Source organism: Photobacterium sp. GB-1 (assembly GCF_003026165.1).
Lineage (GTDB): Bacteria > Pseudomonadota > Gammaproteobacteria > Enterobacterales > Vibrionaceae > Photobacterium.
In genome coordinates this window covers 1-115,343 of record NZ_PYOB01000012.1, presented here as the reverse complement: position 1 = coordinate 115,343, position 115,343 = coordinate 1, and the positions used below count along the sequence as shown (strand labels likewise).

The following is a 115,343-nucleotide window of genomic DNA, read 5'->3' as shown; positions in this document are numbered from 1 at the left end:
ATCCATGCCGTGTATCCAAGGAAAATAATATACAAAACAATAACGCTGTGATTGCAGTATCAAATGGCCAATCTGTGTATTAAGCAAATGAATAACACTGAAACAGATTCAAATACCAATACAAGTTGTGATGATCGTTATGGTTAAGACGAGAAGCTAAGTAATATTTATACGCCCTTAACGATTAATGAATTAATGATACGGCGCATAACAATCAAACAGAATGTTGTTTAGATAAGTTTTTTAAGTGTAATTGTTCGGTTTCATCATTATCTGGCATACGTAAATACTCTAAACGTCCATAACAAAATTGGATACGATTTAAGGTAAATATATGATTTTCATGTTGATTCATCCAATCTTTAATACCATCCAATAAAACAACATCTTTAGGTAACGGTGTTTTAAATTCGCCGTCACCCGTAAATACAACTAATGACTTAATGTGTTCTTCTGGTACAAAGTCGAAAAGGGCTTGAATTGCTTTAATATGCTTGTAATTTTGATGGATAGGGTTTTGAAAATACGAACGCTTTTTGAATAGCACTTGCATCCATTTCTTTTGTTTCGGATCTCCATATATCCAGCCACTATAGTGCTTAGTTTCAACAACAAACACGCCTCTGGTACAAATTAAGATATGATCAATTTGGGTTGTGCTGCCATCAATAGGCAAAGTCACATTGTTTATAACAATGCCAGCAATTTGCTCATCCATTAGATAAGCGTTCAATCTCTTAGAAACTAATCGTTCACCAATATTAAGTCTAGACTTCTCAACATCAAATATTTTTCTTTTGGCAAAAGCAACGCCGCAAATAAAGCTGAACAATAATCCAAAAATGTAAATGAAATCAAACATAAGAAACCCGAAATTAAAAGCGAGAATTTACCACTGTGTAACTATATTCACTACAATTTAATTGAATCTTTTGAAAAAGCTTTGTCAGTACTTAAACGAATTTCATCTGTAGTTTCCGCTATGTTTTTCTTTATAAGAGGGATGTATTTATAGTTCAGTCTGTAAGATGTAGCTAACGTAGTATTTCCAGTAAGTGAAATTATGTTATCAGAGTTAGCTCCCCATATTTTCTCTGTACCAACCGTATCTTGAAGTATAAATTTTGAAAGGATATTAGCTGTAGATGGATAATCTTTAGCTTCTATGTATTGACTGTACTTCTTTGTGAGCTGATTAACTAAGCTGGTATAAAAGTATTCCTTTTCTTCAGCTGGCATTGATATAACAAAAATATTAACTTGGATACGATACAAAGATTGAGATTTTTTAGTAAAGAAAAGCGAAACTTTAGCTGATTCACCAGCGACTTTAGTTGAATAGCTAAAAATTCGAGCATCTGGCTTTTTATTAAGGTATTTTTCATTATATTGATTATAAAGTATTGAAGTACCAGTATTAATCGGGATGTTTTTCAACTTAGAACGCTTTTTAAAGGCTAGAATATTCATTCCATACTTCCAACCATCAAATGTATCTAACGCTGTAAGTCCATATTCATAATCTTCAGCACAGGGAAAGTCCTGAAATACAACTTTATCATCAATAGTGCACTTATATATTTCTGCAGCACTCGTTGCCGAACTAAGTGAGACAAGTAAAACGGATAAAGCTAGTTTGTAATTATTCATATCTTTCCTTGATTGAATATAATACGTATAAATATCAACAACTAATTACCATAATCTACAGAAGCGAATAAACTTCAATCATTAATAAATGCGAGTGATGATCGTAAATTGAGATAAAATAAACACTTATACCTAAATTGATGTTGATGACACTTTACTTTGGGATCTATACCTTCGGTGCGCATTATGTACCTTATGTTAAATAGGATATCTAGCTTATTATCGGTCATAGACAGCAAGCTAAAGTGTCACATGTATTGCTCTACTCTGCTGATTTATTGATAGTTTTTGTTTGTTACAGGGTTATTTAACAGTATTGCGTATTTACCATAAAATAGGTAATTACCATTAATAATTCTTGTTCTGCGAACGCTATGCATTCTTAAACAAGGATTATTTGGAATTACCAAAAAAGAACAGCCTCAAACGCTATTAGAGTTTGAGGCTGCTTTAATGTTACTTAATACTTAACTTACTTTTCGCCAACCAATTTCAATGGATTGGAGTTGCTCGGTAAGTAACGTAACGAAAACATAGCGTCTGGATGGCATGTTTTTTCGTTCAAAATGCTGTCGAATTTTTCTTTACTCACACGATCGGCATTGAAACTTTTAGCCGCTTTATCTTGCACGAAGATTTCGCGGATAATGCCGACATTACAGCCTAAGTCATCTAAGTAAGCATGGCGTTCATCTGTCGATAATGCTTGTGTTCCCGCACCATCTTGTACATAAACAATTAAACCTAAGTTGGTAAGTTGATCTGTCCATTGTTTTATCTGGCTTTGAGTTAATTGGCCTGATAAGTAAAGACTGATCATTAATGGCTCATCATACCGTTTTACTTGCTGCTTTAGGATTTGTGCCAGTTGCTCTCTTTGTGCCGGTGTTTTGAAATCGTAATCTGATAACTCTAACGGTAAATATAAACCTTGTACTTTGTTTGAGTGTATTCTTAACCAAGTTTTCCACTGCATGTATGATTTATGCAGCTTGTTAAAGTACTCTGTTAAATACACTTTTTGCTCAGTAGCATTGGTATGTATCTCACGGAAATAATTAGGATCGGAATATAATCCGACCCATAATTTTATATTATCATCTTGCAATGCTTCCATACGCTGCGCTAACCAGCTGTGAGACTCTCCAAAGGTTTGATTGCCGTATTGTGTCCATTGAATGACGATGTTTTTTATACCTATACCCCTGATTTCTCTACCAAACTCTTTCCATTGCTGTTGTGAGATATCACGATCTTGATTAAGCGGTTGATAGAAAATACTAAGATTTTGACTATCTGCCTTTTGCTGACAGCTAGTTAAAAAGATAATGAAAAACGCAGTAAGACAGCATCGTCTGATTTGTTTCCCTGTGAACTTTGTAGTGTATGTTGCCATTCAAGACCTACTTCTGAATCTACGTCTAAGCCATTGTATTTGGTGTAATGTGAATTCCAGTTCCAACTTGCTCCTAAACCTGCCACAGTAGATGTGTTGTCACTGTCGTCGGCCCATTGTATAAATGTGTATGGCGTAAGTCTTTGTTGGTAATCATTTTTCATCTTGAATGTTTGACCAATTTCGTAACGACCAAACAAAATATAGTCATTTGTATTATCTAGATATAATAGTCCGTCAGCATAAACGCTCTGATATAACCAATGATTGAGATCAGGCTTCCATGCTTTTGACCATTTATCGTTTGAAAGTACGTTGGAACTAACACGTACATAAGGTCGTAATTTATGGTCATCGCCTATTACTTGTTGGCGAACACCGGCTTTTAAATAAGTATCATGGCTTGCTATGGGTTGGACTTGATACGATAAATCCAAGTCAGTGGTATTGTCTGATGATGTATTAGCAAATCCCCCATTACTTAATGCTGCAATAGAAAATGCACTGCGTGGGAGCCACGGATGTTCAAAATAGTATTTAGCATCACTGTATAAGAAATAGTTTCCTGCTCGACTAGATACCCCTGGCATTGCTTGTTGTTGATCAGTCCCAATCCAACCCGCGATATTATATTTCCAGCCTAAATTGATGTTTTTATGTGAGCTTTGTAAGTAATTAATCAGTTTCTTGTTTGGTGCTGGGCTAGTTAGCTCCTGATCAATAGCGGCTTTATATAGCTGTGATGAAAGTGCTGTATCACCGTTTTTATTTGCGATATCAGCATATTCTGCAGTCATATTGACATCTTTTTTATACTTCAGATGTTGATATGCATTAGCAAACGCCTGCTGCGCTAACTCAGGGTCTTTTTGATAAGTTTGGTAACCTAATAGCGCACTCGCGTTACCGGTTTTGTCGCTTTCAAACAATTTTTTTGCTAATTCGGTATCGTTATTTTCTGCTATGTATTTAGCAAGATCTTTGATTAATTCCGATGACTGGGTGTGATCAATCCCTTGCTCTATACGTGATATTACAGTGGCTTTATCATCCATTTTTTTAGCAATATCAATGCCTAGCTGCCACCACTGTTCATTCTGTTTATCAAAGTTTGATTCCAACCAGTCCTGATTTGCACGCTTTGTTTGCCCTACTTCATTCATCGTTTCTATATCTAAATAACGTGAGTATGGTGGTAGGTTTTTAAAATCTGACGTATTACGCACAGCTTTATGCCAGTATGATTCACTGACCTTATACGCTTTTGCTTTAGCGAACCATTGCGCTAACACTAATGATTGTTGAGTTGTCGGAGCGTTTTTTATTGTTGCCTGATACTGCTCTGCTGCTTTCAATGGATCATGATTAACCACACAATATGCGATCGCTTGGTTTAAATAGTCATTATTTGTTACTAAGCCATCAACCATCTTACATTGCTGCTGTAACTGCCAAACCTGAGGTGACAATGTCACTTTATTTCTGTTTGCGTCCGCAATGATTTGCGGGGTAAACAATGTAATATTACGTTGAGCAATATCTAAGATGTTATTAACAATTTTACGATCGGCCAATAGCTTTTGTTTATGTGTTTGTAAGCCGTATTTAATCATTGATGCTGCGAGTTTATCCCCATTGGAAGATTGTAACGCATTAAACACCGCATGAACTAAATCGGAGTTATGGTGATCATTTTTGTAAATCTGAAAAGATACTCTGGCTGCTTTACCGTATTGTTTTACTTTTGAATAGGCATACGCAAGTTCTCTGCCAAATGACTCCTGATGATCGTTATCTTTTAATAAATTGATTATCTTCGACCATGCGCGTTGATTCTTGTAGTGCGTTAATAGCACGCTTGTTTTCAATTTCTTTGCACTACTCTGCTTAAAGTCAATTTGTTCTAGTTGGCCATACAACCCTAATTTATCATCAAGTTCGATCCACATTGTTGAGTCTTTCTGCGGATCACATTGCTTCAATTTCATTTTGGCCTGTGTGATATTATCTTCCGATATACTATTCATTGTTTGTTTCAAACAAGGCGTCATTTCGGCAAATTCATTAATGACTTGTTCGTCTAATGAATTTAAGTAATCTCGTTGTTTAATAAACACATCAGAAAGCGCATTATTGTCATATAAGCGATTTAGTTCTTTTCGTGCTTTTTTATATTGGTATGTCGCCAATAAATGTTCAATATATTGGTTGTAAAACTCTTGCTGATCAGGAAGTGAAACAAGTTTAGACGCATAAGTCAGCGCCTTTATCTCATTACCATTCATTAATGTAGTAAGAGCAAGATATTTTAAATCCGTCTGATTACTCGAGTGTGATTGATAAATTGAATCAAGTATTGGTTGTGCTTCAATATACTTCTTGTCTGAATATAAATGATAAGCTTCATAGCGAAGCGTTATTAACGACTTATATTTATCTGGCTTATTATATGACCATTGTAATGCTTTGGTTGAGCCATACTGTTTATCTATATTGTACAGATTATTAGCAAAGAAACTCTGCATTTGTGTTGCTGTTAGTGTGTCAGCAATTTTTTTCAATTGTTCCTGCGTGTAAAACTTGCCATTTTTTGCGTTATTCAACCAGACATTGAGAACCTCATTACCCCTCTCATTCTTTGGTATTTTGGTTAAATATTTTAATTGCGTTTCAATCGGCTTACCGGCACTTACAGCTAACTGATAAGCGAATTTTAAAAAAGGAACATGGTTCGGAACAATAATGAGTGCGTGATCCACTTCTTTCAATGCTGCATTGTATTGTTTGTTTTTTTGTTCCTGATACGCCTTATCAATATACGGATAAGTGCGAAAATGCTCTGAATCTGTAAGATGCGCATAAATATTAGCTGACGCATGTACATTAACACTCAGAAATGCACAAGCCATAGCGATTGATGTTCTTTTGAAGTTATTCATAAGTACTGTTTGCATTCATTAATAAGTTGATTAACATTCATTTGCTGTGAAGCTTGAAGCTCCAATGCTTTGTCTATGGCTTCTTTTGTCACGTAATGGTGCTGAATTAAAAATGCACCAAAACTTTGCTCATATTCTTTTTCATAAGCAAGGATAGCCTGATTCAGCACCGCTGACTCTATTTGTTTACTCATTAATAAACACTGACCTAGTTGACTCTGTGTTGCAAAGTACTGATCAATCAGAGTGTTGTAAGCCTCTTGAGAAAGATTTTTCTTACCAACGGTTTCTTCAATCACTTTATGAGGATTAATCTCTTTTTGCTCTAAATACCAGTAGCGTAAACCTAATGTCACAGCACCATTAGTCGTAATTACTGATTTTACAGGGCACTTTAATCGTCTTTTTATCGTTGCTAACGCTACAGGGCTTAATGGCATTTCTTTACCTAGCACGAGCATTTCACCATCTTTTCGTAGTGGCAGTACCGAGTACTTCAATGCCAGTTTTTTAGGTAACAATTCAATAAGTGCAGGATCTAAATCAAAGGGATCACAGTGTTCAAATTCAGATTCAAATTGCTCAGCAATTGCTTTACTTAAATCGTCATTGCTCACAATACCTTGCTCAACTAAGTAAGAGCCGAGTAAACGGTCTTTCGGCATATTAATTAATACACTATTCAGCATTTCTTCCGTTATTTTATTGTTTTCTTTTAAGATCTCTCCAATTGGCTTTTTCCGTATTTCATCTTGAATGCTTGGAAAATCATGGGTAGTTTTATCCCAAGCAACACGCCTTGCATCACCTTGTTGAATAACTTGTGTAATAGCACGAACGTTAGCAGCAAAGTTAATAACAGTGCCCCAACATAAACGTAGTAGTGATAGCACGCCTTCTAAATAACCATAGTATTGGCTTACAAAGAAAAAACGTTGGAATAAGCGGTTAATAAACAATAAGGTATTAATCACTAAAAGAATATGAGTGGTCTTATCCTTAGCAATTATAGATAGGAAATGGAAGCCATCTTTCACAAAGTAGGAATAGATTGTTAGTCCCACTAATTGTAAAAAGATAAGCATAGATAGAAAGCCTATCGTATTGTTAATAAAACCTCTTCTGTCACGCCATAAAAAGTAATTTAACTTCCAATCGCTCGTCCATTTGGTATTTTTAAAACCTTGGAAAACGATACCAATAATCCAGCGGCTTTTTTGACGGACTGCTGTATTAAATGTTGTAGGGAAATATTCACGCACACAGACAACGTTACCGTCATGTAGGGATACCCCAATTGAGTCTTCTTTGAGTGTTGATTGGTCTTTATCAATAATAGGGAATCGGACAAAGATTTCGTTCATTCCCCATTGCTTCAGCCGTAAACCAATATCGTAGTCTTCCGTTAATGATTGAACATCAAATGGTAAACCATCACCTGCCACTAATAGTTTTAAAATCGCTTTACGGCTAAAACATGTCCCCACACCAGCACTAGGTACTTGTCCTGCTATCGCTTCTCGAACAACAACATCTTTACCATGTAATTCTGCAAATTCATCAGCGTAGTGGCCCGGTGTCATTTGATACCATTTACGGGTATAAGGATAAACAGGCAACTGAATCAGATCTTTTTCAGGCAATAAGTAGTTGTAAAGGCGCAGTTCCATTGGTGAAACAATGTCTTCTGAATCATGGAGAATAAAACCTGAAAATTCTATTTTTGCTTTTTTCTCAAACTCTATAATTGATGAAATAATATTGTTTAAGCAATCTGCTTTACTGGTTGGCCCTGGGCGAGCACACACCACTTTATGTACGTTAGGGAAACGCGCACAAACACGATCAACATCAGCTTGTGTTTCAGGGTCGTTAGGATAAGTACCAACAAAAATTTGATAGTTTTCATAATCTAAGCGAGATGCTGCCAGCTCAGCCATTTTATCGATTACGCCAAACTCTTGCCATGCTGGTACCATGATCGCTAATGGCTGCTCTTCTTTTTGATAAAGATCATTTACATTTTTACGTGAAAATCTTTTATAAACGGTGCCCTTTCGCCAAAAATGGCGTATCCAGTAGTAGAGATCGATGAACAAGTCATCGATACCACAAATACATAAAATCACCATGGTCACGAACAGTACAACGCGTAAGCCATATAAGTAGTAGAGAAAATAATCGAACATATCCATGATTAGAACTCGTGCACTCGCTTACAAATAAGGGCTGATGCATCGCCTTTACCGTATGGGTTTAGACAATCTTCAGATTTCCCTTGCAGCAACAGTGTCAACGCTGCATCGACAATACGATCACTATCATCGGCTCCCGCTAATATAGATAATCCTAAATTTAGCGCTTCTGGGCGCTCTGTCGTTTCTCGTAAAATTACAACTGGTGTTCCATAAGTCGGTGCTTCTTCTTGGATACCACCAGAGTCTGTCATAGTCAGCACAGATGAAGCGAGAGTCTGCTGCAAGGCCAAATAGTCCAGCGGCTCGACAATTGATAGGTTTTCCACCCCATTTAAATTATCCATCACAGCTTGCTTAACTGTTGGATTTGGATGCACCGCCAAAACAAAGCGCAACTCAGGCTTTAAGTTAATAAGTTTCTTAATTGCTTCGCTAATGGTAGGAATAGACAGCCAATTTTCACGACGATGAGCAGTAACAAGTACTGTATTAGTCGCTTCAAGGTTAATGATACCTTTGTCTAATAATAATTTTTGCGCATCAATTGCTGTATTACCTGTCACTATCACAGATTCAGGTTTTATACCTTCTGCAAGTAGTGCTTCCTTTGCCATTTCTGTTGGAGAAAAATGCAAATTTGCAATACGAGCGACTAAGGTTCGATTCGATTCTTCTGGAAAAGGATGTTGCAAGTTACCTGAACGCAAACCAGCTTCAACATGGCCAATGCAGGGTATTTGAGCATAAAACGCAGCCATAGCACCGGCTAATGTAGAGCTTGTATCACCATGAACGAGGACACAGTCGTATTCGTTCTTTTGTAATACCGATTGAATATTTACCATTAAACCAGAGACTAATTCCGTTAATGTATTTCCTTCTGGACGTTGAAAGAAATAATCTGGTTTGATCTCAAAAACTCGAAAAGTTTGCTCTGCAAGCGTGTCATGTTGCCCTGTATGGCACCATTCAACCCACTTTTTTTGTTTTTTAAATTCAGCATATACTGGTGCCATTTTTATTATTTCTGGTCTAGTCCCTGTAATAATAAGTGTTTTCATAGATATTTACTCAAACTATTTATAACTCAAAACCCATCTGAAATTTTAATATTAAATATTAATATAAAACTCCCCTATAATATCCAAAAAGCTATTAACCAATGATTGTTAATATTTATTAATGAATATGTAGTAAAAATAAATAAAATTAATGACTTTTACGTAACTTTCAATCAACCTATAATTCGGACTGAATTTACGATAATAAAACAATATATTCAATTATAAAAAGAAAAAAATAATACACCGTTTAAAATGATTGTAAGGAAAAGGTACTTATATTCTCTCCAACATCAGGAATTACATATACTTAAAACTAAAAAAGAGCGACATAGCGCTCTCTTATTTAATTGAAATATAATTTACTGCAAATTTATATTTCAATTTTAAATATAAAAAATATACCCACAATGAAATTACTTTTCGCCAACCAATTTCAATGGATTGGAATTGATGGGTAAGTAACGTAAAGAAAACATAGCGTCTGGATGGCAGGTTTTTTCGTTCAAAATGCCGTCGAGTTTTCCTTTACTTATACGATCAGCTTTGAAACTTTTATATGCTTTGTCTTGCACGAAGATTTCGCGGATAATGCCGACATTACAGTCTAAATCATTTAAGTATGCATGCCGTTCATCTGCCGATAATGCTTGAGTTCCCGCACCATTTTGTACGTAGACAATTAAACCCAAGTTCGTAAGTTGCTCTGTCCATAGCTTTATCTGTTTTTGAGGTAATTCACCCGATAGATAAAGGCTTATCATTAATGGCTGGTCATATAACTTCACTTGTTGCGCTAAGATCTCTGCCAACTGTTCTCTTTGAGCTGGTGTTTTGAAGTCATAATCGCTTAATTCCAATGGTAAATATAACCCTTGGACTTTATTAGCATATACCTTTAACCATACTCGCCATTGTAAATAGGATTCATGTAACTTATCGAAATATTGCTTTAAATATACTTTTTGTGCGGTTTGATCTGTATGTATTTGTCGAAAATAATTGGGATCTGAATATAAGCCAACCCATAGCTTTATATTGTTGTCTTGAAGTACTTCCATCCGCTTAGCAAGCCAACCATGTGATTCACCAAAAGTTTCATTGCCATATTGCGTCCATTGGATAACAACATTTTGCACGCCTAGCTTTTTTATTTCAGTTCCAAAATGCTGCCATTGCTTTATTGAAATATCGTAGTCTTGATTGAGTGGTTGGTAAAAGATGCTGAGATCGTTTTTCTGGGCTGTGTTCTGGCAACCGATTAAAAGGAAAAGGAATACCGTACTAATGCAGCATCGTCTGATTTGTTGCGTTGTGAACTTTCTACTGTATGTTGCCATTCAAGACCTACTTCTGAATCTAGGTTCAAGCCATTGTATTTTGTGTTAAACAATTTAAAGTTCCAACTTACTCCCAAGCCAACAACAGTCGATATGTCTTCACTGTCGTCGGCCCATTGTACAAATGTATATGGAGTAAGCCTTTGCTGGTATTTCTCTTTAATTTTAAATGTGTTACCTATTTCGTAGCGAGCAAACAAAATATAATCATGTAAATTATCAACGTAAATTAGACCATCAGCATAAAGACTTTGATATAGCCACTGGTCAGACTCTGGCTTCCAATCTTTTGACCATTTATCATTTGATAATACGTTGGAACTAATACGAAGGTAAGGTCGTGTTTTACGATCTTTTCCAATAACTCGCTGACGTATGCCTGCTTTTAAGTAGCTGTTATGTTTAGCAAAGGGCTGAATTTGATATGATAAGTCTATATCGGTGATATTGTCCGATAACTTATCTTCAAATCCCCCATTACTTAACGCCGCAATAGAAAATGCAGAACGTGGTAACCAAGGTTTTTCAAAATAGTATTTGGCTTCTTCGTATAAAAAGTAATTGCCTGTGCTGTTAGTTAGTCCAGGTATCGCATTTTGTTGATCTGTTCCTACCCAACCAGAAACATTGTATTTCCAGCCTAGATCAATATTCTTATGTGAGCTTTGTAAGTACGCTAATAATTTCGGATTAGCTTCTTTTTGTTCAAGTACTTGATCAATCGCAGACTTATAAAGCTGTTGTGCATTGCTAAGATTGCCATTTTTATATTCGAGATCAGCATATTGAGAGATCATATCTACATTTTTTTTGTGCTTCGGATAACGATATGCACTTTCAAATGCACGTAGTGCTAACTGTGGATCTTTTTTATAGGTTTGATAGCCCAGTAATGCACTCGCATTGCCCGTTTTATCATTTTCAAATAGTTTGTTAACTAATCTACTATCGCTAGTTGTCACTATGTGTTCGGCTAGATACTGTGTTAATACTGCTGATTGTGTGTGATCAACTCCCTGCTCTATACGTGCAATCAATATTTCTTGGTCTTCTAACTTTTTAGCAATATCAATGCCTAACTCCCACCATTGTACATTTTTTTTATCAAAGTCCGATTCTACCCAAGACTGATTAGCCAGTGTTGGTTGTCCTACCTTATTAAGTGTATGAATAAAGAGATAACGTGAATATGGCGTAAGCCCTTTTAGGTCGGTACTGTTACGCACAGCTTTAAGCCAATATGTCGAACTGGCTTTATAGTCGTTTGCTTTTGCAAACCATTCTGCTAAGAGTAATGCTTGTTCTTGGGTTGGTTGTTGCTGAAGCGAAGATTGGTAATGTTTAGCTGCTTTTAGCGGATCCTTATCAGCAACACAATATGCGATTGCTTGTTTTAAAAAGTCATCATTTGTAGATAAGCCTTCAATCAAATGACATTGATGCTGCATTCCCCAAACTTTAGGTGACAATGTCACTATTTTTCGGTTGGCGGCTGCAATACTCTGTGGTGAAAATAATCTTACGTTACGTTGCATCATATTTAGAATGTTATTAACAAACTTTGGGTCAGCTAGTAATTTTCTTTTCTGTATTTTAAATCCATAGTTAACCATCGAAGCTGCAATTTCATCCCCATTTGGCGACTGTAACGCATTAAAAATAGCATGGCTTAAATCGCTATTCTGATGGTTGTTTTTATAGTTGATAAAAAAGATCTGAGCAGATTTATTATATTGATTTACTTGTGAATAGGCATAAGCCAAATCACGTGATAATGATGGTGATTTATAGCCATCATCTTTTAATTCGTTTATGATTTTCAACCATTTTTCTTGTTGTTTATAATGTGTTAGTAACACCTCTTTTTTCAACTTTTTAGCACTTGCTGTATTAAATTGGGTGTTTTCAATTTGTGTATATAAATTCAATTCACTTGCCAGTTTAATCCACATTACTGAGTCAGTTTCTGGCTTACAGTGTTTAAACTGAAATCGCGCTAGTTCTGCTTTATTTGTACTGATCTTGGTAACTGTCTTTTTTAGACAATCAGACATTACCGAAAATTCTTTAAGTGTTTGTTGATTTAATAAATTAAGATAATCATGCTGTTTGGCAAAAGATTCTGGTAGCGCATTATTATCGTGTAATTTATTGAGCTCAATTTTGGCTTTACGGTATTGATAAGTTGATAATAGGTACTCTATATACTGGTTGTAAAAGTCTTTATAACTACTGTCTAATATTATCTTTTCCGCATATTTTAATGCTTGAGTTTCATTGCCATTTGCGAGTGTATTCAAGGCTAAATACTTTAAATATGTTTGGTTGCTATGTGATGACTCATAAAGTTTTTCTAGCAACGGCTGGGCTTTTTCATGTTTTTTTATTGCAAAAAGGTTATACGCTTCAAAATGCAAAGTCGCTAATGATTTATATTTATTAGGCTTACTATACGACCATTCGACTGCAGTTTCTGCATTATATTTTTTTAACAGTTTATAAACATTGTATATAAAGAACTTTTTCATCTGTTTAGATGTTAATGTACTAGCAATACGTTGTAATTGGGTATCCGTATAGATCTTGCCGTTGTTGGCATCGTCAAGCCAAACATTAAGAATGTCATCCCCCCTTTTACCCTGCGGAATTTTAGTTAGATACTTGAGTTTAATGTTGATAGGTTGATCGGCTTTGACTGCTAGCTGATAACCAAATTTTAAAAAAGGAATATGGGCTGGAACAATTGCTAATGCATTATTTAGCTCTTCTAATGCCGCATTGTATTGTTGATTATTTTGCATTTTAAACGCTTTATCAACATACGGGTATGTACGAAAATGTTCAAGATCGGACAAATTAGTGTAAATATTGTCATCCGCATCAACTCTGATACTTAATAATGTACAAACGCTTGCGATTAAAGCTTTTTCGATATAATTCATTAGTACTGTTTACACTCATTAATAAGGTTATCAACATTCATTTGTTGGTCGACTTGTAATTCAAGTGCTTTATCAATTACTTCTTTGGTGACATAGCGATGATTAATCAAAAATTTTCCGAAGCTTTTTTCATGCTCGTTTTCATAAGCAAGAATTGCTTGATGTAATACAGCAGGTTCAATTGCCCTACTCATTAACAAACACTGCCCCAACTGACTTTGTGTTGCATAGTATTTATCAATCAAAGGCTTATATTTGGCTTTTGAGTATTTATGGTGACCGACCATGGTCTTAATTATGTGATAAGGATTGATCCCTTTTTGTTCTAAATACCAGTATCTTAGCCCTAGTGTCACTGCACCATTGGTGGTGATCACTGATTTAACTGGGCACTTTAAACGTCTCGAAATTGTTGCTTTTGCGACAGGGCTTAATGGCATTTCTTTTCCTAAAATCAAAGTATTACCATCTTTCCGCAAAGGTAGTACTGAGTATTTTAAGGCCAGTTTTTTAGGTAATAGATGTATGAGTGAAGGATCTAATTCAAAGGGATCACAGTGTTCAAATTCTTCTTCAAATTGTTCTGCAATCGCCTGACTTAAATCATCATTGCTGACTATCCCTTGCTCAACTAAATACGAGCCTATCAAGCGATTTTTAGGCATATCAAGAAGGACACTTGTTAGCATCTCTTCTGAAATTTTCATGTTACGTTTTAATATCTCACCAAGTGGTTGCTTTCGTGAATCATTAGCAAGAGTTGGAAAATCATGGGTCGTTTTATCCCAAGCAACACGATGAACATCACCTTGTTGAATTACTTGACGAATCGCACGTACATTAGCTGCAAAGTTAATCACCGTTCCCCAACATAAACGTAGCAATGATAGGAAACCTTCAAAGTAACCATAATATCGGCTAACAAAATAAAATCGTTGTAATAAGCGGTTGATTAGTAGGAAAGTGTTAATCACTAATAGTACTTGAGTCACTTTATTATCAGCAATAATTGACAAAAAATGATAACCATCTTTCACAAAGTAAGAATAAATACTGAGCGCCACTAATTGAAGGAAAATAACCATAGACAAAAAGCCTATCGTATTATTAATAAAGCCTCTTCTATCGCGCCACAAAAAATAATTTAACTTCCAGTCATTGGTCCATTTTTGTTTATTAAAGCCCTGAAACACGATACCCACTATCCAACGGCTTTTTTGACGTACTGCAGCGCTAAAGGTTGTCGGAAAATGTTCACGCACACAAACCACACTACCATCGTGCAGGGATACGCCTAATGACGATTCTTTTAGTGTTGGTTGTTCTTTATCAATAATAGGAAAACGTACAAATATCTCGCTCATGCCCCACTGTTTTAAGCGTAAGCCTATCTCATAATCCTCAGTTAATGATTGAACATCGAACGCTAAACCATCACCGGTAACCAATAGTTTTAAAATTGCTCTGCGACTAAAACAGGTACCCACACCAGCACTAGGTACTTGCCCTGCAATAGATTCACGGACAACAACATCTTTGCCATGTAATTCTGCAAATTCGTCCGCATAATGCCCTGGCGTCATTTGATACCATTTGCGGGTATACGGATATACAGGTAACTGAATGAGGTCTTTTTCAGGCAATAAGTAGTTGTAAAGACGTAATTCCATTGGCGATACAATGTCTTCAGCGTCATGCAAAATAAACCCCGAAAATTTAATCTTTGCCTTTTTCTCAAATTCAATAATTGATGAGATAATATTATTTAAGCAATCAGCCTTGCTAGTCGGTCCTGGCCTTGCACACACAACTTTATGCACGTTAGGAAAACGCATGCAAACTCGATCAACATCAGCTTGGGTTTCAGGATCGTTCGGATAAGTGCCTACAAATATTTGGTAATTTTCATAATCCAAACTTGACGCGGTAAGCTCAGCCATTTTGTCAATAACACCAAATTCCTGCCAGGCTGGTACCATGATAGCCAGTGGTTGTTCGTCTTTTTGATAAAGATCATCCACGTTTTTGCGTGTGTATTTTTTATAAACGGTTCCTTTACGCCATAAGTGACGCACCCAGTAATAAATATCAACAAATAGATCATCGATACCGCAAATACATAAGATCACCATAGTCACAAATAAAACGAGACGTAATCCATATAGGTAATAAATGAAAATATCGAACATATCCATAATTAGAACTCTTGCACTCGTTGGAGAATGATTTTGGATGCATTTCCTTTACCATATGGATTAAAGCAAGCGTCTGATTTACCAATAGATAATAATGTTAAGGCCGCATCTACAATAGATTTATAATCTTTTGCTCCTGCAAGTTTTGATAAACCTAAATGTATTGCTTCTGGTCGCTCTGTCGTTTCTCGTAAAATCACAACAGGCGTGCCATAAGTCGGTGCCTCTTCTTGAATACCACCAGAATCGGTCATAATTAAAACAGCAGAAGCTAATAGTTGCTGAAGCGCTAGGTAATCTAACGGCTCAACAATGGTAATATTTTCAATGCCACTTAAGTTATCTAATACAGCTTGCTTTACTGTTGGGTTGGGATGCACGACAAAGACAAAATCTAATTCGGGCTTAATTGAGGAGAGATGTTTAATTGCTTGGCTGATTGTGGGAATGGATTGCCAATTTTCACGACGATGAGTCGTAACTAATACTGTATTGCTCACCGTAGGGATCACTAACCCTTTATTTATTAATAACTTTTGTGCATCAATTATAGTGTTGCCCGTTACAACGGTTGTATCTATATTAATCCCCTCTGCTAATAATGCTTTTTGTGCAATTTCAGTAGGGGAAAAATGTAAATTCGCAATACGAGCGACTAATGTTCTATTAGATTCTTCCGGAAATGGATGTTGTAAGCTGCCAGATCGAAGCCCTGCTTCAACGTGTCCAATACAAGGTACTTTTGTGTAATACGCTGCCAAAGCCCCAGCAAGAGTTGAGCTGGTATCACCATGAACCAAAACGCAATCGTAGCTATTTTTTTGCAGCAACGGTTGAATATTTGTCATTAAGCCAGATAAAAGATCAACTAATGTAGTACCAGTTGGACGTTGAAATATATAATCAGGTTTAATATCAAAGACTTCAAATGTTTGCTCTGCAAGAGAATCATGTTGACCAGTGTGACACCATTCAATATCTTTATCTTGGTTTTTAAATTCAGTATACACCGGAGCCATTTTTATTATTTCAGGTCTTGTCCCTGTAATAAGTAATGTTTTTTTATCCATAATACTCACCCATTAATAAAATAAAGCGTAATATTCTATCCATGTAAAAACAGTGTTTACTAATTGAAATAATTACATTTACTTTCTTTAACTTGTATAAACCGTAAACCTTTAATTAAATGTAATAAAATCTTAATATAAAATTCATATAACTTTACTATAGGTATCAGTTAAAAAATGAGTTGATTTAATCGGACTTCTAAAATAACACGAGATAAACTTTATAAATTATTAGTATATTTATAGTTTCTAAATGAATAATTTCAAATCTTTATTTCAATTTTTTATTCATATACATATAAAAAAAGTGCCACTATATCAGCAGCACTTAGTTTACTTTATTTCATTAATCGTCTAATCAACTAATCGACGTATTTGCCATAGACGTTTACGCCAATAGGGATGATTAATATTGGATATAGCCACACCGCGTGAACTTGTTGCATTCACAAAACGTCCGTGATCTAAGTAGATTCCAACATGGTGATGCCAGCCACTGGTTTTAAAGAAGACTAAATCACCATAGTGAAGGTTTTCTTTTCTAACTTTATAACCTAATTTTACTTGCTGTAATGTAGTTCTTGGTAAATGTACATGATAGACCTCATTAAACACTCGACGAACAAATGCTGAGCAATCAATACCATGATGTGAGTTACCACCATAAAGGTATGGCGTATGCGCCCAATGTGAATAAGCATGCCAGATCTTAGAACGCCATTTTTGAGACAGCCTCAAATTCCTGACATCAGACCAAAATGATCTGTGATGTACGTAATGCCCTTTCAAGGTGTAGTAATCGACAGGAATTCTATGCCTCCTAGCACTAACATGATGCCTTGAGTGACTATCATGGTACCTTGAGTGACTATCATGGTGTGAGTAATGCGATTTATGCACTACATGATGATTTGTGCTGTGGTGTGTTGAATGTGCATGATGCGTTTCATGCTTCTCACTATGTTTTGGTGTTTTGCTATGTTTATGTTCAATATTATGACTGTAATGGTGAGTAACTACATGATGATGAATATTTGAATGATGTTTTTTATCAAGTTCAACATGATGTTCAGAATGCGTATGTGCGAATGCTGTTATCGGTAAAGCTATTAAGGACAATAATAACGTCTTTCTTAATTTAGCTTTTAATACGTTTTTAAGGCGATATGAAGACATGAGTGATGCTGCTATGTTTTTATCGTCTACTAATATAATCGCTTATTATTGCAACTTAATAAGCAAGATATTGCTTTTTTCGATAGTTAGTATTATGACTTTGATTCTATAGAGAATAGACAGTTATAAAAACAGATATTAGATATTACTAACTTTTTATTTTTGAAAAATAAGCTATTAGTCATCACTATGAATAGTCTACATTGATTATTTAGCAATAATTCGATTTTATTTACAGAAATATGCAGCTATTTATCACACAATCATTCACCTTATGAATGGCTCTGTTTATATTTAAATATATTGATTATCGTTTTGTTGTCATTTATTGATAGCGATTAAAATGACAAGAAAAGCACCTCATTTATTATACTCAGTAATTTAATAAAGTTTATTATTGCTTAATGGAACTTCTAACGTATTATCTTGTTTGCCATTTGGCATACCTATCATTTCATCGTAAGCACTTTGTTGTCTAAGTACCCAGGTTTTTACTTTTAATTTCCTGCATATTTTTTGTATTTCTAATATAGAAATCGCTTTGATGTAATCACCTTTTTCATTAGTAATGTAATGCTCTTGTTCATCTATAACCACTGATACTTGATACAATGATAAATCTAACGAATGAACAACCAATTTATCAATGTAAAAGAATTTTTCTAGTTTACTTAGTGGCATCGTCATCATGTGTCTCTTCTCTTTGTTTCAAACATTAAGTGTAATGACTGTTACGTACCAAGTAAGAAAAAAGATTATTTACTTCGTAATGTTATATACCCAAGCAACCTCAAGATGCAGTGTTCAGCGAGACGACCTTAGCTCTGAATCAGGCATATTAAAGTCGCTTGGGTATACATTGTTTTAATCATACAAGTACTCTAGATTGATGAAAAAAGTAAATGTGTGTGGCTTATTGCGATTTATCGGCCAATCATTGGAAGATATGAACCATCAGTTTGCTGTGTAAATAGCCAAGTCTTTATCTTTCACGGTAATCTGGGATCCCTCTTATAGGTGCTTGCAGGCGATGTTTGTATCACACCGGCTATATCAATTTCAGAATGCGTTCAATGCTTGTTAACTTTCTTACCCACCACTTAAATATTGAATGGCATGACGATGTCACTCACCTTGCCCAATTGTTTTTATATTTCTACCCCGCTATTCATTACAGCCAATTCCAAGTGCAAGCTGGAGTTACAAGTATTAACACTATTCGTCTTTATAATCCGACTAAGCAAGCTAAAGAACATGATCCTGATGGTGAGTTTATCCATAAATGGATACCTGAATTAGCAAATATCCCTGTTCCTTTATTATTTGAGCCTTGGACTCTTACTGAGCTAGAAGTTGTGATGTACCAATTAGATAACAACAGCTGTTATCTCTATCCTATTATTGATCTCGAACGCAGTGCCAAAAATGCGAGAGAACGTTTGTGGGGATGGAAAGCTCGTAAAGATGTTAAATCAGAGGTAAATGCCATTCTTAATCGGCATGTGAGAACTAAAAACACTAAATGACTGTTTTTAGCTTTTTATTGTCAAACATTATCAATTCAGCAATAAAATTATTCGTTATAGTTTGTAACAAGTTAGAAAGATAATAAATCTGTAGAAACGCTGAAGCATGTGGCATTGAATCACAAGTAGCCCCAGGGGGAATTATGATGACATTTTCAAAACAACTAGAAAAAATGCGTACTCAAGATGGTTTCATTGCAGCACTTGACCAAAGTGGCGGCAGTACACCTAAAGCATTGAAAGCTTATGGCATTAATGAATCAGACTACAATAATGACGAACAAATGTATGATCTTGTTCATGCCATGCGCTCTCGTATTATTACAAGCCCAGTCTTCACTAGTGATCGCATCATCGGTGCTATTTTATTTGAAAATACGCTAGACCGTGAAATTGAAGGTAAACCAACTTCACAATATTTATGGGAAGAAAAAGGTGTTGTTCCTTTTTTAAAAGTCGATAAAGGCTTAGAAGATAAAGCTAATGGCGTGCAATTAATGAAACCAATGCCTGAGCTAGATCAACTCTTAGCTAAAGCAAAAGCGAAAGATGTATTTGGCACTAAAATGCGCTCTGTGATTTGGGAAGCCAATGAACAAGGTATTAGAGATGTTGTTGCACAGCAAATTCTATTTGCTCAACAAATTATCAATGCTGGTTTAGTGCCTATTATTGAGCCTGAAGTGAGTATTGATAGCCCAGAAAAAGCGCAGGCTGAAATTATCTTAAATCGTGAGTTAATGTCTCAATTAGATAATTTACACCCTAGCCATTACGTTATGCTAAAACTCACACTTCCAGAGCAACCTAATTTATACGCTGATACGATCTCACACCCTAATGTAATTAGAGTGGTTGCTTTATCAGGTGGTTTTCCACTTATGAAAGCGTGTGAAAAGTTATCTGAAAACAACGGTATTATTGCAAGTTTCTCTCGTGTACTTACCGATGATTTATATGCAGATCAGCCTCAATCTGAGTTTGATGCTGCTTTGGCAGAAACAATCGAACCTATTTATCAAGCTTCCCGCACCTAAGTTTGTAAGTAAATAACTTAGCTGCTCATGGTTAAGTTATGTTGGAATTAATTACTGCCACGGCGATCAACATGTTTGATCGCCTTTTTTTTGATCCTTCTTAATCACTTTCTATTTCTACTTTGTAAAAAATAGATTCTGATTTCCTTACCCGTTGTTTTTTAATTTTAACTCCCCAACATCACAGTAAAATTATTCACGCCCCATGTCTGTATTTAGTTTTTTTGTGTCTTTAACTCTAAATACAGAAAAAAACATCCACGATATAATACTTCTAACTTAAGAACAATTCGTATTTAAATGTATGTCGGTTTAATACTTTATTATTTTTAGTAAATCTTAATATCACTTTCATCTATTTTGAATTTTATAAAAATATATGTTTGATACTATTCCTGAGAATTAAAAAATAAATCACATACATTATTAAAAATCATTGTATATTATCAATAATAATCAGGGTCTGTTATGCCTAATAAAGAACTTTTTTCTAATCTTTTAAATCAAGCTGACATTAAAATTAATGGTGACCGTCCGTGGGATATTATCGTTAACGACGATAAGCTTTTCGATAATATTTTATCTCAAGGAACTATTGCCTTTGGTGAAGGGTATATGGATCACCTATGGGATTGCCAAAGAATTGATATTCTAATAAGCAAATTATTACGTTCAAATATTGAAGAAAAACTTTCAAGCACAGATAAGTTTAAAATAGCAGCTAAAATTGGCGTATCTAAACTAAAAAATCTCATCAATCATCAATCTGTATCTCGTGTAAAAGAAGATGTTCCTTTCCATTATGATATTGGTAACGATTTATATACTAATATGTTAGATGATCGTATGGCTTATACTTGCGCATATTGGAAAGGAGCAAAGAATCTAAACGAAGCTCAAGAAAATAAAATGGAATTAATTTGTCGAAAACTGGATTTGAAACCAGGTATGCGCTTGTTAGACATTGGTTGTGGTTGGTCTAGTTTTATGAACTATGCTGCTGAAAAATATGGTGTTATTTGTGATGGCTTAACGTTATCCCAAGAGCAAATGAAACTAGGTCAAAATATTGCAGATAATAAAGGGCTACCTGTAAGAATTATTTTAGAAGATTATCGTGAGTATCAGCCAGTTCAACAATATGATCGCATTGTTTCTATAGGCATGATTGAACACGTAGGTCCTGAAAATTATACCGAGTTTTTTAATTGCGCTAATCGTTTTTTAAAAGATAATGGTATTTTCCTTTTACATACTATTGGTAGCCCAGTATCAGTGAATCAAACTGACCCGTGGATTAATAAATATATTTTTCCTAATGGTGTTGTTCCATCTATTACACAATTAAGCAGTGCGCTTGAAGGAAAAATGAATATTGAAGATATTCATAACTTTGGTCCTGATTATGATCAGACATTAATGGCATGGTGTGAAAACTTTGAACGTAACTGGCATAAAATATCTGATCAATATAACGACCGTTTCTATCGTATGTGGCGTTATTACTTATTAAGTTGTGCTGGTGCATTTAGAAGTCGTGATTTAAACCTATTACAATTTTCACTAACAAAAAATGGTTGTGAATTACCATTACATGTTCGTGCTGCGTAAACAATTACCGATAATTTTTAGGTTAAAATTATCGGTATTATTTAACTAAAATGGATTTAACCATGACTGGAAAACATATCTCATATTGTCGTAATAATTTTGAAGCTCTTTGTGCTACCAAAAAAAATATTTCAGATATCGCACTTGTTACTGAAGGCGGAGGCCAACGAGGTATTTTTACTGCAGGTGTTTTAGATGCGTTTCTTGAGCATGAGTTTAATCCATTTTCGTTATTAATTGGTACTTCTGCTGGTTCATTAAATCTTGCCTCATATATCTGTGAACAAAAAAAACATGCTTATCGTGTGATCACAGAAATCACCACCAAGAAGAAGTTTTTTAGCTATTCCAAACTGTTTTCAAATCGAGGTGGTATGGATTTGGATTGGTTATTAGAACAAACCCAAACCACATTAAAGTTAGACTGGGAAACGGGTCGCCGTAATATGCAAAATAAAACGGTACTTGCTAGTGCTTCAGGTATTGATCACCATCAAGCAGGATTTTTTGATTTAAATTCTGACTCATGGGATCAACGCTTAAAAGCCTCTTGTGCTATTCCTGTATTAAACCGTCAACCTATTTATTCTGATAATCATTATTGGGTTGATGGTGGCCTTAATGCTCCAATTCCAGCTAAAGAAGCCTATAACCGTGGTTTTAAAAACATTGTTGTTATTCGCACTAACCCTATTGGCCTTAGCGCGAATCATGAATGGTTACATAAAGTAAAAGCAGGCTTATCAAAAACTAAAGCAGCAACATTAATTGATATGCTGTTATTACACGAGAAAAGCTATAGCGAGAGTGAACACTTTATTGCCAACCCTCCTGATGATGTTAATATTTATGAAATCTTCCCGCATAAGTCTTTGAAATCTAAACTTATTGGTAGTGATATAACTTCATTAAATCACGATTATGAACATGGTAAACATTTGGGAATATATTTCCTTAAGACGATGATGTCTTATTGCCAGTGTACATGTTGTAAAATCGCGTAACGGGTTATTTACCTTGTATAACACGAGTGAGTTTAGGTGCCATCATCAATGTGATTATGGCAATAATACCCGTGATAACGCCGATTTCTTTAAACACTACACCATAAATTTCTAGCGTTGTATGTGGATCGGTTACCCCTTTAGGTGCGGCTGTTAATGTTGCCACCCACCCTGCAATAACCGCTGCAGTTGCTGATGTTAAAAACCACATCCCCATGGCAAATCCCATCATCCGTTGTGGCACTAATTGGGCTATCATCGCAAGCCCTAATCCTGAAACTAATAGCTCACCAAGAGATTGCAATAAGTAGCTAAGTATTAACCAATTTGAGCTCATTATACCGTTAGCATCTGCATAATGGCTGCCTAAGGTTAATATAAGAAATGCACAGCTACATAACACCATACCTAAAGCAAACTTATAGGGCATGGAAAAGTTTTCGCGCGTTTTGTTATATACCATGGCGAGTATAGGGCTACAGATCATGATCCAAAATGGACTGAGTGCTTGAAATTGCTCTGGCTGTACTTCGATACCAAATATCTTATGGTGAATGTTGTGTATAGCGAAAAAATTTAACGACGTTGGCATTTGAAAATACAGAACAAAGAAGACGATTCCTTGTAGCATGAGTACAAACGCAACCATCATCTTTGCGCGCTCTAATCCTGTCGTTTGTAATGCTTCTTTGAAATATAAGGTAACAATGGTGACACCCACAACGGCAAGGATCAGGTGAGCATAAAAGATATGTTGCAACAAAAATGCACTCACAAACGCTAATAAAATAGTTCCTATAACAACGATAAAATACTTACCGTAATTAACTGGCTCTTTGTCTGGTTGAGAACCAATGTTCTTTACTAATCGACGGCTAACAAGAAAATTAGCGATGGTGATCAATAGACCAATTGAGCTTACACCAAATGCGATTCCATAACCTAGATGCTCAGATATCCATGGGGTAAGTAATGTAGAGATAAATGAGCCGAGGTTAATCGCCATATAATACATGGTGAAAGCACCATCTAATCGTGGATCATTTTTTTCATAAACTTTAGCTAATAAGCTGGATGGATTCGCTTTAAATAGGCCATTACCAATAGTAATAAACCCCATCGCAATATAAATCAGTTCCTTGCTATTAAATTCGCCTGACGCTGAAATACCCAGTAGTGCATACCCTAACATAAGCACAATTGCACCCAATACGATGGTGCGTTTTGTACCTATAATTTTATCACCAACCCAGCCACCAATAGCAATAGAGCCAAACACCAATGCTGAAAATGCGCCAAATAAGGTAAATGACTCGGCTTCTGACATGGCAAGCACATCGACCAAGTAAACGGTAAGGATGGCTTGCATGCCATAAAAACCAAAACGTTCCCAAAACTCGATGGAAAAAATGAGATAAAACGGCTTGGGTTGTTTAAAAACATTAAGTTCTGACATGTCTATTCTCTTTATTTTTATGCATTTTCAGTAACCGTTCCAACATAGTATTTTACTTAGTAAGCGCTTTTTATGTTGCGGCATTATTTTAAATTTTATTTATATATGACACCTTCACTATAGAACATTCTTGCTTCTATACCTCAATTCTTAATTATGCGATTTGTGATTATTTATTGCTCACTATCCTTTCTGTAATTGATTCTAAGCACAATAAGTACAGGAATGATTGATGAAGTACACGATACTTTTTGTGTTATTAGCTTCTTTAGCCTACACAGGATGTGGAGGAGGAAGCTCTGATGACACAACAAATACAACTGAAGTTGATACACCAACGGCTGAGCTCCCTCCCCTTGATGAACAACTTCCCAGCACACCAGAGAACGAAACTGAACCTACTGATGATCCTGAGCCTAAATTTTTGATCAGTGATATCTCAAGCGGTTATTACGATAAGTTGTATGACGCGGTAGGTAATGAGTTAACGCTAGATAAAGATCAGGTTTTATCTATGCAAGACGCATTAGTTGATGATGTGTTACCTATTTTGACAGAGGAACAGCAAAATACATTTAACGAAGCCTATAAGGCATTTGAAGACCTCGACGAAAAAAATGAGGTCGATAAGGTCTTATTTTCCAACAGCATGATTGATGCGATGTTAAGCAGTGCAGATAAAGAGACACAAGATAAATACCTTTCTTCTTTTCGCTTGTTCCGTAAACAGACACATCATCTGTTCCCTATTTCACGCTTAGGTGATTACAGTTGGCTATTTGAGTTTCTAAATCAACGCTCTTGGTTAACGCATATTATATTTATCCCACCAGAAACGACTGACGATTATGCTGCGACTTGCCGTGAAAATAATGTCCCTATTCCACCCGATTGGGGCTCTGATTTATGGGTACACCAAGGTACAGCAACCACTGATTTTCTTGCTAGCCGAAGAACTGAAGTTTATGCCTATGAAGATCCTAGTGTTGCAGGAACCTGTATGGCACTACCTCGCTGGAGTTTAGGGGCTTCAGGAAGTGAATATATACAATTTCTTGGCATCATTTGCCAAAGTAAAACCACAGGTAAAGCGTGTTTTTGGGATAATATCAGTAAAGAAACAGGCGGAAGAATTACAGGTGGTGAAGATTTAACGTTTAAAATTTCGGATATTCAAAATGGTGATAACCTCGCTGAAAACTGTACTAACTGCCATAGAGGTAAGAACGTTTTCTTAATTCACCCCGACACGCCAATTGATATTTCTGATGATTACGACATTGATCCTAATGTTCGCTATCAGCCGATCTCTGCACAAGGCTGGACAAATCCCCCTGCCTTTGCTGAACTTGGCGATGGTGCATGTGCGAGTTGCCATGAGATAGGTGGTATCTCCTTTGATTATTGCAACACAGTGCTAAGAAGTGCAGCTAATCAAACCATGCCTGGCACAGCTATTTCTCCCGATCCTGCGGGTTGGGTCGGAGACGATTCGTTCTACGGTACACATATTCAAGCAATGATTGATGCAGGCTGCCCAGAGTGACATGATGTACTCACTACAACAGGCTGCTTTGTAGCCTTTTCAATTAAAATTCAGAGCGTTAAAAATATAACTCATTTCAAAGCAAAAGAGGCCGCTTAATGGCCTCTTTCTATATTGCTGACTTAACCGCCAGCTAATTTTACTGTGTGACCTTTTTTCTCAAGGTGCGCTTTAATTACATCACGCTTATCGCCTTGAATTTCAATTTTTCCATCTTTTACTGAACCACCACAGCCACATACTTTCTTCAATTCGGCAGCAATTAACTTTAGTTGGGTGTCCTCAACATCTAAGCCCGTGACAATAGAAACTCCCTTGCCTTTACGACCTTTAGTTTCACGCTGAATACGGACAATACCATCACCTTTTGGGCGAACGGGTGCTACAGTTTCTTCTTTAATTCGACCAGTTTCGGTTGAGAAAACTAAACGACTGTTATCATTCATTGTGCAATTAGTCTCATTGTTTACGTGGTTATTGTGAATAAGCTTTCAAGTTCACATATGAATCTTGCTAATTCGCTTTAAGCTAATATTATCAAGAAAAGAACACTAAACGGAACAGCTTATGATTCGGAATGTTATATTTGATTTTGGTGCAGTGTTATTTGAGTGGGATCCACAGAAAATAGTAGATACTTTTACTCAATCTATAGATGAGCAAAATATCCTAATGAAACAAGTACTCGCCCATCCTGATTGGTTAGCGCTTGATCGTGGGACCATGCTACTAGCAGAGGAAATACCTAAATTTTCAGCAAGGACAGGAATTTCATGCCAACGGATGGAAGATTTCATTAACCATATACAATTAAGTTTGGAAAAAATACCAGAAACTGAGGCATTATTTTTTAGAATTCTAGATAAAAACTACCCTACCTACTACCTAACCAATATGTGTAGTGCTTTTTTTGAAACCTTGTACGAAAAGCATCATTTTATTTCATTTTTTGACGGTGGTGTTGTTTCAGGAAAAGAGCTAACTATGAAGCCAGAGCCTGAAATCTTTCATCTTTTGTGTCAACGTTATCATCTTAATCCCCATGAATGTCTCTTTATTGATGATCATTATCCTAATATCGAAACAGCTAAATCACTCGGGTTTAATACGGTGCATTTTACACCAACGCAAGACTGTATAAGAGAAATAGAAGAAGTACTTGCAATGTTTAGCCCTGAAATCCAAGCTTTTTAATGAATTTTAACAATCACTTGAACCAATAATGGTGTATCCAGTCTATTATCAGTAAATAGATATATTATTTGTTTCAGGAGTATGTGTGAAAAACATTTTTATCTCTGCGGTGCTTTTGCTTGCCTCAGGAACAACTTTTGCTACACCACAATGTGATGGAAAATCCATTGTGGGCCCCGTTGAAACGATCAAAGTAAAAGATCTTGGTATTAATTATAAAGCCCGTATAGATACAGGAGCTAACACAACATCTATCAATGCTTACAATATCAAAATCGACGGAAAAACTGAGAACGACGACAGTAAGCAAGGTATGCATAATAATTTAGGACGCAAGATTACTTTCACAACTGAGAATGAGCTTGGTCAAGAAGTCACGCACACCGCTAAAATTATTAAAGTAAGTAAAATTCGTAATGCGCAAGGTGTCGAGCGTCGTTATGCCGTTGTCATGGATCTGATTTGGAACGGTCAGAACAAAGCAATTCCTGTTAACTTACGTGATCGTAGTAAATTAGAATACAAACTCTTAATTGGACGTAACTGGCTAGAAGGTGATTACCTTGTTGATGTTACAAAAGAAGATGCTGACGATTAGATAATAAAAAACAAAGAGTAAGTCATAACGATTAAAACAAAGCCTGCTGAATTAGCAGGCTTTGTCGTTTATTGCGCTTTAGATTGTTTCTCAATGACTTTATCAAGGTATTGCTTAATGGATGTCGCATTACCCTTTAATAACTGCCCTCTTAAAAGCAAATACCATTCGTTAGGCTTACCCGTATCATTACGTATGATAAAACCACGATAGTTCTCAGATGAACCTTGGGAAACGGGCTTTGAGGATTGAGATGAGAACTTCTGAGGATGAATGAATGTACTCATGTCCAACCACCAATCAACACTTTTTTTAATTTCAGTCAGTGTGCCGCTGATAGGGTTACCTTTAATTGCTGATTTCCATTCATTGGTAACGCCCGTTGTATTTTCAATAGTATATCCACGGTGAAAAATCCGTTTTTTCATACTGTTGATCCTTGTCTTACTTTAAGTCCAACATCATGATAACAAGGTTACCATTTGTTAATAAATGCTCTGTAATTTAAGCATGATGTTTTATTGATGACTAGTATTTTAATGCTACTAAAGCGGTTTATTTAAAGTTTGCATACTTTGTTCAATATATAGTGTTATAATTTACTCTAGATATAAAGTTATAGTGCGCTAGGTGTTAAGTAATGGCGAAAAAAATTCCAATTATTGATTGTGATGTAAAACGTGCCAAAAGTATTACTCAGTTTAAACAAGTGGCAGATAACATTGCTATTTGGCAATCACTTACCCACCATAGTTACGCTAAAAATACCTTGGTGGCGTTTAAAAATGACTGGAACCACTTTTTAATGTTCTGTGAAAACAATAAGGTATCAGCATTACCTGCAACAGCCGAAACAGTGCATCGTTTTATCGAAAAAATGGCAGAGTCACGTAAATTAGCCAGCCTAAAACGTTACATTGTCACTATAGGACTTATTCATAAATGTCATGCCCTAGCTAATCCATGTCAAAGCCAAGAAATTAAGCTCGCAATGCATAAGCAGCGGTTAGATAAACATGATGACTACACCCATGCACAAGGCTTTAGAGATAATCATTTACAGGCATTACTTGATATCTTTGCCCTATCAACAAAACCCAAAGATGTCCGCGATATGGCCATTTGGGCTATTACCTTTGAGGCAATGTTAAAACGTTCAGAAGTCGCAGCACTGACAATAAATCATATTGAAATAGAAGATTCGGGCTTAATCAATATCACTGTAAACGATAGGATTATTGCCCTTAGCGATTTAGCCTCTAAAGCGGTTCAACGCTGGTTAACACTCGGCATGATTATGGACAGCTTTGTATTTAGACGTATTGATAGACACAGTAACATTGGCGATAAACCACTGGATCACTCATCAATTTACCGTGTTTTCCGTCGTGCAAGCCAAGAGTTGGATTTACCTGCTGATGTCATTTTCTCAGGACAATCACCCCGTGTTGGTGCAAGCCAAGATTTAGCCGATTCTGGTCTATCTATTAGTCAAATTCAGCATCAGGGACGTTGGCGAAGCCCTGCTATGCCCGCACAATATATTGGCCAACGTGGGAAACGTGATAATGAATTAAAAAAATTCGCTAAGAAAAACAGCGATAAATAACTTCACATCCACCAGCAAAAAGCCCGTAAACTTGTTCATAAACATCTATACGGGCTTTATTTTATATTTAGCTAAACGTGGCAATGATTACTTCGCTGCGCTCTTAATTGCTTGTTCGATGAACTCAGCAAATTTATGTCCGTGATGCTCTAGCATTTTCGGGAACATAGAAATTGGCGTCATTCCTGGGAAGGTATTGATTTCATTCAGTAGGATTTCGTTGTCTTCACTTAGGAAGAAATCAATACGAGAAAGATCTTTTAGCTTCATTTGTACAAACGCTTTACGAGCATAAGTGCGGATCGCTTCAATCTGCTCTTGCGTTAAGTTCTCTGCTTCAACCATGGTGGTTGATACACTATCAGCGCTGTATTTTTCTTCGTAGCTGTAGAATTTATCAGTTGGGCAAGATACTTCACCCGGCTTGGTGATCACTAGCTCGTCACCGTATTGGTAAGCAGCAATTTCCAGTTCACGTGGACGAATCGCTTTTTCAATAAGTACTTGATCAGAGTAACCAAACGCATTGTTAACAGCATCTGTTAGTTCTTGTTCAGTCGTTACACAGTAACAACCAACTGAAGATCCCTGACAAGCCGCTTTAACAAAGACCTTGCCCCACTTTTTAAATGCTTCAAGCGCTTCTTGATGTGCTTCTTGGTTGTTTTCACTTAGGAAAATATAAGGCGTGTTAGGGATGTTTAGTGCATCAAACCACAGTTTAGTTGTGATCTTATTAAAGCAATTTGTGCTTGCTTCTGCTCCACACCCTAAGAAAGGTAGACCAGCGATTGTCAGTAAAGATTGCAGATCGCCCGTTTCACCTGGGAAACCATGAACACAAGGAATGACATAATCGATCACTATTTCTTGATCGCCAACAATCAATGTTTTGTCTAAATTTAACTCACAAGAACGATTTTCAGCGTCTAACCAGCCGTCATTTTTAGTCATCTCTACTCGAGTATAAGTAACACCGCTGATCGTTTTTAGTTGCTCTTCAATAAAGTTTGCTGATACGAGAGAAACTTCATGCTCAGCACTACCGCCGCCGCATAATAATAAAACATGGATAGAGCTCATCATCATCCCTTGTAAACGCCGCTAGCTTTAGATGTCGCTAACGTGAAAATAATTAATAACTTTGATACAAATAGAACCAATGCAAAATCGTCAAAGTCTGTGTGAATAACATAGTAATCAAAAAAATCGATACTGTGCACCCTCTGCTATCGCGAATCGTGATTTATTTTAAATTTGACTCGTTACTTGCTTAGTAAATCAACGCTTCTAACACCGTGCTTACATGTATCTACTGGACTTACGGCAATAAAAAAGTCATTTACCGTAATAAATGACTTTTCATCAATATAATCTGTTATGTGAAATGCTTAACGAATACGTTGTAATGTTGGATATTGTGTTGCTTCAATATCTGCGAGGTTACGAACAAATGCGCCAGATTGAACCACTTTTTGAGGCATAGCTGCCAGTGCTGCTTTTGCAGTTTCATAATCCTTGTAATGACCATATAACAAGGTATAGACACTACTACCATTGATCATCTTATCATTGAGCCATGCGGGTTGATCCGCTGGTAACTGACTTAAATAAGGTTTAAATTCATTTGTTTCACGCATGGCTAACAGTTGAATACTGAACCCTTTAACGGCTGTGGTTTTCTCCCCTACTGCCGCTTCTTCTGTCACAGCCTCTTTGCTAACTGCGTTTTGTGTTTCATCGATTGGCTGTGTATTTGGCGTGGCTTCTGTCGCTTGTTCATTCACAGCTTCAGGTTCTGGTGTGCTTTCAACCGCCATCTCTGCCGCTTGTTCAGCCGTTGTTGCTGCTGTCGCTACATTCGCTGCTGCTTGTGGTGTTGCCTCGACTACATTTTTGTTCTGAGTGTTTTCAGCAACACGTTGGGCTGATACTTGATGGTCTTCACCCACGATATCAACCATATCATTAGATTCTTGAGCCTCTGAATTATCCGTTTGTGCTATATTTTGCTCAGGCTCTATTGCTGTCGTCTGCGTATTTGGGGTTTCAGTTGTTGTTGGTACAACAGCAGGTGTTGTTTCTGTTGCGAGTTGTTTTTCACTAATGGCGACAGATTCACTGGATAAATATAAAGGTTCAGACACAACACTTGGATCGACTTCCGCTACGGTATCGATAGGTTTTATTGTTTGTTCTGCATTAGATTGATTAATTGTTTCAACCGGTGCTTGAGTTTGCGGTGTAGACATACAGCCAGTAAGTGCAGCTAGCATACTGATAGTAAATATTTTTTTCATGATTGGATTCAGACCTAACGAAAGTGTAGCAACTACATTAATGATATTCTGCCGTGCCTTTATTCACCAATCAACAGTAACCTTCTATTAATAGATTCTTTATTAAGTAATTGTTTTAAAGGTCACGCTAAAAAGGAAAAAAGCCCCCTGCATTATACAGAGCGAAATGTTAGCGATAAAAAGAATTAATACGGTTCAGTTGATTATAATGTTGCATTGATGCCTAGCCTTTACTCTCGATCACCAACTACATTTGTATTTGTTTTTCCACCACCGCCAAAGTACTCAATATCAAATAAGTTCTTCAGATTTAAGCGTAATTCAACATCGGTTTCAGTAGAACTCATACCGTCAGATATACCTGAGTCAAAACGTATATATTCATTTTAAGCATCGATATTTTTTCTCATGAAAGGTATTTTTTTAAAGCAGGTCAATGAAAAGCTATATTGACTAAATAGTTATTTAAGTCAGCATCTTCATTCAGTAAACTGACGTTATTATTTTGTATTGTGTTTTATTTTGGAGTAGATATGGCTGATCCCCATATTAAATGTGAACTTGATGTATTAGATAAGCTCACTGTTGTGCTTTACCGTTCTGCACTAACGATTGCTGCACTTATCATGGCTATTATTGGCTACGAAACGATACCAGCAACGCCATTCTTAATTATTGTCGCTTTATTAGCTTCAACAACCGTCCACATTTATGACAAACGCTTCCGTTGGTTAATTCAAGGGGCTGGTTTATTTGCTGCTATTTGGCTAATTGCTGGTTTATGGCAACCGTTAGCATTAGGTGCTGCTTTATTTGTGTTTAGCGCACTCTCCGTCAAAGAATACTTTTGTTTTCAAATTAAAGCATTGCTGCTTACCCCTATTGTATTAGCTGGCTTTTGGTTCTGTTTTATCTTTAATGTTCCCGCCGGCGTTATTGCGTGTGCAATGCTTGGCGCAATCTTATTAGGCGTAGCTGCATTTAGTAAGTGGCGTATGCCTTTACATTTTGATATTGGTGATAAAACACGTTATCAAGTTTAAGCAATGACATTTTATTGATGATAACAAGAGATCATAGCGATCTCTTTTTTATTACTGCTTAGCCAACTTTCGAATATGTTTCTGTTCATACATATTCTGATCTGCAATGTTGAGTGCAGCTTTAACACCATCATCTAAGGTGCTAATACCATATGAAAAGCTCAGATATAGTTCTTGAGCTGAAAAATACTCTTCAATACTAGTACGTATTTTTTCCATTCTTTTACTTACAACATCAACGTATAGACTATCGAACAGTAATATAAATTCATCGCCGCCAAAACGAATCATGACATCATTCGCACGTAACATAGTTTTCAAAGTGTAAGCAAAATCACGTAGAACCTCATCGCCTTTACTATGTCCGTACGAGTCATTAATAGGTTTAAAACCATCTAGATCAATAAACACTAATTGTTGGCTATGTTTAACATAGCTTGATTCTAAGTAATCTTTTTGAAAGCAACCCGTTAAATTATCAATCGAGATATTACCGTTATCTTCATAGACACTACAAATCACAAAGTCTTGGCCAAAGTGGGTTAACTTTTGGCGATAAGTCTGAAAAAACTGACTACCATTGTCTGTTTCTACGGTTTCATTTGATGTAATGAAACAACTATTACCATTAAGTAATTCTTGATCTAGCGCTAAGCAAGTACGGTAATCAGGAAATATTCTGCATACCTCATCAACAGGTACATCAACTAAATCCATATTAAGGTAATCAATATGCTTTTGATTGTTATAAATCGCATTACCGTTATTATCACGAATAATGACAAATGCATCACAGGTACTAATCAGTGATGACATCAGTAAAGATGGTGCACTATTACAGTTTTCTAAGATCTGTTTATAATTCTCGTTGATCCTTTGTTGCTCTGCATAAACATCAAAACTATTGGGACTCACACCGATAATATTATAGTGATCAATTTGAGTTAACTTTTCTATCGCCGCTCTGGCTTCTAGTGGGCTTTTAGAACGATTAAGTTCATAAATCGCCTGATCAAGTGCTAAACATAAAGACTTTTGCCCTTTTTCATTAACTGACAAGGACTTTGTAGGTTGCAATTTATCTACATGTAACGGTTTGGAAAAATAGAAACCTTGGTATTCCATCTCTCCAAACTGCTTTAGCAAATTCAACTGTTCAAAGGTTTCTATTCCTTCAACAATAATTCTTTTACCTAGAACTTTAGCTATTTTTTCATAAGTTGTTCTTACTAACGAATAGGCGACATAGCTTTGATCTATATTCTCAATTAATTTTCTATCTAATTTAATGTAATCGACATCAAGATGAATCAACATCTCACTATTGATATAGCCTTTGCCGTAATCATCCAGCGCAAAATTCACACCAACGGCTTTTAATTCAGCAATTGCCGCTTGAATTTGACGAAAATCATGACACTTATCATGGTTCGTTAATTCTAATATAACATTTTTCTCAACAGCGAAGATTTCTTTACATTGTTTAATAAACTCAAAGTTAATCAAACTGTTAATTGAAATATTAATCGCAATTCTTATCTTTGACGCACAGTGATTAACTCCACGTTGCTCAAGTACCTGACGAATAACCATGAGATCAAAATTCACAGTATCTTCTACAGCATTGACATAGTTTTGAATATTAATCGATTGTTCGGCAGCACATAATAGCGCTTCATAAGATGAGATTTCGCCGTTGATATATCTGGGCTGATAGTGGAATGTAAATTTAGATAGCATATTTATTATTCTTTCTTGTTCTATATTAATGAATAATAATTCAACAGTTAAAAATACTCCAAAAAGAAACTGTAACAAAATCTATATAAAAACAATTAGATAACTTATTGATAAAAAATAATGTTAATTGAATGAATTGTGTAATTATCTAGTCAAGTATCGATATTAATGATCCTCTTAGCTTTATCTCTTTATGAATTTATTACGTTCAGATCACAGCTCTTTGGCTAGGTTTTCCATCTTATCTGATTCAGGTTTATCCTATAACTAGCTTATCTATTAACTATAAAGGATATCGATCATGGATGGGATGAGACGTTTGCTCAAACCAAAATCAATTACCGTTATTGGCGCATCAGATAACCCTTCGCGTGCCGGTAATGTGGTTATTCGGAATCTCTTATCCGATCAATTCCGTGGTCCTATTATGCCTGTCACACCAAAATATGATGCGGTAGCAGGTATTCTCGCTTATCCTGATATTGCTAGCCTACCGCGTGTCCCTGATTTAGCTATTGTGTGTACTCGGGCTGAGTTAAATATTGATATCGTTGAACAACTGGGTAAGAAAGGCGTTAAAGCTGCTATTATTCTTGCGGCAGGAATGAATAATCCACAGTTAAACCCCGCCCCTTTTACGCCAAACCATCAGCCAAGCCTTGAAGATCAAATGTTGGCGAAAGCCAAAGAATATGGAATGCGATTAATCGGCCCTAATAGTATGGGATTGATCTTACCGTGGCTAAACTTGAACGCATCGTTTTCTCCCATAAGTGCTAATAAAGGAAATATTGCCTTCATCTCTCAATCGGCGGCTGTTTGTACCACTATTTTAGATTGGGCAAAAAATAAGAGTATTGGATTCTCTACCTTTTTGTCACTCGGTGATGCTTGCGATATTAACTTTGCGGAGTTATTAGATACCTTATGCCAAGATTCTAAAACAGAAGCGATTTTGCTTTACATTGATTCGGTAAAAGATGCACGCCGTTTTATGTCTGCCGCTAGGGCCGCTGCTCGTAACCGCCGAATACTGGTGTTAAAAAGTGGCCGAACCCAAGCCGGTAGCTCTGCTGCACATATCCATACCGGTGGTGATATTGGCTTAGATGCGGTTTATGACGCTGCGATTAGGCGATCAGGTATGTTACGCGTAAACAATACTCATGAACTGTTTGCTGCGGTTGAAACACTTGCCCACTCTGTGCCGTTACGAGGTGAGCGCTTAGCGATTTTAACCAATGGCGGCGGGCCTGCAATTATGGCTGTCGATGCGCTTTCAGATCGCGGTGGAAAACTTGCCCAACTCAGTCCTGAAACCATTAATCGGCTTTCTGCTGTGTTACCTTCATCTTGGTCTCACTCTAATCCCATTGATATTATTGGTGATGCTGATATAACGCGTTACCAACAGGCAATTAAGATCTTATTAGACAGTGATGATTTTGATGCCTTATTGATCATGCACAGTCCATCTGCTATTGCGCCCGATACAGCGACCGCTGAAGCACTCGTTGACACTCTCCACCAGCACCCTCGGACTAAACGTTTTAATATATTGACTAATTGGGCGGGTGAAAACGAAGCGGCTATAGCACGAAGAACCTTTACAGAAGCAGGGTTTCCTGCCTATCGCACTCCTGAAAGCGCAGTCTCCGCTTTCATGCATTTAGTCGAATACCGACGTAACCAAAAGCAACTGATGGAAACACCGGCTTCTGTTGGCTATGACAATCATAATTCACATCAAGTCCATGAATTAGTGAATATCATGCTGACCAATAATATTCATCATTTAGAAACGCATGAAGCTCGCCCTATTTTAGAATGTTATGGCTTTAATACTCTACCAACATGGATTGCGCTTGATGCTGTTGAAGCGGTTCATATTGCTGAGCAAATAGGCTATCCCGTTGCGGTTAAGTTACGCTCTCCTGATATACGACATAAATCAGAAATACATGGCGTTGTTCTTCATTTACGTACCGCAGCAGAAGTTGAAACCGCAGCGCAAGCTATCTTTGATAGGGCTACTATGCTTTACCCCACTGCGCGTATTGATGGATTGTTAGTACAACGTATGGCAGATCGTTCAGGGGCACAGGAATTGCGGATCGATGTACATAATGATCCGATCTTTGGCCCTGTGATCTTAATGGGCGAAGATAATGCGCATTGGGATATCCACCGTGACGCAGCAGTAGGTATACCACCATTAAATATGGCGCTGGCTCGTTATATGGTGATCGATGCTCTAAAAACAGGAAAAATCAAACAGCGCAGTGCATTAGAGAAAATAGACATTCCTGCTTTGTGTAATTTATTGGTTAAGATCTCACATTTGATCATTGATTGCCCAGAGATCAAAGCCCTTAATATTCATCCATTATTAATTAGCGGTAGTGATCTCACTGTGTTAGATGCCTCAATGGAGATTCAATCTTTCAGTGGTGATAAACAAAAACGCCTTGCGATACGTCCTTACCCTAAAGAGTACGAAGAAAGTTGTGTGCTCAAAGATGGTCAAACCTTACTATTGCGCCCTATTTTGCCTGAAGATGAACCGTTACATAAAACCTTTATGTCTAAGGTTTCGGTTGAAGATCTTTATAAACGCTTTTTCTCTGATGTCGGCGAGCTAAACCATGAAGCACTCGCTAAGTTTACGCAAATAGACTACGACCGTGAGATGGCTTTTGTTGCCGTTGCACAAAATGCCAATATCAACCCAGATACAAATGAGAAAGAAGATGTTGTTTTAGGTGTTGCTCGGGCGTTATCCGATCCTAAAAACCACGATGCCGAGTTTGCGATTCTAGTACGCTCTGATATGAAAGGATTAGGACTTGGCAGTATCTTAATGGACAAGTTAGTGAGATACAGTAAACAACGTGGATTGCAATATTTAACGGGAATGACGATGCCGTCAAATCGCGGGATGATCCATCTTGCAGAGAAAGTCGGTTTTAGCATTGATGTACAACTAGAAGATGGCATTGTGGAAATGCTACTTCCACTTACTGACAAAAAAGATAGCTAAGCTCCGAGGCAGCCATTCGATGAAATCATCAAATTGCTGCCTTTTTGATTTTATTGCTTATATTCAACATCTAACGTTAAACTTTAAATTGACGAATTATATAATGTAGCTGTGATGATAAATCAGATAATTCTTGGGTGGATTTAACGGTTTCATTAACGCTTTGAGCACTTTGCTGAGAAATCATATTCACCGTTTCCATGTTTCTATTTATTTCTTCAGTCGTTGTACTTTGCTCTTCTGAAGCATTAGCACTTTGTGTATTCATATCGTTGATCTTGGCAATAGATTCGCTGATCACCCCAAACGCATCTCGGGATTTCGTCGCATTCACAACACTTTCTTTCACAAAGTTATTACTCTTATCCATACTGACAACTAGTTCGTTAGTGCCTAGCTGCACTTTTTCAATTAATACTTGGATTTCTGTCGTTGAATCTTGCGTGCGTTTTGCTAACTCTCTGACTTCATCAGCCACAACCGCAAAACCTCGCCCTTGATCGCCAGCCCGTGCTGCTTCGATTGCAGCATTTAAAGCCAGCAAATTCGTTTGATCTGCGATGCCGCGAATAACATCTAAAATTCCACCTATATTTTCAGTCTCTTGCACCAATTGATTTAACCGTACTGAGGTGAGGTTTATTTCTTCATCAAGTTGATGGATACCTTCTATTGTATCTTTAACAATGATAATACCTGATTGCGCTTCCCTATTTGCTTCATTAGCGAATTGAGCGGCTGAAAAGGCATTCTGTGCAACTTCTTGAACTGACATAGACATTTGATTCATCGCCACTGCCACTTCATCTGTCATATGTTGTTGTTCTTTCACACCTTGGCTTGATTGCGTCGTTATCGTGGTTAAATTATCTGATGCATTTCCAAGTTGATCACTCGCATTACTCATTTTTAAAATGATTTGTTTTAAGCTATCTGCTGTTGTTTGCAATGCAGTGAGTAATACACCTACTTCATTATTACCATTTGGCTTGATTTGAATCGTTAAATTACCGTTAGCGAGCTCTTTTGCGGCAACAACCGCTCGTCCTATTGGTCCAGTGATGGTTTTCGAAATAATAATGCCAATAATCAAGGCAAGAATCGCTGTAATGATTCCCCCCCAAGTAATCACTTTGGTTGCTAAATCCGCAGCATTTTCTGCCGATATTTTACGTTGCTGCATTAAGTCTTTTTCAACTACGATGATATCATTCACTTTAGTACGCAGTTCGTCCATGTAGATCTTGCCTTGCTTCGTTGAAAGCTCTTGGTATAAATCTTCCATCACTTTGTAATCAAGCCCATTTTTTATCAGCTTAATTGCAACCTCAGCATAATTATTAATCCAAGCATTGACGTTTCTATCTTCAAACTTGTTGAATTTAAATATATTTTCTAACTCTTTCTTACCGATGTAATACGGCTCAAGGTAAGCTTCATCTTTATTAATGATATAACCACGTAATCCTGTTTCCATATTAATTAACGCTTGGAGTACATCAGTGCTTTTATAGCCAAACTTTCTATCTTTTACTTCAACTCGAATCTGATCCATAAGCTTCTTCCCCATTCCAGAAGCTAATAGTTCATCGATTTCAATGGCTGCATTCTCACCACTTTTAATATCTTTTCGAAGCTTAATGATATTTTCTGCATACTTTTGCCAGTTCATCGCATCACTCTCGACTTTATCAAACCGTCGTTGTTGTGTTGGATTATCACTGGTCAATTGTTTAACAATATTAAGATCTTTTTTGAACCTATCTTTACCACTCACATAAGGTTCTAAATATTCAGTTTGTCCACCAATAGCAAAACCGCGCAGTCCTGTTTCTTGATCAATCATCGCACTAACAAGCCCATTCGCATGATCGATAACTTTATATGTGTGTTCTACTTTTTTGGATGTTTGCTCCATTGTATTAATTGCATTCCATACAATGGTAAATAAAACGCCAAGTAAAAAAATAACGAAGCCATTACTTATTAGTAGCTTATTTCTTATTGAAATATTGGAGATATTCATAATGTATTAGCCTTTTATTATTGAGTAATAACGGCAGATATGACGGCGATCACTTCAGTTAACCCAAAATGTCCATAGCTTGTAGCCTTATATAGAATAAGCAATTAATTGCACTTAAATTTATAAACTACAGTAATTTGTTTTAAAACTGAGAATATCAAACGTATTGATAAAATTATCTTTAAAGCCGTAGCATATTTAGCTAACAAAAATGCCTTATACACTATAATTTTCACTTTAAAGACAGTTATCCGAATTATGTGAGGTGTTACTGTGTATAACTATCTACACACTGAGGGATATAAAACACGTCATTATTTATATTTACTCACCACTATCATGAGCTTTTTGTTTCTATCGCATTTTACTTACGCAGGAACGACCAAAAATATTGGTACCAACATTCCTCTTGATGATCAGTACGGATTAGCACTTGAACCTGCTCCAACTATCACTTATCGCTTTTTACCACCAGCAGCTGGACAGCAACAAATTGAACAATTTATAGAACAATCTCCTGTACTCGACACCATCAAACAACTTAGCCAACGTCGTTTTATTTTCTCACCCAGTTTACAGGTTGTGTTCGGTTCTAAAGATGGCCCACTGTTCGATCCTGAGAAAAATTCGATCCACATTCCCTATCAATTTGTCATTGAAGTCCGTAAACGTTTTAAAAATAAAGGCTTGATCAACAATCAACGAGAGTTAAATCAAGCAACAGAAGATGCATTATTACATACCCTACTACATGAAATTGGTCATGCTTATATTCTTGATAGAGCAATACCCATTTTAGGCAAAGAGGAAGATTCCATTGATAACTTTGCGACTATCCTATTACTTAACGATATCGCAAGAGGAGATGAAATAGCGATGAACTCCGCCGATTTATTTGCGTTAGAAGATCTGGATATAGACAGTTTTGATGACGCGGATTTTGTCAGCGAGCACAGTTTAGACTTGCAGCGTTACTATAATATTTTATGTTTAGTGTATGGTAGTAACCCTAACCGTTATCAACGTATATTCGATGAGTTACCCGTCTCTGAACGCCAACAGCAAAAAGATCGTTGTCCTGAATATTTTTCTGTCATTAATCAAGGCTGGTTGCATTATCTTGCCGAATAACGATAAGCAAGCTGATATGAATGATATATTCATTGCAAATCAATATTTAAAGCTATAAATAACCCAAATATGACAAAGCAAAAAACAATCACTTTACTATAGGGCTATAATCTTTAATATCAATAACATGATAACGATTTACATTGTGTTGTTACACTTTTACGGATGAGTTTGTATTCTATGTCGAATGGCAGTCAAAAAGATAATAAAGCAGAAACAAACTCAGATATAAGTAAGAATGATCATACTAATGCGGTTTCGCAGCCTAAGCGATTCCGTCGCTTTCTATTTTGGACGATTTTACTTTTCACAACGCTTCCGCCTGTCGTACTTTCTATCTGGCTGAACAGTAAAGGGATCCACCTTAACAGCGTTTCAGGGTTACATTTCAAACATGGTCTTTCTGCCAAGAAAATCTCTGTCAGTATTAATGATACAAAATTAGAGTTTAACAATTTATCTCTTCAACGACGTCTCGATAAAACCAGTGGAGAAGTGTCGTATCATATAGTGGCAACAAAAACGAAACTGGTACTTCCTCCTGCAGCAAAATCAATGCTTAAAGAGAACAATGTACAACTTAACTACATTCACTTTTGGGATGCTGATTTTAAGTTTACGCATTTTAAGACACCTTTTCGTTTTTCAGCCCATGCGCGAAAAGTAACAGCATCAGCGCTGCATACTAACAGTGTAAGTGGGTGGCCTAACGCTATCCAGATACTAGAAGATGTTAACGTAGATTTTAATAGTGATCCTGATATTGCATTATCTGGCACAGTAAAGCACGGTGTGATAACCCTGTTTTTCCCTGACTATAATCCCTCTCCTCATTATCGTTTACCTTTTAACGATGGTGATTTTTCTATTGCTTGGAAGAAGGATTCAACTCCACTCAAAATTAATATTGGCTCTTTGGTTCCAGAGTGGGAAACCTTATATTCAATTTTAGAAAAGCAAATCATCACGAAAATGGCTTTCGCGATTGATTTCCATGATCCAATAGACTCTATGGTGTTAACCACTGATAAATTTCATATTGAAGAACCTAAATATTTGCCGCAATTTGTTGAGCGTGCCGATATTAATAATAAGGGCTACCACTTAGGACAAACCATTGCCAACCTTGCGCAATTGCCGATGCACAAATTTAAAGTGAAATCTTTTACTTACGGTGATTTAATTTTAGATGCGAAGGTGGTTTTAGAAACACCACTCGCAAATACAGAAGGTAAGACTGAACAAAAAAAGCATAAAAAGAAAACAGCTAAAAAACTGGCGACACAGAAACAAATTGATAGAAAAAAGGCAATAGATCAAGCGAAACAACAAGCAAAAGATCTTAACGTCACAGAAGAAGCGCGAACAAAAGCGAAATTTATTGTTCGTGGTAAAGCACTTGCGCCTAATCCCTACGATCTTGATGTGACAGTTCGTCACTTAACTAAAATTGATGCATGGGTTAATACCCACCTAACACGTAGTGACGGTAACAACCTTTACTGTGAATCTAAAATCCTCTTTAAACAGCCATTACCTACTTACTTCAATTGTAATGCTAACTTCAAAGACACCAAAGAATTTACAGATCGTCTAGGCCTAACTGAACTGCCTAACGCAAAGATCAATGGACCACTGCGCTTTTGGGCTAAACAAACATCAGCTCCTATTGATGCGCCTAAGAATAAAAGCATGCTGCTTAACAACAAACTTGCTACCGCTTATTATGATGTAGGATTTGAATTACCTGAATCTTTTGAGATCGCCTTAAACAAGTACGCTCTCCCAGCAGGCTTATTCAAAAAATTTAATGGTGAGCACGCAGAACAACGTAAAAACAAACAACTTGCCGATGTTAAAATGATCAGTGATGGCAAAATCGAATTTAACGTGAATTTCTACGACAAGCTACTACGTGTCAATTTGAAAGATGACAGTAAAAAAATTAGTTTTGTTAATAAAAAAACGCAATCGGCTATCAAACTAAATTTTAAAGATCTCAGCTGTCTTTACCCTAATTTGCAATGTCATATTAATGCAGAGATTGAAGCTAAAGCCGATAAGATTTATCCCATGCCTAATAGTTTGATTAAAAACTTCAATTTTCGCACCAACATGGTGGCAACATGGGCTAACAACCTCTTAGTCGCAAAAATGGCTAAGAATAATATTTCAATGGATAATGTTGATGTTCAAAGTATTCCTGGCTTTCAAAAGAGCCAAAGTAAGAATGTTAACTTCCAGTTAGATTCATTAGTCGGACTCTATACACAAAATAAACAAGGTACTATTGGTACATTTACCATATACCAACCAGCAGAAACAAAGGCATCACTGAATTCTGAATTTGTAGTAAACCGCCAAGAAGGAGCTCATTCAGATGAAAACAGGCATCCATCATTAAGTCGCTATCGCGCAGATCTAGGGATCAAAGTTAATAATTTTTATCTTAGCCAAGATTTGAAATTAGACGATGACACGTCATTAGAAAACGTGAAGGCTAATGCGGATAGTACAAATAAAGATCCGTCATCTAAAGTGTGCAATCCTGTCATGCGAAGTATTCCTACTCCACCGTATAAGCATAGTCACGCATATAGTATTGAAGCGTTAATTAAAGATAACGTCTACTCAGCGACGGCTCTACCACAATTGAATGTTTGTGCGGGAGCATCACATTTCACTGCGCCATTACGTAACGAAATTGATAATCCAGAAGCTTTCTTAACCGCGTCTATCATCGATACATCAGGTAATATAAACCACAATACAGATAGTGACGTTATTCTTAAACCACTGATCATTAGGTCTGATTACGGTATTGTATTTAATGTTCAACGTAATCAATTAAAACTGGGTAAAATTTACAGTGATGGCCACGTACAGTTATTAGGCAATGAGTTAACCCTCAACAATCAATTTAAAAACAGCAGAAAGGCTTTATTTGCAGATATTGATTTACACGCTAACTTTGACACTGGGAACTCTCACATAAAGTTACAGCGTCACACATTTGATTTTACACCAGAGCAAGATCTCAAAAGCTATTACATTCCTATATTGCCGATTGATTTAAATATTAACCATGGTCAATTAACCACGAGTGCCGATATTCATATAAATAAAGATGCACAAATTACAGGCTCTATTGAACTATCAAGTAAAGGCATTGCAGGTGCGTATGAAAGTTATCGCTTTGGTAACGTTGATAGCAATGTAGAATTAGCGCTGATTGATTCTAATGTGAAAACACAATCACCGCTGGAAATCTCAGCCGATTATCTTGATCTGGGTATTCCGATGTCAAACCCTCGTTTTATTGCTGATTTTGATACCGCAAAACAGTATTACCATATTGCACACGGTTCAACTGAGCTTTACGGGGGAAATGTCACTATTACACCACTCACTATCACTAGCCTGAGTAATATTAAAGAAGTTCCTTTAAAAGTAACGGGGATTGATTTAAAACGTGTAATGGCGATTGCGGATCAAGACAATATAGAGCTAACAGGAAAAGTAGATGGTGTTATTCCTATTGCGCTTGATAATGGCAGTATTGTGATACGTAACGCTTCGCTCGATACCCGTACACCCGGCGGCGTATTACGCTACATTGAAGGCTCAAGCCTTGATAAAAAAATTAAAGAGGCGGGCGCGTCAAGTCCGCTCAATATTGTAAAGGTTTTAGAAAATTACCATTATAATAGTATTGCTCTTACCTTTGATTACGCTAAAAATGGCGACCTTTCATTAATAACAGAAATCAAAGGTCAAAGCCCAGACTTCCAGAACGGACGTCCGATCCACTTAAACATTAATTTAAATGACAATATCCCTAAATTATTGCGCTCAAAAGATTTGATTTATTCATCACATTTAGTCGCTCAAATCAAACAACAACTTGGCATTCAAGAATAAGAAGACAACTACCAGATATGATTACCTATAACAAACATTGCCAAAATCAAGACAATAAGAGTCGCTCTGATGGTCATTTTTCAGCAGTAAAAGCCGCTTTTCTGCTATTAGGCCTTTCGAGTATTATTGTAATCAGTGGCTGTACACCAAAGGTTGAGGTTGCACTTTCAGAAAAGCCGATCGTTATTAACCTTAACATCAATATTAAGCATGAAATCAATGTGAAAGCCGATCGTGAAATTAATGAGCTATTCAATGACAAAGATGTATTTTAAATTCGCTCTAAATGTACTGACTGGGCTAATGCTATTGTCGTCAGTGGCTCATGCATTAACGTTACAACAAGCTAAACAGCACGGACTGATTGGTGAGGCAAATAATGGGTATGTGGCCAGTGTACAACCTACTCCTTCACCGTCTTTACGTGCGTTAATTGATTCCGTGAATAGCAAACGCCAACAAGGCTACTTGCATATCAGCAAAAAAAATAATCTATCATTAGATGAAGTGAGTAGCATGGCACAAGAAAAAGCGGTAAAGAAAACTTTACCGGGACAGTATTTTCAAACTAAAACGGGGGATTGGGTTAAAAAATAAACCCTTACTTATGTTAAGTTTTTCTTAACCCCACACTCAGTCTATTTAACTCTAAACTGTTCAGTATTCAGCGTATAATATTCTTAATTATAATTATATTTTTATCGCTATTACTATGCCCATCATTGATAACCTCAAACGTCTACGACCAATGGACGCGATATTTATTTGTACTGCGTTATTATGTTTACTGCCTATTATCAGTTCGCCAATCGCTTTAATCCTTGGTTTTCTTCTTGCCAGTTTTGGTTTAGTCCCTTCACAATTTAATATCGCTGCCCTAACCAAAAAACTTTTATCTTATTCCATTATAGGTTTGGGCTTTGGTATCCATTTAAATGAGGCAATTGAAGCCAGTAAAGCTGGATTAGGTTTAATCATTTGCTCTATTTTCTTTACGCTACTTCTAGGCTGGATTGCTACTCACTTTTTATCACTAGATAAGAAAACCGGTCATTTAATTGCCTCTGGTACTGCAATTTGTGGTGGTAGCGCTATTGCAGCGGTTTCCCCTGCTATTAATGCAAAAGATGAGCAAACATCACTTGCCTTAGCAACGGTATTTGTCTTAAACGCTGTCGCACTTTTTGTATTCCCGGCTATTGGTCATTTATTGGACATGAGCCAGCACGCTTTCGGAACATGGGCAGCGATTGCCATTCACGACACTTCATCTGTTGTCGGTGCAGCTGGTTCTTACGGGGATGAAGCCTTAAAAACAGCAACAACGTTAAAGTTAGCGCGTGCATTATGGATCATCCCTGTCGCTTTTATCAGTGCTTTAATTTTTAAAGGGAACAGCAAGAAAATCGCGGTACCTTACTTTATCGTTTTATATTGTGTTGCTATTTTAATTGCGCACTTTTTACCGCAATTTCAATCTGTTTACGATGTGATATTTACAGCTTCTAAACGTTTGCTGGTGGTGTGTCTATTCTTAATCGGCTCTGGGATCACTGTTAATAAGCTGAGAAATGCGGGTCCAAAACCAATGTTATTAGGTGTGCTACTCTGGCTTGCTATTGGTATATCCTCATTAATCTATATCGAAATGTTTATCCCTTAACTTTTCGCTATTGTCTAAACAAAGAGCCAGACTATATGTCTGGCTCTTTGTTTTTATACGCTGGTTAGCAGCCTTGAGTATTACATTTCCATAATTGGACGCCACATCTCTTCTAATTCTGCTTCTGATGGTATAGCACTATGCTCGATTTTTTTTACTACTCGACAGGGATTACCTACAGCAACAGAGTCTGCAGGAATATTTTTCGTTACAATACTACCTGCGCCAATGACACTTCTATCACCAATAGTAACCCCGTCTAATATTATGGCTCCGGCTCCTATCCATACATTATCACCAATAGTGATAGGATTAGCAGCGGCAATAGGTAAGACTCTTTCAGCAATATCTAATGGATGCCCTGCTGTACTAATAACCACATTCGGTCCAATTTGAACGAACTCTCCAAGCATCACTGGAGCAATATCTAAAATTTTAACGCCTGCATTAAGAAAACCACCACGTTTGAAATGTATATTCTTTCCCATATCACAATAAAATGGCGGAAGAATAGTAACGCCATTTACCGAACCCAATAACTCAGACAGGATGCGATGATATTTTTCGTCTTCTGATGGTCGAGCATGGTTAAAGTCATACAGCTTTTCTTTAACACTTTGCTGAAATTGGACAAGTTCTGGGTTGATGGGTAAATGTACGGAGAAATCTGATAGTTTGCTGCTCATCCTTGCCTCTAATACCAATAGACATTTCAATATAATAAATAAAGTATCTGATGGCGCGGCTATTTTATATAACAAGAAACACGGATAAATAAAAAAGCGGCTATCATTTTGCCGCTTCGTGATAGAGATCTTAATTAAAAAGGATAAATACAATTTTGTTTATTCAGGTGAATATAACAACAAGTCAAAACGGCCGTTACCATGAAGAATATCAAGATCAGGCTCATCCGCAATTAAATCACGAATAGATGGGCTTGCAATAATCGCACGCTCTAGATCTTCAATCGCTTGCTCTTCAATCCCTAATCGAGAATAAGCACAAGCACGCTGATAAAGTGCTGGACCATTGGTGTCATCCACCTCCAACACTCGATTACATAAGCTCAGCGCCCAATGGTATTCCTTAATTTCCATTGCCGCATCTGCTTTATAGGTTAACGCTTCAAGATCACCGGGGCGAATAAGTAAAATTTCGTCATACACGCCAATACGTTGTTCTGGTGTTTGAGAACTTTGCGCACGTAACCAAAGGTTATGAATTTCGTTAATTTTCTCAATTTCTTTATTATTTTCACTAATAATGCGTGTTTTACGTTTTAAATCTCGTTCAAGCGCCAAGAACTTCTTCTCATATTCTTGGGCAATCTTCTCTAATCGTTTATCCGCCATTTCAGTGGTGTTACTTTTAAACTCTCGAAGAGACTGCCAGCCAACAAAAGCGATAAGAGATGCGACACCTGCAATAATGTAGAAAAAGTAAGTGACGGTGACATTCGCATAATTTAATGACTTATCGGCAACTGATAATTCGCGATCGGTAATTTCTATCACCATTCGACGTTCAAGATCTTGCTGTGATTCACGTAAATCTTTCAATTCATCAAGAATATAACGTTCCATGAACGGCTTTTCTAACATGTCCGTTTCTGAGTATTTTTTTTCACTTGCCTGTACAGAAAAACAGAGAAGTAGAGAAACTAATAGCCCTATAAGCAAGCGCATAAGTATTCCTTTTACATAGGTAAACAGTACAACTTCTGAAACCATAGCAAATGGAGGGACTAAATAGCAAAAAGTGAAGGTAAATTGCTGAAAAATAGGTATATAAGCAGTTTAATAGAAATATATCGAATAATTAATCATCACTTTCTAGTTTTGTAATGATTGAAATAAGACCATTTACTCTTCTAAAATGTAAATCCCCTATTAAAAAACTAAATAGAGGTTATCAATAAATCAACATTACGAACTCACAGTATTATGGTTCAATTTCAACCCGATCAGATCTAGATACAGTTTGAATTGCGTGATGTTTACTCTCATCAACTTTAAGCCATACCACTGTAATAAGAATAACAAAGGCGATTAAATCGCAAATTGCACTGATTAATCCTGATGTCATTAGCGAAGCAACTATTAGCCCAATCGCAATCAATGCCGCTGTAATTCTAAGCTTTTTATCATTATTTTTATCTAACCATTTTTTCATACTTCACTCCTATCTGCTGATTAATAGTAATAGAGTGATGAAGGTTGAAAAATATCGATTGAGTATTTGATAGAGTAAAATAGTCTATCAAATACTCGTTATTAAATGTGAGTATTAAAAAGCGAACATACTATTTGGCTCTTACGATACAGATAGAGCATCAACTCGGTTAGCGATTATTGCTTATAGCAACGCTTTAATTCACTAAAGCGATAGAAATAGCTCCCAGCCTCAATAGGGTGACATGATGATTTAAAGCCAATTTCTTTCTCGTTATAAAGCATTTTCACAAGCAAATCATCAGCTTCACCACGATACACATCCCACTGAATATTACTGCTATAAGGTGCTACCCATTTACCGTGCCAATCATTGTTGTCGTAGCTAAAGGTCGTTTGAGGATCAACACCCTCTTCACTACCTTTCAATTGCATATTGGCAGCAAAAGGCATAATAGTTTCAGCATGGGCAAAACGTACCTTTAGTGCCGCCTGCTCATTACCTTGTTTAATTTTTTCGATTTCATTGAAAAAGTCATCAACCAATACCGATGCCATCTTGTAAGTAATATCAGTATTGTTAAAGCTTGGGCCTTTTTCATAAAAATCTTCACCATCTAATACATAGCTTAACCATTGAGTTTCTTCTGGAGTAAAGAATTGCTCAAAGTGCCAAGGCTCTTCACCTGCTTCTTGTGCCATACCTGGCGCAATTAAGTAGAGGTTAAACAAATGTATTACTGCATCGACTTCATTTTCTGCCAATAACTCATCAGGCTCTTCTGTTGAATAAAACTTCAGTTCACCATTTACTATTTGTTGTACAAACTCAGGACTATAGAGACTTTCTAATACTGCTTGTGCTACTTGATGAGATTTCTCGCTATCGAATAAACGATCAATAGCCGCTCTTAATGCAGCGTCGTGATCAACATAGTCATTGTATTCTTTGTTTTCTTTATGGAAATACAACTGCGCTTTGTTAACTTTTGGTTCTAACAGTAAATCGGCGAGATCTTGGTTATTTTCTGTCAAACCTTCAGTAAAAGCATTGGCACTTGCCAGTGCGCGATCTTTACCTGAATATTCCACCACAACATGACGTTGATTTTCTATTGCTTGATCAACCAAAGAATGATTGCGCTGTGCTGCACGCTTACCAATCGCCAACAATTCATCATGACCTAAACCGGATAAATTACCGTAACCTAACGCTTCGTTAGCTGCAGTCATACGTTCGATTTCAGCACCGAGCTTTTCACCTAATGGAGTAAGCGCACCTTGCTTTTGTGCCTCACGCCAAACTTGCATTGAAATATCGTCATATTTAAAACTGGAAAGTGCACGGGAACCATGACGAGAGACCAACTCAGAATAAACTAACTCATAACCTTGCGGTGCTTGTTGGTAACTACCGAGTTTCTGCTGTGGCGCATAAGTTGTTTTTGTACCAAATTGATACTCAGTAACGGGATCGGGTTTATCATCTGAATGACAAGCTGTGATCCCGATAACGCCCAGAGCACAACACAAAGCAAGATAACGCATATAAAACCTTAATATTCGTGTAAAAACGCGAGATTAAGCGAGTTATGTGACAACTTATCTTCATTTAGGTCAGGCTTTTGTCAACTTAAAACTATTCGCCGCGACAGAGGTTTAACATTTCGCAATCGGTAATTCATCAAGTCGTGTAGTCCAACGGTTAGAACGATGTGCTTGCTTCATATGCCAGTTGGAAGTTGCAATAACAGAGGCGGGTTTAATTCCATTTTTAAACTTCGCATTCATCATATCTGTGATTGCCATTAACTCTCGACGTTTAGATTCATCATAAGCACTGGTATCAAACATATCTAATTGAAAACTATTGTTTTCAGCTGGCGTCAGTTCATCTAATATCACACCAACTTTTTGATACTCATAGCCTTCTTTATAGAGCTGTTTTAGCTGCTGTATTGCGGATTCAATAAACTTATAGTTATCTTGGCTTGGGCACATAAGTGCCACTGCGCTACTACGGTTTCGCTGTGGGAGTTGTTTATAGCGATTAGTACGTAAGAACACACCAACAATATTGGCTTGGCTTCTTTGTTTTCGTAGTTTTTCTCCCGCTCGTTGACAATGAAAAGCCAAAGCAGATTTTAACTCTTCAAACTCGGTAATGCCTTGCCCAAAACTTCGACTCGATAAAATTTGTTTTCGGGTTTCATCAATATCCCCAGGCGCAATGCACGCGACACCTTGCAATTCCATTATTGTTCGTGCAAGAACGACATTCCATACTCGCCGCATTTCTGGCGCGCTCTTTTGAGATAGTTGTAATGCATTATCAATACCTAATGTACGTAACTTCGTTGCCGTTTTTGCCCCTATTCCCCAAATATTTTGAATATCTGTACGGGCTAATAACCATTCTCTTTTATAATCACTGTCAATTTGAATGACACCATTCACCTGTCGCTCATACACTTTGGCTGCATGATTGCCCAATTTAGCCAAGGTTGCTGTAGCACCAATCCCTACACGAACAGGTAATCCAATATTTTTATAAATAGTGTCTTTAATTTCGCGACCATAATCTTGTAATTGATCTAACTTGAAACCATCAAGACGAACAAAGGCTTCATCTATTGAATATTGTTCAACACACGGAGAAAATTTAGAGAGCTCTTCAATAAAACGACGACTCATATCGGCATATAAGTTGTAATTTGAACTACGTACCTGAACGCCTTTCATACGGACATCTCGTTCAACTTTAAACCATGGCGCACCACGTTGAATGCCCAGTGCTTTCGCTTGATCAGAAAGAGCGACACAACAACCATCGTTATTTGAAAGTACCACTAAGGGCTTATTCACTAACGTTGGATCAAACAACTGTTCACAAGAACAATAGAAACTCTTGGCGTCTACCAATGCCCACACTTGATCGTGTTTACCTGTAATAATTTCAGATATTGTCATTTCAAATACAGCATTAAAGTAAATTGTGAATATTACGGGTCACGACACCAAAAATTTCAGCATCTTGAGGTAGAGGAAATGATTTCATGGCTGGATTTTCTGCTTTTAACCACCAAGCATCATTTAAACGAATTAAACGTTTACAGGTAAATTCATCATATATGCGTGCAATAACTATTCGCCCAGGGATCACCTTTTCAGCCCGATCAACCACCAGCAAATCACCATCAAAAATTCCAGCGCCAATCATGGACTCACCGGATGCACGCAAAAAGAAAGTCGCATTAGGATGGCGGATCAAATACTCATCAAGATCTAAACTCTCTTGATGTCCATCAGCGGGAGATGGAAAACCACACATCACTGATTCAATAAAATACGGATATGCTGTCATTAAACAGACCAAAAACACTACTGTACATTTATACAGTTTAATACGATTGGTACTGTAAGGTCACTTTTTTTATTGTTTTTTCTCTTACTGCAAAAATCCATTATTCATGAAACATATTAAAAACCAGTAAATCAGTATTTTAATCGAATGAAAAATCATCAAACAGCGTTTTTTATACTATTTTAATGCGGAGAATATACCTTTATTGGATACAATGAATTTAATAAAATCCGATACTGAATATTGACGCCTATTTCTAGGCTTTCGTCGATATAGTATCTACTCTCAAAGATTATGGAGACACATATGACGTTACTGACTCGTAAGGCAGTTACTCTTTTAGGCCTATTAGCTTTATCTGGTTGTGCATCTTCTGACAGCCCATGCGATTCAGGTTACCTTATGCCATCAAAAATTGATGGTGCTAATTTTCAGTGTGAAAAACCAACTCATACTGTCGTTCCTGAAACAACAGTAACGCCACCGCCAGTGATTGATAGCGATTATATCAACAACAATAATGCGCACCTTGAAGATGAGACATCAATGACTAACGACCAAGCATTTGGTGATATTTCTCCTTCTCGTTACACAGTACAAATCTTAGCACTAAGTGAAGAGCGTAATTTACGTGGTTACCTACAGCCAATTACAGGTAATGAGCCAATTTGGGTTAACTGGAAACATGTCGACGGCCGTAACTGGTACGCTGTCATTTATGGTAACTTTGCAACAAAAGATGAAGCTCGCCAAGCTATTCACAGTCTACCTGCATCTGTTCAAGCACAAGGACCATTCCCATTAAGCTTTGCCAAGGTGAAAGCTGACAAAGAAGGTCAGGTATACCAACTACGTTAATCAACCTTTGATTACGCAATAAAAAACCAGCACTTAGGCTGGTTTTTTATCGTCTATATTTTTTAACATAAATAAAAAACCAGAGTCATACTCTGGCTTTTTTGCAGTGATTAAATAGAGAGCTTATTCGCCATCTTTACTCACGTCTGTATTGCGCTTTTTCTTCGGCATAAATACGTCGTTACCCACCGCTTGGTTTTCGTAAAAACGTTTATCCACTTTCTTCTTAGCACGTGGAGCTTGCTGCTTCTGAGCAACCACTTTATCGCCTGTTGGTTTCTTCTTAATAAACTTCTTCTTAGGCGCAGGTTTCAACCCTTTAAACTTACCTTCTAAACCTTCGATAGTGGTAAATTCAATCTTCTGCTTTAAGAATGCTTCAACGTTTTTAAAGCTCTTCCAGTCTTTAGGGCCAACCAGTGATACAGCATCACCTTTGTTACCCGCACGGCCTGTACGACCTACACGGTGGACATATTCTTCCGCATGTTTAGGCATATCGAAGTTAATAACCAGTGATACGTTATCTATATCTAAACCACGAGAAGCAATATCCGTTGTAACAAGGATCTTATGACATGTGCGCTCAAATTGGCTCATGATGCTATTACGCTGGTTCTGGTTTAAGCTGCCACTTAGTGCAACGGCTTTTAGCTTGCGCTCGTTTAGTTCAGCGGTTAAACGATCAGTATCAGCACGGGTTGCAGTAAAGATGATAACTTGTTTGTAATCTTGGGTTTCTAAGATTTTATCCAGTAACGCTTGTTTATGATCTAAGTGATCACAAAGAATAAAGCGTTGTGTAATATCTTTATGCTCTTCTGCTGAGTGGCCAATCGAAATACGCTTGGGGTTATCAAGCATTTCAGATGCAATTTCTACGACATCTGAATGGTCTAACGTTGCAGAGAACATTAAGGTTTGACGACGACGGTGGTTAGCCGCTTCGTTAATACGACGAAGTTGTGCTTCAAAACCTAAATCAAGCATACGGTCTGCTTCATCAAGGATTAGCATTTCTAAACCGTCAAGGTGCGTACTACGGTGCTCTAGGTGATCAGCTAAACGACCCGGTGTTGCAACAACAAACATAGGGTCATTACGAAGTGCTTTAACTTGATCATTAAAGTTTTCACCACCAACAATCAAGGTACCGTCATAAGGTGTACCTGCATTTAATGTACGTAATTGCGCAAAAACCTGTTTAGCCAATTCACGCGTTGGTGTCAGGATCAATACTCGAGGATCACGGCGTGTAAACGGCTTACTACGATACATACGTTGCATTGCAGGAAGCAAAAACGCCAATGTTTTACCGGAACCCGTTTTCGATGAGGCTAAGATATCTTTGCCTGCGATAGCAACAGGAATAGCTGTTTGCTGAATTTCGGTTGCTCGATCAAACGCCAAATGATTGATTTTTTTCAGTAGGCGTGGGTCTAATCCAAGATCTTTAAAATGCAAAATGACGCTCCGGTAAAAACAACTCTTTGGATAGAGTTTACAGTTAACTATGATGAATATCACAATAACGTGAAAAACATTAGCCGTTGATTATAACACAAGTTCTGATTAAGAAAGCATATTTACCTTTTTCATTTTCTCATAAAGCGGCAGATAAAAGCGAATTGGAAAGCAATGAGCATTTAGTCTAATCTAGCGAAGATTTATTCAATAAGGATGTATGATGTCAGAAAATAAATTCCCATTATGGTTAGCCGTTTCCTATACCCTCTTTTTCATCATTTTAGGAATAAACCCTGCTTTTAGAGAAGTATGGATAGCAGAAGCCATTCCGCTGATTATTATTTTTGGAATACTCATTTTCACTTTCCGTTACTATCGTTTTAGTAACCTTGCTTACGCTTTAATGGCAGTATGGTTAGTACTACACAATATCGGCGCTCACTATACCTTTGCGAATGTCCCATTTGATTGGTTTAATGATTTAATTGGTTCCCGACGTAATAATTTTGATCGTCTTGCCCACTTTTCAATTGGCTTTTATGCTTTCCCTATCGCTGAATATTTAGTGAGAAAAGACCATTGTAAGCCGCTTATTGCCGGTTTATTTGGTTTATTTGCTGTCATGGCGATTGCTGCTGGTTATGAGATCATTGAATGGTGGTACGCTGCAAGTGCTGGTGGTGAAGCAGGCATTGAATTCTTAGGCTCTCAAGGAGATATTTGGGATGCTCAGAAAGATATGTTAGCTGACACCTTAGGTGCCGTGTTTAGTTTGATCTTATTCTTTATTTTTAAAACCTATAAGCAAACCGAAGGTTAAAACATCTGCTGTTAAATGCTCATATCAAAAAGGCGCTCACTTCAATATAAAGTGAGCGCCTTTTGATTATTCGTAATTCAGTGCTAACGCTAATTATTCAGAGTCTGGATAACCATTTGGGTTAGTCGACTGCCAGCGCCAAGTATCTTGTGTCATATCATCTAAGGTTAATTTCGCTTCCCAATGTAACTCTGCTTTTGCTTTTGCAGGATCGGCCCAACATTCAGCAATATCACCAGGACGACGCGCTGCAATGCGGTAAGCCACTTCCACACCTGAAGCATTAGAGAATGCATCAACCATTTGCAGTACGCTGTTACCTTTACCTGTACCTAAGTTATAAATGTGTAAACCTGCTTCAGAGCCTTTATGGTTCAGTGCTGCTAAGTGACCATCAGCAAGATCAACGACATGAATGTAATCACGAACGCCAGTGCCATCAATCGTTGGATAGTCATTGCCAAACACAGATAGGAATTCACGGCGGCCAACTGCAACTTGAGAAATAAATGGCATCAAGTTATTCGGGATACCTTGTGGATCTTCACCCATAGTGCCTGATTTGTGCGAACCAACAGGATTAAAGTAACGCAGTAACGTAATGCTCATTTCTGGATGAGCGTGTTGAATATCGGCCAAACACTCTTCAACCATTAACTTACTACGGCCATAAGGGTTGGTCGCACTGGTTGGAAAGTCTTCTGTAATTGGTACAGAAGCGGGATCGCCATAAACCGTTGCTGATGAACTAAAGATCAATGCATTCACACCAGCCGCACGCATAGCTTCAACAAGCACTAATGTGCCATGAACATTATTATCGTAGTATTCAAGAGGCTTCTCTACTGACTCACCCACTGCTTTTAAACCCGCAAAATGGATAACAGCATCAATTTCATTTTCAGCGAAAACTTTATCTAAAAAAGCACGATCGCGAATATCCCCTTGATAAAAAGTAGGTTTAACGCCAGTTAGGTTTTCAATACGACCCAATACTGTTTCTTTACTGTTATACAAATTATCGACAATAATTGGTGTCATACCTGCTTCAATCATTTGTACACAAGTATGACTGCCGATATATCCCATGCCACCAGTAACTAAAACACGCATAGTGTCTCCTAATCCTTAAAATAGAGGCTATCACATTCATACAAAGCTATATTAAGCCGTCATATTAAATGGATAATCAATCAGTTGACAATAATTATCGTGATTCATCACCATAGTTTCAAGTCAGTTATGCTTAATATTACCATCGAACGCACTTAATCTTTATTATCTATGTTTACAATTACAAACAATATCTTCAGTTTTAATGACTTGCACCGCTGTTATAAAACACCGTATTATTATGCAGTGCTTTTTTAACTATCGAGTCACTATGAAACGTTTATTTCCTATAACTATGATGGTATGCAGCTTGCTACCTCTTCTCAATGGCTGTGAAGTGGTTCAATGGAAAACCGATCATGATCAAACCGTACTACATGATGATGGTTTTACTAAACATTCCCTTGCATTAAAAGAAGGCGGAACGCTGACTTACTGGGAAGGTGGACAAGGTGAACCTTTATTATTATTGCACGGTTTTGGCGGAACAGCTGCGGCAACATGGAAAGCTGAAATGCTTGAGTTAAGCAAACATTATCGTGTTATCGCGCCTGATTTATTGTGGTTTGGTGAATCAAAAAGTAAAGCAGAAGCACGTTTAGCGACCCAAACTCAAGCAATATGGCAACTTGTTGATCACTTAAAACTACAAAAAATCAATGTTGCTGGTATCTCTTACGGCGGTTTTATTACTTACGATATGATGACGACACCAGAGAGGATCAATAAAGCCATTATCATTGCTAGCCCAGGCCCGCTTTTTAGCGATAATGACTTAGCTGATTTGGTTAAACGTGCCAATGTGAATACACCAGAAGCGTTATTTGTGCCGAATGGTGCTGACGGTATTCGCCGTTTATACGACAATGTTTTTGTGAAAAAAAAGCCAATGCCGGATTTTGTTGCAGAGCAAATCTATCAAGGCTATTTTTCACAATGGAAGCCAGAACGTACCAGTTTGATCCAAACACTGCCATTAGATCGTGATCGAATTCAGCAATTCGATCCTACTCATTTGCCGAAACTCATGCTCATTTGGGGTGAAAAAGATAAGATATTTCCATTATCTAATGGCATCAAACTCAGCAAATATACTCAAGCACCCATCGTGGTTATCCCAAATACTGCACACGGTGTGACTAATGAGCAACCCCACCTCACATCTGAACTGATTAATAACTTTTTACAACAATAAATCAGTGAGCAGTAGTAAATAAGAGGGAAGATACATTCTTCCCTCATTATCACTGGCTTCTAACGTTATTAACACGTTAGACAAAATAAATCATCGTTTCTATTCTTTATTGTTCTTGATAAAACTCGTTACATTAAATTTCAAAAAAAATTAGACATAGAGTAAAACGCTGCTATTCTCGCACAGTGCACAACATGCTGTATTCTTTCATTCTGTGCGAAGGCGTTTCCAACTTATGACGACATTAATCAAAAGCAATCAACTCCACCCCACCAATTTTGCTTATATCGAACTTAGCGAAAAAACACTTAAAAAACAGCTCGCATTACTTTTCCCTTTTTCTGGCGCTATTTGTGCTGTCATCGCATTTACTTATTTTGTTTCTGATGCTGAGTTTTATTTCACGCTTGTCGGTATCGTTGGCATGTTCCTTTGTTATAGCCTTGCTCTCCTCAACCGCTCTATTTTTTCAGCGAAAGTCTTATTCTGGATATTCTTGATTGCGACAACCTTAGTCTGTGCTAGTGGGTTTTATTTTGAAGGTGCACGCCACATCAGTAACACAATTGGATTAACCATTCCTCTGTTGTGTTTTTTCGCTTTAAGGATAAAAACAGCAGCATGGTATAGCACTCTATTTGGTTTTATCTATATCGTTCTGAGTATTTCTGAAATTTCCAATAAACACTTACAAATATCATCGGCATTACAAAACATCAGTGCTTATTCAATAATTTTTGTGATGGCATTTTTACTTTCTCGCCATCGCTATGATGCCATTATGCAAGTTAAACGTACCACAACGCATGACTACTTAACTGGGCTTCTAAGCCGTGAAGGCTTCATCCCTCTTTATCTTAATGAGTCATCTCGTTGTAAACGCTATCGTCGTGATATATCGATGCTACTCATTGATATCGATAATCTTCGCGACATTAACGATCGATACGGACTCGATGTGGGTGATAAAGCTATTATGATGCTGGCAAAATGCATGAAAGAGACTTGTAATGCCGATGTTCAAATTGCACGATTAAGTTGCCAAGAATTTTGTATTCTTATACCTAATGCAGATCTCCAAAAAGCAGAGTTTATAGCCATTGCATTACGCAATGAGGTCGCTAAATGGACTTTAGAGTTAGAATCTGGTCATAAAATTAATATGACGATCAGTGTTGGTATAACCACCGTTGAACATCAAGATTTTAGATATGACTACATTAAAGCAGAGAGTGCATTGATGCGTGCGAAACGTTGGGGATATAATCAAATAGCAACCAATGAATAAAGGTGCTAAAGCATGTCTTCAAAAATACTGTGCCAATGGAAATGTTTTTCAGTTGAAGAACAAGCGCACGTACTGCCGAATAATAAACAAGTAACATTTACATCAATTAAGCATCCTGGGGCTGTGGTCATTATTCCTATTAATAGCCAAGGACATCTTGTTTTAGTTAACCAATATCGTCCGGCGATTAACCAATGGATTTTGGAATTTCCAGCTGGAACAATAGAGCCTAATGAAGATATTTTTCTTTGTGCGAAAAGAGAGCTCGCTGAAGAAACCAATTTAAAAGCAGAAAGCTGGCAGTCATTAGGAGAATTACTACCAGTACCTAGCTTTTGCAATGAAATCCAACACCTTTTCGTTGCAACAGATCTCGCCCCAACCATTGGTCAGCTTGATGATGATGAGATTATCGAAGTAGTTACCCTTTCGGTCACTGAACTCGAGCAAAAAATTGTAAAAAATGAAGTTAAAGATAACAAAACCCTGTCTGCTTTTCTTAAAGCACGTTTAGCTGGTCTCCTATAATATTTTGCGCTGAAAAGATTTCAGCGTAAAAAACCATATATGGAAAATAACTACCCATACATACTGATCGTAGTTCTCACAGTAAAAGATTATAAAGAATGCTTTTTGAAGTGATAGTTCATGTCTTTCCTACTCGCATTACTATTTACCTTATCCTCTAACCTCGATAATTTTGTCATAGGTTTAACATATGGAGTTAAAAGTGTAGATATTCCTCTTTCATCGAATATCATCATTTCATTTATTACCACTTTCATTACCTATTTATCCATGCTGTTTGGTCAACTGATCACTCACCTTGTTCCTCACAAATTTTCGAATGAATTAGGTTCAATCATTTTTATTCTAATGGGCGCTTGGTTTATTGGTTCAAATTTTGTTAAAAAACAACAAATAGAACAAGAGAAACCCCGTGACCTAAGCATCAAAGGTGCGGTTATATTAGGTTTTTTACTTTCAATTAATAATATTGGAGTGGGTATTCTCGGTAGTATTACTCATCTAAATATCATGTTAGTTGTAGCATTAACCTTTATTACTGGTGTTGGATTAACCTATGCCGGTAATAATTTAGGCAATTATGTTATTGGTAAAGTGATTGGTAAATATAACGACATCATTTCTGGCACATTACTTATTGGGTTAGGTGTACTATCTTTGCTTTTCACGTTCTAACCAATGAAAAAAGCCCAGCACTAAGCTGGGCAAAGCAGTGCTACTTAATTCTCGTAGAAAACAGATTGAATAAGTAGCGACTACGTCATAAGCAGTGGACGCTTAGACTATTTAAGTATTGCAATTAATCGCTACACTTTATTTACAAATCAATGACTACATCGCGATAACAGCTTAGTTTAAAGTTTTACTTCCCAGCGCGTTAGTGGCTTATTCGTATCAATACCCCCCCGCCCCCAACGATCAAGGCTATCAATCACGATCACTTTGGTACCAGTAGAAACGAATGCTTTCATATTTTGACTTAGCGCTTTAGTTGTCAAAATAGTTAGTGAAGGATCTTCTTTTAACACTCGGCTTAACTGCGCTTTATCGGCATCTGTCCATTCCAATTCTGGTTTCGTCATACGCTCAACAACAAATAGCTGATTACCTGATGCAAAATCTTCTAGCTCTGCAGAAAGTAATACAACAGCATTAACATCCGCTTGCATAAGAGTGTCTTGTTGACGATTAATCAACTTACGAATATCTATCATCAAAGCTTGTTGATTTTTTTCAATTTGCAGGGCCTTTTTAGGCCATAAACGCTGGAGGTCATCGCTTACAATTGCTGCCATGCGCGTTAAGTTGGTCGGATTTAGCCATGCATATAACGACGTAGTCCCGTCGGATAAACGCAGTGCCGCTACACCTTGTGCGCGTGGCGAAATTGCTTGAGATGCATCAATTTCAACAATATTTATATTGCCCTCACGCGCATGAACAAAGAGCGGATCATTCGGCCAAATTGCTCCTAACGTAATCGCTGTTTTTGCTGTTTTACTGGCATTTGAAGCAACATCAGCCCCTTTGGTTGAAAACCAGTTAGGTAAACGCGTTACACCGTAGCGTTTAGGAGGCAAATATTCGGTCGTGATCCCTGTCTCTTTAGTCAGCTCTGTCGCTAACATATAAGTCACAGGCGTTGCTGTTAAAATGTCTTTGGCGTAAACAACACTTGTTGGCAATAAAACGGCAGCACTTAAACAGGCACCGAATAACACAGTTTGCGTTTTGCGCATGGAGATAGAAAATTTATTCAACAAAAACATGTGGTTTCCTGATTAACTTTTACGAATAATGCGGTACATCGTTGCTGACATGAAAAAGATAGCAGAAACAATAATAATCGCAGCGCCTGATGGAACTGGAAGTTTTAATTCCATTGGCAATACCGTACCAATAACACAACTTATTGTGGCTAGTAGAGCCGACAATAAAACAAAACTGCCCATATTCTTGGTTAATAACCGCGCCGTTGCGCCCGGGATCAATAGCAACGCCCCAACCAACACTGCTCCAACAATTTTCACAGATGCAATCGTGACCAGCGTTATCATCATCACAAATAAGTAATCATAAAAATTGGTTTTGTAGCCACGAACTCGGGCAATATCAGGACTAATACAGGTTAATAAAATCCGATTAAACGTCGGTATTAAGAGCAGTACAATTAAGGCACAACTGATCGCAAGAACAATCAAGTCTTGATCTGTTACCGTTAGAATTGAACCAAACAAGACGTTTTCTAACATGTGAATATTGATCTTACGTGCTACATACATCAACAATGCAGCACCAACCGCTAATGCTAACGCGAGGAAAACACCGACTAATGTGTCGTAAGGTACATTGGTTCGATTTCGCACGAAATGCAGCAATAAAGCAAAAATCATGCAGAAGCTAAATAAACCAATGAATGGATTTTCTGGCGGCTCGCCTAACAAAACACCTAAGGCAATACCCGTTAGAGCGGCGTGACCGACAGCTTCAGAAAAGAAAGCTAAACGTTTAGCTATCACTAAAGTACCTAAGCCACCTAAAAGAGGCCCAAGCAACAGTGCCGCTACGATTGCATTAACCATAAAGGCATAAGAGAAACTGTCACTTAACCAACCAGCATCAACACCGAGTTGTGCCCAATGTCTTAATAGTTCCATTACGCCACCTCTGATTGATTAGACGCAGAGACTGCTGGCTGTGAATAATGATTAAACAAACGTTCAATCTTCTCTGGTACCAATACTTGACTATGATCACCGCTATCAACTAACACACGATTGACCACATGAACTTGCGCTTCTAAACGTCGAACCGCTGTCACATCATGATGAACCGCTAATACAGTTTTACCTTGGTTAAGAAATTCATGGATAAGCGATTCTAAATAACGCACACCCTGCTCATCCATACCCGTCGTTGGCTCATCAAGTACCAGTAAATCAGGATTATCTAATAGTGCTTGAGCAAACAACACACGCTGCTGTTCACCGCCAGATAATTGCCCCATACGACGATCTGCACGATTCGCCATACCGACACGATCAAGTTGCGTTAATGCAATTTGTTTATCTTTCTGACGTTGGCGCCAAAACAAAGGTGAACGGGTTTGATTTAATAAGATAAAATCCATCACGGTTAACGGTAGACTTTGTTCAAACATTGCTTTTTGTGGCACATAACCAATCGTACCGGCCTTACCGTTATTAACTGACTCATCCCATAAAATATCAATCTGGCCACGAAACGGTGTTAAGCCTAAAATAGAACGTAGCAATGATGTTTTACCGCCACCATTAGGTCCCATCACCACATGGCATTGTCCACCGTCAAATTGATGAGTGATTTCAGATAAAATCTGATTAGGACCGTATTGAAGGTTAACGTTAGTTAACTGAATGCTAGGACCGATGATCATGCTTGATCCTTATTTGCAGCAAACTTGATTGCTTCAACTAATGTGGCAAGGTTTTCTTTCATCTCAAGTTCAACTTTCTTACCGTCATAGTCTCCATGTGTCATGTGAGAAAAACGGTATAACTGAACACCTGTTGCCTTTTCAATGGTATCGACATAACGATTAGGCATGTTTAATTCATAAAACAAAACGTCAATGCCTGATTGTTTAATTTTCTCAATGGTTTCTTGTAGTTGGCTTGCACTTGGTTCTACACCATGCGCAGGTTCAATCACCGCAGCAACATCAACACCAAACTCTTGCAATAAGTAGCCATACGCATTGTGCGTAGTCGCAACTTTCATTCCCGCTGTATCTAAATCCCCCAGCGTTAACATTGCATCACGCTTCATTAAACGAAACTGTTTAGCATAATCACGGGCATTTTTTCGATATTCAGCGGCGTTGTCAGGATCAATTTTCGCTAATGCATTAGCAATGGTATAAACCTTCTGAATCGTGGTAGATAATCCAACAAACGTATGGGGATTCACAGCGCCATTACCAACCGACTGCCCCATCGCAGGCAACAGTGGCACATCATTATTAGCTTCAATGACAATCAAATCATCACGATCTGCTGCTTGAATAACTTTCAACGCAAAATCATCGTGACCAATACCATTAACCACAATGATATCCATCTCTTTTAGACGTTTAAGATCATTAGGTTTAGGTAAATAGTTATGGGGATTAAAACCTGCATCAACCAATGGCAAAATTTCTGCTTTATCACCAACAACCGCTTTTACATAACTGTAATAAGGCTGCAAAGTAATACCAATGGTCTTTTTATCAGCAGCAAAGCTATTCATACTCACAAGCAATGCTATGGCAGTAAGGCTAGATTTAATTAATTTATTCATTGTTATCTAAATCTCGGTACAGTAAAGATTAACGGCAATAAAACCAAAGCGCCGTTATTAGTGATTGTGTGATCCGTTGTTATTAGGAGAATCGTTAAACACAATTTGCGTCCAACCATTATTGATTAAATGTTTGCCATCAAAATCGCGTAATGTATTGGCATCAAGTAAGCTCACATTATCGTTCATCGCGAGCCAAATATCGGGAGACGCTGAATGACTATTAAGCACTATCGACATCGCGCCTTTATCATCCGACCTCACACCTTGATAGATAGCATCAGTTATCAGTGCCCACTGATGACGACCTTTTCGCTCCCAACTTTTATCTGTCACAAAAGGAGCAATCCAAAACTCTTGAAGCTCAGAGATTTGTGGCCATTGACCAACAGCAGCACTTAACTGGCTATCTTGATATAAGTTACGGATTTCTTCATGAGCAAGCCGTAATTCCGCAATCATAGCGATTTCTTCAGCGGCTAAATCAGTAATTGAAATTTGATGCGAAAGCAGTGCCGATTTGGGTTGCTTGGTTTGGTGATAAGGAAGTAAAACAAAAGACACCAACAAGATTAATCCAATACATAAGGCGACCCACTTGCCTTCTCGATCTCCATTATCAGAGCGAACAGTTTGACGGATCATTTTTCTTTTATCTCAACAACATCGACTTCAACAGGATTCTCATGTCCAGCATCAAAAACCAAATAAAAGTCAGTATCAGGCTTGGTGAACTCAGCGATTGAGCGCTTATCTGTCATGCCTTTCGCGATTAAGTTATCGTCGTAATCAAACATATCAACGTTGTATTCCACTGCGGTACTGCCATCACTATAACCGGCTTCACACAACACTTTATCGGCTTCAAACCAACAACTCATTAGTGGAAAATGAGCAAATGCTGGCGTTGAAAAAGTCCCTAAACAAAGTAAAGATACCGCAATAATGGATGATTTCATTGTCATAAAAACCTCAAACAAGCCCAAAGACAGGCTTAAAGAATGCAGAGATCAAGGCGTGATGGATTCACGCCTTAACCAGAAGTTGTATTACTGAAGTAAGGTTTCAAAAGTTAAGTGAACATTGACGTTTGCACGGTCGTACATAGGATCGTTTTCAACCATACCTTTATAATTTGACTTCATTAGGTAACGCCCCGCCACTTCTGGAGTGAAGGTGATCTTGCCGTCTTTATCACTTACCACATCAATTTGCTCTTGGTGGTTACGGTACAGCGTTCCTTCACGTGTAATGTCCGCCGTTACTCCTGCTTGCGGTTTGCCATTAAAGAAAAATTGGAAGGTTACTGGCTCGCCTTCAACAATGTCCGATGGGTGTGTAACAGGTACCATTTCAAGATATTTACCTGTCAGTTCCATCGCTTTAGTTGATGGTTTCCCAACAGTCACATAACTTTCTGCACGGGTATAACTCACCTGAGTGACAACGTCACGCGACTTTTCCGGGAGTATTGTCATACGATCCGCTTTATTCGCTTCCATACGTTTTTCAGTATCACGACGTCCCGCTTTGTAGAAAGTGTAGTATCTAGGTGTCTGATTAATTTGTACTTTATGAGTACCTTCTTCTTCAAAGAAGAAATCAAAAATCGCACGACGTTTACCACGAATGGTGAAATTTGGGTAAGCAATACGACCATCAGGCATAACAACTTGTGTCGTTTCAATGCTTGCTGGCTTATCAAAAACAAATGTTCCGTGTGACGCTGTCACATCAAATGACAGCCAATCACCGCCCTCTTTGGAAACAGTGAAATGTGAAGGTAATACCCAACGAGGGTGTGCTTGAGCGACAGATGCCCCCCCTAAACCCGCTGTCACTAGGCATGCTAAAGATAGTGCTTTTAATTTATTATTCATGATGACAATTCACTTAGAGTTTGTAGTTAATCTTGATAGTGCCAGTTTCTTGTGTTGGTGCTAAAACATGGCTAACAGCACTTTCACCGAGCGTTAATTTCTGGCGTAAATAGTTACGTCCGCCGTGTTCACGTACCACTTCAACGTAAAAGGTATAATCTCCTTGCTCTACACGGTTGCCTTTATCGTCTAAGCCATCCCATGAAAAACGGTATTCACCCACCGGACGTGTAGCAGATGTAACAGCATCAACAAGTTCTCGGTCATAACGCCCCACTTTGCGCCACCAGCTACGTAAATCTTTCAACCATTCGTCTTTACCGACCCAAAGCTGCATCGTTCTTACTGGTTTACGTTCACTGTTTTCAATCCACACCGCGACATAAGGACGGGCATACATTGAGGTTTCAATTTTAGGTAAACTTAACTCAACATCTAACTGAGCGGTTTCTGGCAAAGGTGCCGCCCATGCCGTTGATAAAGGTGCTAGCAGTAACGTTGCCAGTACGGTCTTTTTTAATTTATTTTTAATGGTCATCGTTAACCTGCTAAATATTAAGGAACAAATACAATGTAGATAATGGCGGTAACAACTGAGCCGAAACTCATCCACTTCATTGATGTATTAAGTGTTTTCTTTTTCGGTAGTAGCAAACACACACCCGTTAACACAAAACAGATCATCAAAGCCGCAGTAATATCAATAAACCACGTCCAAACCTCGCCACTATTACGACCTTTATGAAGGTCGTTAAGTAGCGCGATAACACCATAATTGGTGATTTCAATATTCGCTTGTGCGGTTGTCATATCAATAAAGACCACAGCGTTATAACCAGGGCCTTTGTAATCTAATGAGATCTCGCCTTCGACTAATTCGTCACCCTCTAGATCGGTAAAGATCTCAATACCAGAAGCCGTACCACGCACATCGGTATGTTTAGAGAGATAACTGATCAAAGCCGATTTGTTAGGTACAAACGGACCTTGTTCAGACGAAAGCAATGAAGTAGGTATGGTAATTTTTTGCTCTGTCACACTGGGTGTATCAGATACAAACAACTCAGGACGATTTAAAGTAATGCCAGTAATGGCAAAAAATAAAACAATCAATAACAACGCCATTGAAATGTAAATATGAAGACGACGTGCCCACAATTGGACATTTTTTTGCTTTAACACCATAGTAAAAAACTAGCTACCTACCTAGAATGGCAGTAATTTAATTGATAATCGTTCTTATTGGCATTCAATTTACATTGTTTACGTTAGTCAGTGGAGGACATTATGAAGGGAGTAATAAAACGCCAATCAAAACACATAACCAGTTGAATAAAAACAAAAAAGCCAATCAAACAAAGGTTCAACTGGCTTTTACTGCAACGTCTTTACGGTTTACGAACTCAACATCTTACTGCTGCTAAATCCATTAGGCGTTTTAATAAAACTAAATAGATATTGTTCTGATATTTTTTCTAAACAGAATGTCATGAAGTAACTTTAGCGCACGATATAGGCGCATTTTACACGCACTAATTGTTATACACAAAATATCACTAATTTCTAATAATGTTAGATCCTGATAAAATCGTAAATCAATAATTTCTTTTTCACTGTAAGATAATTCATCGAGCAATATATCCATATCAATTTTATCATCTATATTGACCTGACTATAATGACTTACTGGCTCAATATTATTTATCGAAATGTTTTTTTTATTATATCTCATCTTTTTTGCTAAGTGAGAATAACAAACATTATCTGCAATTGTATAAATCCATGTTCTAAAAACACCTTGATGACAATATTTTGGTAGTGCTTGGTAAATCCTTAATAAAACATCCTGAACAACATCATCAATACTGCCACTATCATTTATTCTATACATACATCTTGAATATAAAGATTGCCAATAAGATTTCATTAACAATGAAAATATTTCATTCCTTTTTACTCTATTTTTTTGAAAAACATAAAGTAAATCGCTTTCATTTAACAAACCATTATTTAATATATTCATTAGCATATCCGTATAGTAATTTTATATTATTTCAATGACAAAAAAATCATGTTAATCGCAATACATATTTACTATATGCAAAAAAAAACACAGACTTGTCTTATAAAAAAGAAAGCCTGTGTTTTAGCGTTTAGAACTTAATTTATTACTTCAGACGGTACGTTAAGCCAAAGTGGAACGTTGTATCGATATCATCATTTCGATTAGTGTTTGTTGTTCCATCATAGTCAATATTATCTTCAGTTTTAGACAAGCCGCCAGTTACAGATAAACTAATAAAATTAGAAACATAGTAACGGAATGTTGAACGTAAACTATTGGTCATCAAATCTTCTGATTTATCACTTGAAGCATAAGTGAGTAACCATGCGTTCTCCCAATCAATATTGTCACGTAGCTCATACGTTAAAAACATTGTATTGGTTGCGTTAAAGCCATTATTACCATCATCCAAAATGGCGGTTAAAATTGCTTCGTTTGAAAATTGGGTTTGGTTATTAATTGGATAATGGTATTCCGCTCCCACTTCAAGCGCTGGTTTGCTAACTGAACCATCATAGTTAGTCAATACCGCACCAGCACCAGCTCTGACTAGCCAGCCATATTTACGGGTTGAAATGCGCTCATTCATCAATACATCGTAAGAGTTTATTGCACCGCGTGCGCTCAGTTTATCACCTAATGCTTTACCAATATCTTCAACCCAATATTCGGCATAATCAGCAGAGCCATAACGGCTGCGATAAGCTGCTTCTCTTGCTATAACTTGTGCCACATTTTGATAGGTTTCTCGGCTAACATTTCCTCTTAATAAACCATGTTCTTGAAGAGATTGAACGACACGGATCGCTTTTGCCATTGGAGTTGCATTTACCACTCGCCCATAACCTAAACCTGCCGTTAACTTAGTAAAGGGATCTTTCATATCAGTCTGGGCACCAACTTCTGCTTTCCCATACCAAAAGAAATCACTTTTCTTAGGGCTAAAGTACATATCATTGGTTAGCGCAGATAAAGCTTGGTAATTTTCTTTACGTTCATCATTACTATTCGGGCCTTGACTGATGTTTGTATCACCGACGAACTCAATTCGCGTATTACGATTTGCCGAGGAATATACACGATCATAATTTGCACTTACAACAGCGTTATAACTGGCTTGATCTTGATTGCCATCTCGTAAATCAAATTGCGCATCTAAATATGCATCCTCATACGCTGATGTCGCTTCATCATAATCAAACATGCTAATTTGTTCAGCCAAGGTGACTGAAGATAACAGCATACCAACCGCAGCAGACACCGCAGTAATTGTTGATTTCATGATACTACTCCTTTAATTGTTACTTTGTCTTTATTTATATTCAGTCCATGGCAATGCCCGGCTGTATTTACACAAACTCAGCAACAACTAAAAAAGTCACAATAAATTTTATTAATTTTTTACTTTCTCAAATATAAGAAATACGCATTGGGATAGATAATATTAATTAGAATTTAAACATGAAGAAATTAATAACATTTAAGTATCGCTATTAATGATAACTATTCACTACACAGTTAGAATTGTTAATTCGAGAAAAAGGAAGTTATTATATAAACTTTGATGTGAACTTGATGTTGAATTCCCTTTCAAGCATCAATTTTAATATTTGTTATGAAGCAGACGCCATTGACTTAAGCTGTAGCGTATTAATAAACAATCGTGGGTCAGCAATCTTTTGCAATATTAATTGAGTAGGTAAACAATCATCATCAACGTAATCAACATAATCAGATGCCGAATCAAAAATTAAAATATCCAATGCTAAGCGATCTAATCCGTATAAACCACGATGAATCATATCTGCTGAAAATACCAATAAATCACCTGCCGATAATGCAATCTTCTTCCCACCAGAAAGGCTATCATGGCTGACTTTGCCATTCACTTCTTGGCGAACATTGTATTCTTCTTCATTATCCCATCGCTTGTGCGTGCCGGGTATTATTTCCATACCGGGTTCATCAAATAAAGGGACACGAAGGTGCAATACTTGCGTTTCTAATATGACTCTCATTTGGTCTTCAATATCATAATCATATTGACAGTCACGGTGCCAAAAGTCTTTTTGTTGCGGGTTCACCGGATTAAAGAACAGTTGAGTATTCATGAAAGCAGGATTTTTAGGTATTACGGTATCAACCACATCCATGATTTTTTTTGAACTTATAAAGTCAAATAGTTCCGTTCTCTCTGCGATAGATAAATACTGGCTTCCAGTGATCAAAGATGAGTTAAATGCTTCTTCTTGATAGAACTCTTTGTTGTCAGCTTTCCATAATTCATGAAAAGTTAAAACGACTTTTCTGAGTGAAGTTATCTGATCTTCACTGAAATAATTGCGAATAACGAAGTAACCTAATTCTTCGTATTGCTGACTTAATTGTTGGCTATTGAATAACACTGACGACCTTCACATTCTCTATACCGTTGACTGATTACGGTATTCTTTGGCGAATAGTGCCAGACGATAATAGTGATAAGCAAGTATGTCAGAGTATTCTAAACGCGTGTTGTTTATTTAAAGAATTTAGAGCTACTGAAAAAGAGATAATTTGATTATGTAAATGCACTATATCACGCTATCAATAAAGTACATTTACACACGGTGATACCCAAACCTTCTAAGCTGAAAGCGCTTTTCGAATGATTTCAGCCCCTGCATTTAAGGCTTCAAGTTTGCCTTGTGCGATATGCTGGGCTAGCGGTGCCATGCCGCAATTGGTGCATGGGTAGAGTTTATCAGCATCAACAAATTTAAGTGCTTTACGCAATGTATCCGCGACTTCTTCCGCCGTTTCAATTTTATCACTGGCAACATCAATCGCCCCTACCATCACTTTTTTTCCACGAATAAGCTCTAGCAAATCCATGGGTACATGAGAGTTATGGCATTCTAACGAGATAATATCGATATTAGATTGCTGCAGCTTAGGAAACGCCTCTTCGTATTGACGCCACTCTGAACCGAGTGTTTTCTTCCAATCAGTATTGGCTTTAATGCCATAGCCATAACAAATATGAACAGCAGTTTCACACTTCAGCCCTTCAATGGCTCTTTCTAAACAGGCAATTCCCCATTCATTAACCTCATCAAAGAATACATTAAAGGCTGGCTCATCAAATTGAATAATATCAACCCCTGCTGCTTCTAATTCTTTGGCTTCTTGATTAAGGATTTTAGCAAATTCCCATGCCAGTTTTTCACGACTTTTGTAGTGCGCATCATATAGAGTATCAACCATAGTCATAGGACCAGGCAGTGCCCATTTGATCGGTTGTTTAGTTTGCTGACGAAGGTATTTAGCATCATCAACAAACACCGATTTTTGACGAGAAACAGGACCAACAACAGTAGGTACGCTGGCATCATAACGGTCTCGGATTTTAACCGTTTTACGGGTTTCAAAGTCAACGCCGTTGAGGTGCTCTATAAAGGTAGTTACAAAATGTTGGCGAGTTTGTTCACCGTCACTGACAATATCAATTCCTGCTTGTTGTTGATTTTGCAGTGATAAACGTAGCGCATCTTGTTTTCCTACCGCTAATGCATCCCCTTCCAACTTCCACTCTGACCAAAGTTTTTCAGGCTCTGCCAACCAATCGGGTTTCGGTAAGCTTCCTGCTGTTGATGTCGGTAATAATGTTTTCATGATAGTTAACGTCCTATGTTGTAATAAATGATGAAAGCAATGTTGATGTTAGCTAGTCACGAAATTCGCTGACCATTGCTCAAGCACGGTTTGGTACGGTTTGATGAAGTGCTGCTCGGCAAATTTGCCTTGTTCACCTGCCAACCTGCTGCGCTCTTCTCGGTCATACACGATTTTGGTCAGTGAATGATCGGGGCACTTTAAGTTGGGTTTATAGGACTTTCCAGCCACTGCGTTTGCATTATAGATTTCTGGTCGATAGATCTTTTGGAAGGTTTCCATGGTGCTAATGGTGCTGATCAGCTCAAGGTTGGTGTAATCATTTAATAAATCACCAAAGAAGTAGAACGCCAAAGGAGCAACACTGTTTGCAGGCATGAAGTAACGTACCTGTAAGCCCATTTTTTTGAAATACTGCTCGGTCAATGACGACTCATTGGATTTATATTCCACGCCCAATACTGGGTGCTGATTTTCGGTGCGGAAATAGGTTTTGTTATCAGATACAGATAAACAAATCACCGGTGTCTTTTTAAAATTGTCTTTATATACATCAGAGTTAACAAAGCTCTGAAAGATTTTGCCATGCAGCTCGCCAAAGTTATCTGGAATACTAAACTGTGGCTTACCTTTATTATGGTTTTGCAGTAGTACGCTGAAATCGTAATCACGCACATAAGAAGAAAAGTTATTACCGACAATCCCTTCAATACGCTGGTTAGTTTGATTATCAATAATGTGGGTTTTTAATACTTCAATCGATGGGAATGTTTGCCCCTGTCCTTCAATGTCGATATCAACCGAGACAATTTCAAGCTCAACAGAATAACGATCACCTTCGGGGTTATCCCAATTCGCTAAAGCATTAAAGCTATTATCGATCATCTTTAACGCATTGCGTAAGTTCTGTTGACGACTTTCCCCTCTCGCTAAATTAGCGAAATTGGTAGTAATACGCGTATTGCTAGCGGGATGATAATTTTCATCAAGGCCAGTCTTATTTATTGTAAATGTAAAATCGTTATTCATGGCGACCGATATCCTATTAGCTGAAATAAATGATGACGTTCGTAGAAGCTGTCGAGTTGTCTGTATTTATTTATACGTAGAGTATTCGATCAATAAAAGCGTATTTCTTTCACTATCAACATGAAAAAAACTCAAGTGGTTACGTTTGAGTTGTTACAAATTTGTAAGTTATAGTTCTCATCACATAGAAAGGATATCTATTTTTATTCAATGCGTTAACCGCTAACCACATATAAGAAGACAAAGAAATGAATGAATTATTGTTAATAATATACTGCGCTTTACTTGGCAGTGGTGTTGGATTTTTGGCAGGATTATTAGGTATAGGAGGAGGACTTGTTATAGTACCCATTCTAAGTATTATCTTGCTTCATTTCGCCATTTTACCGCCTGAACAAGTGGTTATCGTCGCTATTGCTACTTCCTTAGCATCCATATTATTCACTTCAACGTCTTCTGCCATCGCTCACCACAAAAATGGCAATGTGCCATGGAACCTAGCACCATGGATAATGACAGGTGTTGCCTTAGGCGCACTTATCAGTGGGTTTTTAGCGGCTCTATTACCGAGTAATGTTGTTCGTATTGTATTTGCTGTCAGTGTGGCACTCATTGCACTGAAGATGTTTTATAGCAGTACAAAAAAAGAGACAGCAACAACACGTAACATGCCCAATAATTTTGTTCTTACCTTTTTAACAACAATTACCGGCGGATTGTCGGCCATGATTGGTATTGGTGGCGGCGCACTGTTAGTGCCTTTGTTAACCTTCTTCTCTCTCGATATGAAGAAAGCTATCGGTTGTGCTTCTGCTTGTGGCATTGTTATCGCACTCTTTGGCTCTATCGGTTATGTCAGCTCAGGCATTAGCTATCTTTCTCTTACTGATGGCTTTGCCGGTTTTGTTTATCTACCCGCATTATTTGGTATTGTTTGTACTTCTTGGTTTACCGCTCCGCTAGGCGCTAAGGCAACAAACTATTTACCTGTGCCAATCATTAAAAAAATCTTCTCAGCATTATTACTAGCAATGGCGACAAATATGGTGATTAGTTAAACCAAGCATGTGCACTAGAATAAAAAAATGAGTGGTTAACTTAGTGATTATTAAGTTAACACACTCATTTTTTTATTCGCTCAGGGTGAAATGCTAAGACAATATTTAGCTAGCTTGTTCCATTTCACGCATTTGTGATAAATATTTTATCCAGCTCGATGCTGCCGATGAAGGCTTTATATTATTTGCCTGTTTGGCATGAATAATCGCTTTATCAAAGTTATTTAGCTTGTAATACGCACGGACTTTCGCCAACTCAACATCAGACTGTTTATCTTTACGCTTAACCTTATTAAGCTCAATTAACGCTTTTTGATATTGCCCTTCCTGCAACAACAATTGTGCAAGTTGCCAACGATAACGGTTATTACGCTGGGCTGCTTTTTCCAAAATATTGATAGCACTTTGCCACTCTCTTGCCATCTGCCAATAGTTAGCTTGTTCAACGAGCAACCTTGTATTAGTTGTTGCGCCTTCAAGCTCTGCTATTTGTTTAGCAGCACGTTCAGGAATACCACGCTGAGCATACAGTTGCGCTAGGCGATGTAAATCTTGCTGCGTTAACTTAACACCTTGATATTTTGCTAATTTTAATGTGCTCAATGCTTCTGCAGGTTTCCCTGCTCGCAATTGTATATTAGCTAATTGCTGCCACCAATTGAGCTTATTTGGCTCTATCGCAATCAAACGATTTAATGTCGAAGTTGCACCATTCCAATGCTTTAGTTGCAACTGAGCACCCAACTTAATCGACAACGGCGATATTTCATCTTTACGTTTATAGCCATCGTAGCGTTTCATTGCAGAAAGGACTTTTGACCACTGGCTCAATTGATAATGTGATTGGGCAATACGCAGCCATAGTTCATCGCCCTTTTGTGATTTTGGAATATGCTTTGTTAGCTGATAGTAATGTGGTAGTGCTTGGCTGTATTTTTGCTCAGAAAGTAAAATATCAGCCAGCATACGCTGAGTAACCCATGCTTGATCATCTTGTAATAAGCCACTCTTAACTGCTTTAGATAAATTGCTTATCGCTTTTGATGGATTGCCCTGCTGCCAATAAAACACGCCCAACATACGCTGAACAAATGCTTTGTCATAAGGCTCTATCGGCTTTAAAGAGACAAGTAAATCAATCGCCTGATTAACCTTATCATCAAGCTGTAAGTTATTCGCTTTTTGAACCTTAACGGCAATTGACTGCGACAATTTACCTCCCGCGTAAGCGGATGATAAAGGCAAACTCGCTGCGGCGGTTAAAGCGATAATAAATGCTAATCTTTTCATCATTTATTCAACTTAAATTCTAAACGTACCGTCTGACCTGGCTGTGATACAGCACTGCCATTTTGCACTTGTGGTTGGTACTTCCATTTACGCAATGCACGTATCGCTTCTTTATTAAATAAACGATTAGGTTTTGCTTCAAGCACTGCAATATCGATTGGTCGGCCTTGAGGATCAATCGTGAATTTCAGTATAACGTAACCTTCTTTACCTTGTTTTAGCGCGCGGGGCGGATACCTTGGCTCAACACGATACAATGGCATAGCTTGCTGACTCTGACCGATAGTCGGCGCACCTACCGCATTCGATGCACTGCTAAAATCACTAAATTTCGGCATCTTGATCGATAAGCCTGTAACCGCTGTATCCAACCCTAAGCTTGTCGTAGACGCAACAGGTTGAACACTTGCGGTTGCTGTTCTTGATGATACCGGCTTTGCTTCTGGCGGTGGCTCTGGTGTTTCAGGTGGTGGTGGTACCGCACGCTGTCGCCGTTGAGGTGCTTGCTCTTGTTCCATCATTACCATGTTGAACGCTAGCACTTCTTTATTATCAGGCTTTTGATGATTACCGTTATCTACCATCCATGCCATAAAAGTAAAAAGTCCTAACGCTACAGCAATAGCTAATGGAAAAGCCATTAAAAGACGGATCATTAATTTTTCTCCGCCGCCAATGCGATATTTTTGATCCCAGCTCCTTTTGCTGCATCCATCACTTTAACCACAGTGCCGTTATAGGCATGCTCATCCGCTTGGATCACTAAAGAAGCATCAGGTTGCTCTGTAAGCATATGTTCTAATGTTGCTTGAACACGTTCTACATCAACAACACGTTTATCAATATAAACGTCATTTGCTGAAGTAATTGCAACAAAGATCCCAGCGTCTTTTTGGCTTACCACGTGGCTTGCTTGAGGGCGGTTAACTTCTACACCTGATTCACGTACAAACGAACTCGTTACAATAAAGAAAATCAGCATAATAAATACGATATCGAGCATTGATGTTAAATCAATTTGTGCATCTTCTCGATTTGAAGAACGGCGGCTGAGTCTCATTGCTGACTCCTTAATAATTTTTCTAATTTAAACTCACGCATCTGACAAGCTTTAGATAAACGTGCGTGAACAAACATACCCGCTAAGGCCGCAACCATCCCTGCCATTGTTGGCAAGGTTGCTAAAGAAATGCCGGATGCCATTAAACGAGGTTGACTACTACCTTGCGTCGCCATTACATCAAAGACAGAAATCATCCCCGTCACTGTGCCAAGTAAACCTAGCATGGGGCAAATTGCGACTAATACTTTGATAAAATTTAAATTCTGATTAAGGGCAATTTTTGCTTCATTAAGCCAGCCATCACGAATTGCACATGCATGCCAAGAGGAATGATCTTTACGAGCCATCCAGCTAGTTAACCACTGCTCTTTTTGCTTTGGAAAATAGAAGAATAAATAAATCACGCGTTCAATAACCAAAAGCCAACATAGCGCAACAACCGCAGCAAGCCACCATAATATGGCGCCACCTTGCGCCATAAAATGAGAAAGCGAAAACCACCAGCCATGTAATACGCTGAAGTCCATTATGCTGCCTGTTCTGCTAATACGTTACGGTTAGATGTCTGAGAAGATTCGTTTTTTTCAGCTTGCTGAGCAACTAAGCTGATCCCTTGTTTTTCAAGGATCAATCGAATATTTTCAGCTTGTGTACTTAGTACATTATGAGCCAGCAATAAAGGCATCGCGGCAATCAAACCTAGAACGGTCGTTACCAATGCCATTGAAATACCACCCGCCATCACTTTAGGATCACCATTACCAAACTGCGTGATAACTTGGAAGGTTTCAATCATCCCCGTCACCGTACCCAGTAAGCCTAACATTGGCGCTAAAGCCGCAAACAGTTTAAGCATCGATAAGCCTTTTTCTAATCCTTGCTGCTCATCAACAATCGCTTCAAGTAAACGTAATTCTAACGCTTCTACGCTACGATTTTGCTCTTTGTTATACACAGCAAGAATACGACCCAGTGGGTTATTTCCAGCTTGAGTTGGATTTTTTAATTGTTGCTTAATTTGACGATTAATAATCGCTAATTTAACGCCACGGAAAATGGCAATACCCGCACCAATAGCTAATAGAAGTAGAATAATTTTACCGACCACACCACCTGCTGTTAAACGATCTTCCAGCGTAGGTGCATTGGCTAATTGCTCTAATATCACACCACGAGAAGGATCAAGAGCAATACTTTCACTACCTGCCGCCGCTATTGCAGCTAAATCTGAAAGTTGTGGGCCATTTTCAGGTTGTTGTTGATAAGCCGTTGCAAGATGGCGAGGGCCATCCCACTTTAAATAACCCTGTTCAGCTACTAGGCCTAATGCGCCTAAACGCAATGCTTTTTCTGTGGTTTGCTCACCATCACCATTAATAAATGGTACGTTCACCTTTGCCAACTCACCGCTTGCAACGATTTGTGATTCCATTGCTTGCCACAAACCTTTTAATTGTGGCATAGACGGCAGTGCTTTCGCATCAACGATTTGGTCAACAACTGGGATATATTTCGTCACATCAACACCAGTGACAGCGTAACCTTGCTCGGCTTTTAGTTCTTTTGCTGTTTGGCGAACGACACCAAATAACTCACCAAGGCTGCCAGAATCTAATTGAAGTTGCTGTTCTAATTTCGCAAGTTCTGCTTCATTGGTACTAAAACTTTGGCTCAGTAATTCTGTTTGTTTTTTTAACGCATTACGTTGCGCTAATAATGCATCACGTTGTTGACGAATTTTCTGTGCTTCTTGACTAAATTCAGCTTCACGTTGCACATTATGTTGCTGTTGAGAGACATTTTCTTGTTTCGCTTGCTGTACAACCGATTCAGCAGATACTGTGAACGGAACCGATGCCATACAGAGTGCAATAGCTAACGCTTTTAATTTCATTATTTGCTCTCCACGTTAGCAAGGGGCGCTGAGATAGGTAAACGTAATAGGCTTGGTGCAATTTGCTTATTCGCCATTGCAAACGCTTTATCAATATTTGCAGCTTCACTTGTATCAAGTGCCTGCCACTGCTGTTTGTTACTGTTCCAACTCCAGTAATGACTACCGTTTAAGCTACGAGCGACAAATGCAATACGACCGAGATACAGTAAATCAGCCTCGATTGTTTTACCGTCTTCTAACGTAATTTTATCTTGATACGTACCCAATTTCGTGCCGTAATCCATTTCAATCTGATAGGCTTCTAGAATACGACGGAATTTTTCTGCATCGCTAATATCGGCTTGCGACATCATCGTTTTCAACTTTTCAATACGCGCTAAACGCTGTTCATGTTTGATAGGCTTATCTTGCTCAACAACAGTCGATAAACCATCAATCATTTGGTACATCAAAGGTACAACACCTTGGCGCGTCTCTTTAATGTTCTCTATTTGTTCATGAATAGAGGCCATTTCTTGGGTTTGATTATCAACCATACGCGCAAGGTGATCGTGATAGACCGTCAGGTTTTTAAGCTCTTCTTGTAATTGCTCGATTTGTGCTTTCATCGCGATAGCCGAATCAGCATTACGATCAATCTTATCTTGGCTTAATGCTGAAGCCGTATTGGTTTTGTTTTCAATAGAACGTGCTGTATCAAGGCTCGATGCCTGTACCCCAGTTGTGATGCTTAAAATCACAACCGCTAAACTGGTTTTAATAAAATTCATAATCAAACTTAATAATGAGTAATCTTGAATCGCAAAAAATAAAAAAGTGAAGTAATAATAAAAAGTTAAATCGTACAACGACCAAAAATAGTGAAATAGCATTTAATCGCAACAAGGGGAAGCAATGGCTCCCCCTTAGTTACAATATTTACAAATTAGTATTTAAACTCAAGCGTAGCCATAAAGTTACGACCTTCACCAAGTGTTACACCCGTTGCGCCAACATAATCTTTGCTTGTTGAACCGCCACCAGCCATGTAATCAGTATCAAATACGTTTTCTACATTAATACGACCAATGATATCTAAATTATCATCGTACTTGTACGTGTGAGCCATACCTAAATCAACACGTGTATAGCCGTCTTTCTTAAAGGTATTCGCAGCATCACCAAAACGTGAACCTTCGTAAATAACACCAAGGTTAACATCGGTTGCCGGTGTTACCTTGTACGTAGACCAAACACTTGCAGCGAATTCTGGTACGTCAACAGGACGATTACCTTGGTACTTCTGATCTTTGGTGTATTCCGCATCAAGGTACATTGCTGACGCGCTCATGCTTAACTTATCTGTCACGTTACCCTGCAGCGCAAGTTCTGCACCGTTGTGAACACGCTCACCCGCTTGAGTTTTCTCGTACAGATCTTTACCTACTTGAACATCAATCGTCGAGTTCTCTTGCGTAATGTTAAATACTGCACCCGATACAAACAGACGATTATCTAGTAGTTCCCACTTAGTACCTAGCTCATATTGCTTACCACGAAGCGGATCAAGTTGTTCACCATCATTCACATAGTTCGTAGAGCCTGATGTTACCGTACCTTGCGGCTCAAAGCTTTCAGAGTAAGCTAAGTAAATTGAACCGTTTTCTGCTGGATGGAAAATCGCAGCCACTTTAGGTGATACTGCTTCTTCCGCCGCTTTACCTTCTTGTGTTTGACGATCAAAACGAACACCAGCAAGTACTTGCCAGTAATCGTTAATCGTTACCATATCTTGTGCGTAGAAACCCCAAGCATTATAAGAAGAGTGAGATTCTTTTGGCTTACCCGATTTGTAACTAGGTACTGGTGTAGATTGGTTTGGTGCTACTTCTACAGAATTAAATGAACGTTGGAAACGATCGTAGCTGTAGCCTAACCAGTTAGAACCAACGAGTAACTGGTGTTGCATGCCAAGTGCATCAAATTCACCGACGAAATCAGCGTAAGCGGTTTTAAATACCCAATGATCGTGGCGATCATTGCCACCTTGCTTTACTAAACCTGACTCTTCAAAGTTTGCAAAGTTCGGGTAACTTTCCACATCGTGACGTGTAAAGTCTTGGTAATTAAAACCTGTATTTAATGCCCAAACATCTGTTAGTTGCGCTTTAACATCAAAACCATAGTTTTCTACTTCATTATTAATTTTTGACCACTGTGCATCCCACACATGGTCACGCCCCAATACTGGCTTACCATCAACAATGTAAGCTCCAGAATCTACACTTCCTTTATCGTTAGTGCGATCGTAGTGTAGTGACAATGTCACATCTTCATTTATGTCGTAATCAACAAATAGACCACCAACAAAGCGATCGGTTGAAGGTGTTGAACCATCACCATACTTACGCCATGAATCATAATCTTCTTTTGCAACAACAGCGCGAGCACGAAGTGATTCGTCTTGATTGAGTGACCCACTCACATCTAACACACTACGTGTATGATTATTTGAACCAACATCTTGGCTAAAGTTAACTTGTGTTTCGTGAGTTGGTTTCTTAGCAACCATGTTGACTAAACCACCAGGTGCAGATTTACCGTAAAGAAGACCTGCAGGGCCTTTCATTACTTCAACACGCTCTAAAAGCTCAACAGGTTGACGGTAGTGAGACCAATGTTGGTGACCATCACGCAAGAAACCGCTACTGCTACCAAGTTCAAAACCACGTAGAGAGAAACGTTCACGGTTACGGCCTGTTCCACCAGCTGAAATACTTGCATCGTTCTGTAACACCTCACCTAGCGTGCTCGCACGCTGTTCATCGATAAGTTGTTCATCAATTACTGCAACTTGTCCTGGCGTCTCTAGCTGAGTCATCTCCATACGCATCGCTGTAGAGTTGGTATCGGCTTTATAACCGTAATCACGACCTGTTACGACCATGTGCTCATCAACTTCTGTTGATTCTGCATAAGCAACAGGGGCAGAAAGTACCGCACCAATTAACAACGTCAGCTGGCTTTTAGAAAACATATTCCTTTAACTCCAAAATAAAGATATAACCTGAAAGTGAAGCCACATCAGAGTTACTCTCAGCACCTATCACTGCTGAATAGGTATTGTTTGTAATAATATAAAGAGCAAATCATGGCTACTATGTGGTAAGTAATAAAGTGCCTACCAAACGATGAAAAGGAATATAAGTGATAACCATTACCATTTGCATTAAATTTACATTCTTTGCATTCGTAAAGATTTCTTGAAAATTTATTCGGGCTGAAAGCCGCATTTTGTTCGCTTTGCCATCGTCTCTTTTTCTGTTGTCGTTATTAATCCGTACCCAATACTGTTTTTAACGAAGACATTTATCATTAACAGTCGTATAATCTGCCCGTTTTTATTCATTATTCATTTCGCGGTATTTAATGTGACTCAACTAAGTCTTGAAGCTATTCACCAACAACTCAATGAACGCAATTTTATTGCTGAAAAAGTCCGTCTTGTGACAGTAGAAGCAATGGATCCAGAAATGCTGGCAACCTGCACTGCAACTGAAAATGAAACCTTCTATAACAGCTATATGAATGTGATTTATTGCAAAGGTGAGCGTTACGTACTTGGCTATCGTTGTAATGAAGACACCATCGTTGACCAAGCGATTATTTTCAAAGATGGTAAATACTACGATCCAACACTTCAGGCAAACAGCGAAAGCTTCGAACCTTACCAATTTGCCGTGTTAGCTGAATTCAAAGTATTTGATATGATGAAGCACGCTAAAACGAACAAAGATTTCCCGCCTGATGTTGATTTCTTATTTACAAAGAAAAAGCATTTTAAAAACGTAATTAAAGCGTAATTTTCGTAAAAAGCCGACTTCTCCGTCGGCTTTTTATTGTCTATTCATTCTAACTTGATCACATTGAGTTAACCTTCATTCGCAGTACAATAGATAAGAACTTTTCAGCGCGAAGGATTTGCACATGTACCTTGATCTATCCACACAATCTCCCACTGATATCTACCATTTAATGACACAAACCATTATCCCTCGTCCTATCGCATGGGTTCTGACAGATTCTGGTGAGCACAACTACAATCTTGCCCCTTTTTCTTATTTCACCCCAGTTGCTAGTAACCCACCATTATTGATGTTTTCTGTGGGTAAAAAACCGAGCGGAGAAATCAAAGACACTACGCGTAACGTTATTGCCAATAAAAAGATGGTGGTACATATCGCTAATATTGCGTTAGCAGAACAAGTCACTCAAACCGCAGCTACCTTAGAGTATGGCGAATCTGAGGTTGAACACACCCAATTAGAGCTCACCTCTTTTGATGGCTTTGAACTACCAAGGCTAAAAGATTGCCCTATTGCCTTTGGTTGTCACCTATATGAAGTGAAAGAGGTTGGGGAAACACCACAAAGCTTGATCTTCGCTGAAATTAAGCAGATCTACATTGATGACGAAGTTATCGATAGTGAGCAAAAGCGCTTAGTAATTGAAGCATTAAAGGTAAATCCGTTATCACGCTTAGGCGGCAGTGAATACGCAGTATTGGAAAAGACCTTTTCAGTCGCAAGACCGAAATAACATGGCTTCCAACTGTGAATTTATTTTCTCAGATTATACGCAAAAAAAAGCCTAGTTCGAAAACTAGGCTTTCATTGATTCATTAATCAACACTTATTACTTGTAGAATGCTTCTACCGTGCCTTTTAGTGTGATCAAGATTGGCTGACCACGGCGATCTAGTGCCTTCGGTGAAGGAATTTTCACCCAACCTTCGCTGATGCAGTACTCATCAACATCAAAACGCTCTTTGCCGTTAAGACGAATGCCGATGTCATAGTTGAAACACTCTGCCACGTGGTGAGGGCTACGAGGGTTACCTGAAAGACGATCTGGTAATGCTGGTTGTGATGTAGTATCTGTCATGATCAAAAATTCTATCGTTAATAAAAAACGTCGGTATTGTAGAGAATATAACGTTTACGCTCAATAGATAAAGAACCTATTTCTTTTTGAAGCCTTACCTACAACCCAGAACGCCTAAATTTTATTAACATCTTAGAAATATTCACTATTTATTACACTCTTATATAAGTGAATATTCACACTATCCCGATGCAATAAAAGCATACTCATTCATTTAATCTGAATTTTATCGCAACAACATTCCATCAAATGCAATGCCTTACATATAATAATAAAAAATGCTTATCGGCATATAGAATAATTTATAAATGGCAAATTTATATTACAAAGGAATGATTTCCATATAAAAATAGCCAAAAAGATCACGCTATACTTATCGATCTTATGCGCATGCTCCGTCATTATCTCTGGTATGTATATTGCGTGGAAAAGTCCAGAGATCAGCGAAGATGCTATTTATGATCGCGCTATCGAGCAATTAATTTCTATCCGAGAAATCAAGAAATCTGAAATTAAAAATCATTTCGATACCACGGCAACATTACTTGCAACGTTGGCGTTTGATCCAAGTATCCAAAATGCGATAAGAGATTTTGAGCAAGCTAAAACATCCCTTTATTTATGGTAAGAAAATACGCCGTAAAATAAGCAACTATGATCAAATTATTACTCACTTTTTAAACCAGAACCATTATTAGTAACGACTAGTCATTCCCATTCGGTTCGACATGTCGTCATCCATACGACCACCTTTCCATCCACCTTTACCAAGTAAGTTGAGAACATCACGAGCGTTATATTCATCGGCTAAAAAGAAATCGTAAGATATATCGATACGAATTTGGTGTAGTTCAGTATTATTTGTTAAATCCAGCGCATTAGGATCAGCAAACAAAGCGAATGCTATCTGTTGTTGACGTTTGCAAAGTGACTTTATATTGGCTTCTACTTGTCCAATCGTGAAATAATCACGGCTTCCGTAACCTTTTAATAAGATAGGCGAAAGGATCTTAATAACTTTTTTTATTCTACGGCGTTGGATATATCGAAACATGATCCCTCAACTTGCAATGTTATATATGGATAATTCGCTATATCCAGATACATTACAAGCATAATAAATCAAGTCAAACCCTGTGTTGGCTAGTTAGTCATTAATAACTAAAACTTACAATTTGTAACACTGCACCCTGTCGTAAGGACAATGCTAGATGCTAAACAGTAAGAATATCGATGTTAGTAATATAAAAAAGCCCCCAAGTAAACTTGAGGGCTTTTTTGTAGCAACACCAATTAATGTACCACTTCAGGAACAGGGAAAATCTTATCGTAAATCAGGTTATAAACATAAGCATAGATTAAGTAGAAAAGAACCATACCGATATCCAGTATAAATGCTTCCCAAATCGACACCTTTAATACCCAAGATAAAATAGGAATAGTGACAATTAATAATCCAGCTTCAAAACCTACACTATGTACTACACGCTGCAACGATGTTTTCTTAAGAGTTTTATAGCGTCGTACCATTAACTTATCAAACCAGTTATTATAAATGTAGTTCCAACCTGTAGCTAAAAATGAAAACGCAATGCCAACTGCTCCAACATGATCAGAATCATAGCCAAATTGACTCAACACACCAACTAAAAGCACTAATCCAATAATTTCAAAACAAACAGCATGACGAATACGATCAAAACGTGTTCTCATCATATACAACCTCAGTACAACTTTTTTATATTTTACAGATACCTAAAAGGAATATATGAATTATAAGCATTATTCTAAGGCTAACAAACTAGATACTATCCGAAAAACGGATAGTTATGCGATTATTTCATAAGATCAGCAGCCCTACATTGCGCTTTACCCATTAAATCTATCCTATTAACGACATGGTGCTTTGTCGCTTTCTGTAAGGTATTTTTCTCTGTTTGTAACTGTTCAACTTGTTCTCGTAGCTTATCAATAAGTTCTTGAGAGCCTTGTTGTTTTGATTCATTTTGCTCTAATAATTTAAACAGCTCTGCTACTTCTTGGGCGTTTACATCACTTTTGTGCGTAATTTCATCAATTGATTTTTGGTGTTGTTCTAGCTCACTGACCAGTTGTTTGACAAAAGATCCCATCTCATCAGCCGATCCAGCTAAGCGATTAAACATCAATAAAAATTCACATACTTGTTCATTATGAGAAAAATTAGGGTAACGGATTTTATGATCTATTTCCGTCCAACCTTCCTCAAAAATTGTTCTAACCTGGACTTCAGTAAAAACAGTATGGTTTAACGGCTGTGAACCAAAGACATAATGTAATGACCGATATCCCGCAGGATGAATCTTAACTTCAACATCACTCGGTAATTCAGTAAAGACCTTATCGTCACCATTACGGACGTAATAAATTGGTGGCTCAGCATTTTTCCATTCTTGGCAGAGATAATCATGAACCGGTAAACAATCTTCTTTAAATAAATGCAGCGCACGTACACCTATTAAATCAGTCACAATACGGTCGTAATTGGTTGGGTTAATACCGACATATTTTTGTTTAAATGTGGGAGTATTTGCTTGGGTTTTACGAACAATCTTTTCCATTAAATGCTGCGGATCTTTTACCCGCCAGCGAACGGAATGTACATACTGACAACGCTGAATAATACGCGCGTACATTTCAGCCGTTTCTTTTAATTGTTCAATATTGGCTTCATGATTAAGACCAATTTGATGCAATGTCGGCCAATCAACCGAACTGGCTTGCCATTCTTGTTGGCTTATACGGTTTGCACTTAAAAAAGATGCTTCGGTTAAATCTGCAATGCTCATTACTGCCTACTCTCTTTACGATGAATAAGCGTAATTCTATTAATTATAATTACGCTCTATTATCCTAAAATATGCCTGACAAGCTTATTAAGCAAACTGTATTTTATTCGAAAAATGAAATCTTAAGAAACAAGCAAATAACTGAACATCTATATACAGCAACTAAACTATGACACTTGACTATAAACAGATTTAATATGGCTCTCGAAGTGATCTTCTACCGATTCTGCAGCTGCAAAATGAAAAAAAGCATATTTGGAAACCTCAGAAAAGACGCAATAAGGTTGACGCTGTCCCATATCAACATAAAGCTCATTTTTTGCTTCGCTATAACCCACTTTACGAATTGCGTTAGACTCAACAGTAATCCAGTTAATCATTATAGTGACTCCATTCATTCACGACTTTATTACTGGCTTTAGTTTGAAGAAAGGCTCGGCTTTTCGCCAGTACTCGACAAGCTAATTAAAGTAATTATTTTAAAATTCAGTGATGGATCACCCTGCACTATTGATGAATTTTATGATTAGAAAAATAAAAAGCCGACAAATGCCGACTTTTGGATAATTGCTTAATTTACTTCTAGCTTAAGTATATAAGTGTCGCTCACTCATCAATCCTTTCCATAAGCTCACGCACGTTATTACCAGAATAAAGCTAAACGGTAACGCGGTAATCACCACTCCAGACTGCAATGCTTCTAATGCTTGAGCACCACCAACCCATAATAAAATAGCAGCAATAACACCTTCAATCGTTGCCCAGAAAATACGTTGTGGTACTGGCGCATCTAATTTACCACCAGCGGTTATACTATCAATAACTAACGATGCGGAATCCGATGATGTCACAAAGAATACTAAAATAAGTACAATCGAAATCACAGATAACAACAGGCTCATTGACATCGCATCAAATACATAAAATAAAGTAAGAGATAGATCTTGTAGGCCATGTAATCCCAACTCTCCTACTTTTGACGCTACTTGCTCTACCGCAATACCACCGAAGACAGAGAACCAAGTCATCGTTACTAATGTTGGAATAAAGAGAACGGCAAAAATAAACTGTCTTACTGTTCGTCCTTTAGATACTCGAGCGATAAAGATACCCACAAATGGCGCATATGAAATCCACCATGCCCAATAGAAGATAGTCCAACCATGACGCCATGTATCATCAGTACGACCAATAGGATTGCTTAGTGCAAAAAAGTTCTTCGCATAAGCCATAAAGGTATCTGGTAATGAATGTTTAACGACATCAAAACCCAAAATTGCTACTAAAACTAATAACCCAAACGCAATAACAATATTGATATTACTTAAAAGTTTAACCCCGCCATCAATACCTCGTATTACAGAGAAAATCGCGATTGATGTAACAAAGGCAATAATACCGAACTGCAACCCTAAGCCGCCGTGAGTACCAAAAACATAATTAATACCACTCGCCGCTTGTTGCGCGCCTAATCCTAAAGAAGTCACTAAACCAAATAAAGTAGAAACAACAGCAAGAATATCAACAGCATGGCCTAACCAGCCCCATGCACGATCACCAAAAATAGGGAACAACAAAGATCGAATTGATAACGGCAAGTTCTTGTTATAAGTAAAAAAGGCTAACGCTAATGCTGCTACTGCGTAAATAGACCAAGCGCTGATCCCCCAGTGGAACACACTACCCGCCATCGCTAGTTGCTTAGCTTCCGGCGTCAGAGCCTCTACATTAAAAGGCGTCCCAAACCAGTTAGTGAAATAAGCCGTTGGCTCTGCAACACCAAAAAACATGATACCGCTAGCAATACCTGCTGCAAATAACATTGAACTCCATGACAATGTTGAATGCTCAGGCTTTGCCTCTTTACCACCGATACGAATTTTACCTAGTGGTGAAAGCATTAAGAATATACAAAAAACTGCGAACGTATTAACAGCCCACATAAAGTAGCTATCAAACTGCTCCATAATACCGTTTCGCGTATTATTTAATGCAGTTTTTGCTGTCGCAGGATCGACAACTAACATCACAGCAATAAATAGCAAAATTAATATCGCACTAATACCAAACACCGGTTTGTGAATATCAAAACCCCAGCGCTGAATATTATCTTGTCCAACTTGATAATCCGTCGTTTCTATACTGTATTTACTACTTACTTTATCCGTCGAAGTATTCAAAAAATCCTACCTTGTTATGTAAACCTAATAATATTTATTTAGAGCACTAAACAATATTTCGCCGCAACCATAACAACAGAGAGGATAAACAACAAACAATAACAGCAAAAATGGGTTATAAATTACATAAAACTGACAAATAGCAGTGTCTTATTATTTTTTACACGAAGTATTTATTGTGCAAATAAATCATGACGATGACGGTTAACAAGAACACAGTGGTTTACAGCCCATTCATTATTGAATAGGCAATGATTTACTGTGCTGTATTTAAGGTTAAGTGGATATACACCCTTTAACGCCCAGCAATGAATACGGGTTTTCTACTCTGCATTAACTTGAAATGGCACAAGCCAACACCTACTCCCCATATAGCCGCACTGATCCCTAACAAATGAATACCTGATAAAGTTATCAATAAAGTAAGTATCGCTGACTCTCGGTATTCATCGGCAGAAAATGCATTAAACAAGCAGCTAATTAAGGTAGTTAATAAAGCAAAGCCAGCAAGAATATCGGCTAATCCCTCAGGTAAAGATACGAAAATAGCGACCACAATTGATGCCCAAATACCCACTAACATATAAAATCCACCAGCACAGATAGCAGCTTTGTAGCGATCACTATGCTTACCATCAATATCGTCATTCATACAAATAGCGGCACTGATTGCCGCAAGGTTCAACGTGAAGATCCCACAAGGTGCAGCAATCATATTCACTAAACCTGTTCCTAAAAATACTGGGCGAACGGGTACTTTAAATTGAAAATTTTGAAGTACAGCAAAACCTGCAATATTTTGTGACAGCATAGTTATTAGATATAAAGGAATAGCGATATTAATGATCGGTTGAAAATGAAAACTCGGCGTTAACCAATAAAATGTTGGCATTGCCATATGGATTGCAGCGGTATTTAAGGTATTGGAATACAGCGCAATGCCTACAGAAGCAAGTAACGTCAGCAACATCGAATATCGAGCCATAAATCGTTTCGTGATTATATACACACTAAACAACACCAAAAACATGATTGGATGAGTGTCTATTTGCGTGAATCCACTTAAACAAATAGGCAATATGACGCCACACAATAACGCTGAAGTTATTGGCGATGGGATACGTTGCAACGCCAAAGCAAGTGGACGAATTAACCCAGAAATAAAGGTCAATAAACCACATACAATAAATGCGCCAATGACATCTGCCGCGCTGTACCCCTGCACAGCTGTGATCAAAAAAGCAGCACCGGGAGTAGACCATGCTGTTAATACTGGTACTTTGAAATAAAAAGAATAGCCGATAGTGGTTATACCCATAATTAACCCCAAAGCAAACAACCAGCTATTAATCTGCCACTGGGCTAACCCCATTTCTGTTAAGGCATGAATAACTAAAATAACAGACGAGGTGTAACCGACTAAAACAGCAATTGTTCCAGCTGAAATATGACTTAAATTAAATCTCAGATCGTTCATTTTCTACTCCTTAGAACAATGCTATCATGTGCGTTATAGCGCACGATACAGATAGGTTTATTTGTACGTTATAGCGCACAGACGGAACCTTATCATTGTGCGTTATAGCGCACAACAGGAAAATTGATGAACGAAGACATTTTTAAAGCCAGAATATCGAAACATTTAAAAGCATTGCGTGAGAAACAAAAACTTAGCCTAGATGCAACATCAAAGTTAACCGGTGTATCCAAAGCCATGCTTGGACAAATAGAGCGTAAAGAATCTAGCCCAACCGTGGCAACCTTGTGGAAGATATCGAGTGGTTTGAATTCATCATTCACTGCTTTTTTTAGTGATCAAAATGATACTGATGGACGGATCTTTCCAGCCGATATCGATATGCATGTGAAGACGTTAATCGCTTATGATCCTACGGTTAAATTTGAGATGTTCGAAATCACACTAACCCACTTTCATACCCAACATTCGTCACCACACAAGGTTGGAACCATTGAGCATTCTGTTGTTACTGAGGGAGAGTTAGGTGTGTATGTTGATGATAAATGGCACTATTTATCCAAAGGTGAAAGTATTCGATTTGAGGCAGATAAACCTCATGACTATCGCGCAGTGACAGAAACCGTTATATTTCATAACATCGTTTCTTACTCAACAGTCATGCATGAAGACTAGATTTATATTCATATAAAAAGAGAGTAAACAGTTGTTCACTCTCTCCTAAACACTTCATTGCCCAATTATTAGCTTAACTAGCAGCTTGTAAGTATTTATCACGCACGAGATCATGCATTTGTTTTACAGCCATTAAAGATAACCAAACCAACTCATAGGCTGCTTGCTCATTAGTCGGTTTATCTGAAGTCATTGGTATATTTGTTTCATCAAAATAGGGAAGCTCAATGACTTTTTCACCTTGAATGCTTGAAATCAAAGCGTCCATTGCACGATTAATCGTCCCTTCCCAATCCGTTAGACTATGTATTGTGGTTCCATTTCTCGCAAGAGGAATAAGTAAGCATAGATAGTGAGACAGCAAACGATAATGACTGAGCATCTCTTCATAGTATTGAGGATCACGGCGTGTGAAACGAGGCTCATTCTGCATCTCATTATAAATCAGCTCCAGTCCCCGCTCTTTGGACATCATCTCCAAACGTTGTTTACCAAATTGAGTGGGCTCAATCTTATTACTTTCAGATTGAAGTTCCTCATAACACATTAAGAATAAGGTTTTAGATGCTTGAAGTGCTTTAATCGATTGAGCGTGGATCTCTTTTCCTCTCCATTGTGGCCAAAGTAAGCTGTAGCCCACTAATACTAAAGAGCACCCAATAAGGTTATCTATCATTCGAGGAACAACAATATCAATGCCACTGTTAGCGATAACTTGGAACACCAACACCAACATCGCTGTAATACAACCAACCGCAAGTGCATAATTTTTAAGAATATTAAACATCGCAACTGTCAGTAGTATGGTTAACAGTATATAAACTTGGAGATCAGAGATACCAAGGAAAATCAACCCAGTCGCAAATAATAAACCTGAGCCTGTACCAAGCCATCTTTGCCATATTTTACTTCTGATCGATGAAAAACTCGGTTGGATAACCATTATAATTGAAATAAATACCCACTCTGGATGCGCTAAATGGAATGAGTCAGCAATAAAAGCACCCAAGGTGAAAATCATCGAGAAACGCGCTACATGTCGCCATATTGGATTATTTTTCTTTGGACAATGCCAAGCTAATTCAAAAGGTTGAATTTCAATTTGTCTTTCGAACGTTGGTTGTTCAAGTTCAATACGATGAGAGAGGTATTTAATACTTGCCGCCCAGTAACGAAACCGTGTTTGATGATTTAACTCTGCTTGAACTGCCTCTATTAATTGATCTGCAATGGCAATACACGATTCTGCAGGGAGTATAACTTGTGTATGTTGAAGCGCTTTCGCTTTACACAATAACCTCTGCTGACAATTTTCACTCCATTTCAACAACAGATTACGTTTCTCTTTATCATGTTGAAACTGACTGATCAGATCTTTATTTCTGGTATGGCAACTTATCAAACCTTCAAAAATGTCAGCGGCAATAAATAACTCTTGTTTTAAAGAATTTACACCGTTTTTTGATAATAGAAATGACTCTGATTGAACGGCTTGCTCAAACAATTCAATCAATTGATATTTGGTTTCTATTGCTTTTTTCTCGATATCTTCACCCAATAAAAACTGGGTTCGGTGTTTAAAAAACGCATTAAGCTGATCGTAAATAGCAATTAAACCGACTTTTAGCGCATAGTGTTTCCATAATGCAAACCAAGCCCAACTGAATAAAGCAAAACCTAATGGACCTAAAACCAGCATCAAATAGGAATACATGTCAGCTTTTGAGTTATGCAGTGACAAGGCCATAACAGTAATCAATAAACTAGAGATACCCAACCGCCCCCAAAACGGACCATTAAGGGCACAGCCTGCCGCTAATATCGATAACACCCCATAAATAACCCACAATGGAATAGCACAAGTAAGCATAAAATAAGACAATAACAACGCACTAATCCACACCACTGATGAGATCAAAAAACGCGCCCAACGTCTCGGTCCTGCAATATCTAACCCACTAATTAAAGCGGCTGGTAATGTCATTAATGCCGTCATTGCATAATTGACTTGTCCAGAAATTAGACCAACTAAAATAATCAATAACATTGCACTGAATGCACGAAAACCAAAGTTAACTGAGGGGGTATACCAGATATTACGGACGACGGAAGAGAGCATTAACACACCAGAACATATCACTTACATGATTGGTTAACCTATCATGATTATGTCGTTAAAACGATATCGCATATGTAGACTTGTTTACCTATTTACAACCATAAAAAACAATAGCTATATATAAAAATAGCCCTACCTTTATTATGTTTTTATAAAGTATAGGGCTCTAGGTTTAACCACTCTATGCAGTTATTTTAATCGGGGATAATAACTTACAGTTAAGGTTATAACTTTCGACCCAAGCGTTTCTCGACTTGCTTTTTCTCCCATTCAGGACCGAAAATATTAAGGACTTCAAACGCACTAAGCGCATGGCTCACAATACCAATCCCCCAGCCCAGTGCAGGCCATACCGCCCACCAATAACCAGGGCTCGTAAAATAGTTAATCACGAACAATCCACTTATAACAAAAAGGTACGTGACTAAGTGTGAATAAAACTCTTTAATACTTTTTACATATTCAAGCGCTTTTTTTTCGTCTTCTGTGACACTGATTTCTTTATTCATTGGCGGCTCCATTTGAAGGTCTGATACTTGTATTTCAAACACAGCAGCTAAAGATTTGAGTGATTCTAGCCCCGCTTTTTGTCCTTGCTCAATACGTTGAATAGTACGAATACTTAATCCACTTAATTGAGAAAGTTGCTCCTGAGACCAACCACGTTGTAGTCGTAATTTTCGAATAATCATTACAAATCCTTTTTGCTACTTTCCGCCAAAGCCTAACGATATCTTATCAAAAACATCACGTCACAAGCCTGACATAAACACGACAACCTTTATTTATCAGCAAGTTAAAATTACCAATGAAATAAAATAATTTTTCTTCACAGCTAATTTGACGTTTTTGACACGCAACTAACCGTTATCAATAATACCTATTTTAAAGTCTTCAATAACAAGTTCACTCCCAAAGACTCTGCTTACATCACTCTTTCCAACTTTCGTGAAATAGCTCGTATTATTATGTAAAAGTGGAACACTCAAGTATGCACTCATATACGATGCCTACTAACACAAGAAAGTCGAAAACTTAACAAGGAATCGTTATGAGATTGGCATGTATCCTCATGTTCACACTATTAATTTCAGGGTGTATTAACAGAGATGAAATTTACGCTAACCCACCTGCTAAATTAACAGAGAGCATTAATGCTATTCTTCCCGCAGCGACAGAATATGTAAAACAACAAGAGAAAATCGCGCAAGAAAAAGGTCAACCACTGAATGAGCAAGCATTAGCTATTGCCAAACGTATCGGTATTAAACACCCAGAAAAAGTGCATGTTTACTACAGCAACACACTTCCATTCCCTACAGATCCAACATTAGCACAATTAGCCAAAAAATCCGGTTATGCGGGCCCTAACATGGCGGGATACACCTATGGATATGGTATTTGGATAAAAAATAAAGAACGAGATAATCGCGAGCTATTAGCCCATGAACTGATTCATGTTCGTCAATTTGAGCAACGCGGTGTACAAGAGCAAATTCGTCAGTACTTGATGCAAATTTATATCTACGGTTACAACAGCACACCTTTAGAGATCGAAGCATACAGTGAAGCGAAAAATTATATTTAGTTTCAACTCCCGCGATCAAAGACAATATCAGGAAGCCAACCATTAGGCTTCCTATTCATCTTTATCAAATTAATGACTCAACACATCCACATTTTTGCTTTATTCAGCGAGATACCGTTACTCTGTAACATACGGTAGAATAAACAAATTACAGAATGTAGACGTATAGAGATCAGCACAACATGAAACGTATTCCAACCAACATTATTACTGGCTTTTTAGGTGCTGGTAAAACAACTGCGATTCTTTCTCTTCTTGCTCGTAAACCTGAAAATGAAAAATGGGCAATTCTTATCAATGAGTTTGGCAATGTTGGCGTCGATGGCGCAATTCTCGAACAACAAGGCGCCATTATCAAAGAAGTTCCTGGTGGCTGCATGTGCTGTGTTGCTGGATTACCCATGTCTGTTGGTATTAATGCCCTACTGGCGCAAAAACCTGATCGCTTACTGTTAGAGCCAACAGGATTAGGTCATCCAAAGGAAGTGATCAACAAGCTAACTTCTGGCATGTATGCAGATTACGTCGATTTACGTGCCACCATCACCCTTGTTGACCCTCGTCACTTTGCTGATAGTTTCTATACTGATAATGAAAACTTCCAAGATCAGCTTGCTCTTGCCGACGTTGTCGTTGCTAACAAGATCGACCAATGTGATGACTACGATCTTTTCACTTTCCAATCAGCGATTGAACAAGCAGAGCCAAAGAAAGCCTTAATCGGTGAGGTAGAACTCGGTAAACTAGAACTAGAGTGGCTTGATATTCCACGTATTGATCGTGCAGCACAACATAGCCATCATCACGACGATCACCACCACGATATTGCTCCAGAGCCAGAAATTGAGCTATTACCAGGGCAGCAATTCATACGTAAAGAAAACCACGGTCAAGGATTCCACAGTTGTGGTTGGTTCTTTGCCGCTGATCAACATTTTGAATTTTCAAAGCTTTTCAGTCTATTCTCAAGCTTAAATGCGAACCGTGTAAAGGCTGTCGTAAATACTGAAAATGGTTGTTTTGCCTTTAATGTTGTCAACCAAGTGGTATCGGTTAACGAACTATCACTCGAAGGTTTTGAATCCCGCATTGAAGTGATTGATAATGAAGTTTTACCTTGGGATGAGCTTGAACACATTCTTTGCTCTATTATTTTGCCTTAAGCAAACACCATCAGGATCACTCATCAAACAAGCAAGGTTTAATTGGTTTGACCTACTAGAGTAATAGCAGGAATAAACGATAAAAAAATGCTAATTTATTAAATGGAACTTATAAAAACACAAGGGAGCACACATGCTAAACCCTAGCACTGCAAAAGCAGTCATCGATCATGCGCTATTTTTAGGTGCCGATTTTGCCGAACTCTTTGTTGAACATCACCAATCTAACTCTGTGCAGTTAATTTCAGGTGAAATCGATAAAATCAACTCAGGGATCGACTTTGGTATTGGTATTCGTCTATTTTTCGGATTTAAAGTTCTGTACGGCTACACCAACAGCACAGACGAAGAAGAGTTGAAACGCGTTACTAGCCTACTGGCAGCAAAAGATAAACGTGAACAAATTTTATCTGCTGGAAGTTTGAATTTAAACCGATTTTCCAATAAACACAGTTGCCAGTTACCATTAAGCCAAGACGCTAATATGGCAGCAAAAATTGCGTTTCTTCGCCAAGCAGATGAAGCGGCTCGCGCTGAAAATGAAAAAATTAGTCAGTTTATCGGTAACATTGCTCAACGTGAACAACAGATTGAAATCTTCAACTCTGAAGGTTTGCACATTGGGGATACTCGTCATTATACCCGTATTTCTGCTAATGCCGTCGCGCAAAATGGTAGCGAACAATCCACTGGCTATGAAGCGCCTGGCGCATTCACAGGTTGGGAATTTAATAGCAAGGTCAATCCAGAGCAGTTAGGTCAAGGTGTGGCTAAACAAGCGATGGTTAAACTGTTTGCTGATGCTTGTCCGTCTGGTGAAATGCCAGTAATCATCGGTAATGGTTTTGGCGGGGTGATCTTCCACGAAGCGTGTGGTCACTTGCTTGAAACCACCTCCGTTGCGAAAAAAGCCTCTGTTTTCTACGATAAAATGGGCGAAACCATTGCTAATTCAGTCGTGAACGCAGTGGATGATGGCACGATGGTAAACGAATGGGGCTCTATCAATATTGATGATGAAGGCATGGAAACCCAACGCACTCAGCTCATTAAAGACGGTAAACTGACTAGCTTTATGGTTGATCGTATGGGTGGTATGAAAACAGGCTTTGCTCGTACAGGCTCTGGTCGTCGTCAATCCTATAAATTTGCGCCAACTTCACGTATGCGTAATACCTTTATCGAACCCGGCGATAGCAGTCTTGACGATATGCTAGCGGGTGTTGAGCGCGGTATTTACGCTAAGAAAATGGGGGGTGGTTCAGTTCAACCCGGTACAGGTGAGTTTAACTTTGCAGTGCAGGAAGCCTACCTTGTTGAAAACGGTAAAATCACTAAACCTTTAAAATCTGCAACTCTAATTAGTACTGGTCCTAAAGTATTAAAAGAAATCAGCATGGTTGGTAATGATTTTGCCCTTGCGGCAGGTATGTGTGGTTCTGTCAGTGGTTCAGTACCAACAACTGTGGGTCAAGCTGCATTGAAAGTTGATAATATTCTTGTGGGAGGTGGTAACTAATGGCTGATCAAAATAAATTACAGCAGGCCATCGACCATGTGCTTGAGCGTGTAACTCAAAAAGGCGCGAGTGCCGATGTGATTGCTAATCGTAGCAATAACTTCTCGCTTAAAGCCAATAATGGCGAGCTCGATGAATACAAGGTAACGTCAGGACAAGTGATTGGCGTCCGCGTGGTAAAAGATCAGCGTATTGCCACCAGCTATTCTGAGTCATTAGATCCAACGAGCCTTGATCTAATGGTTGATAACGCGCTATTGAACGCCGAATATTCACAGCAAGATCCACATCAAACCATTAGCTGTATTGATAGTAAAATCAGCACAGATTTAAGTGAGATTTATCAAGATGATGATGGCGATGTAGATCAAAAGATCGCTCTAGCTCTATCACTAGAGCAAGGCGTAGTAAACAAACCAGACGCTAAAAGCGCGCCATATAATGGCTTTGCTGAATCAGACGCCCATGTGATTTTAGCCAATACTCAAGGTACGCTTTGCCATCACAGTGAGCGTTCGACCTACTGTTATGCTTACAGCTTAATTGAAAAAGACGGCAAGCAAGCGATGCATGGCGGTATGTCATCAGGTCGTAAGTTCAGTGAGTTAGATGCTAACTTCTGTATTAACTATGGCTATGACATGGCAAAAGCCCTACTCGATGGTTCACCTATCGCTACCAAACAATACCCTGTCATTTTCACCCTAAGCTCACTTAGTAGCTTATTCGGTGCATTTGGAATGTGTACTTCTGGTCAAGCTGCAATGAAAGGCATTAACCCTTGGCGTGATGCGATTGGTAGCCAAGTGGCGAGTCCACTTATTACCATCACTGACAAAGCTTATATTGAAGGCGGTTTTTCTATTAAAGCCTTTGATAGCGAAGGTTTTGCCACTCGCGATACTGTTCTAGTCGGTGAAGGTCAACTAAATAGCTTGCTGCACAATAGCCATACCGCGAGTTACTTCGGGATCGACAACACCGCGAATGCATCACGTTCGGCAAAAGGTGGATTAGGTGTTGGCTCTCGTCACACGGTTATTTCTGAAGGTGTGAACAGCATTGCTGAAACCACTGCAGGTGAATATGTAGAGCTTGTTGAATTGCAAGGTGTTCACTCTGGCGCCGATGCTATCAGTGGTGATTTCTCATTTGGTGCAAGTGGTTTCTTATGCCGTGATGGTCAACGTATTCAAGCAGTACGTGGTATTACGGTAGCAGGTAACTTCTACCAAATGCTCAAAGAAATAGACGCGGTAAGTAATGTATTAGAACACGATTACAATCGAAGCTTCTATGCGCCCAAAATCCGTTTTGCTCGCCTAAATATTGCTGGTAAGTAAATAAACCGATAAAACCTTGCGACTGTTTACTTGTTCAAATAAGTTATTCAGACGTAAGGTTTTATTTTATCTAACTGAATGCACAAGAAATAGGATATACAGGTAGATTAAAATCATGTTCAATTTTAATAAATTTTCCTTAATGAGTAAGAGCAATCAAAATGTCTAATGTCGTTCAATTCTCTGCATTCAGTGGTAATAAGAAAAATAGCGCGGCTTCACCCTCCACATCACCTAGCCCTAAAGCATTAAGGGAAGAAGCCGCACTAAAACAAGACAATTGCTGCTACTTTTGTGGCACTCAAAAAGATCCCAAAGAGCTAAACTGGCTGAATAAAGTAGGCTTTAAACAAAAAACGCATGTTGTTTGCGGTACGTGTAGCTCTGAAGCTAAATCAAGATCAATGGATGAGCTACGCATCATTCTTGCGCTTAAAGCAATGGATTTTAGAACAATTAAACTCAAACAGTTTCTGGAATTAAGAGAAAAAGGCGTTCAAATAGATGGAGTTCGCGACTACAAATTCTACTTTGAAACCATTAATTAATCACATAGCGCATCGCTTTTAACAACATCGATTAACGGGTTTTATTTATTCCATTTTTTGTTTTTTAGATATTGTAAATATCACGTTCATAATCAATTCAATTGTTCTATGTTATTTGCAGCTTATCAAAATGAGATAATAAAAAATGAAGGATTATTTTAATACCCATTACCCTGATGTTGAGTACCTTCGCCGTAAGGCAAAATTCAACTTACCTAAGTTTGCATTTGAATATGTCGATGGCGGCTGCAACATTGAAATGGGACTCAAACGCAATACTCATGATATTCGCCAAATTGAGCTAATCCCCTATTATCTTCGTGATTACAATTCGATTTCTTTAAAAACCACCCTGTTTGGCGAAACGTATGATGCGCCATTTGGTATCAGCCCTGTGGGTTTACAAGGTTTGATTTGGCCAAATGCACCTGAAATATTGGCGCAAGCCGCTTTTGAACAAAATGTACCTTTTATTCTTAGTACTGTTTCAACCTCTCCGATTGAGAAGATTGCCGATATCACAGAAGGTAAAGCATGGTTCCAGCTCTATCACCCTGTTGATGACAAGATTACAGATGACTTACTTAAACGCTGTGAAGATGCTGGGATCAAAACATTAGTATTGCTTTCTGATGTCCCTACTTTTGCTTATCGCCCTAAAGAAATCCGTAATGGTTTAGCTATGCCGCCCAAAATGACATGGCAAAACATTGTCGAAATAATGTTGTCACCCAAATGGGCATTAGCCACGTCGAAAAAAGGACAGCCTCAGTTCGAAACTTTATCTAAATATATGTCAGGCTCAATGAACATGCACCATCTCGCATTATTCATGGATAAAACCTTTAATGGTCGCTTAAGTGAAGATAAAGTCGCACGTTTACGTGACAAGTGGAAAGGCAACCTAGTATTAAAAGGCTTATCAACAGTTGAAGACAGTCAAAAAGCCATTGCGCTTGGCTTAGACGGCATCATTATCTCAAACCATGGTGGTCGACAATTAGATGCAGGGCCTTCTACTATTAGTAAATCCATTGAAATTATGGATAAATGCAAAGGTCAAATTACGATTATGATGGATAGTGGTATTCGTGACGGAGCTGATATTGCTCGTACACTCTCAACAGGAATTGAGTTTGCCTTTCTTGGTCGCAGTTTTATGTATGGTGTTGGTGCGTTGGGTATTAACGGTGGTCATCACACTATTAATATGTTGAAAAGACAACTACAACAAGTGATGGAACAATGTTGTTGTGAATCAGTCAGTAGCCTTACTGATCATATTGCCAAACGTAACCCTTTTACGTTGGATTAAGGCACTGTCTGTACTCATGGATTGTGGGTGCAGGCAGTTTAAAAAACCAACAGTGTTATAGCTAATCTTTTGATTATTCAATAACTTTACTTTAGTTAAAACAGTAATACCATAATAAATACAAAAGGTTACTTATATATTTAAATTATACCTACAGGGTAAACTGCGCTAAGATAGAAAAAAATATAAGATCAAATTACTGTTATGAACCTTACTGCCATCTCTACTCTTCTTATTGAAAATAAGATTTTCGCCAATCCTCGTCGTATTGCTCTACTCAATGCCATCCACCAAACAGGTTCGATAAGCAAAGGAGCAAAACTTGCAGGTATTAGTTATAAAGCCGCTTTTGATGCCGTTAAGGATATGAATATTCTTGCTGGCTCTGCACTTGTAACAAGTGAAAAAGGCGGTAAAGGTGGCGGTGGCGCGGAGCTCACGCGATTTGGTTTACGTTTAGTGCAAATGTATGAACTGCTAAATCAAATTCAAGATATGGGCTTAAAAGCCTTAAATGATGAAAGCGCGCCATTAGATAGTTTGTTGGGTATCATGTCTCGTTTTTCATTACAGACAAGTGCGAGAAATCAATTCTTTGGGCACATTAGTTCTATCGAACGTCATAGCTTGCATGATCGCGTTACGATTACACTTACCGACACCCATAATATCTCTGCCACGATCACCCATGGCAGTACGGTAAAACTTCAATTGGAAAAAAACAAAGATGTCGTCGCTCTGATTAAAGGCCCAGCAATTACAGTTTGTAGTGAAGAAAATATGATCCACGGAAAACGTGATCGTTTTGATAACCAATTATTAGGCACGATAACGTCAATTCAGCAAGATACGAAATCAACCGAAGTTACTATCGCATTAAATGATGATATTACCGTCTGTGCATTAGTAGACAATCTAGATCTAATAGAAGAAAACCTTCGTATCGGTATGTCTATTTATGCCCTATTTAAGTCAAATCAAGTCACTATCGCAACAATGTGCTAACAGGTTTATGGAATATCAACAAAGCCACTGTGATCATGCTTTATATTTAATTGATCAGAAAAAGACTGATACTCTTGGTATTGTTTATTGATCAAGGCCGCCCCACCACAAACCATTAATATAAGCGCTAAACGGCTTAACCAAATATTTTCTTTCTGCATTGAATAAAACAATAAAATAACGGCGAGAAGTAATAGCACTACACTCTCAACACTTATATTTTGTATAAAAAAGGTGACCACGACATCAATCCTAAAAGCATAAGTCGACGCAGTTTAATGCTTTTCAAGTGGAAAGCATTGAAAATATTAGAAAAACCCTAATATTTTACACAACTCTGACAATTAAGTGTAAAAACATCACTATTCCAGCAATAGTGATGTTTATTCAATCGCAGTAATTGTTCAAAATTCAATCTATCTTGTTTTGATGTCTATTTAGTAATGCATATTCTACGCTTTTCTGGTTCCAGAAACACATTGCAACAAGGCAAAATACTCCCTCGTATAAATGAGGTAGGAAGATGAATTATGTATTGCCTCTATATCACTAGCCCACCATCGATTTTCAATGTTTGACCAGTAATGAAGCTTGAATTATCACTCGCTAAAAATAGCACACCATTTGCAATATCTTGCGCTAGCCCCATACGTTTTAGCGGCGTTTTAGACACCATATAATCAATCACTTTTTCAGGTAAATCGACTGTCATTGGTGTTTCAATAAAACCAGGCGCAACACAATTAGCACGTACTTTTGCCCCTTTACGTGCAAACTCTTTTGACCATGATTTTGTCATTGCAATCACGCCAGCTTTTGTCGCTGCATAGTTGGTTTGACCAATATTACCGTCTGTACCAACCACCGATGACATTGTGATAATAGAACCCGAACCAGAAGCCATCATTAACGGAGCAACGACTTGTGTCATGTTAAATACACCTTTCAAATTGACATCAATGACAAGATCCCAATCATTCTCCGACATATTTTCAATTAAGTTATCCCGTGTAATACCTGCGTTGTTCACTAATACGTCAATGGTTCCATACTGTTGTGCGATTTTTGTGATCGCCTCCGATACATTAGCTCTATCGCATACATTTAATTCGAGTGCAGTTACATTAGGAAATTGTTGCTCTAAATCGGCCATGGCGCCAAAATTCATATCACATACAAATATATGCTTTGCGCCTTGGTTAGCAAAGGTTTCGACAATACAGCGACCAATACCTTGAGCACCACCAGTTACAAGGCAAACCTTATCCGTTAGCATTTTTACTACCCCTCTTAAAAAGACATTTTTACTCTATATACTTATTATTACGTCCAATACATAAGCTCTAATCTTTACGGCTTAATATAATAATAGGTAACCTGTCCTCAGCGTGCAGTTGCATTAAAGCAATTCACTCTTGCATATAATCAAATAACGTTCCACAAATAAGAAAAAGACAAAATTACCGTGAAGATTGCTTTAAATCATAAACTATAACGTTACTATTTACATTTGATACTCCTGAACGTTATTAACAATGCAAGGAATGCGAATGTTAGACAAAATTGTTTTTTTTCTTCATGTCGTACGCTGCAATTCAGTGACGGATGCTGCAAAACAATATGGTATATCGCCGTCTGCTGGTAGTCGCTGGCTCACAGAGCTTGAAGAAAACATGGGAGTTAGCCTTGTTAAACGTACCACGCGAAAAATCACACCAACACAAGCTGGCAGATTACTATTTAAACAATTTAGCCACATCAATAATCAAATAACCGATGCCATTAATGAAATACAAAATTTAGGCAATGATGATATTGGTACAATAAAAATTGCTAGTACCCCTTTGTTTGCTAAGCATTTTTTGAGTAAAATTATTGGTGAATATATCAGTAATAACCCTACTATCAATTTTGTTGTGATCGAAACAGCGTTTGAAGTGGATAATGTCCACGATGTCGATTTTGCCATTCGAGCAAATGCAACTTACCGCGGTTTTCAAAACAAAGACAGTTTACTGGTTAAACGTTCTCTTTTCAGTGAACCGTTAAAAGCCTGTTGTTCGCCAAGTTATATTCAACGCTATGGAGAGCCAATAATACCCCATGATCTAAAAAAGCATTTGTGCCTATTTGCAACAACATTAGTCGGTGGAAACAAGTGGATCTTTGAACAACATGGTGAATATAACTCTGTTCAAATACCTAGATCGGTAGAAGTAGACGACAGTGAAATTTTAAAAAATATCGCCCTAGCCGGTGGAGGGATTGCTTACCTGCCTTACAGTTTGATTAAACACGATCTTCAAGAAGATCGGTTAGTCACGGTATTAAACAATTATGTTAGTAGCGAATTTGAACTGAGTTTGTATTATAAACCAAGAAAATATATGCCAGTGCGATGCGCTAATTTCAAAGATTATCTATTACAACGTGTAAAAGAACTTAACCTCGAGCGTCAAAGCCCTAAACAAAACTAGAAGCCTTACAGCGTATGCTACATATTGATTTATCATCAAATGTATACACACAGTAAGGCTTCAAGAAAAACGGTTATTTATAACTGATTATCAATCGTTAACACCTAAAGTATTTCAACTGTTCGCTTTGCTTTTCAGCAAGATCAGATAACTCTTCACTTGCAACCGTACACTGGCTTAAACCTGATGCATTTTGTCGAATGATATGATGAATATTCTCAATACTATTACTGATATCCATTGTGACTTGTAACTGCTCTTCAGAAGCGGTTGAAACATGAGTATTCATATCACTATTCATTGAAATAGCCGCAGTGATGCCCTCTAGCGCTTCATTTGCTTTAAAAGCGACTAATTTATTGCTTTCTAATGTATCAATTGCAGATTGCATACGCTCATTTGCTGAGGTCGATTGCTCTTGCAGACGCTCTATAATCTGCTGTGTTTCTTTTGTTGATGCTTGTGTTCTTGCTGCTAACTGACGAACTTCATCAGCTACCACGGCAAAACCGCGACCACTTTCTCCTGCGCGTGCGGCTTCTATCGCAGCATTAAGTGCCAATAGATTAGTCTGTTCTGAGATGCCTTGTATCGAGTCAATAACTTGGCTAATTTGCGCCGATTGTACTTTTAGTTGCGCAACAACATCAGCGGCCTCCACTAATGATTCAGCCATTTCTTCATTTGCTTGTTGGTTGTTAGAGAACAAATCAAGGCTCTTATTAGCCAACTCACTAGCACTTTTTGAATTTTCATCAGATTTTTGTGCAGCTTGAGTAACTTCTTGTGCCGTTGTTGTTAATTGATCGATTGCTGTTACCACTTGCTCAATCTCAATCACTTGGTTATTTGCGTGAGTCTCAGAATCTTTCATCACAATTGATAATTCAGTCGATGAGGCTGCGACATTACGACCAACATCATTTAATACCGCCACAGTTGAACGCAATTTAACAATCATGCGATTTAAATTACGTGCCAATTCACCCACTTCATTAGAGCCGTCAACGGTGATTTCATCTTTCAAGTTACCATCAGCTATTTTCTGCATTGCACGTTGCAAATCAGTAATTGGCTTAACAATCATTGAACCAATGACTAAACAAATAATAATAGCGATTATCAATGTAATGATAAATTCATAACCAATCGCATTTATTGTTTGTCCGTGCTCTTTCTTTTGCTGGGTAATATAAGCATCTGCGGTTAAATTTACACGCTTATCCAACGCATCAATTGCTGAAATCATGTCATCACCTAATTGGCGATATTTAACAATATATTTTTGATATTCAGAGTCGGTTATTTGACCGGAATGCCTAAGATCAAGCACTTCTAACATTGTGTCTCGGCTAAAGCTAATATAGCTGATCATTAATGTTCGAAATGCTTCTAATTCTTGGTTTATTTCAGGTATTTTTTGCAATTTTGCAATCGCATTTTTGTTACTTAACTCGCTACTATCAAGAGACTTGGATAACCGTGATAATAAATCTTTATCATAAAGCGCATAAATTGCACTTACTCTCATTGCGTAACTATTGCTAATTAAACTCGCGGTACTATCTTTAGCTTCAACAACTAATTGTGTTGTTGCGTTCATTTTATCAACACTTTCTATAAGGTTATTTCGCCCTAGCATTAGTCCAATAAATAATAAAACAGCCATAAATATAACAGGAATAACTAACTGCAGCTTTATTGATATATCCTTAAGTAAAAACATTAACAACTATCTCCATGTTGTTTGTATTCGTTTTTTATTTCTCGCATCATAAACAGTATTAAATAAATATATCAATAATTTTATTGATATATTTATAAAAAATAATGAATTACTAAAAATCAAGGTAAATCATACGGTTAATTTTCATTCTTTATTTATCCAATCTTATGCATGTTATTTATTCATTATTTAAAAAAATAAACAATCATGCTTTAAATAATTATTTATTTTAGTAATCGATGTGATATTATAGAAATATTAGATATTAAATCTTCATTCACATTACACACAGTATATTAATCTTAATTTACTACATTTCATCCAGAATTTTTTACTTGATGTAGAAATATTTACTCACATTTAGGGAATAACCAACCAAACTAAATACCTAAAAAACACCAGTGTATACCAATAAAGCCTTCACTCTTTTTAAAAAGAGATTATGATTAACAAAGCAAATCGCACAAACGACGATATTTAATACACTATGAATTTATACAACGTACTTCTCCGTTACCCTACTTTACGGACTTTGCTCAACTTTAGAACCAACATCGCTGCATTTAGCTTCATTACTTGCTCAGTACCTTTGTTCCTTATGGGTCATGTAACCATGGGGATTGCATTTTCTCTGGGTAGTATTAGCTGTGGCTTTGCTGATACGTCTAGTGTGACAAAATATCGCATTCTTGATTTTTGTATCGCTATTCCTGTTTTCTTTCTTATCAGCCTAGGAACTGAAGCCGTTTTCCCACATTCAGTCTTATTTGTTATTAGCTTAACGGTTGTCAGTTTTAGCTTATTTATGTTGGCTGTTTTAAGCCCAAGGCTAGGGGCTATCGGTTTTGCCTCCATATTACTCGCTATATACGCTATGTTACTGCATTTAGATGGTCGACCTATTTGGCTTGTTCCTTTGTGGTTAACCTGTGGCGCTTTGTGGTACATTTTTTGGCAAGCGTTAGCCATCTACTTTCTTCCGAACCAAGAATCCAAAGATATCCTGTCTGATTTGTATCAAGCGATTGCTAAAAAGCTTATCACTCACGATCACGGCTTTATTTTTTCTTCCGACAAAAATGAGTTGTTTATTAAATCGGCGCAATTACGATCCCAAATTGCGGGCTTATCTCACACCTTAGAAGGTCGAATTCACCAGCAATTTACTGCTGGTGAAGATAGCGCAAAACTGCAAGATATTTATCGTTTCTTAAAAGTTGCTGAGCGTATTAACGAACAAACACGTTTACTTTATTTCATTCCAACTTCAAATCTCCAACAAACATGTCCTGAATGGTTAGATAAGATTCACCAAGCAACGTTAAAAATAAGTCAATATTTAGAGCAAGTGACTGTCGATAATGTTCATCGTATAAACGTTCCAAGCATCGACTTTGAAGAGTTACGCCAATATACAATACAAGAGAACATAAAAGAGGAAGCACTGGCTGCGCTTTCATATATTAATAAACTGGATATTATCTACTTAACACTTCAGCAGTTGAACCAACAAACAAGCCAAACATTAAGCTCCAGCATTATTAAGCCAATTGTTGTGTCATGGAAATGGCGAGAGTTAGCCTCTAAGTTAACCAGTCAAATGACGTTAAAATCGAGTTATTTTCGACATGCCCTTCGGGGAACATTAAGTTTAGCGACGGGATTAATTATTGTTCGAACATTAAACTTAGACTTTGGTTTTTGGACTCTTATGACTAGTTTATTGGTATTACGTCCGAATTTATCAATGACATGGACACGACTACTTCAACGATTAACCGGTACAATTTGTGGTTTATTGGTTGTTGTTGCATTACTGCACTTCCAAGTATCGTCAAGCATCCTGCCGTTCATCTTTTGTATCGCTGTAATACTTTTTTTCCATACCTCTGCACGTCATTACGGCTTTGCGGTATTCTGCGTGACTTTGTTTGTATTCGCAGGCTTCTCTCTTAACGGACAAGGCGATAATATTCTTTTACCTCGCCTAGACAGCACTGTTCTGGGTGTTTTCTTACCTTTATTATTTGTATTTATCTTATCACCTGGTTGGAATAAGAAATTATTCCCAACTCAATTAACGGCAACAACAACAGGCTATATTGATTATCTGGTCTCTTTAAAAATGTACGTAGCAGATAAATCAGATAGTACGGCCACTCAGTTACAACGTCACTACCAAGATTGCGTGGTTAACGATACCAATCTGTTTGATCATTGGATGGGCTATTTAGGTGAACCGCATAGAAAGTCACAAACAGGCGAGCATATTTTATTATGCAGTCGCAGCTCTAATATTATCTTGCGTATATTGACCCAACTGAATGAAAACAAGCAGTCTTTGTCACTGGATTCTACCATTGATAGTGATCTAGATAGTGTAATTGCATCTCTAACAGAGCTAGATAAAACACTTAAGAAATCGCAAAACCACACAGAACTATTTAAGCACATATCAAAACAAGAGAAATTGATTTATCAATCTTTCATCTATATTGAAAATGAAATATACAAACTTGATAACCATACGTTACTGCAGTTATTAGCAAAAGAAGTGGACTTATTTACATCTGCAATCAAAGTTAATAATATTTAACTCTAGAAAGCCCGATAATTATTATCGGGCTTTTTCTTATCTCTTATATTAGAGAAACCTGCTTATTGCTAATAATATCAAAAAATCATACGCCCGTTACTTTTGCAACTTTTTAATCATGACCTTTACTCTCACATGCTGAATATTAAAATCGTAATACTTCTTTTGGATGAAGCGCTAAACCTCTTTTTTGAGTGAATCAGGTGTTTTATTAATTGGAGCACGGCCAGTGTTGCCATGAATAACACATCGAATCCCTTCTTTGCGATAACGACGCAAGTAACGCTCAACGGTTCTTCGTGATTTTTGCAGCAATTGAGTAGCACTATTGATGGTAATTTTACCCTCAATAACTTTGCTAATGATATCAACAGTGAATTGAGATTTAGCATCCATGTAGAACATCCTTAGCTCCTTCTAAGGTCTAATTAATTACTTTAAAAGATAAGCTAATTCAGTCCCGACATATTCCCTTGGTAGTTAGCGTAATGACAAAGTCGCTTGGTGATCACACTGAGCTAGCCATGATAGCTAGCTCGTTGTTGGACAAAACTTTGTTAGATAGCCAGCTCTATTTGGACAAGTTGATATTAGGAAAAGTAAGGGTAAGAATCGACGTATTTTCAACATTAGCCCTTATATCATTAGCAATATTTACTTATATAAGGTGGCTTATTCAATACTTCCGGATATGTAAATTATTGTTTCATTGCTCCAAGTTGGGTTGCAATCTCATTTGCAGTCGGTGCAGTAACAGCAAAATACAAACTAACTGCACCAACAATAAAGCTAACAATCGTGAGCGTATAGGCTATGTTCGTTTGTTTTCGCATTTTCTTTTGCTCTTCGAGTAGCTCTTGATACTTAGTTAATATATTCGTAATTGGCGTCAATATGTGTTTGTCGGATTCTTCACCTGATTTATATGATAATTCCGACACTCGCAATAAAGATGGCTTAACTTCATCAGGCATTGTATCAAAAGGTTCTTCTTTTTCGATTTCAGCAACTAGATCCTTTAATTTTTCAAACTCTTCTGGATGTTTTATGCTTTTATAAACGCGATATAGTGCTTCGCGAGAGCTTTTTGCTGATAGCTCATACGCACGCCCAATTATAACAATATCTTTACTTGTAAGTTTAAAACCAGCTTCAATTTTAGACTTTAAATCTTCTTGTAACTGATTTATGCGGCGTTCTCTTGTACGTTTAACCCAAAGGGCTAAAACAAATATACCAATGAACAGAACCGCATAAAGTGCAAACACTCCATATTTTAAATAATCAGACATTACTAAATATTTCTCCTATTCAGATAATAGTATATTAATAATCATTCTTTTTTTGCGCGTAAAAATATACTTATATAATACTCGATATAATCTATATATATCATGAGATTGATAACACTTTTTTACACCTAATGCTTTATGAGAAAATGAAAAAAGTAAGAAATGTATTAAGTAATTCTGATTAACATAAGAAGATGTAAATAAAACTAATCCAAAATCACGTTAATGCGATATGAATGATTATTTGCTCTAAATGATAATGGGGCATTTACGAGTTAGAGGGTACATCAGGGACAGTGTGATCACCAAGCGATTCTGTCGTACCCTCAATACAAGTTAAATCCACAAATTTCAAACAGCACCAAAACAGACAATTAATTAATTAACGGGACAGGCACCCTAAGAGGAAAACAATCCAGCCCCGTCGGTGCTCGAAGCAGGTCGCGGACTGTTTGTCGTAGCCGCACAAAAAGGTGCGGCGCACACAACGAGAAACACAATGATAATAAGGTGTGGCTGACACATTAATAAGAGAAGAACGTGCGGTGGTCATCGTGGGCTCCAACTGGCATCGTTAGATTCAATCTACCCCGGTTTCAGCCCTGCGTCTTTTCAAGATACTGCGTTTTTGATTCTTCACTCACCTTGCTGAAACTGACAAATGTGTTCTTTTCTTATCATGTCTGTCCTTGCTATTTTCTTGCTATTTTGGTCACTTTGCCAGTCTTAGCACGTAATCTGGAAACTCACCCTTTGTAGCAGTGAGTGACCAACAGAAGTGTGATTAGTTTTTCCTTAAAGTGCCTGTCCCGCTTAATTAATCATGCCATTGTTACCCGAGAAGCCATGCGCCTAGATGGCGCGGCAGCGGATAACACAAGCCGTTTCACCCACCGTGGTCAGTCATGGTTGATGAGCAAAGGTTTTCCCTACCTGTCTTAAGCCTGTTCGGGACAAGGGCATCAAGCCCGAGTGTCTCAGGTACGGAACTCATTAGAGGCCGAGGCGAGAAAATCACCTCATTCTACTCAAAGAAACGAGCCTGGATATATGTCAGTACTGACCTTCCCTTAAGGGGAATGAAAACCAGAGCATCAACGCTGAACACAGTGGTAAAAACCACCTCAATATCGTCTCGCTACGCGAAACGATGAGAACATTTGGGCTTGACGTTCGGAGAGCGTCCATATATGTCCTTGCTATTTTTGCTATTTCACGAGGTGTTCAAATCGTTCATTGATATTCACGGCATTAAGTCAGGAACGATCGGAAAGATGTTTGTGGATTTTGTTTGATGTGGCGCTATCGACGAAGTAGAAAGCCAGTCAAAAAAAGAGAGTGCTCATGGAGCACTCTCTTTTTTAAGAATCAATGATAAATCCATCATTTCGAATAATTAGCGGGAGGTAAAGCCTTTCCTCCCACTGATTTTGCATTACTACTTAGGACAAATTAAATCACCAAGACGACGCCCGTTAACAAAGTCTCCGGTATAATGACAGCCGCTTTCATACTTAATTTCACCCAAGCCATGCATCCGTCCTTTGTGCCACAAACCTGAATATCTATACTTCCCAATAATCACCTCCTCGCCAAAACCATTACGGCGATTGTCAATGAAACCACCTTTATAAGTAGAACCATCGGGAAAAATAATCTCTCCATTTCCATTTAACGCATCGTCCAACCAGTCTCCAGAGTATCGAATACCAGAATCAGGATGTGTAAACGATCCTTGGCCTGACCGCTGCCCGATGTCATCATATTCTCCAACATAATACTTGGCCATATTCATGGGTTCACGAGAACTCTTTAGTATACCTCTTTTGTAAAAATGTAATGTGACTAATTCATTCTCAATATAGAGCTTAAATCCGCCATTTCTTCTACCTTCCACATAAGGACCAATTAATAGAGCACCATCCACTCGCCGTTCCAACACGCGACCAACCAACGTACCTTCAATATATAAGCCATTTAAAGAAGTACGATTATTTGATTGTGTTCCGTTACCATGAGGCATGCCTTTGCAAAAGCCTCCTTCATAGCTCCAACTACCTATTTCTACATTCTTGACATGCTCTATTGGAGAGCATGTCTTACGATACTCCTCGGCAATATCACCTGACATTGAGTGAGGTGGTATTAGTGCGAGTGCTAAGAAAAAAATTTTAGAACATCTCATTGTTGACCCATAGCTTTTATTATTGCCTCTAAGTTCATATAGTCTGCAGCTGAATCATTTAGTTTTCCAAAGCTATCCAATGCGTCGTTAGGCGTTCGTTTGGGTAGAAATACTTTTGACAAAGAATCTGTATTACTCGCTCCTACTGTTGAAATCTTGCTTCCCCAGCTAAGACCGAGATCCACTGAATGGAACAATATTTCTCGCTCTCGCCCACTTAAACCAATAGAACCTAAGTTATCTTCACTTAAAAGACCATAAACGCTATTCTTCGCAAAGTTTCCGTTTAAACCATATTGTTCAGGTAGCCGGGGGAAAGGAACGCCTAAGTTCCTAAACTGGCTGTAAGCATCTGTTATATTTCCAACACCATGCGTAAGCATGATCCCTCTTAGAGAGCCTGTCGCGGCCGAAGCTGGGTGTACTGCTGCAGCTACTTGAGCGATGCCTCCTGTCAACGTTGCAAACGCTCTAACTCCGTCTCCATATCTTGGCAACGTTGCATCTTCACTATTAATGACATAATCAACGGGACCCATTGCTGCATAAAATTCGTATTCATCCCCATTACTTACTAAACTCATCAGCTGCTTACCTGTATCCGAGTATTCAGGTAATCCCTCGAAGCTGTTCAGGGTGGTAGCTAATTGCTCTTCGGTAAACGCAGATAGTGAACCTTTAAGCAGATCATATGTGTCGACATAGCCTTCCAATCTTTCATGGTACATAAAGTCATCTTCAGCACCTGACAAACGCATAACGACGCCATCTCTGGTTAACTCTCTCACTCTCGCAAGTTTTAACTCGTTCTGTTGATCATAGGCAAACTTAATGGTGTCGAAGTCTTGCACATTTCCTTCGATAGCTGCAACAGCGAGTGCTCTCCTTTGTTCTTTAGAATAAATATCTAGCTCACTAAACCCACTCGGATCCTCTAAAAACTCTTCGTTCACTTCTTTCAAGGCCAAATAAAGGTCATGATCTTCGAAATTAGCAGGAAGCGTATTATGACTCACCCTACGAAGTCCAAAGCCAGGCTGCTGCTCATCTAATTCATCCCAGAAACTGTAGTCATCGGATGATTGCGTTTCTAAAGAACCTAAAAGTGATTCGAGTTTCTCTCTTTTCTCCATAATCCCTTTAATAGAATTACCCAATGCATTTCCAAACGCATCAGTCAGCATTTGCCCCGCATTATCACTGAAGGATTCTCCACGTATAGCAGACGAAGTAGCAGCACCCGCAAATCCACTTAAAGTATCTCCAACAACACCCAAGCCATCAGTCAATCCAGACGCGCCTAGATTAACTAACGATCCAGCTGCAGAAGCCGCAAGATTCTTCCAACTAAATGAAACATCGTTACCCAGCGCTTTATTACCCAGATAGTTAGTGGTGTAGTTCACTGCACTGTTAACAATTCCATTTGCAGCGTGACGTGCTCCCAAATGAGTTAATTAATTAACGGGACAGGCATCCTAAGAGGAAAACAATAACTCTTCTATCAGCAACACATTGTTGAAATGATAGATTCAAAAGAAAGGCACTAGAAATGGGCTTGTGAGGCAACTTACCCTCAATACAAGTTAAATCCACAAATTTCAAACAGCACTAAAACAGGCAATAGCCTGTTGGTTGTTAGTGTTTAAGTTGAAGAAGAAAGTTAACCGTCAGGCAGTCTAAACCCTGATAGTCGTTTTCGGTTTAGGTGAGGAAGCGCCACTTTCATCGCTTGACTGCTGCCCACTAATTTTCCTCGCTCTATGTGAGTACAAGTGCTCAGCCATTCGGCAGAGTGAAAACCGAGTCTGGAAAGAATGGGCGGTAAGGCAGTGTTGATGTGGCCACGCTTGCCTTCTCGGATTTGTCTTCCCGTCCAGTCCAACAGTTCAAGGTAATCCATTAATCGAAACGGAAGCCCTTCTGGCATCGGCTCTCTGGGGATGCCAGCAAAAGGAAAGAGGTAAGGTGCGGTGTGTTGTTCGTTTCTCAGTGCTTCGATACGCGCTTTCACGGACGTATATTCAGAGGTTTCAGGGGTGTCTGCGATATCAGCACGAACCGGGTTTAAATCGACATAGGCCATGGCAGCAGCGAGCGCCTTTTCGTCTAGCAAGGCTTGGCTTTTAAATCGCCCTTCCCAAAAGTGGCCCGTGCATTTTTCTTCTCGGTTCGCCTTCGTCGCGATATGTTGATTGAGCAAACGCATAAACCAACTGATGCTGGTCAGTCGCTCTCGCCAACGTTCGATCATTTCTTCGCAACGTTCACGCTCGGCCTCGGAAAGTGTGTCTCCTTGAATAAAGCGGTTGACCAACACCGGACCTGCATGCAGTGATAGCCAGCGCTCCGCAACGGACTCTAGAGACAATGATTCCGCTTCTTTAACGTTAATGTGCAAAACGACATGATAGTGATTGCTCATAATGGCGTAGGCGCACACATCAATGCAGAAAGTCTGCGCTAACAGCAGTAATCGGTGTTCTATCCAGCCCCGTCGGTGCTCGAAGCAGGTCGCGGACTGTTTGTCGTAGCCGCACAAAAAGGTGCGGCGCACACAACGAGAAACACAATGATAATAAGGCGTGGCTGACACATTGATAAGAGAAGAACGTGCGGTGGTCATCGTGGGCTCCAACTGGCATCGTTAGATTCAATCTACTCGGATTTTCGCTCTGCGTCTTTTCAAGATACTGCGTTTTTGATTCTTCACTCACCTTGCTGAAACTGACAAATGTGTTCTTTTCTTATCATGTCTGTCCTTGCTATTTCAGGTATCGCCATTTTGAAACGGTTATCATAGAGCCAGTTTACGATGGCCAACATGGCAATGATGACAAGCGCTCTCCAGCTCAGCATATCCCAGAGAATATATAAAAGACTGTAGTTACTTTCGGGGGAGTAGATCAGGTTCATAACAAAATTTAACTAACATCAAAACTCACGCCCCATCGTTTCCAAACGAGACCCAAATTATCTTTTATATTGTCAGCATATAGATATTCGTTATACGGTTGGTGTGAAAATGCCTAAATTCAACCTCAATTAAATTAGGAAAGCAATTATTAAACTTACAGGGATTTTAATTATCTATCGATAAGAACCATTTAAATCAAGGTTCAGTTCACATATCTAAAGATCAATTCCCTCTCCATTTATATATTTAAAAACACTTTATCGAGCAATCATATCAGTTGCTGTATTTGTTCAGGAAAATAAATATGCGCCCAATAGGGTCATAACAAAACCAATCATACTAATTAATATTAAAACCCTTGAAAAAAAGAATATCCATCGTTTATTTTGTGGATACATACTGATGACTTTATTGTTAAACATATAACCAAAAATTAGAGCAGGGGAAACAGGAATACACATAATATACAGACTATCGTAACTACCCTTGTCATACTTTTTCATCAGAAATCCAATATAAACAGATAGCATAACAAAAGAATATATACTGATGCCACTCAATATAAATATCAGAAAAAAAATCAATTTCGTCATAACCATTCTAATCACACCTCAACTAAGTAAGCAAGAGTATAAAGAATACCGCTCTGATACTACTTTACCTATCGATGGGCTAGTGTTTCCCAGCCCATCAATCATTTTAAAGTATCAATCAAAGTATTTTCTAATACTATTAACGGCATCCATCCCTATTTCATACCCGTCAGCAACAAAATCAACAACCTGAGGCTTGTAATAATCCCAAATCATATCTACTTGTTGATCAACTTTGTAAGCCGTATAAGTACCTGTTGATAATGCAACCGCAGGTGCGAAAGGAGCCCCCAACCAGTCATTGCAGTGAGTGTTCCGGTTGTTGTGCCAACTACTCCACCTGCCGTATAAGATACAAACCCACTCCCAGTTTGCTGCAAATAATCTAAAGTCGTCGCGATATATGCCCTAGGGGTATTTCCATGTATTGCGAAGTTATCAGTTGCATCTGTCGCAACTTCACTGAACTCTCCAGCCAACCCCATAGTTCTTGCAAACTGCCCTACAGGTGAACTGCTAGAAACCAACTGAGATGTTTCTGCGGTAACAGTTCGTTCTCCATAGTGTCTTAATATATCTTCACCTCCAAAGCTTACACTATTATACCCAAGAGAACTTGATGTCTGAGAGAAGTTATCCATTTCCGGATTCCATTTCCCTTCACCAGAATCAGAGTCTATTTCTTCGGAGTATCCGACTTTCAAACGTAGATTAGATAAACATGCGGATACCTTGTTAAAAGATATTCGCAACAACGACCGCGTACTTTTTATTTTGAACCTTGAGATGTCACCACATGAACGAGACACTACTGATGATCTCGACACTCTCACCAAGCAACTTCCTGCACTTCGGCAATTATTGGATCAAATGTGTGGCAACACTAATAGCCATCTCTTTATTGCTACATACCACGAACCGTTGCAATCGCTTCATCTATCAAGAACCCATATTGCCATTAAACAACCAGGTTGGAAGACTTTTATGTGCGGGGAGGAATTACAAACATGGCAAAAATGGTTAGATAGCGTGTGGTTAACACAAAAATAGAAGATAAATAAATCAGAGAAAAGATATTGAGTAAACTTTTAATTTAATCGTTATTTATTTGAAATAGAGACTATGAATTTCAGAGAAATTTTTAACTACGAGGCTCAACCGTTGAGTATGAGTGTTGAACAGCTACTAGAAGATGATGTGACAACTAAGGCAGCTAAGCGAGGGCCAACCTCGTTATTAGAGCGGCAGATTGAGCAGATCAGCCAGCTACCCCTGTAGTGGTCAACAAATACTAGCCACGGTTTTAGAGGTTAACCAATATAATCGTTCTGATTCATTCGGTGTTAATCCGCCATTATATTGATGTGGTCGTAATTGGCTGTAATAACCAATAATATAT

General features: G+C 38.0%; 102 protein-coding genes and 3 pseudogenes. 38 read left to right on the top strand and 67 right to left on the bottom strand.

Features of this window, described 5'->3' with window-relative positions; all coding sequences use genetic code 11:
• Positions 1-214: 214 nt before the first annotated feature.
• From C9J45_RS13200 to C9J45_RS13145, 12 genes are all read right to left on the bottom strand, one after another.
• The gene (locus tag C9J45_RS13200; RefSeq protein WP_105062208.1) at positions 215-862 is read right to left on the bottom strand and encodes a nuclease-related domain-containing protein; all 648 of its coding nucleotides are present in this window, start codon (positions 860-862) and stop codon (positions 215-217) included.
• 50 nt (positions 863-912) lie between these two features.
• On the bottom strand, positions 913-1,650 hold the full coding sequence (locus C9J45_RS13195; RefSeq protein ID WP_107292640.1) for a hypothetical protein: 738 nt from the start codon (positions 1,648-1,650) through the stop codon (positions 913-915).
• 472 nt (positions 1,651-2,122) lie between these two features.
• Positions 2,123-3,046: a DUF4434 domain-containing protein gene (locus C9J45_RS13190; protein WP_107292639.1), complete on the bottom strand. Its 924-nt coding sequence runs from the start codon at positions 3,044-3,046 to the stop codon at positions 2,123-2,125.
• Entirely contained in the window at positions 2,968-5,955 is a 2,988-nt protein-coding gene (locus tag C9J45_RS13185) for a hypothetical protein (protein WP_158260177.1), read from the bottom strand. Before C9J45_RS13185 ends, C9J45_RS13190 begins: the two co-directional genes overlap by 79 nt.
• Positions 5,956-5,981: 26 nt before the next feature.
• The gene (locus C9J45_RS13180; protein WP_107292638.1) at positions 5,982-8,180 is read right to left on the bottom strand and encodes a glycosyl transferase family protein; all 2,199 of its coding nucleotides are present in this window, start codon (positions 8,178-8,180) and stop codon (positions 5,982-5,984) included.
• A 2-nt stretch (positions 8,181-8,182) separates the two neighbouring features.
• Positions 8,183-9,244 (bottom strand): non-hydrolyzing UDP-N-acetylglucosamine 2-epimerase, encoded by a 1,062-nt coding sequence (gene wecB, locus C9J45_RS13175; RefSeq protein ID WP_107292637.1) that lies wholly within the window; start codon positions 9,242-9,244, stop codon positions 8,183-8,185.
• Between the two features lie 416 nt (positions 9,245-9,660).
• Positions 9,661-10,584 carry a DUF4434 domain-containing protein gene (locus C9J45_RS13170; RefSeq protein WP_107207126.1) on the bottom strand — a complete coding sequence of 308 codons (924 nt, stop codon included), beginning with the start codon at positions 10,582-10,584 and terminating at the stop codon, positions 9,661-9,663.
• Positions 10,506-13,526 carry a hypothetical protein gene (locus C9J45_RS13165; protein WP_107292636.1) on the bottom strand — a complete coding sequence of 1,007 codons (3,021 nt, stop codon included), beginning with the start codon at positions 13,524-13,526 and terminating at the stop codon, positions 10,506-10,508. Before C9J45_RS13165 ends, C9J45_RS13170 begins: the two co-directional genes overlap by 79 nt.
• Positions 13,526-15,721, bottom strand: a complete 2,196-nt coding sequence (locus C9J45_RS13160) for a glycosyl transferase family protein (protein ID WP_107207124.1) — start codon at positions 15,719-15,721, stop codon at positions 13,526-13,528. Before C9J45_RS13160 ends, C9J45_RS13165 begins: the two co-directional genes overlap by 1 nt.
• Positions 15,722-15,723: 2 nt before the next feature.
• Positions 15,724-16,791, bottom strand: a complete 1,068-nt coding sequence (gene wecB, locus C9J45_RS13155) for a non-hydrolyzing UDP-N-acetylglucosamine 2-epimerase (protein WP_107292635.1) — start codon at positions 16,789-16,791, stop codon at positions 15,724-15,726.
• 354 nt (positions 16,792-17,145) lie between these two features.
• Positions 17,146-17,967, bottom strand: coding sequence for a C40 family peptidase (locus tag C9J45_RS13150; protein ID WP_107292634.1), 822 nt, complete (start codon positions 17,965-17,967; stop codon positions 17,146-17,148).
• Positions 17,968-18,348: 381 nt separating this feature from the next.
• Positions 18,349-18,654 carry a DUF6482 family protein gene (locus C9J45_RS13145; RefSeq protein ID WP_107247462.1) on the bottom strand — a complete coding sequence of 102 codons (306 nt, stop codon included), beginning with the start codon at positions 18,652-18,654 and terminating at the stop codon, positions 18,349-18,351.
• Between the two features lie 311 nt (positions 18,655-18,965).
• On the opposite strand from C9J45_RS13145, the pseudogene C9J45_RS13140 reads away from it, so the two are divergent.
• The 4 genes and pseudogenes from C9J45_RS13140 to C9J45_RS13125 all read left to right on the top strand — a co-directional run.
• Positions 18,966-19,493 (top strand): annotated as a pseudogene (locus C9J45_RS13140) (FAD-binding domain-containing protein); the annotation flags it as partial.
• 146 nt (positions 19,494-19,639) lie between these two features.
• Positions 19,640-20,530 carry a fructose bisphosphate aldolase gene (locus tag C9J45_RS13135; protein ID WP_107247421.1) on the top strand — a complete coding sequence of 297 codons (891 nt, stop codon included), beginning with the start codon at positions 19,640-19,642 and terminating at the stop codon, positions 20,528-20,530.
• A 468-nt stretch (positions 20,531-20,998) separates the two neighbouring features.
• A complete protein-coding gene (cfa, locus tag C9J45_RS13130) occupies positions 20,999-22,141 on the top strand; it encodes a cyclopropane fatty acyl phospholipid synthase (protein WP_107207934.1) in 1,143 nt (380 codons plus the stop codon).
• A gap of 62 nt (positions 22,142-22,203) precedes the next feature.
• The gene (locus tag C9J45_RS13125) at positions 22,204-23,145 is read left to right on the top strand and encodes a patatin family protein (protein ID WP_107260931.1); all 942 of its coding nucleotides are present in this window, start codon (positions 22,204-22,206) and stop codon (positions 23,143-23,145) included.
• 4 nt (positions 23,146-23,149) lie between these two features.
• On the opposite strand, the gene dtpA is transcribed toward C9J45_RS13125, so the two are convergent.
• On the bottom strand, positions 23,150-24,601 hold the full coding sequence (dtpA, locus tag C9J45_RS13120) for a dipeptide/tripeptide permease DtpA (protein WP_107207931.1): 1,452 nt from the start codon (positions 24,599-24,601) through the stop codon (positions 23,150-23,152).
• 232 nt (positions 24,602-24,833) lie between these two features.
• Between dtpA and C9J45_RS13115 the strand changes: the two genes are divergently transcribed.
• Complete coding sequence (locus C9J45_RS13115) at positions 24,834-26,147, top strand: hypothetical protein (RefSeq protein ID WP_107292633.1); 1,314 nt, start codon at positions 24,834-24,836, stop codon at positions 26,145-26,147.
• A 122-nt stretch (positions 26,148-26,269) separates the two neighbouring features.
• Here C9J45_RS13115 and yciH read toward each other — a convergent pair whose 3' ends face one another.
• Complete coding sequence (gene yciH, locus C9J45_RS13110; protein ID WP_107207928.1) at positions 26,270-26,593, bottom strand: stress response translation initiation inhibitor YciH; 324 nt, start codon at positions 26,591-26,593, stop codon at positions 26,270-26,272.
• Positions 26,594-26,714: 121 nt separating this feature from the next.
• Between yciH and C9J45_RS13105 the strand changes: the two genes are divergently transcribed.
• Complete coding sequence (locus C9J45_RS13105) at positions 26,715-27,341, top strand: HAD family phosphatase (protein ID WP_107247425.1); 627 nt, start codon at positions 26,715-26,717, stop codon at positions 27,339-27,341.
• A gap of 85 nt (positions 27,342-27,426) precedes the next feature.
• A complete protein-coding gene (locus C9J45_RS13100) occupies positions 27,427-27,939 on the top strand; it encodes a RimK/LysX family protein (protein ID WP_107207925.1) in 513 nt (170 codons plus the stop codon).
• Between the two features lie 68 nt (positions 27,940-28,007).
• Here the strand turns inward: C9J45_RS13100 and C9J45_RS13095 are convergent, their stop codons facing one another.
• A complete protein-coding gene (locus C9J45_RS13095; RefSeq protein WP_107207923.1) occupies positions 28,008-28,367 on the bottom strand; it encodes a DUF3319 domain-containing protein in 360 nt (119 codons plus the stop codon).
• Between the two features lie 212 nt (positions 28,368-28,579).
• On the opposite strand from C9J45_RS13095, the gene C9J45_RS13090 reads away from it, so the two are divergent.
• Positions 28,580-29,548, top strand: a complete 969-nt coding sequence (locus C9J45_RS13090; RefSeq protein WP_107291015.1) for a tyrosine-type recombinase/integrase — start codon at positions 28,580-28,582, stop codon at positions 29,546-29,548.
• Between the two features lie 87 nt (positions 29,549-29,635).
• Here the strand turns inward: C9J45_RS13090 and C9J45_RS13085 are convergent, their stop codons facing one another.
• Positions 29,636-30,631 (bottom strand): D-alanine--D-alanine ligase, encoded by a 996-nt coding sequence (locus tag C9J45_RS13085; RefSeq protein ID WP_107292632.1) that lies wholly within the window; start codon positions 30,629-30,631, stop codon positions 29,636-29,638.
• Between the two features lie 308 nt (positions 30,632-30,939).
• Positions 30,940-31,848: an SPOR domain-containing protein gene (locus tag C9J45_RS13080; RefSeq protein WP_107292631.1), complete on the bottom strand. Its 909-nt coding sequence runs from the start codon at positions 31,846-31,848 to the stop codon at positions 30,940-30,942.
• Positions 31,849-32,381: 533 nt separating this feature from the next.
• On the opposite strand from C9J45_RS13080, the gene C9J45_RS13075 reads away from it, so the two are divergent.
• Positions 32,382-32,891: a hypothetical protein gene (locus C9J45_RS13075; RefSeq protein WP_107207916.1), complete on the top strand. Its 510-nt coding sequence runs from the start codon at positions 32,382-32,384 to the stop codon at positions 32,889-32,891.
• Positions 32,892-32,942: 51 nt separating this feature from the next.
• On the opposite strand, the gene C9J45_RS13070 is transcribed toward C9J45_RS13075, so the two are convergent.
• Positions 32,943-34,631: a GGDEF domain-containing protein gene (locus tag C9J45_RS13070; protein ID WP_107207915.1), complete on the bottom strand. Its 1,689-nt coding sequence runs from the start codon at positions 34,629-34,631 to the stop codon at positions 32,943-32,945.
• Positions 34,632-34,932: 301 nt separating this feature from the next.
• On the opposite strand from C9J45_RS13070, the gene C9J45_RS13065 reads away from it, so the two are divergent.
• Positions 34,933-37,671: a bifunctional acetate--CoA ligase family protein/GNAT family N-acetyltransferase gene (locus C9J45_RS13065; RefSeq protein WP_107261299.1), complete on the top strand. Its 2,739-nt coding sequence runs from the start codon at positions 34,933-34,935 to the stop codon at positions 37,669-37,671.
• A 76-nt stretch (positions 37,672-37,747) separates the two neighbouring features.
• On the opposite strand, the gene C9J45_RS13060 is transcribed toward C9J45_RS13065, so the two are convergent.
• Positions 37,748-39,697, bottom strand: a complete 1,950-nt coding sequence (locus C9J45_RS13060) for a CHASE3 domain-containing protein (RefSeq protein WP_107207911.1) — start codon at positions 39,695-39,697, stop codon at positions 37,748-37,750.
• Between the two features lie 273 nt (positions 39,698-39,970).
• Here C9J45_RS13060 and C9J45_RS13055 point away from each other — a divergent pair, with 273 nt between their 5' ends.
• From C9J45_RS13055 to C9J45_RS13035, 5 genes are all read left to right on the top strand, one after another.
• Positions 39,971-40,828: a DUF4344 domain-containing metallopeptidase gene (locus C9J45_RS13055; RefSeq protein WP_107292630.1), complete on the top strand. Its 858-nt coding sequence runs from the start codon at positions 39,971-39,973 to the stop codon at positions 40,826-40,828.
• Positions 40,829-41,008: 180 nt separating this feature from the next.
• Positions 41,009-44,749, top strand: coding sequence for a YdbH domain-containing protein (locus C9J45_RS13050; protein WP_107292629.1), 3,741 nt, complete (start codon positions 41,009-41,011; stop codon positions 44,747-44,749).
• A gap of 17 nt (positions 44,750-44,766) precedes the next feature.
• Positions 44,767-45,024 (top strand): YnbE family lipoprotein, encoded by a 258-nt coding sequence (locus tag C9J45_RS21775; RefSeq protein WP_233217752.1) that lies wholly within the window; start codon positions 44,767-44,769, stop codon positions 45,022-45,024.
• Entirely contained in the window at positions 45,005-45,346 is a 342-nt protein-coding gene (locus C9J45_RS13040) for a YdbL family protein (RefSeq protein ID WP_107247434.1), read from the top strand. Before C9J45_RS21775 ends, C9J45_RS13040 begins: the two co-directional genes overlap by 20 nt.
• A gap of 115 nt (positions 45,347-45,461) precedes the next feature.
• A complete protein-coding gene (locus tag C9J45_RS13035; RefSeq protein ID WP_107207904.1) occupies positions 45,462-46,412 on the top strand; it encodes a YeiH family protein in 951 nt (316 codons plus the stop codon).
• 80 nt (positions 46,413-46,492) lie between these two features.
• Here the strand turns inward: C9J45_RS13035 and C9J45_RS13030 are convergent, their stop codons facing one another.
• The 6 genes from C9J45_RS13030 to C9J45_RS13005 all read right to left on the bottom strand — a co-directional run bounded on the left by C9J45_RS13030 (position 46,493) and on the right by C9J45_RS13005 (position 51,950).
• On the bottom strand, positions 46,493-47,098 hold the full coding sequence (locus C9J45_RS13030; RefSeq protein WP_107207903.1) for a sugar O-acetyltransferase: 606 nt from the start codon (positions 47,096-47,098) through the stop codon (positions 46,493-46,495).
• A gap of 159 nt (positions 47,099-47,257) precedes the next feature.
• Complete coding sequence (locus tag C9J45_RS13025; protein WP_107207902.1) at positions 47,258-48,100, bottom strand: tetratricopeptide repeat protein; 843 nt, start codon at positions 48,098-48,100, stop codon at positions 47,258-47,260.
• A gap of 256 nt (positions 48,101-48,356) precedes the next feature.
• Complete coding sequence (locus tag C9J45_RS13020) at positions 48,357-48,587, bottom strand: hypothetical protein (RefSeq protein WP_107207901.1); 231 nt, start codon at positions 48,585-48,587, stop codon at positions 48,357-48,359.
• A 176-nt stretch (positions 48,588-48,763) separates the two neighbouring features.
• A complete protein-coding gene (locus tag C9J45_RS13015) occupies positions 48,764-50,134 on the bottom strand; it encodes a histidine-type phosphatase (protein WP_107292628.1) in 1,371 nt (456 codons plus the stop codon).
• Positions 50,135-50,245: 111 nt separating this feature from the next.
• Positions 50,246-51,556, bottom strand: a complete 1,311-nt coding sequence (locus C9J45_RS13010; protein ID WP_107292627.1) for a Y-family DNA polymerase — start codon at positions 51,554-51,556, stop codon at positions 50,246-50,248.
• A gap of 13 nt (positions 51,557-51,569) precedes the next feature.
• Complete coding sequence (locus C9J45_RS13005) at positions 51,570-51,950, bottom strand: LexA family transcriptional regulator (RefSeq protein ID WP_107207896.1); 381 nt, start codon at positions 51,948-51,950, stop codon at positions 51,570-51,572.
• 306 nt (positions 51,951-52,256) lie between these two features.
• On the opposite strand from C9J45_RS13005, the gene C9J45_RS13000 reads away from it, so the two are divergent.
• Positions 52,257-52,808 (top strand): SPOR domain-containing protein, encoded by a 552-nt coding sequence (locus C9J45_RS13000; RefSeq protein WP_107207894.1) that lies wholly within the window; start codon positions 52,257-52,259, stop codon positions 52,806-52,808.
• Positions 52,809-52,931: 123 nt separating this feature from the next.
• Here C9J45_RS13000 and C9J45_RS12995 read toward each other — a convergent pair whose 3' ends face one another.
• Positions 52,932-54,272: a DEAD/DEAH box helicase gene (locus C9J45_RS12995; protein WP_105062160.1), complete on the bottom strand. Its 1,341-nt coding sequence runs from the start codon at positions 54,270-54,272 to the stop codon at positions 52,932-52,934.
• A gap of 223 nt (positions 54,273-54,495) precedes the next feature.
• On the opposite strand from C9J45_RS12995, the gene C9J45_RS12990 reads away from it, so the two are divergent.
• Entirely contained in the window at positions 54,496-55,095 is a 600-nt protein-coding gene (locus C9J45_RS12990; RefSeq protein ID WP_107207893.1) for a DUF2238 domain-containing protein, read from the top strand.
• A 93-nt stretch (positions 55,096-55,188) separates the two neighbouring features.
• Here the strand turns inward: C9J45_RS12990 and galE are convergent, their stop codons facing one another.
• The gene (galE, locus tag C9J45_RS12985; protein WP_107287877.1) at positions 55,189-56,208 is read right to left on the bottom strand and encodes a UDP-glucose 4-epimerase GalE; all 1,020 of its coding nucleotides are present in this window, start codon (positions 56,206-56,208) and stop codon (positions 55,189-55,191) included.
• Positions 56,209-56,479: 271 nt separating this feature from the next.
• Here galE and C9J45_RS12980 point away from each other — a divergent pair, with 271 nt between their 5' ends.
• From C9J45_RS12980 to C9J45_RS12965, 4 genes are all read left to right on the top strand, one after another.
• Positions 56,480-57,403 carry an alpha/beta fold hydrolase gene (locus C9J45_RS12980; protein ID WP_107207889.1) on the top strand — a complete coding sequence of 308 codons (924 nt, stop codon included), beginning with the start codon at positions 56,480-56,482 and terminating at the stop codon, positions 57,401-57,403.
• A 235-nt stretch (positions 57,404-57,638) separates the two neighbouring features.
• The gene (locus tag C9J45_RS12975) at positions 57,639-58,691 is read left to right on the top strand and encodes a GGDEF domain-containing protein (RefSeq protein ID WP_107207887.1); all 1,053 of its coding nucleotides are present in this window, start codon (positions 57,639-57,641) and stop codon (positions 58,689-58,691) included.
• 12 nt (positions 58,692-58,703) lie between these two features.
• Complete coding sequence (locus C9J45_RS12970; RefSeq protein WP_107287878.1) at positions 58,704-59,219, top strand: NUDIX hydrolase; 516 nt, start codon at positions 58,704-58,706, stop codon at positions 59,217-59,219.
• A gap of 120 nt (positions 59,220-59,339) precedes the next feature.
• Positions 59,340-59,894 carry a manganese efflux pump gene (locus C9J45_RS12965; RefSeq protein ID WP_107291006.1) on the top strand — a complete coding sequence of 185 codons (555 nt, stop codon included), beginning with the start codon at positions 59,340-59,342 and terminating at the stop codon, positions 59,892-59,894.
• A 179-nt stretch (positions 59,895-60,073) separates the two neighbouring features.
• Here C9J45_RS12965 and C9J45_RS12960 read toward each other — a convergent pair whose 3' ends face one another.
• The 14 genes from C9J45_RS12960 to C9J45_RS12895 form a co-directional block, all read right to left on the bottom strand.
• A complete protein-coding gene (locus tag C9J45_RS12960; RefSeq protein WP_199190688.1) occupies positions 60,074-60,988 on the bottom strand; it encodes a metal ABC transporter solute-binding protein, Zn/Mn family in 915 nt (304 codons plus the stop codon).
• 12 nt (positions 60,989-61,000) lie between these two features.
• Entirely contained in the window at positions 61,001-61,876 is an 876-nt protein-coding gene (locus C9J45_RS12955; RefSeq protein WP_045082039.1) for a metal ABC transporter permease, read from the bottom strand.
• Positions 61,876-62,634: a metal ABC transporter ATP-binding protein gene (locus C9J45_RS12950; RefSeq protein WP_107292626.1), complete on the bottom strand. Its 759-nt coding sequence runs from the start codon at positions 62,632-62,634 to the stop codon at positions 61,876-61,878. The genes C9J45_RS12955 and C9J45_RS12950 overlap by 1 nt, the downstream gene beginning before the upstream one ends.
• A complete protein-coding gene (locus C9J45_RS12945) occupies positions 62,631-63,539 on the bottom strand; it encodes a metal ABC transporter solute-binding protein, Zn/Mn family (RefSeq protein WP_107292625.1) in 909 nt (302 codons plus the stop codon). Before C9J45_RS12945 ends, C9J45_RS12950 begins: the two co-directional genes overlap by 4 nt.
• A 57-nt stretch (positions 63,540-63,596) precedes the next feature.
• Positions 63,597-64,184 carry a hypothetical protein gene (locus tag C9J45_RS12940; RefSeq protein ID WP_107247444.1) on the bottom strand — a complete coding sequence of 196 codons (588 nt, stop codon included), beginning with the start codon at positions 64,182-64,184 and terminating at the stop codon, positions 63,597-63,599.
• Entirely contained in the window at positions 64,181-64,504 is a 324-nt protein-coding gene (locus C9J45_RS12935) for a hypothetical protein (RefSeq protein WP_369917498.1), read from the bottom strand. The genes C9J45_RS12940 and C9J45_RS12935 overlap by 4 nt, the downstream gene beginning before the upstream one ends.
• 84 nt (positions 64,505-64,588) lie before the next feature.
• Complete coding sequence (locus C9J45_RS12930) at positions 64,589-65,419, bottom strand: DUF4198 domain-containing protein (protein ID WP_107292624.1); 831 nt, start codon at positions 65,417-65,419, stop codon at positions 64,589-64,591.
• Between the two features lie 13 nt (positions 65,420-65,432).
• Positions 65,433-65,957 (bottom strand): DUF2271 domain-containing protein, encoded by a 525-nt coding sequence (locus tag C9J45_RS12925; protein ID WP_005365370.1) that lies wholly within the window; start codon positions 65,955-65,957, stop codon positions 65,433-65,435.
• A 17-nt stretch (positions 65,958-65,974) separates the two neighbouring features.
• On the bottom strand, positions 65,975-66,604 hold the full coding sequence (locus tag C9J45_RS12920) for a PepSY-associated TM helix domain-containing protein (RefSeq protein WP_107292623.1): 630 nt from the start codon (positions 66,602-66,604) through the stop codon (positions 65,975-65,977).
• 262 nt (positions 66,605-66,866) lie between these two features.
• Positions 66,867-67,442 carry an RNA polymerase sigma factor gene (locus tag C9J45_RS12915; protein WP_107292622.1) on the bottom strand — a complete coding sequence of 192 codons (576 nt, stop codon included), beginning with the start codon at positions 67,440-67,442 and terminating at the stop codon, positions 66,867-66,869.
• A gap of 145 nt (positions 67,443-67,587) precedes the next feature.
• Positions 67,588-68,766: a hypothetical protein gene (locus tag C9J45_RS12910; RefSeq protein WP_107292621.1), complete on the bottom strand. Its 1,179-nt coding sequence runs from the start codon at positions 68,764-68,766 to the stop codon at positions 67,588-67,590.
• Between the two features lie 331 nt (positions 68,767-69,097).
• Positions 69,098-69,889 (bottom strand): phytanoyl-CoA dioxygenase family protein, encoded by a 792-nt coding sequence (locus C9J45_RS12905; RefSeq protein ID WP_107292620.1) that lies wholly within the window; start codon positions 69,887-69,889, stop codon positions 69,098-69,100.
• Positions 69,890-70,109: 220 nt separating this feature from the next.
• Complete coding sequence (locus C9J45_RS12900) at positions 70,110-71,138, bottom strand: methionine synthase (RefSeq protein WP_107247452.1); 1,029 nt, start codon at positions 71,136-71,138, stop codon at positions 70,110-70,112.
• 48 nt (positions 71,139-71,186) lie between these two features.
• Complete coding sequence (locus C9J45_RS12895) at positions 71,187-72,167, bottom strand: DUF1852 domain-containing protein (RefSeq protein WP_107292619.1); 981 nt, start codon at positions 72,165-72,167, stop codon at positions 71,187-71,189.
• Between the two features lie 248 nt (positions 72,168-72,415).
• On the opposite strand from C9J45_RS12895, the gene C9J45_RS12890 reads away from it, so the two are divergent.
• Positions 72,416-73,225 carry a sulfite exporter TauE/SafE family protein gene (locus C9J45_RS12890; protein ID WP_107247454.1) on the top strand — a complete coding sequence of 270 codons (810 nt, stop codon included), beginning with the start codon at positions 72,416-72,418 and terminating at the stop codon, positions 73,223-73,225.
• Positions 73,226-73,330: 105 nt separating this feature from the next.
• Here the strand turns inward: C9J45_RS12890 and C9J45_RS12885 are convergent, their stop codons facing one another.
• From C9J45_RS12885 to C9J45_RS12855, 7 genes are all read right to left on the bottom strand, one after another.
• Entirely contained in the window at positions 73,331-74,515 is a 1,185-nt protein-coding gene (locus C9J45_RS12885; RefSeq protein WP_107292642.1) for a hypothetical protein, read from the bottom strand.
• The gene (locus C9J45_RS12880; protein ID WP_107247455.1) at positions 74,515-75,171 is read right to left on the bottom strand and encodes an energy transducer TonB; all 657 of its coding nucleotides are present in this window, start codon (positions 75,169-75,171) and stop codon (positions 74,515-74,517) included. The genes C9J45_RS12885 and C9J45_RS12880 overlap by 1 nt, the downstream gene beginning before the upstream one ends.
• Positions 75,171-75,575 carry a biopolymer transporter ExbD gene (locus tag C9J45_RS12875; RefSeq protein WP_005365390.1) on the bottom strand — a complete coding sequence of 135 codons (405 nt, stop codon included), beginning with the start codon at positions 75,573-75,575 and terminating at the stop codon, positions 75,171-75,173. The genes C9J45_RS12880 and C9J45_RS12875 overlap by 1 nt, the downstream gene beginning before the upstream one ends.
• Positions 75,572-76,105: a MotA/TolQ/ExbB proton channel family protein gene (locus C9J45_RS12870; protein WP_045082027.1), complete on the bottom strand. Its 534-nt coding sequence runs from the start codon at positions 76,103-76,105 to the stop codon at positions 75,572-75,574. Before C9J45_RS12870 ends, C9J45_RS12875 begins: the two co-directional genes overlap by 4 nt.
• Positions 76,105-77,472, bottom strand: coding sequence for a MotA/TolQ/ExbB proton channel family protein (locus tag C9J45_RS12865; RefSeq protein ID WP_107247456.1), 1,368 nt, complete (start codon positions 77,470-77,472; stop codon positions 76,105-76,107). The genes C9J45_RS12870 and C9J45_RS12865 overlap by 1 nt, the downstream gene beginning before the upstream one ends.
• A complete protein-coding gene (locus C9J45_RS12860) occupies positions 77,472-78,245 on the bottom strand; it encodes a DUF3450 domain-containing protein (RefSeq protein ID WP_199188106.1) in 774 nt (257 codons plus the stop codon). Before C9J45_RS12860 ends, C9J45_RS12865 begins: the two co-directional genes overlap by 1 nt.
• A 155-nt stretch (positions 78,246-78,400) precedes the next feature.
• Positions 78,401-80,491: a TonB-dependent siderophore receptor gene (locus tag C9J45_RS12855; protein WP_107247458.1), complete on the bottom strand. Its 2,091-nt coding sequence runs from the start codon at positions 80,489-80,491 to the stop codon at positions 78,401-78,403.
• A gap of 394 nt (positions 80,492-80,885) precedes the next feature.
• On the opposite strand from C9J45_RS12855, the gene C9J45_RS12850 reads away from it, so the two are divergent.
• Entirely contained in the window at positions 80,886-81,317 is a 432-nt protein-coding gene (locus C9J45_RS12850; protein WP_105062138.1) for a hypothetical protein, read from the top strand.
• 124 nt (positions 81,318-81,441) lie between these two features.
• The gene (locus C9J45_RS12845) at positions 81,442-82,053 is read left to right on the top strand and encodes a flavin reductase family protein (RefSeq protein WP_107247459.1); all 612 of its coding nucleotides are present in this window, start codon (positions 81,442-81,444) and stop codon (positions 82,051-82,053) included.
• A 96-nt stretch (positions 82,054-82,149) separates the two neighbouring features.
• Here the strand turns inward: C9J45_RS12845 and C9J45_RS12840 are convergent, their stop codons facing one another.
• Positions 82,150-82,398: a DUF3297 family protein gene (locus C9J45_RS12840; protein WP_045082022.1), complete on the bottom strand. Its 249-nt coding sequence runs from the start codon at positions 82,396-82,398 to the stop codon at positions 82,150-82,152.
• 412 nt (positions 82,399-82,810) lie between these two features.
• Here C9J45_RS12840 and C9J45_RS12835 point away from each other — a divergent pair, with 412 nt between their 5' ends.
• Positions 82,811-83,026 (top strand): hypothetical protein, encoded by a 216-nt coding sequence (locus C9J45_RS12835; protein WP_107292618.1) that lies wholly within the window; start codon positions 82,811-82,813, stop codon positions 83,024-83,026.
• Positions 83,027-83,092: 66 nt separating this feature from the next.
• On the opposite strand, the gene C9J45_RS12830 is transcribed toward C9J45_RS12835, so the two are convergent.
• The 6 genes from C9J45_RS12830 to C9J45_RS12805 form a co-directional block, all read right to left on the bottom strand.
• A complete protein-coding gene (locus C9J45_RS12830) occupies positions 83,093-83,452 on the bottom strand; it encodes a DUF6559 family protein (RefSeq protein WP_107207855.1) in 360 nt (119 codons plus the stop codon).
• Between the two features lie 239 nt (positions 83,453-83,691).
• Positions 83,692-84,111, bottom strand: a complete 420-nt coding sequence (locus C9J45_RS12825) for a PACE efflux transporter (protein WP_107207935.1) — start codon at positions 84,109-84,111, stop codon at positions 83,692-83,694.
• A 122-nt stretch (positions 84,112-84,233) separates the two neighbouring features.
• On the bottom strand, positions 84,234-85,226 hold the full coding sequence (locus C9J45_RS12820) for a RelA/SpoT domain-containing protein (protein WP_107207854.1): 993 nt from the start codon (positions 85,224-85,226) through the stop codon (positions 84,234-84,236).
• 167 nt (positions 85,227-85,393) lie between these two features.
• Positions 85,394-85,606 (bottom strand): KTSC domain-containing protein, encoded by a 213-nt coding sequence (locus C9J45_RS12815; RefSeq protein WP_107207852.1) that lies wholly within the window; start codon positions 85,604-85,606, stop codon positions 85,394-85,396.
• Between the two features lie 207 nt (positions 85,607-85,813).
• Entirely contained in the window at positions 85,814-87,406 is a 1,593-nt protein-coding gene (locus tag C9J45_RS12810; RefSeq protein WP_107261276.1) for a BCCT family transporter, read from the bottom strand.
• 295 nt (positions 87,407-87,701) lie between these two features.
• The gene (locus C9J45_RS12805) at positions 87,702-88,883 is read right to left on the bottom strand and encodes a benzoate/H(+) symporter BenE family transporter (protein WP_107261274.1); all 1,182 of its coding nucleotides are present in this window, start codon (positions 88,881-88,883) and stop codon (positions 87,702-87,704) included.
• A 126-nt stretch (positions 88,884-89,009) separates the two neighbouring features.
• On the opposite strand from C9J45_RS12805, the gene C9J45_RS12800 reads away from it, so the two are divergent.
• On the top strand, positions 89,010-89,558 hold the full coding sequence (locus C9J45_RS12800) for a helix-turn-helix domain-containing protein (RefSeq protein ID WP_107207849.1): 549 nt from the start codon (positions 89,010-89,012) through the stop codon (positions 89,556-89,558).
• Positions 89,559-89,631: 73 nt separating this feature from the next.
• Here the strand turns inward: C9J45_RS12800 and C9J45_RS12795 are convergent, their stop codons facing one another.
• Positions 89,632-91,683 (bottom strand): FUSC family protein, encoded by a 2,052-nt coding sequence (locus C9J45_RS12795; RefSeq protein ID WP_370445785.1) that lies wholly within the window; start codon positions 91,681-91,683, stop codon positions 89,632-89,634.
• Between the two features lie 218 nt (positions 91,684-91,901).
• Complete coding sequence (locus tag C9J45_RS12790) at positions 91,902-92,369, bottom strand: 2TM domain-containing protein (RefSeq protein ID WP_045148828.1); 468 nt, start codon at positions 92,367-92,369, stop codon at positions 91,902-91,904.
• A 359-nt stretch (positions 92,370-92,728) separates the two neighbouring features.
• Here C9J45_RS12790 and C9J45_RS12785 point away from each other — a divergent pair, with 359 nt between their 5' ends.
• From C9J45_RS12785 to C9J45_RS12755, 7 genes are all read left to right on the top strand, one after another.
• Entirely contained in the window at positions 92,729-93,265 is a 537-nt protein-coding gene (locus tag C9J45_RS12785) for a DUF4157 domain-containing protein (protein WP_233217750.1), read from the top strand.
• A 182-nt stretch (positions 93,266-93,447) separates the two neighbouring features.
• Positions 93,448-94,428 carry a GTP-binding protein gene (locus C9J45_RS12780; protein WP_107261270.1) on the top strand — a complete coding sequence of 327 codons (981 nt, stop codon included), beginning with the start codon at positions 93,448-93,450 and terminating at the stop codon, positions 94,426-94,428.
• Between the two features lie 133 nt (positions 94,429-94,561).
• The gene (locus C9J45_RS12775; protein ID WP_107207845.1) at positions 94,562-95,947 is read left to right on the top strand and encodes a TldD/PmbA family protein; all 1,386 of its coding nucleotides are present in this window, start codon (positions 94,562-94,564) and stop codon (positions 95,945-95,947) included.
• Positions 95,947-97,290, top strand: a complete 1,344-nt coding sequence (locus C9J45_RS12770; protein ID WP_107292616.1) for a TldD/PmbA family protein — start codon at positions 95,947-95,949, stop codon at positions 97,288-97,290. Before C9J45_RS12775 ends, C9J45_RS12770 begins: the two co-directional genes overlap by 1 nt.
• Positions 97,291-97,451: 161 nt before the next feature.
• The gene (locus C9J45_RS12765) at positions 97,452-97,838 is read left to right on the top strand and encodes a hypothetical protein (RefSeq protein WP_107207843.1); all 387 of its coding nucleotides are present in this window, start codon (positions 97,452-97,454) and stop codon (positions 97,836-97,838) included.
• A 145-nt stretch (positions 97,839-97,983) separates the two neighbouring features.
• Complete coding sequence (locus C9J45_RS12760; protein WP_107292615.1) at positions 97,984-99,153, top strand: alpha-hydroxy acid oxidase; 1,170 nt, start codon at positions 97,984-97,986, stop codon at positions 99,151-99,153.
• 204 nt (positions 99,154-99,357) lie between these two features.
• Complete coding sequence (locus tag C9J45_RS12755) at positions 99,358-100,158, top strand: TOBE domain-containing protein (RefSeq protein WP_107287894.1); 801 nt, start codon at positions 99,358-99,360, stop codon at positions 100,156-100,158.
• A 5-nt stretch (positions 100,159-100,163) separates the two neighbouring features.
• Here C9J45_RS12755 and C9J45_RS12750 read toward each other — a convergent pair whose 3' ends face one another.
• Positions 100,164-100,400, bottom strand: coding sequence for a hypothetical protein (locus C9J45_RS12750; RefSeq protein WP_107261266.1), 237 nt, complete (start codon positions 100,398-100,400; stop codon positions 100,164-100,166).
• A gap of 299 nt (positions 100,401-100,699) precedes the next feature.
• A complete protein-coding gene (locus C9J45_RS12745) occupies positions 100,700-101,434 on the bottom strand; it encodes a beta-ketoacyl-ACP reductase (RefSeq protein ID WP_107292614.1) in 735 nt (244 codons plus the stop codon).
• A 274-nt stretch (positions 101,435-101,708) separates the two neighbouring features.
• Between C9J45_RS12745 and C9J45_RS12740 the strand changes: the two genes are divergently transcribed.
• Positions 101,709-102,635, top strand: a complete 927-nt coding sequence (locus tag C9J45_RS12740) for a LysR family transcriptional regulator (RefSeq protein ID WP_107247006.1) — start codon at positions 101,709-101,711, stop codon at positions 102,633-102,635.
• A gap of 97 nt (positions 102,636-102,732) precedes the next feature.
• Here C9J45_RS12740 and C9J45_RS12735 read toward each other — a convergent pair whose 3' ends face one another.
• A complete protein-coding gene (locus C9J45_RS12735) occupies positions 102,733-104,361 on the bottom strand; it encodes a methyl-accepting chemotaxis protein (protein ID WP_107247004.1) in 1,629 nt (542 codons plus the stop codon).
• A gap of 487 nt (positions 104,362-104,848) precedes the next feature.
• On the opposite strand from C9J45_RS12735, the gene C9J45_RS12730 reads away from it, so the two are divergent.
• Complete coding sequence (locus C9J45_RS12730) at positions 104,849-106,957, top strand: FUSC family membrane protein (RefSeq protein WP_233217748.1); 2,109 nt, start codon at positions 104,849-104,851, stop codon at positions 106,955-106,957.
• 180 nt (positions 106,958-107,137) lie between these two features.
• On the opposite strand, the pseudogene C9J45_RS12725 reads toward C9J45_RS12730, so the two are convergent.
• The 3 genes and pseudogenes from C9J45_RS12725 to C9J45_RS21770 all read right to left on the bottom strand — a co-directional run.
• Positions 107,138-107,362: pseudogene (locus tag C9J45_RS12725) on the bottom strand (helix-turn-helix domain-containing protein); the annotation flags it as partial.
• Between the two features lie 293 nt (positions 107,363-107,655).
• Positions 107,656-108,249 (bottom strand): hypothetical protein, encoded by a 594-nt coding sequence (locus tag C9J45_RS12720; protein WP_107292612.1) that lies wholly within the window; start codon positions 108,247-108,249, stop codon positions 107,656-107,658.
• 412 nt (positions 108,250-108,661) lie between these two features.
• A pseudogene (locus C9J45_RS21770) lies at positions 108,662-108,802 on the bottom strand (alpha-amylase family glycosyl hydrolase); the annotation flags it as partial.
• A 212-nt stretch (positions 108,803-109,014) separates the two neighbouring features.
• Here C9J45_RS21770 and C9J45_RS21545 point away from each other — a divergent pair.
• On the top strand, positions 109,015-109,191 hold the full coding sequence (locus tag C9J45_RS21545) for a hypothetical protein (protein ID WP_158260225.1): 177 nt from the start codon (positions 109,015-109,017) through the stop codon (positions 109,189-109,191).
• 496 nt (positions 109,192-109,687) lie between these two features.
• Here C9J45_RS21545 and C9J45_RS12710 read toward each other — a convergent pair whose 3' ends face one another.
• From C9J45_RS12710 to C9J45_RS21510, 4 genes are all read right to left on the bottom strand, one after another.
• A complete protein-coding gene (locus C9J45_RS12710; RefSeq protein WP_107292611.1) occupies positions 109,688-110,434 on the bottom strand; it encodes a hypothetical protein in 747 nt (248 codons plus the stop codon).
• Positions 110,431-111,840 carry a hypothetical protein gene (locus C9J45_RS12705; RefSeq protein WP_146144325.1) on the bottom strand — a complete coding sequence of 470 codons (1,410 nt, stop codon included), beginning with the start codon at positions 111,838-111,840 and terminating at the stop codon, positions 110,431-110,433. Before C9J45_RS12705 ends, C9J45_RS12710 begins: the two co-directional genes overlap by 4 nt.
• Positions 111,841-112,097: 257 nt before the next feature.
• The gene (locus C9J45_RS12700; protein WP_107292609.1) at positions 112,098-113,060 is read right to left on the bottom strand and encodes a transposase; all 963 of its coding nucleotides are present in this window, start codon (positions 113,058-113,060) and stop codon (positions 112,098-112,100) included.
• Between the two features lie 998 nt (positions 113,061-114,058).
• Positions 114,059-114,238 (bottom strand): hypothetical protein, encoded by a 180-nt coding sequence (locus tag C9J45_RS21510; protein WP_146144324.1) that lies wholly within the window; start codon positions 114,236-114,238, stop codon positions 114,059-114,061.
• A 492-nt stretch (positions 114,239-114,730) separates the two neighbouring features.
• Here C9J45_RS21510 and C9J45_RS12680 point away from each other — a divergent pair, with 492 nt between their 5' ends.
• Positions 114,731-114,994 carry a hypothetical protein gene (locus C9J45_RS12680; RefSeq protein WP_107292605.1) on the top strand — a complete coding sequence of 88 codons (264 nt, stop codon included), beginning with the start codon at positions 114,731-114,733 and terminating at the stop codon, positions 114,992-114,994.
• A gap of 72 nt (positions 114,995-115,066) precedes the next feature.
• Positions 115,067-115,222, top strand: coding sequence for a hypothetical protein (locus tag C9J45_RS21765; RefSeq protein WP_233217743.1), 156 nt, complete (start codon positions 115,067-115,069; stop codon positions 115,220-115,222).
• The last annotated feature ends 121 nt before the right edge of the window (positions 115,223-115,343 follow it).

Coding starts and splice junctions, on each gene's coding strand:
- C9J45_RS13200 (WP_105062208.1), bottom strand. CDS start 862: ATGTTTGATTTCATTTACATTTTTGGATTATTGTTCAGCTTTATTTGC.
- C9J45_RS13195 (WP_107292640.1), bottom strand. CDS start 1,650: ATGAATAATTACAAACTAGCTTTATCCGTTTTACTTGTCTCACTTAGT.
- C9J45_RS13190 (WP_107292639.1), bottom strand. CDS start 3,046: ATGGCAACATACACTACAAAGTTCACAGGGAAACAAATCAGACGATGC.
- C9J45_RS13185 (WP_158260177.1), bottom strand. CDS start 5,955: ATGGCTTGTGCATTTCTGAGTGTTAATGTACATGCGTCAGCTAATATT.
- C9J45_RS13180 (WP_107292638.1), bottom strand. CDS start 8,180: ATGGATATGTTCGATTATTTTCTCTACTACTTATATGGCTTACGCGTT.
- wecB (WP_107292637.1), bottom strand. CDS start 9,244: ATGAAAACACTTATTATTACAGGGACTAGACCAGAAATAATAAAAATG.
- C9J45_RS13170 (WP_107207126.1), bottom strand. CDS start 10,584: ATGGCAACATACAGTAGAAAGTTCACAACGCAACAAATCAGACGATGC.
- C9J45_RS13165 (WP_107292636.1), bottom strand. CDS start 13,526: ATGAATTATATCGAAAAAGCTTTAATCGCAAGCGTTTGTACATTATTA.
- C9J45_RS13160 (WP_107207124.1), bottom strand. CDS start 15,721: ATGGATATGTTCGATATTTTCATTTATTACCTATATGGATTACGTCTC.
- wecB (WP_107292635.1), bottom strand. CDS start 16,791: ATGGATAAAAAAACATTACTTATTACAGGGACAAGACCTGAAATAATA.
- C9J45_RS13150 (WP_107292634.1), bottom strand. CDS start 17,967: ATGTCTTCATATCGCCTTAAAAACGTATTAAAAGCTAAATTAAGAAAG.
- C9J45_RS13145 (WP_107247462.1), bottom strand. CDS start 18,654: ATGACGATGCCACTAAGTAAACTAGAAAAATTCTTTTACATTGATAAA.
- C9J45_RS13135 (WP_107247421.1), top strand. CDS start 19,640: ATGACATTTTCAAAACAACTAGAAAAAATGCGTACTCAAGATGGTTTC.
- cfa (WP_107207934.1), top strand. CDS start 20,999: ATGCCTAATAAAGAACTTTTTTCTAATCTTTTAAATCAAGCTGACATT.
- C9J45_RS13125 (WP_107260931.1), top strand. CDS start 22,204: ATGACTGGAAAACATATCTCATATTGTCGTAATAATTTTGAAGCTCTT.
- dtpA (WP_107207931.1), bottom strand. CDS start 24,601: ATGTCAGAACTTAATGTTTTTAAACAACCCAAGCCGTTTTATCTCATT.
- C9J45_RS13115 (WP_107292633.1), top strand. CDS start 24,834: ATGAAGTACACGATACTTTTTGTGTTATTAGCTTCTTTAGCCTACACA.
- yciH (WP_107207928.1), bottom strand. CDS start 26,593: ATGAATGATAACAGTCGTTTAGTTTTCTCAACCGAAACTGGTCGAATT.
- C9J45_RS13105 (WP_107247425.1), top strand. CDS start 26,715: ATGATTCGGAATGTTATATTTGATTTTGGTGCAGTGTTATTTGAGTGG.
- C9J45_RS13095 (WP_107207923.1), bottom strand. CDS start 28,367: ATGAAAAAACGGATTTTTCACCGTGGATATACTATTGAAAATACAACG.
- C9J45_RS13090 (WP_107291015.1), top strand. CDS start 28,580: ATGGCGAAAAAAATTCCAATTATTGATTGTGATGTAAAACGTGCCAAA.
- C9J45_RS13085 (WP_107292632.1), bottom strand. CDS start 30,631: ATGAGCTCTATCCATGTTTTATTATTATGCGGCGGCGGTAGTGCTGAG.
- C9J45_RS13080 (WP_107292631.1), bottom strand. CDS start 31,848: ATGAAAAAAATATTTACTATCAGTATGCTAGCTGCACTTACTGGCTGT.
- C9J45_RS13075 (WP_107207916.1), top strand. CDS start 32,382: ATGGCTGATCCCCATATTAAATGTGAACTTGATGTATTAGATAAGCTC.
- C9J45_RS13070 (WP_107207915.1), bottom strand. CDS start 34,631: ATGCTATCTAAATTTACATTCCACTATCAGCCCAGATATATCAACGGC.
- C9J45_RS13065 (WP_107261299.1), top strand. CDS start 34,933: ATGGATGGGATGAGACGTTTGCTCAAACCAAAATCAATTACCGTTATT.
- C9J45_RS13060 (WP_107207911.1), bottom strand. CDS start 39,697: ATGAATATCTCCAATATTTCAATAAGAAATAAGCTACTAATAAGTAAT.
- C9J45_RS13050 (WP_107292629.1), top strand. CDS start 41,009: ATGTCGAATGGCAGTCAAAAAGATAATAAAGCAGAAACAAACTCAGAT.
- C9J45_RS21775 (WP_233217752.1), top strand. CDS start 44,767: ATGATTACCTATAACAAACATTGCCAAAATCAAGACAATAAGAGTCGC.
- C9J45_RS13040 (WP_107247434.1), top strand. CDS start 45,005: ATGACAAAGATGTATTTTAAATTCGCTCTAAATGTACTGACTGGGCTA.
- C9J45_RS13035 (WP_107207904.1), top strand. CDS start 45,462: ATGCCCATCATTGATAACCTCAAACGTCTACGACCAATGGACGCGATA.
- C9J45_RS13030 (WP_107207903.1), bottom strand. CDS start 47,098: ATGAGCAGCAAACTATCAGATTTCTCCGTACATTTACCCATCAACCCA.
- C9J45_RS13025 (WP_107207902.1), bottom strand. CDS start 48,100: ATGCGCTTGCTTATAGGGCTATTAGTTTCTCTACTTCTCTGTTTTTCT.
- C9J45_RS13020 (WP_107207901.1), bottom strand. CDS start 48,587: ATGAAAAAATGGTTAGATAAAAATAATGATAAAAAGCTTAGAATTACA.
- C9J45_RS13015 (WP_107292628.1), bottom strand. CDS start 50,134: ATGCGTTATCTTGCTTTGTGTTGTGCTCTGGGCGTTATCGGGATCACA.
- C9J45_RS13010 (WP_107292627.1), bottom strand. CDS start 51,556: ATGACAATATCTGAAATTATTACAGGTAAACACGATCAAGTGTGGGCA.
- C9J45_RS13005 (WP_107207896.1), bottom strand. CDS start 51,950: ATGACAGCATATCCGTATTTTATTGAATCAGTGATGTGTGGTTTTCCA.
- C9J45_RS13000 (WP_107207894.1), top strand. CDS start 52,257: ATGACGTTACTGACTCGTAAGGCAGTTACTCTTTTAGGCCTATTAGCT.
- C9J45_RS12990 (WP_107207893.1), top strand. CDS start 54,496: ATGTCAGAAAATAAATTCCCATTATGGTTAGCCGTTTCCTATACCCTC.
- galE (WP_107287877.1), bottom strand. CDS start 56,208: ATGCGTGTTTTAGTTACTGGTGGCATGGGATATATCGGCAGTCATACT.
- C9J45_RS12980 (WP_107207889.1), top strand. CDS start 56,480: ATGAAACGTTTATTTCCTATAACTATGATGGTATGCAGCTTGCTACCT.
- C9J45_RS12975 (WP_107207887.1), top strand. CDS start 57,639: ATGACGACATTAATCAAAAGCAATCAACTCCACCCCACCAATTTTGCT.
- C9J45_RS12970 (WP_107287878.1), top strand. CDS start 58,704: ATGTCTTCAAAAATACTGTGCCAATGGAAATGTTTTTCAGTTGAAGAA.
- C9J45_RS12965 (WP_107291006.1), top strand. CDS start 59,340: ATGTCTTTCCTACTCGCATTACTATTTACCTTATCCTCTAACCTCGAT.
- C9J45_RS12960 (WP_199190688.1), bottom strand. CDS start 60,988: ATGTTTTTGTTGAATAAATTTTCTATCTCCATGCGCAAAACGCAAACT.
- C9J45_RS12955 (WP_045082039.1), bottom strand. CDS start 61,876: ATGGAACTATTAAGACATTGGGCACAACTCGGTGTTGATGCTGGTTGG.
- C9J45_RS12950 (WP_107292626.1), bottom strand. CDS start 62,634: ATGATCATCGGTCCTAGCATTCAGTTAACTAACGTTAACCTTCAATAC.
- C9J45_RS12945 (WP_107292625.1), bottom strand. CDS start 63,539: ATGAATAAATTAATTAAATCTAGCCTTACTGCCATAGCATTGCTTGTG.
- C9J45_RS12940 (WP_107247444.1), bottom strand. CDS start 64,184: ATGATCCGTCAAACTGTTCGCTCTGATAATGGAGATCGAGAAGGCAAG.
- C9J45_RS12935 (WP_369917498.1), bottom strand. CDS start 64,504: ATGACAATGAAATCATCCATTATTGCGGTATCTTTACTTTGTTTAGGG.
- C9J45_RS12930 (WP_107292624.1), bottom strand. CDS start 65,419: ATGAATAATAAATTAAAAGCACTATCTTTAGCATGCCTAGTGACAGCG.
- C9J45_RS12925 (WP_005365370.1), bottom strand. CDS start 65,957: ATGACCATTAAAAATAAATTAAAAAAGACCGTACTGGCAACGTTACTG.
- C9J45_RS12920 (WP_107292623.1), bottom strand. CDS start 66,604: ATGGTGTTAAAGCAAAAAAATGTCCAATTGTGGGCACGTCGTCTTCAT.
- C9J45_RS12915 (WP_107292622.1), bottom strand. CDS start 67,442: ATGAATATATTAAATAATGGTTTGTTAAATGAAAGCGATTTACTTTAT.
- C9J45_RS12910 (WP_107292621.1), bottom strand. CDS start 68,766: ATGAAATCAACAATTACTGCGGTGTCTGCTGCGGTTGGTATGCTGTTA.
- C9J45_RS12900 (WP_107247452.1), bottom strand. CDS start 71,138: ATGAAAACATTATTACCGACATCAACAGCAGGAAGCTTACCGAAACCC.
- C9J45_RS12895 (WP_107292619.1), bottom strand. CDS start 72,167: ATGAATAACGATTTTACATTTACAATAAATAAGACTGGCCTTGATGAA.
- C9J45_RS12890 (WP_107247454.1), top strand. CDS start 72,416: ATGAATGAATTATTGTTAATAATATACTGCGCTTTACTTGGCAGTGGT.
- C9J45_RS12885 (WP_107292642.1), bottom strand. CDS start 74,515: ATGAAAAGATTAGCATTTATTATCGCTTTAACCGCCGCAGCGAGTTTG.
- C9J45_RS12880 (WP_107247455.1), bottom strand. CDS start 75,171: ATGATCCGTCTTTTAATGGCTTTTCCATTAGCTATTGCTGTAGCGTTA.
- C9J45_RS12875 (WP_005365390.1), bottom strand. CDS start 75,575: ATGAGACTCAGCCGCCGTTCTTCAAATCGAGAAGATGCACAAATTGAT.
- C9J45_RS12870 (WP_045082027.1), bottom strand. CDS start 76,105: ATGGACTTCAGCGTATTACATGGCTGGTGGTTTTCGCTTTCTCATTTT.
- C9J45_RS12865 (WP_107247456.1), bottom strand. CDS start 77,472: ATGAAATTAAAAGCGTTAGCTATTGCACTCTGTATGGCATCGGTTCCG.
- C9J45_RS12860 (WP_199188106.1), bottom strand. CDS start 78,245: ATGAATTTTATTAAAACCAGTTTAGCGGTTGTGATTTTAAGCATCACA.
- C9J45_RS12855 (WP_107247458.1), bottom strand. CDS start 80,491: ATGTTTTCTAAAAGCCAGCTGACGTTGTTAATTGGTGCGGTACTTTCT.
- C9J45_RS12845 (WP_107247459.1), top strand. CDS start 81,442: ATGTACCTTGATCTATCCACACAATCTCCCACTGATATCTACCATTTA.
- C9J45_RS12840 (WP_045082022.1), bottom strand. CDS start 82,398: ATGACAGATACTACATCACAACCAGCATTACCAGATCGTCTTTCAGGT.
- C9J45_RS12835 (WP_107292618.1), top strand. CDS start 82,811: ATGTATATTGCGTGGAAAAGTCCAGAGATCAGCGAAGATGCTATTTAT.
- C9J45_RS12830 (WP_107207855.1), bottom strand. CDS start 83,452: ATGTTTCGATATATCCAACGCCGTAGAATAAAAAAAGTTATTAAGATC.
- C9J45_RS12825 (WP_107207935.1), bottom strand. CDS start 84,111: ATGAGAACACGTTTTGATCGTATTCGTCATGCTGTTTGTTTTGAAATT.
- C9J45_RS12820 (WP_107207854.1), bottom strand. CDS start 85,226: ATGAGCATTGCAGATTTAACCGAAGCATCTTTTTTAAGTGCAAACCGT.
- C9J45_RS12815 (WP_107207852.1), bottom strand. CDS start 85,606: ATGATTAACTGGATTACTGTTGAGTCTAACGCAATTCGTAAAGTGGGT.
- C9J45_RS12805 (WP_107261274.1), bottom strand. CDS start 88,883: ATGAACGATCTGAGATTTAATTTAAGTCATATTTCAGCTGGAACAATT.
- C9J45_RS12800 (WP_107207849.1), top strand. CDS start 89,010: ATGAACGAAGACATTTTTAAAGCCAGAATATCGAAACATTTAAAAGCA.
- C9J45_RS12790 (WP_045148828.1), bottom strand. CDS start 92,369: ATGATTATTCGAAAATTACGACTACAACGTGGTTGGTCTCAGGAGCAA.
- C9J45_RS12785 (WP_233217750.1), top strand. CDS start 92,729: ATGAGATTGGCATGTATCCTCATGTTCACACTATTAATTTCAGGGTGT.
- C9J45_RS12780 (WP_107261270.1), top strand. CDS start 93,448: ATGAAACGTATTCCAACCAACATTATTACTGGCTTTTTAGGTGCTGGT.
- C9J45_RS12775 (WP_107207845.1), top strand. CDS start 94,562: ATGCTAAACCCTAGCACTGCAAAAGCAGTCATCGATCATGCGCTATTT.
- C9J45_RS12770 (WP_107292616.1), top strand. CDS start 95,947: ATGGCTGATCAAAATAAATTACAGCAGGCCATCGACCATGTGCTTGAG.
- C9J45_RS12765 (WP_107207843.1), top strand. CDS start 97,452: ATGTCTAATGTCGTTCAATTCTCTGCATTCAGTGGTAATAAGAAAAAT.
- C9J45_RS12760 (WP_107292615.1), top strand. CDS start 97,984: ATGAAGGATTATTTTAATACCCATTACCCTGATGTTGAGTACCTTCGC.
- C9J45_RS12755 (WP_107287894.1), top strand. CDS start 99,358: ATGAACCTTACTGCCATCTCTACTCTTCTTATTGAAAATAAGATTTTC.
- C9J45_RS12745 (WP_107292614.1), bottom strand. CDS start 101,434: ATGCTAACGGATAAGGTTTGCCTTGTAACTGGTGGTGCTCAAGGTATT.
- C9J45_RS12740 (WP_107247006.1), top strand. CDS start 101,709: ATGTTAGACAAAATTGTTTTTTTTCTTCATGTCGTACGCTGCAATTCA.
- C9J45_RS12735 (WP_107247004.1), bottom strand. CDS start 104,361: ATGTTTTTACTTAAGGATATATCAATAAAGCTGCAGTTAGTTATTCCT.
- C9J45_RS12730 (WP_233217748.1), top strand. CDS start 104,849: ATGAATTTATACAACGTACTTCTCCGTTACCCTACTTTACGGACTTTG.
- C9J45_RS12720 (WP_107292612.1), bottom strand. CDS start 108,249: ATGTCTGATTATTTAAAATATGGAGTGTTTGCACTTTATGCGGTTCTG.
- C9J45_RS12710 (WP_107292611.1), bottom strand. CDS start 110,434: ATGAGATGTTCTAAAATTTTTTTCTTAGCACTCGCACTAATACCACCT.
- C9J45_RS12700 (WP_107292609.1), bottom strand. CDS start 113,060: ATGACCACCGCACGTTCTTCTCTTATCAATGTGTCAGCCACGCCTTAT.
- C9J45_RS12680 (WP_107292605.1), top strand. CDS start 114,731: ATGTCACCACATGAACGAGACACTACTGATGATCTCGACACTCTCACC.
- C9J45_RS21765 (WP_233217743.1), top strand. CDS start 115,067: ATGAATTTCAGAGAAATTTTTAACTACGAGGCTCAACCGTTGAGTATG.